This is a genomic window from Algoriphagus sp., from assembly GCF_039969895.1.
GTDB lineage: Bacteria > Bacteroidota > Bacteroidia > Cytophagales > Cyclobacteriaceae > Algoriphagus.
In genome coordinates, this window is the sequence record NZ_JBDVMZ010000006.1 from 57,672 (window position 1) to 173,014 (window position 115,343).

The 115,343-nt window shown below is 40.4% G+C and carries 85 protein-coding genes and 1 pseudogene (2 of these 86 cut by a window edge); 39 read left to right on the plus strand and 47 right to left on the minus strand.

Annotated elements, in window-relative coordinates:
- On the plus strand, positions 1 to 270 hold the 3' end of the coding sequence (locus tag ABJH64_RS02795; protein ID WP_348276263.1) for a YitT family protein. It extends 636 nt beyond the left edge of the window; only the last 270 of its 906 coding nucleotides appear in the window; its start codon lies beyond the left edge, outside the window; it ends in the stop codon at positions 268 to 270.
- Between the two features lie 144 nt (positions 271 to 414).
- Here ABJH64_RS02795 and ABJH64_RS02800 read toward each other — a convergent pair whose 3' ends face one another.
- From ABJH64_RS02800 to ABJH64_RS02815, 4 genes are all read right to left on the minus strand, one after another.
- Complete coding sequence (locus ABJH64_RS02800) at positions 415 to 720, minus strand: nucleotidyltransferase domain-containing protein (protein WP_348276262.1); 306 nt, start codon at positions 718 to 720, stop codon at positions 415 to 417.
- A gap of 9 nt (positions 721 to 729) precedes the next feature.
- A complete protein-coding gene (locus ABJH64_RS02805) occupies positions 730 to 1,128 on the minus strand; it encodes a nucleotidyltransferase substrate binding protein (protein ID WP_348276261.1) in 399 nt (132 codons plus the stop codon).
- 136 nt (positions 1,129 to 1,264) lie between these two features.
- On the minus strand, positions 1,265 to 3,325 hold the full coding sequence (metG, locus tag ABJH64_RS02810) for a methionine--tRNA ligase (protein ID WP_348276260.1): 2,061 nt from the start codon (positions 3,323 to 3,325) through the stop codon (positions 1,265 to 1,267).
- A 93-nt stretch (positions 3,326 to 3,418) separates the two neighbouring features.
- The gene (locus ABJH64_RS02815) at positions 3,419 to 4,051 is read right to left on the minus strand and encodes a TetR/AcrR family transcriptional regulator (RefSeq protein WP_348276259.1); all 633 of its coding nucleotides are present in this window, start codon (positions 4,049 to 4,051) and stop codon (positions 3,419 to 3,421) included.
- Between the two features lie 179 nt (positions 4,052 to 4,230).
- On the opposite strand from ABJH64_RS02815, the pseudogene ABJH64_RS02820 reads away from it, so the two are divergent.
- From ABJH64_RS02820 to ABJH64_RS02855, 8 genes and pseudogenes are all read left to right on the plus strand, one after another.
- Positions 4,231 to 4,566 (plus strand): annotated as a pseudogene (locus ABJH64_RS02820) (type II toxin-antitoxin system RelE/ParE family toxin).
- 4 nt (positions 4,567 to 4,570) lie between these two features.
- Complete coding sequence (locus ABJH64_RS02825; protein ID WP_348276258.1) at positions 4,571 to 4,870, plus strand: helix-turn-helix transcriptional regulator; 300 nt, start codon at positions 4,571 to 4,573, stop codon at positions 4,868 to 4,870.
- 888 nt (positions 4,871 to 5,758) lie between these two features.
- Positions 5,759 to 8,209: an NAD-dependent DNA ligase LigA gene (gene ligA / locus ABJH64_RS02830; RefSeq protein ID WP_348276257.1), complete on the plus strand. Its 2,451-nt coding sequence runs from the start codon at positions 5,759 to 5,761 to the stop codon at positions 8,207 to 8,209.
- A 153-nt stretch (positions 8,210 to 8,362) separates the two neighbouring features.
- A complete protein-coding gene (dapA, locus tag ABJH64_RS02835; protein ID WP_348276256.1) occupies positions 8,363 to 9,226 on the plus strand; it encodes a 4-hydroxy-tetrahydrodipicolinate synthase in 864 nt (287 codons plus the stop codon).
- A 2-nt stretch (positions 9,227 to 9,228) separates the two neighbouring features.
- The gene (gene xseA / locus ABJH64_RS02840; RefSeq protein WP_348276255.1) at positions 9,229 to 10,539 is read left to right on the plus strand and encodes an exodeoxyribonuclease VII large subunit; all 1,311 of its coding nucleotides are present in this window, start codon (positions 9,229 to 9,231) and stop codon (positions 10,537 to 10,539) included.
- The gene (gene xseB / locus ABJH64_RS02845; protein WP_348276254.1) at positions 10,536 to 10,724 is read left to right on the plus strand and encodes an exodeoxyribonuclease VII small subunit; all 189 of its coding nucleotides are present in this window, start codon (positions 10,536 to 10,538) and stop codon (positions 10,722 to 10,724) included. The genes xseA and xseB overlap by 4 nt, the downstream gene beginning before the upstream one ends.
- Positions 10,725 to 10,937: 213 nt before the next feature.
- Positions 10,938 to 11,561, plus strand: coding sequence for a hypothetical protein (locus ABJH64_RS02850; RefSeq protein ID WP_348335622.1), 624 nt, complete (start codon positions 10,938 to 10,940; stop codon positions 11,559 to 11,561).
- A 128-nt stretch (positions 11,562 to 11,689) separates the two neighbouring features.
- Positions 11,690 to 13,390, plus strand: a complete 1,701-nt coding sequence (locus tag ABJH64_RS02855; RefSeq protein WP_348276252.1) for a toll/interleukin-1 receptor domain-containing protein — start codon at positions 11,690 to 11,692, stop codon at positions 13,388 to 13,390.
- Here the strand turns inward: ABJH64_RS02855 and ABJH64_RS02860 are convergent.
- The 5 genes from ABJH64_RS02860 to ABJH64_RS02880 all read right to left on the minus strand — a co-directional run bounded on the left by ABJH64_RS02860 (position 13,387) and on the right by ABJH64_RS02880 (position 20,759).
- Positions 13,387 to 13,887, minus strand: a complete 501-nt coding sequence (locus tag ABJH64_RS02860) for a UpxY family transcription antiterminator (RefSeq protein WP_348276251.1) — start codon at positions 13,885 to 13,887, stop codon at positions 13,387 to 13,389. The two genes, ABJH64_RS02855 and ABJH64_RS02860, sit on opposite strands and share 4 nt — an antisense overlap.
- A 139-nt stretch (positions 13,888 to 14,026) precedes the next feature.
- Complete coding sequence (locus ABJH64_RS02865; protein ID WP_348276250.1) at positions 14,027 to 17,431, minus strand: efflux RND transporter permease subunit; 3,405 nt, start codon at positions 17,429 to 17,431, stop codon at positions 14,027 to 14,029.
- A gap of 4 nt (positions 17,432 to 17,435) precedes the next feature.
- A complete protein-coding gene (locus ABJH64_RS02870) occupies positions 17,436 to 18,569 on the minus strand; it encodes an efflux RND transporter periplasmic adaptor subunit (protein WP_348276249.1) in 1,134 nt (377 codons plus the stop codon).
- Positions 18,570 to 18,707: 138 nt separating this feature from the next.
- Complete coding sequence (locus ABJH64_RS02875; RefSeq protein WP_348276248.1) at positions 18,708 to 20,090, minus strand: TolC family protein; 1,383 nt, start codon at positions 20,088 to 20,090, stop codon at positions 18,708 to 18,710.
- A gap of 69 nt (positions 20,091 to 20,159) precedes the next feature.
- A complete protein-coding gene (locus tag ABJH64_RS02880) occupies positions 20,160 to 20,759 on the minus strand; it encodes a TetR/AcrR family transcriptional regulator (protein WP_348276247.1) in 600 nt (199 codons plus the stop codon).
- A gap of 709 nt (positions 20,760 to 21,468) precedes the next feature.
- Between ABJH64_RS02880 and purL the strand changes: the two genes are divergently transcribed.
- The 12 genes from purL to ABJH64_RS02940 all read left to right on the plus strand — a co-directional run bounded on the left by purL (position 21,469) and on the right by ABJH64_RS02940 (position 41,801).
- On the plus strand, positions 21,469 to 25,155 hold the full coding sequence (gene purL, locus ABJH64_RS02885) for a phosphoribosylformylglycinamidine synthase (RefSeq protein WP_348276246.1): 3,687 nt from the start codon (positions 21,469 to 21,471) through the stop codon (positions 25,153 to 25,155).
- A 343-nt stretch (positions 25,156 to 25,498) separates the two neighbouring features.
- Positions 25,499 to 25,795, plus strand: a complete 297-nt coding sequence (locus ABJH64_RS02890; RefSeq protein WP_348276245.1) for a Bor family protein — start codon at positions 25,499 to 25,501, stop codon at positions 25,793 to 25,795.
- Positions 25,796 to 26,373: 578 nt separating this feature from the next.
- Positions 26,374 to 27,483 (plus strand): site-specific tyrosine recombinase/integron integrase, encoded by a 1,110-nt coding sequence (gene xerA, locus ABJH64_RS02895; RefSeq protein WP_348276244.1) that lies wholly within the window; start codon positions 26,374 to 26,376, stop codon positions 27,481 to 27,483.
- A 237-nt stretch (positions 27,484 to 27,720) separates the two neighbouring features.
- Positions 27,721 to 32,670, plus strand: a complete 4,950-nt coding sequence (locus ABJH64_RS02900) for a Helicase associated domain protein (RefSeq protein WP_348276243.1) — start codon at positions 27,721 to 27,723, stop codon at positions 32,668 to 32,670.
- A gap of 313 nt (positions 32,671 to 32,983) precedes the next feature.
- Entirely contained in the window at positions 32,984 to 34,177 is a 1,194-nt protein-coding gene (locus tag ABJH64_RS02905) for an SIR2 family protein (protein WP_348276242.1), read from the plus strand.
- A complete protein-coding gene (locus tag ABJH64_RS02910) occupies positions 34,174 to 35,943 on the plus strand; it encodes an ATP-binding protein (RefSeq protein WP_348276241.1) in 1,770 nt (589 codons plus the stop codon). Before ABJH64_RS02905 ends, ABJH64_RS02910 begins: the two co-directional genes overlap by 4 nt.
- Positions 35,944 to 35,945: 2 nt before the next feature.
- On the plus strand, positions 35,946 to 36,161 hold the full coding sequence (locus ABJH64_RS02915) for a KTSC domain-containing protein (protein WP_348276240.1): 216 nt from the start codon (positions 35,946 to 35,948) through the stop codon (positions 36,159 to 36,161).
- 184 nt (positions 36,162 to 36,345) lie between these two features.
- Entirely contained in the window at positions 36,346 to 37,455 is a 1,110-nt protein-coding gene (locus tag ABJH64_RS02920) for a radical SAM protein (protein WP_348276239.1), read from the plus strand.
- Positions 37,443 to 38,345 carry a radical SAM protein gene (locus tag ABJH64_RS02925; RefSeq protein ID WP_348276238.1) on the plus strand — a complete coding sequence of 301 codons (903 nt, stop codon included), beginning with the start codon at positions 37,443 to 37,445 and terminating at the stop codon, positions 38,343 to 38,345. Before ABJH64_RS02920 ends, ABJH64_RS02925 begins: the two co-directional genes overlap by 13 nt.
- Complete coding sequence (locus ABJH64_RS02930) at positions 38,276 to 38,941, plus strand: hypothetical protein (RefSeq protein ID WP_348276237.1); 666 nt, start codon at positions 38,276 to 38,278, stop codon at positions 38,939 to 38,941. Before ABJH64_RS02925 ends, ABJH64_RS02930 begins: the two co-directional genes overlap by 70 nt.
- The gene (locus ABJH64_RS02935) at positions 38,938 to 40,749 is read left to right on the plus strand and encodes a polysaccharide deacetylase family protein (RefSeq protein WP_348276236.1); all 1,812 of its coding nucleotides are present in this window, start codon (positions 38,938 to 38,940) and stop codon (positions 40,747 to 40,749) included. Before ABJH64_RS02930 ends, ABJH64_RS02935 begins: the two co-directional genes overlap by 4 nt.
- Positions 40,746 to 41,801, plus strand: coding sequence for a glycosyltransferase (locus ABJH64_RS02940; protein WP_348276235.1), 1,056 nt, complete (start codon positions 40,746 to 40,748; stop codon positions 41,799 to 41,801). The genes ABJH64_RS02935 and ABJH64_RS02940 overlap by 4 nt, the downstream gene beginning before the upstream one ends.
- Here ABJH64_RS02940 and ABJH64_RS02945 read toward each other — a convergent pair.
- Positions 41,779 to 42,618 carry a hypothetical protein gene (locus ABJH64_RS02945; RefSeq protein ID WP_348276234.1) on the minus strand — a complete coding sequence of 280 codons (840 nt, stop codon included), beginning with the start codon at positions 42,616 to 42,618 and terminating at the stop codon, positions 41,779 to 41,781. The two genes, ABJH64_RS02940 and ABJH64_RS02945, sit on opposite strands and share 23 nt — an antisense overlap.
- Positions 42,608 to 43,390: a metallophosphoesterase gene (locus ABJH64_RS02950; RefSeq protein WP_348276233.1), complete on the minus strand. Its 783-nt coding sequence runs from the start codon at positions 43,388 to 43,390 to the stop codon at positions 42,608 to 42,610. The genes ABJH64_RS02945 and ABJH64_RS02950 overlap by 11 nt, the downstream gene beginning before the upstream one ends.
- Before the next feature lie 258 nt (positions 43,391 to 43,648).
- Between ABJH64_RS02950 and ABJH64_RS02955 the strand changes: the two genes are divergently transcribed.
- Positions 43,649 to 44,494, plus strand: coding sequence for a DUF6602 domain-containing protein (locus ABJH64_RS02955; RefSeq protein ID WP_348276232.1), 846 nt, complete (start codon positions 43,649 to 43,651; stop codon positions 44,492 to 44,494).
- 238 nt (positions 44,495 to 44,732) lie between these two features.
- On the opposite strand, the gene ABJH64_RS02960 is transcribed toward ABJH64_RS02955, so the two are convergent.
- Positions 44,733 to 45,737: a WYL domain-containing protein gene (locus ABJH64_RS02960; RefSeq protein ID WP_348276231.1), complete on the minus strand. Its 1,005-nt coding sequence runs from the start codon at positions 45,735 to 45,737 to the stop codon at positions 44,733 to 44,735.
- Between the two features lie 458 nt (positions 45,738 to 46,195).
- Here ABJH64_RS02960 and ABJH64_RS02965 point away from each other — a divergent pair, with 458 nt between their 5' ends.
- The 8 genes from ABJH64_RS02965 (at position 46,196) to ABJH64_RS03000 (ending at position 57,382) form a co-directional block, all read left to right on the plus strand.
- Positions 46,196 to 47,362, plus strand: a complete 1,167-nt coding sequence (locus tag ABJH64_RS02965) for a reverse transcriptase family protein (RefSeq protein WP_348276230.1) — start codon at positions 46,196 to 46,198, stop codon at positions 47,360 to 47,362.
- A gap of 5 nt (positions 47,363 to 47,367) precedes the next feature.
- Positions 47,368 to 48,468, plus strand: a complete 1,101-nt coding sequence (locus ABJH64_RS02970) for a hypothetical protein (protein WP_348276229.1) — start codon at positions 47,368 to 47,370, stop codon at positions 48,466 to 48,468.
- A 1-nt stretch (position 48,469) separates the two neighbouring features.
- Positions 48,470 to 49,093, plus strand: a complete 624-nt coding sequence (locus ABJH64_RS02975; RefSeq protein ID WP_348276228.1) for a hypothetical protein — start codon at positions 48,470 to 48,472, stop codon at positions 49,091 to 49,093.
- Between the two features lie 4 nt (positions 49,094 to 49,097).
- Positions 49,098 to 50,879: a response regulator gene (locus tag ABJH64_RS02980; RefSeq protein WP_348276227.1), complete on the plus strand. Its 1,782-nt coding sequence runs from the start codon at positions 49,098 to 49,100 to the stop codon at positions 50,877 to 50,879.
- A gap of 55 nt (positions 50,880 to 50,934) precedes the next feature.
- Complete coding sequence (locus ABJH64_RS02985) at positions 50,935 to 53,142, plus strand: AAA family ATPase (RefSeq protein ID WP_348276226.1); 2,208 nt, start codon at positions 50,935 to 50,937, stop codon at positions 53,140 to 53,142.
- Complete coding sequence (locus ABJH64_RS02990; RefSeq protein ID WP_348299393.1) at positions 53,132 to 54,643, plus strand: hypothetical protein; 1,512 nt, start codon at positions 53,132 to 53,134, stop codon at positions 54,641 to 54,643. The genes ABJH64_RS02985 and ABJH64_RS02990 overlap by 11 nt, the downstream gene beginning before the upstream one ends.
- A 295-nt stretch (positions 54,644 to 54,938) precedes the next feature.
- Positions 54,939 to 56,003, plus strand: a complete 1,065-nt coding sequence (locus ABJH64_RS02995) for a serine hydrolase domain-containing protein (RefSeq protein ID WP_348276224.1) — start codon at positions 54,939 to 54,941, stop codon at positions 56,001 to 56,003.
- 545 nt (positions 56,004 to 56,548) lie between these two features.
- Complete coding sequence (locus ABJH64_RS03000; RefSeq protein WP_348276223.1) at positions 56,549 to 57,382, plus strand: sugar phosphate isomerase/epimerase; 834 nt, start codon at positions 56,549 to 56,551, stop codon at positions 57,380 to 57,382.
- 488 nt (positions 57,383 to 57,870) lie between these two features.
- Here ABJH64_RS03000 and ABJH64_RS03005 read toward each other — a convergent pair whose 3' ends face one another.
- From ABJH64_RS03005 to ABJH64_RS03020, 4 genes are all read right to left on the minus strand, one after another.
- Positions 57,871 to 59,031: a cellulase family glycosylhydrolase gene (locus ABJH64_RS03005; protein WP_348276222.1), complete on the minus strand. Its 1,161-nt coding sequence runs from the start codon at positions 59,029 to 59,031 to the stop codon at positions 57,871 to 57,873.
- 65 nt (positions 59,032 to 59,096) lie between these two features.
- On the minus strand, positions 59,097 to 59,978 hold the full coding sequence (locus tag ABJH64_RS03010) for a hypothetical protein (RefSeq protein ID WP_348276221.1): 882 nt from the start codon (positions 59,976 to 59,978) through the stop codon (positions 59,097 to 59,099).
- A 244-nt stretch (positions 59,979 to 60,222) separates the two neighbouring features.
- Complete coding sequence (locus ABJH64_RS03015; RefSeq protein WP_348276220.1) at positions 60,223 to 60,486, minus strand: hypothetical protein; 264 nt, start codon at positions 60,484 to 60,486, stop codon at positions 60,223 to 60,225.
- A 207-nt stretch (positions 60,487 to 60,693) separates the two neighbouring features.
- Positions 60,694 to 61,878, minus strand: coding sequence for a hypothetical protein (locus ABJH64_RS03020; protein ID WP_348276219.1), 1,185 nt, complete (start codon positions 61,876 to 61,878; stop codon positions 60,694 to 60,696).
- 113 nt (positions 61,879 to 61,991) lie between these two features.
- On the opposite strand from ABJH64_RS03020, the gene ABJH64_RS03025 reads away from it, so the two are divergent.
- Complete coding sequence (locus ABJH64_RS03025) at positions 61,992 to 63,143, plus strand: ATP-binding protein (RefSeq protein WP_348276218.1); 1,152 nt, start codon at positions 61,992 to 61,994, stop codon at positions 63,141 to 63,143.
- Between the two features lie 451 nt (positions 63,144 to 63,594).
- Here the strand turns inward: ABJH64_RS03025 and tnpA are convergent, their stop codons facing one another.
- The 5 genes from tnpA to ABJH64_RS03050 all read right to left on the minus strand — a co-directional run bounded on the left by tnpA (position 63,595) and on the right by ABJH64_RS03050 (position 72,534).
- Positions 63,595 to 64,059 (minus strand): IS200/IS605 family transposase, encoded by a 465-nt coding sequence (gene tnpA / locus ABJH64_RS03030; protein ID WP_348276217.1) that lies wholly within the window; start codon positions 64,057 to 64,059, stop codon positions 63,595 to 63,597.
- 587 nt (positions 64,060 to 64,646) lie between these two features.
- A complete protein-coding gene (locus tag ABJH64_RS03035) occupies positions 64,647 to 67,838 on the minus strand; it encodes an efflux RND transporter permease subunit (RefSeq protein WP_348276216.1) in 3,192 nt (1,063 codons plus the stop codon).
- Between the two features lies 1 nt (position 67,839).
- Positions 67,840 to 70,884 carry an efflux RND transporter permease subunit gene (locus tag ABJH64_RS03040; RefSeq protein ID WP_348276215.1) on the minus strand — a complete coding sequence of 1,015 codons (3,045 nt, stop codon included), beginning with the start codon at positions 70,882 to 70,884 and terminating at the stop codon, positions 67,840 to 67,842.
- Positions 70,885 to 70,887: 3 nt separating this feature from the next.
- The gene (locus tag ABJH64_RS03045; protein ID WP_348276214.1) at positions 70,888 to 71,958 is read right to left on the minus strand and encodes an efflux RND transporter periplasmic adaptor subunit; all 1,071 of its coding nucleotides are present in this window, start codon (positions 71,956 to 71,958) and stop codon (positions 70,888 to 70,890) included.
- Positions 71,959 to 72,030: 72 nt separating this feature from the next.
- Positions 72,031 to 72,534 (minus strand): septal ring lytic transglycosylase RlpA family protein, encoded by a 504-nt coding sequence (locus ABJH64_RS03050; protein ID WP_348276213.1) that lies wholly within the window; start codon positions 72,532 to 72,534, stop codon positions 72,031 to 72,033.
- Positions 72,535 to 72,806: 272 nt separating this feature from the next.
- Here ABJH64_RS03050 and sbcD point away from each other — a divergent pair, with 272 nt between their 5' ends.
- Both sbcD and ABJH64_RS03060 read left to right on the plus strand, forming a co-directional pair.
- The gene (gene sbcD, locus ABJH64_RS03055) at positions 72,807 to 74,036 is read left to right on the plus strand and encodes an exonuclease subunit SbcD (RefSeq protein WP_348276212.1); all 1,230 of its coding nucleotides are present in this window, start codon (positions 72,807 to 72,809) and stop codon (positions 74,034 to 74,036) included.
- Complete coding sequence (locus ABJH64_RS03060; RefSeq protein WP_348299395.1) at positions 74,033 to 77,062, plus strand: SMC family ATPase; 3,030 nt, start codon at positions 74,033 to 74,035, stop codon at positions 77,060 to 77,062. The genes sbcD and ABJH64_RS03060 overlap by 4 nt, the downstream gene beginning before the upstream one ends.
- Before the next feature lie 260 nt (positions 77,063 to 77,322).
- Here ABJH64_RS03060 and ABJH64_RS03065 read toward each other — a convergent pair whose 3' ends face one another.
- The 15 genes from ABJH64_RS03065 to ABJH64_RS03135 all read right to left on the minus strand — a co-directional run bounded on the left by ABJH64_RS03065 (position 77,323) and on the right by ABJH64_RS03135 (position 93,159).
- Entirely contained in the window at positions 77,323 to 78,519 is a 1,197-nt protein-coding gene (locus ABJH64_RS03065) for an ATP-binding protein (RefSeq protein WP_348273901.1), read from the minus strand.
- Between the two features lie 397 nt (positions 78,520 to 78,916).
- Entirely contained in the window at positions 78,917 to 79,525 is a 609-nt protein-coding gene (locus ABJH64_RS03070) for a dienelactone hydrolase family protein (RefSeq protein ID WP_348273902.1), read from the minus strand.
- Positions 79,518 to 80,468 carry a ring-cleaving dioxygenase gene (locus ABJH64_RS03075; protein ID WP_348273903.1) on the minus strand — a complete coding sequence of 317 codons (951 nt, stop codon included), beginning with the start codon at positions 80,466 to 80,468 and terminating at the stop codon, positions 79,518 to 79,520. The genes ABJH64_RS03070 and ABJH64_RS03075 overlap by 8 nt, the downstream gene beginning before the upstream one ends.
- A 93-nt stretch (positions 80,469 to 80,561) precedes the next feature.
- On the minus strand, positions 80,562 to 81,089 hold the full coding sequence (locus tag ABJH64_RS03080; protein WP_348273904.1) for a YceI family protein: 528 nt from the start codon (positions 81,087 to 81,089) through the stop codon (positions 80,562 to 80,564).
- Positions 81,090 to 81,163: 74 nt separating this feature from the next.
- Positions 81,164 to 81,616, minus strand: coding sequence for a MarR family transcriptional regulator (locus ABJH64_RS03085; protein WP_348273905.1), 453 nt, complete (start codon positions 81,614 to 81,616; stop codon positions 81,164 to 81,166).
- Positions 81,617 to 81,756: 140 nt separating this feature from the next.
- Positions 81,757 to 82,557: an alpha/beta hydrolase gene (locus ABJH64_RS03090; protein ID WP_348273906.1), complete on the minus strand. Its 801-nt coding sequence runs from the start codon at positions 82,555 to 82,557 to the stop codon at positions 81,757 to 81,759.
- A 211-nt stretch (positions 82,558 to 82,768) separates the two neighbouring features.
- Entirely contained in the window at positions 82,769 to 84,358 is a 1,590-nt protein-coding gene (locus tag ABJH64_RS03095) for an amidohydrolase family protein (protein ID WP_348273907.1), read from the minus strand.
- 132 nt (positions 84,359 to 84,490) lie between these two features.
- Complete coding sequence (locus ABJH64_RS03100) at positions 84,491 to 85,306, minus strand: SDR family oxidoreductase (protein ID WP_348273908.1); 816 nt, start codon at positions 85,304 to 85,306, stop codon at positions 84,491 to 84,493.
- An 84-nt stretch (positions 85,307 to 85,390) separates the two neighbouring features.
- Positions 85,391 to 87,043, minus strand: coding sequence for a DNA repair protein RecN (gene recN, locus ABJH64_RS03105; RefSeq protein WP_348273909.1), 1,653 nt, complete (start codon positions 87,041 to 87,043; stop codon positions 85,391 to 85,393).
- Positions 87,044 to 87,082: 39 nt separating this feature from the next.
- The gene (locus tag ABJH64_RS03110; RefSeq protein ID WP_348273910.1) at positions 87,083 to 87,985 is read right to left on the minus strand and encodes a DUF4835 family protein; all 903 of its coding nucleotides are present in this window, start codon (positions 87,983 to 87,985) and stop codon (positions 87,083 to 87,085) included.
- 117 nt (positions 87,986 to 88,102) lie between these two features.
- A complete protein-coding gene (gene coaBC / locus ABJH64_RS03115) occupies positions 88,103 to 89,311 on the minus strand; it encodes a bifunctional phosphopantothenoylcysteine decarboxylase/phosphopantothenate--cysteine ligase CoaBC (protein ID WP_348273911.1) in 1,209 nt (402 codons plus the stop codon).
- Between the two features lie 4 nt (positions 89,312 to 89,315).
- Complete coding sequence (locus ABJH64_RS03120; protein ID WP_348273912.1) at positions 89,316 to 89,630, minus strand: DNA-directed RNA polymerase subunit omega; 315 nt, start codon at positions 89,628 to 89,630, stop codon at positions 89,316 to 89,318.
- Between the two features lie 20 nt (positions 89,631 to 89,650).
- The gene (gene bamD / locus ABJH64_RS03125) at positions 89,651 to 90,559 is read right to left on the minus strand and encodes an outer membrane protein assembly factor BamD (protein WP_348273913.1); all 909 of its coding nucleotides are present in this window, start codon (positions 90,557 to 90,559) and stop codon (positions 89,651 to 89,653) included.
- Between the two features lie 67 nt (positions 90,560 to 90,626).
- Positions 90,627 to 91,343, minus strand: coding sequence for a T9SS type A sorting domain-containing protein (locus ABJH64_RS03130; protein WP_348273914.1), 717 nt, complete (start codon positions 91,341 to 91,343; stop codon positions 90,627 to 90,629).
- Between the two features lie 169 nt (positions 91,344 to 91,512).
- On the minus strand, positions 91,513 to 93,159 hold the full coding sequence (locus ABJH64_RS03135; protein ID WP_348273915.1) for an OstA-like protein: 1,647 nt from the start codon (positions 93,157 to 93,159) through the stop codon (positions 91,513 to 91,515).
- A gap of 48 nt (positions 93,160 to 93,207) precedes the next feature.
- Between ABJH64_RS03135 and tilS the strand changes: the two genes are divergently transcribed.
- From tilS to ABJH64_RS03160, 5 genes are all read left to right on the plus strand, one after another.
- Positions 93,208 to 94,527, plus strand: a complete 1,320-nt coding sequence (gene tilS, locus ABJH64_RS03140; RefSeq protein WP_348273916.1) for a tRNA lysidine(34) synthetase TilS — start codon at positions 93,208 to 93,210, stop codon at positions 94,525 to 94,527.
- Between the two features lie 3 nt (positions 94,528 to 94,530).
- On the plus strand, positions 94,531 to 95,046 hold the full coding sequence (locus tag ABJH64_RS03145) for a cyclic nucleotide-binding domain-containing protein (RefSeq protein WP_348273917.1): 516 nt from the start codon (positions 94,531 to 94,533) through the stop codon (positions 95,044 to 95,046).
- Positions 95,047 to 95,194: 148 nt separating this feature from the next.
- Entirely contained in the window at positions 95,195 to 96,130 is a 936-nt protein-coding gene (gene mdh, locus ABJH64_RS03150) for a malate dehydrogenase (RefSeq protein WP_348273918.1), read from the plus strand.
- 101 nt (positions 96,131 to 96,231) lie between these two features.
- Positions 96,232 to 98,937, plus strand: a complete 2,706-nt coding sequence (locus ABJH64_RS03155) for a hypothetical protein (protein WP_348273919.1) — start codon at positions 96,232 to 96,234, stop codon at positions 98,935 to 98,937.
- 69 nt (positions 98,938 to 99,006) lie between these two features.
- Positions 99,007 to 100,662 (plus strand): mechanosensitive ion channel family protein, encoded by a 1,656-nt coding sequence (locus ABJH64_RS03160; RefSeq protein ID WP_348273920.1) that lies wholly within the window; start codon positions 99,007 to 99,009, stop codon positions 100,660 to 100,662.
- Positions 100,663 to 100,773: 111 nt separating this feature from the next.
- Here the strand turns inward: ABJH64_RS03160 and ABJH64_RS03165 are convergent, their stop codons facing one another.
- Genes ABJH64_RS03165 through ABJH64_RS03180 form a run of 4 tightly spaced genes read right to left on the minus strand, consistent with a single transcriptional unit; the run spans position 100,774 to position 107,000 of the window.
- Entirely contained in the window at positions 100,774 to 102,390 is a 1,617-nt protein-coding gene (locus ABJH64_RS03165) for a hypothetical protein (protein ID WP_348273921.1), read from the minus strand.
- Position 102,391: 1 nt separating this feature from the next.
- On the minus strand, positions 102,392 to 103,546 hold the full coding sequence (locus ABJH64_RS03170; protein ID WP_348273922.1) for a DUF4249 domain-containing protein: 1,155 nt from the start codon (positions 103,544 to 103,546) through the stop codon (positions 102,392 to 102,394).
- The gene (locus ABJH64_RS03175; RefSeq protein ID WP_348273923.1) at positions 103,546 to 106,281 is read right to left on the minus strand and encodes a carboxypeptidase-like regulatory domain-containing protein; all 2,736 of its coding nucleotides are present in this window, start codon (positions 106,279 to 106,281) and stop codon (positions 103,546 to 103,548) included. The genes ABJH64_RS03170 and ABJH64_RS03175 overlap by 1 nt, the downstream gene beginning before the upstream one ends.
- On the minus strand, positions 106,278 to 107,000 hold the full coding sequence (locus tag ABJH64_RS03180) for a hypothetical protein (protein WP_348273924.1): 723 nt from the start codon (positions 106,998 to 107,000) through the stop codon (positions 106,278 to 106,280). The genes ABJH64_RS03175 and ABJH64_RS03180 overlap by 4 nt, the downstream gene beginning before the upstream one ends.
- A gap of 110 nt (positions 107,001 to 107,110) precedes the next feature.
- Between ABJH64_RS03180 and ABJH64_RS03185 the strand changes: the two genes are divergently transcribed.
- A complete protein-coding gene (locus ABJH64_RS03185; RefSeq protein WP_348273925.1) occupies positions 107,111 to 108,016 on the plus strand; it encodes a sugar phosphate isomerase/epimerase family protein in 906 nt (301 codons plus the stop codon).
- A gap of 72 nt (positions 108,017 to 108,088) precedes the next feature.
- Here ABJH64_RS03185 and ABJH64_RS03190 read toward each other — a convergent pair whose 3' ends face one another.
- From ABJH64_RS03190 to ABJH64_RS03220, 7 genes are all read right to left on the minus strand, one after another.
- Positions 108,089 to 109,108, minus strand: a complete 1,020-nt coding sequence (locus ABJH64_RS03190; RefSeq protein ID WP_348273926.1) for a proline iminopeptidase-family hydrolase — start codon at positions 109,106 to 109,108, stop codon at positions 108,089 to 108,091.
- A 167-nt stretch (positions 109,109 to 109,275) separates the two neighbouring features.
- Entirely contained in the window at positions 109,276 to 110,442 is a 1,167-nt protein-coding gene (locus tag ABJH64_RS03195) for a Gfo/Idh/MocA family oxidoreductase (protein WP_348273927.1), read from the minus strand.
- Positions 110,443 to 110,554: 112 nt separating this feature from the next.
- Positions 110,555 to 111,577 (minus strand): TIM barrel protein, encoded by a 1,023-nt coding sequence (locus ABJH64_RS03200; RefSeq protein WP_348274110.1) that lies wholly within the window; start codon positions 111,575 to 111,577, stop codon positions 110,555 to 110,557.
- 159 nt (positions 111,578 to 111,736) lie between these two features.
- Positions 111,737 to 112,948, minus strand: a complete 1,212-nt coding sequence (locus ABJH64_RS03205) for a hypothetical protein (RefSeq protein ID WP_348274109.1) — start codon at positions 112,946 to 112,948, stop codon at positions 111,737 to 111,739.
- A gap of 102 nt (positions 112,949 to 113,050) precedes the next feature.
- Complete coding sequence (locus ABJH64_RS03210) at positions 113,051 to 114,109, minus strand: aldose 1-epimerase family protein (protein ID WP_348274108.1); 1,059 nt, start codon at positions 114,107 to 114,109, stop codon at positions 113,051 to 113,053.
- A 250-nt stretch (positions 114,110 to 114,359) separates the two neighbouring features.
- Complete coding sequence (locus tag ABJH64_RS03215; RefSeq protein WP_348274107.1) at positions 114,360 to 115,172, minus strand: DUF1080 domain-containing protein; 813 nt, start codon at positions 115,170 to 115,172, stop codon at positions 114,360 to 114,362.
- Positions 115,169 to 115,343, minus strand: partial view of a c-type cytochrome gene (locus ABJH64_RS03220; protein ID WP_348299399.1) — the 3' portion only. It continues 2,528 nt past the right edge of the window; only the last 175 of its 2,703 coding nucleotides appear in the window; the start codon falls outside the window, past its right edge; the stop codon is at positions 115,169 to 115,171. The genes ABJH64_RS03215 and ABJH64_RS03220 overlap by 4 nt, the downstream gene beginning before the upstream one ends.

Consider the following 115,343-nt stretch of genomic DNA (forward strand, 5'->3'; position numbering starts at 1 on the left):
GTGATGATCATGTCGCCTTTGGCATCAGATATCAAGCAGATGATTTCTTACGATCTCGGCAGAGGTGTCACTGTCCTGCGATCTGATGGAGGATATGGAAAAAACGCTGAATCCATGCCAGATAGGAAAGTGTTATTCTGCGTCATTACCAGACTAGAAGTGACCAAGATGCTGGTGGAAATTCAAAAAATTGACCCTACGGCTTTTGTGATTCAATACCCTATCAAGGATACCAAAGGTGGGATGATTAAAAAAAGGCCGTTGCATTAGACTTTAGTAGCTAGACAATAGATTTTAGAATCAAGAGAAAAGAGCCAAGAAATTCGAATTAATTTCGACTTCTTGGCTCTTGAATCTAGAATCTTGGTTCTCAACTACTAATTCTACCTGAATGATGCTCTACTTTACAGAAAGTCATTCCTTTTTATAAAAGGTTTTTCCAACGCGACGAATATGATCAATCAGTTTTTCATTCTGAATTCGATCTAGACTTTGTAAATCAATTGTTTGAGGGAAATCACTTTCATTTAATTCTGAGATTAGTTCACCTAAGGTAAATCGATCAATCTCATGACCATCAATAACCAAATCCAAATCGCTTCTGCTAGTATAATTACCTTTGGCACGTGAGCCATAAACAAGTACATGGGCGATTTGTGGATACTTTTTGAAAATATCAATTAGAATATCCTTCGTTGAATTTGACAAGCCAAATTTCATCACTAAATCTTAAGATAATGTATCAAAAAGAGCAGAAAGTGCTGGAGAATACTTTTTCTGAATATCTGGAATCACCTCCTCCATTACAGCGAAATCATAGGTATGGCTGAGCAAATTTCGATCATTGATCATGTTTAGCCAGATTTCAATTTGATCAATGTATTTAGCTTTGAATGCCTCTTTCACAACCATTTTAGGAGAAATCTGTGTAAGAACTAGCCCATCTGACTCCATTCTATCCTTAAGCGTTTTCCAACCTAGCTCAAGCGTAAATTCAAATCGCTGAATAATTCCTTCTTTCTCCAACTGGGAAGTTTTAGCAAGATCAAGAGATTGGATCTCCTCCAAAAGTTTCACTGCTTTTGCAAAATTCTCAAACCTCTGTTTCCAAAGAATATCATTTTCCATACAGAAATCAATTTAAGGAATTATTTGATGTATGTTATAAATTGAGAAAGGGCGAATAATTGTTCGCCCCTTCCAAAATCTTGACTCTTGGTTCTAAATTCTCAAGTCTAGGTACTTGATACTTATGTCTTGCTACTTAAGAAATCGTCGATCCACTCGCTGTGCTTTCGTGCGGCACCAATAGCTTCAGCTTGCCGTCTTTGTCTTCGGCCATTAGGATCATGCCTTCTGAATCAATACCCATCATTTTTCTAGGCGCAAGGTTGATCAGCATCGTCACTTGCTTTCCTATCAAAAACTCCGGCTCGAAATGTTCTGCTACTCCACTCAAGACAGTTCTGTGACCTAAGCCTATATCCACTTTCAATTTGAGTAGTTTCTTGGATTTCGGCATCTTTTCCGCTTCCAAAATAGTCACTACGCGCATGTCCAATTTCGCAAAATCATCGTACGTGATTAGTTCTTTCATCGGGGCAACGGGTGCGTTTTCAGCTTCATTCATTTTCTTAGCATCTACTAGTTTTTGTATTTGTTTCTCCACCGTTTCATCTTCGACTTTTTCGAAAAGCAATCCCATCTCACCAAGGGAAGTTCCTGCTTTCAAAAGCTCGGACTGACCTGCTTCAGACCAGTCTATTTTTTCCATACCAAAGAGATCAACTAATTTGGCAGCAGTGAACGGCAAGAAAGGCTCTGATACAATCGCCAAATTAGCAGCGATGTTGAGCGCGATATTCATGATCGTCTCGGTACGCGCCTGGTCAGTTTTGAAAACCTTCCAAGGCTCCGTATCTGCCAGGTATTTATTCCCCAAACGAGCCAAATCCATCATTATGCCTAATGCCTCACGGAATCTGTAGCGCTCGATGGAGGAAGCGATTTTCTCAGGAAATTCCGCCAAAGCATCCAAAACCTCCTGATCATACCCTGTCAGCTCACCGCGCTGAGGAATGATTCCTTGGTAATATTTATGTGTCAAAACCACCGCTCTATTCACGAAATTCCCGTAAATCGCCACCAGTTCTGAGTTATTTCTAGTCTGAAAATCCTTCCAGGTGAAATCATTGTCCTTCGTCTCAGGCGCATTTGCAGTCAACACATAGCGAAGCACGTCTTGTTGACCCGGGAATTCCTCCAAATACTCATGAAGCCAAACGGCCCAGTTTCTGGAAGTAGAAATCTTATCCCCTTCTAGATTCAAAAACTCATTGGCAGGCACATTATCCGGAAGGATGTAATCTCCGTGCGTCTTCAGGATAGCGGGGAAAATAATACAGTGGAACACGATATTATCTTTTCCAATAAAGTGTACCAGCTTGGTGTCTTTATCTTTCCAGTAAGGCTCCCAATCAATTCCTTTCTCCGCAGCCCATTCTTTGGTAGAGGAAACGTAACCAATAGGGGCGTCAAACCAAACGTAGAGGACTTTGCCTTCAGCATCCTGCAATGGCACTTTGATTCCCCAGTCCAAATCACGCGTCATGGATCTAGCCTGCAATCCTTCGCCAGCCTCTAGCCAGGAACGACATTGCCCAAGCACGTTGTTTTTCCAATCTTCCGCGTGATCTTCCAGAATCCACTTCTTGAGGAAATTCTGATACTTCGCCAGGTCCAAAAACCAGTGTTTTGTTTCCATCAATACTGGTGTTCTTCCGCTTAGTTTTGACTTAGGATTGATGAGCTCTGTTGGGCTCAAAGAACTACCACACTTCTCACATTGGTCACCGTAGGCATTTGGATTGGCACATTTTGGACAAACCCCCTCGATGTACCGATCAGCCAAAAACTGATTGGCCTCCTCGTCATAATATTGCTTCGTAGTCTCTTCAATAAATTCGCCTTTTTCATACAGATCCTTGAAAAAACCCTGTGCCGTCTCATGATGAATAGGTGCAGATGTACGCGAATAGTGATCGAAACTAATCCCGAATTCCTGAAAACTGCCCTTCATGAGCTCATGGTACCTATCCACAATTTCCTGTGGAGTTTTGCCTTCTTTTTTCGCTTTGATGGTGATCGCTACTCCGTGCTCATCACTGCCACAGATGTAGGCAACATCTTTTCCTAAGCTTCGCAAAAAGCGCACATAGATATCGGAGGGAATGTAGCAACCCGCTAAGTGCCCAATGTGAAGTGGCCCGTTGGCATAGGGAAGTGCGGAAGTGACTGTATATCTTTTGAAATTGGTATTGCTCATCTTGGATCTAACATTCGGATTTATCTAGTCTGCCTCTTTGTGATGGTTTAGGCAGAATCAGGGCGCAAAGATAAGAAAATCGAATCAAGGCAATTAGGCATTCTCAAATTCCTTACGCGCCTCTTCGGTCAAAATCCCATTGTAAATGATCGAAATGGCTTGGTCATAAAGTGCCGCCGGCGGAATCTGCACACCCTTTTGAATAGACTCGGGAAATTTACCTATGAACTTGGGATCCATAAGGGATTGTACGGCAGTAGCATAGAGCAGCACTACCAATTGGATATTCACTGACGGGACTACCAACCCTTCCTTTTTTCCCTGTTCAAGTAATTTATTGAAACGGGTGTAAGCTGACTGGTTAATATACTGCGTGAGGTCTTCCCAAATATCGGGGGCGTGCTCGCGCAAGTCTTCGAATAGCTCTGGATTGATCGGCCCCAGCAAAGAAGCCATTACCGTCAAAGTAGATTTGAGTTTTAGGGGAAAAGAAATGTATCGATTATCCACAATTGCCTCCACCTTGGCGGTGAGCTTGGTTTTGGTCACCTCAAAGGACGCTCCCAGCAATTCCATTTTGCCGGGATAATACTTGTAAAGTGTTTTTTTGCTCATAGCTAATGCCTGAGCTATATCGTCCATGGTGGTTTGGCGGTATCCTTTTTGGAGAAAAAGTTTGTAGGCTGCCTCCAGAATTTTGGTTTCAACACTCGCTTTGTTTGGCATGAGGAAATGGGGATAACTATAAAAAAACAAAGATTCTAAATAATGGGAGGATTTGCAATTGAAATAGTTCTCGCAGCGGCGCGGCGACGTAATGTAATGGTATTAAAAATTCTCCCGAGAAGGCGGAATCTTTTTGGAAATAAAATTGAATTTGTTATCCTTTGAGATAACTTTGATTAATGAATAGAAAGATAATCTTTTACGAAAACCACTTCATTGAATTTTACCGAAAGCAAGACTTAAAAGTAAAAAGCAAAATTCAATAAGTTTTCGAATTGATTAAGCAAGTTGACCTTGTTCCCGAGAAATTCCTGAAACATTTAACTGGAACTAATGGACTTTATGAAATCCGAATTGAGGTTCAATCTAATATCTACCGCATATTTTGCTGCTTTGACGAGGGGCAATTGGTAATCTTATTCAATGGATTTCAAAAGAAATCGCAAAAGACCCCTCATAAAGAGATTGAAAAAGCAGAGCGGATTATGAAAGAATATTTTGATGGTAAAAACTAAAACTATGAATGACTATAAAAATATAAAAACATTTGATGATTTAATAGAGCTCGAACATGGAAAGATCGGCACTGAAAGTCGCAATCAGTACGAGGAAGGTGCTCAAATGTTCATCGTGAGTGAAATGCTCAAGTCAGCACGCAAAGAAGCCAACCTTACTCAGGAGCAATTGGCTGAAAAAGCTGGGACAAAAAAGAGCTACATCTCTAAGCTTGAAAATGGAAAAGGAAACATCCAGCTTTCTACATTAATCAGAATTTTTGAGCAAGGATTGAATAAGAAAATTGGATTGACATTTTTATAAACTAGCAAAGTCGTGGAATATACCGGCCTAAAGAATTTAATTTTTGCTCTGATTTTTGCATCAGTAACAGACAGAAGAAAGTGTTGGTAAATAAATAAAGCAAAACTTATATATACGCACATAAGCACCTATTTAATTCTCTATTAAATCCTTACTCTCCAATTTGAGTAAAACCTCTAAAAATAAAAAATAAGCAATAAAGCCCCTTGAGTGAATAGTGGCAAACCACTAGGCGGATGGCTTTGGGTTATCATGGTAATATTAATAGGCAGTGTATTTCAAATTTCAATCAGCGTGAATACAACCTTAAATGAATTGCTAGCTGATGATTGGAATTTGTATTTTCAAACTAAAGACGAGCAACTATATACAAGAATTAACATCTATGTTTACTTGATTCTTTCTTTGATAATAGGTCTTGGTATTCTTGTATGGAGTCTCGCTAATTTCTTTAAACGTAAAAAGGAAATTTCCTCCCTTATTTTTAGGACTGCTTGGCTATTTCATCTTGACTGAAATATTAAGGATCTACTTTATTGGCCACTACGCATCATTAACTGGGCAAGATGCTACTAACCTTGAAAGCGGACTTGCAAAAACTGGAATTATAGCAATGGTTGCTGGGCTGTATTTGAACAAAGGAAAACGTTCGCACCAAACCTTTGTTAATTAAAATCTCTCGCAATCTCATTGACCTTGTAACTACTGCTCAGAAGTACAGGATGGTCTGTGAGGACACAGAGAACGGTTGTTACAATAAAACCTTCGCGCCTTTCTTCGCGTCACTTTGTGGCTAAAAAATTCAACCGAACGTCAAAGCCGAAAATTCAATTGCTCCTTCCCTATCGAAATCCTATTTTTACAAGCCCGAATTTTTCCAAATAGCCCATGAATCCACAGGAAGCAAAACAGCGAATCGCCCAACTTACCCAGCAGATCAACCATCATAACAATCTTTACTATCAGGACAGCGCTCCTGAAATCTCTGACTTTGAGTTTGATAAGCTTTTAGAGGAATTGGTCGAGTTAGAGACAAATTTCCCTGAACTACTTGATCCAGACAGCCCGAGTCAGCGTGTTGGAGGGACGATTACCAAGGATTTTCAGACGGTGGAGCACAGCACCAAAATGCTTTCTTTGGGAAACACTTATTCCGTGGAAGAATTACTCGCTTTTGATGAGCGCATAGCCAAAGGACTGGGACATCCCAATTTTGAGTATTTCTGCGAGATGAAATTCGATGGAGTTGCGATCTCTTTGGTTTATGAGAATGGTCGGTTGGTTCGCGCTGTTACCCGTGGCGACGGATACCGAGGAGATGATGTCACTGCGAATGTTCGCACGATTCGAAATATTCCTTTGGAAATACACGACGGCACTATACCTGCTAGTTTCGAAGTCCGTGGTGAGATCTTTTTACCTCTAAAGGAATTCCAAAAAATCAATGCAGAACGTGATGAAGCAGGCGATGCACTCTTAGCCAATCCACGAAACGCAGCATCTGGCACTCTGAAAATGCAAGATTCATCCGTAGTGGCCAAGCGTAGGTTGAATTGCTATTTCTATCAGTTACTTGGGGATGACCTCAGCGTCAATACCCATTCGGAGGCTATCTCTCTCATAGAAAAGTGGGGCTTCAATGTCTCCCAAACCTATAGAAAGGTGGAGAATATTCAAGAGGTGATTCAATACATAGAAGACTGGAAAGAAAAGCGTTTTACACTTCCAGTAGATACGGACGGGGTAGTTCTGAAAGTTAATAATTACGATCAACGGGAGGAATTGGGTTTTACAGCCAAGAATCCCCGGTGGGCCATTGCATACAAATACAAAGCAGAAAGCGCCGAAACAGAACTACTTTCAGTCACTTATCAGGTGGGACGAACTGGCGCCATCACTCCGGTGGCAAATCTGGCTCCAGTGAGTTTGGCAGGTACCACCGTTAAGCGTGCTTCTCTCCACAATGCCAATGAGATCGAACGCTTAGATTTGCAGGAGGGTGATTTTGTATTTGTGGAAAAAGGCGGTGAGATCATCCCAAAAATCACTGCTGTAAATCCTGAGCGAAGAAATTCTGAGTCAAAGCCGATTGCCTACATCACTCACTGTCCGGAATGTGGAACTGAGCTGGAGCGAAAAGAAAGCGAAGCCAAACATTATTGCCCAAATTCAGAATCCTGTCCGCCGCAAGTACTCGGCAGAATAGAGCACTTCGTGTCTAAGCGTGCGATGGACATTGACTCCATGGGAACAGAACGAATCAGAGCTTTGATTGATCAGGGTTTCATCATAGATCCGGCTGACATTTATGGTTTAGAAGAGAGAAAAGAAGAATTGCTAGGCCTGGAGATGTCTCAGGACCACTATGAAACTGAGGGTGATGGCTTGCTTTATATAAAATTAGAAAAGGCACTTTTTGCGTTGACAGAGCAGATTCCTTTCAAACAAATCCAAGACTTTCTGATTGAACACACAGAGCTACCTTTGGCAGAAACGCTAAAAGCGTTTCAGGATCAAATCAGAAAATGGAAGAAGAAAGTACCTTCCAACACGGGAATGATTGATTATCTGATTTCAAATCTCAAAGATCACAACCTTCCAAAACTGGAAGATTATGTGCCAGTGGCGGTGGTTTTAGATCTTTTCCTGAGTAGAAAAGTAGATTTCCAGCAGGTGCTTGAAGTCAGTAAAAAGGAAGGAACTGTTCACGGAATACTACTCAAACTGAACCTTGACCTAAATCAGGACCTAACCGAACGCATCAAAAAACTCAAAGCCAATACCTTTCAGGACGGGGTCATCAAAAACATGATGGAAGGCATTGCAACGTCTAAAAATCAACCTTTCGAAAAGGTTCTCTTCGCTCTGGGAATTAGAAATGTAGGAGAAAACACCGCCCAGTTGCTTGCGCGTCATTTTGGAACTATAGAAAAACTAGAAGCCGCCACTTCCGAGCAACTGCTAGCTATCAATGGTGTAGGCGAAACTCTCGTCCAAAGTATTCACGACTTTTTTGCCCAGCCAAAAAACAAGGAGATCATAGCTAGACTAAAAGGATTTGGGTTGAATTTCGAGGTAGATCAAAGTGATTCAATCAGGCTTGGAAACTCGCTGGAAGGGAAGCGGATTTTGGCTAGTGGAAAACTGACCCATTTCAAACGAGATGAGATAAAAGATGCCGTCATCGCACATGGAGGTCAGTATATCTCTGCTGTTTCCAAGAATCTAGATTTCATCATCGAAGGCGAAGACATGGGCCCAAGCAAGAAAGAAAAAGCCCTGAAATTAGGCGTACCGCTGATTAGCGAGGATGAATTTTTAACTATGATTGGTGGGTAGGAGCGAATCATATTTGCCCTCGAATCAATATTCGCCGTGTCCATTCCATTCGGCGAAAAATGTTGCACCCCTACGTATTACCCCTTTTTTTCCCGAAAACACCACATCAATTCCTATCATCCCATTATCTTTAGCCTCCCAAACCAATAAACCATGAATCAACTCAAAGGAACCGGTGTAGCCCTTGTCACTCCATTTCACGATGATTACTCTATAAATTTTGATGGTCTTAAAAAGCTTATTAATCATGTTATCGAAGGTGGGGTGGATTACTTGGTGGTTTTGGGTACTACGGGCGAAACAGTAACGCTAACTTCCGCAGAAAAAAAACAAGTGCTGAAAGCTTGTATTGAGTTCAATGCCGGGCGTGTTCCCCTGGTCTATGGCGTGGGTGGAAATAACACCATGTCGATTCTGAGCGACATTGCAAACACTGATTTTACGGGAATTACCGCTATTCTTTCTGTCAGCCCTTACTACAACAAGCCTACACAAGCAGGAATCATCGCTCATTATAAAGCAATCGCTGATGCCTGTCCAGTACCTGTTATACTATATAATATTCCAGGCAGAACCATGTCTAATATCACCGCCGAAACTACGCTAAGCCTGGCTGAGCATTCCAATATTATAGGAATGAAAGAGGCTAGCGGAAATCTCGAGCAGTGCATGCAAATAGCAGCTGGAATGCCTAAGGATTTCCTGCTGATTTCGGGAGATGACCTGATGACCAAAGCACTGTATAGTATCGGAGGATCTGGAATTATTTCTGTATTGGCAAATGCTCTTCCAGCTACCTTCAAAGCTTTATGTCATGGAACTGAGGAAGAAAGTCTGCAAGCAGCATTTTCACTCCTGCCTTTCAATCACCTGATGTATGCAGAGAGCAACCCTGTAGGCATCAAAAATCTACTTTCCCACATGGGAATTTGTGATGATCAGGTGAGACTACCTATGCTTCGTGCCAGTCTAGAACTGAATCAAAAGATCAAGGCAGAATTCCAAAAACTGAAGTAAGCATGCAAAATCCCAGGTCCATATCTGAGCTCAATCGGCTGATTCAACAAGCGCTAGAGACGGAATTAGATCCGGTGATTTGGGTGATTGGTGAAATCGCGGATTTCCGCCAGGCACCTCAGGGTCATGCTTATTTTGAATTGGTGGAAAAGCAAGGCAACACCGTCCAAGCAAAAATCAAAGCCAATCTCTGGTCTTTTGCCTACCGTTCAGTGGCGGCTAGATTTGAATCCATCACCGGTTCTAGCATCAAAAACGGCATGAAAGTGCTCGCACAAGTGGCGGTTAATTTTCATCCTGTTTATGGCCTAAGCATCAATGTGAAGGATATCGACCCCTCTTTTTCCTTGGGAGAAAGAGCCAGAATCCGACAAGAAACCATCGATAGACTCACTACAGAAGGAATTATCAGGCTGAATGCCAGGCACCTCCTCCCTGCTGTGATTCAAAAAATCGGCATTATCAGTAGCCCAACTGCTGCAGGCTATGGGGATTTCGTCAATCAACTGGAAAATAACGCCTACGGATATCAAGTTTACCACAAGCTCTATCCTTCAGTGATGCAGGGGAATGAAGCTGTGACTTCTTTGATTCGGAGTCTCGAGCAAGTAGAAGCTACGAAGGATGAATTAGGAATAGAAGCCGTGGTGATGATTCGAGGTGGTGGAGCGCAGCTGGACCTAGATTGCTTTGATGATTACAGGCTTGCATCCAAAATCGCAAATTTCCCCTTGCCAATCCTAACCGGAATCGGGCATGAACGTGATGAAAGCATCGCTGATTTGGTAGCCCATACCAAACTAAAAACCCCTACCGCAGTGGCGGAATTCTTGTTGTCTGGCTTTCGTGAATTTGAAGAGAACTTGGGTTTGGCTATGCTTCGACTCGATCGGGCCACCCGTCAAAAACTCTCTGAAGAACAAACCAAAATCCATCAACTCTCACATCAGGTCAGAGCCCTTTCTGAAAGTCGTCTTAATCTGGAGGCTGAAAAATTGAATTCCTCCATCAATCGAATTCGGGTTTCCAGCAAAAATATTTTGCAGATTCAGGAACACTCTTTAGTTAGTTTTAAAAAAAGTATAAGTAGAGGAATGGAGGGCTTTTTGCAAAAACAAATGCAAAACCTAGACTCAAAGGAGCTATTGCTGCGTCAGCTAAATCCTGCTGCTATTTTAGCCAGAGGCTACACCCGAACAGAAATCAAGGGTAAACCCATCAATACGGCTCAAATCCAACTTGGTGATGAGTTGCAGACGCATACTTCTACACAAAAAATCAGTAGCACAATTACACAAATTGAGGAAAAATGAGTGATCTAAAATACGATGAAGCGATGAGCCGATTGGAGACAATTTTGGCGGAATTAGAAGAAGGCAAGAAAAGTGTGGACGAACTTGCCGACCTCGTAAAAGAAGCCTCCGCGCTCGTAAAAGCTTGTAGAAACAAATTAAAAACCACTGAAGAGGATATTAAAAAGGCCTTTGATGGAGCTTAAATTTCAGCACTAGTTATACTAATTTTCATCTTCTACTGTTTTTAATACAATCTTGCTTACTTGGTTGGCATATTTGTTGCCAATTTTGCAATCAAATCCTGCCTTATCGGCCTTTTCCCTTTTTAGGTTATGTTTAGATTATACAAGTTCTTCGTATTAGTTTTTTTTCTTTTTGGCAGCATGCATTTGTCTGCTCAAAGTTTCTACAAAGAGATGCAGTCTAGAGATAACATTGTCAGCATAGGTGTAGGCCCATCCTTTGCCTATCTTGACAACGGCGGACAATACAGGTCATTTAACTTTGAGTTTAAGCCTTCTGTTTCAGCTTCCTTGATCAAGCGCTTAAATGACAGGTTTGAAATCCGAGCAACCGGTGGCGTGCAATGGATCTCCAGTGGAGGAAACCCCAGCACCTCGGTTACGGACATATGGACCAGTAATAATTCTGCATTTACAGCCAATGGCTCTGTGATTTATTTTGATGTAATGCCAAGCTTCTATGTAATACCCTTCGGGAATCACATGAATCGCAGCATGTTCAACCTTTATGGTGGATTAGGCCTAGGCGTGATGCATTCGAACACCGAACAAACCAAATCTTTCAATGCTGAAGAAAGACCTGTTCGCAAAAAAGTCACCACAGGATATGTTCCCATTCGTGCCGGGCTTAGCTATTCCATCGGCCCATTTTCTGATATCGCCTTAGAAGGAACTATGCTCCTATCATTTACAGACAACTTAGATGGAAATATAGGCTTCAACCGATTCGATAATGACATTTTAGTCCAAGGTCAGCTCGTTTATAGAAGGTACTTTTTCTCGGACTTCTCCCGATAAATAAAATCCCACTGGGTACCCCATTCTTTTCCCCAAAGCTACTAGACATAGAGACCTGTAAGTCACGCATTTGATGTTGTCCGAAAATAGGACTACCTTCAACTAGCGCGTTTACAATCATTTTTTCTATGCCAAGCGATTCACATGCAGTATTCATCTCCTATGCCTGGGGCGGGGAAAGCGAAATTGTCGCCAATGAAATTGATCAAGCGATCAGTTCTGCCGGTATTACCCTCATAAGAGACAAGAGAGATCTTGGCTTCAAAGGGCTGATCAAGGAGTTCATGGAACAGATCGGGCAGGGTCATGCAGTCATCTTGGTCATCAGCGACAACTACTTAAAATCACCCAACTGCATGTTTGAACTCCTAGAGGTGCAGAAAAGCGGAGATTTCTATCAGCGTGTTTTTCCTTTGGTCCTGCCTGATGCTGCGATCTATAAATCTACGGGGATAATTTCCTACCTGAAGTATTGGGAAGATCAAATTGATGAGTTGAATGAGGCGATCAAGAAACTGGACAGTTTTGCTGACACGCAGGGAATTCGGGATGACATCGATCTCTATACTGACATCCGAGGCGCTATCGCCAAGCTAGCGGCTACTTTTCGTAACATGAATACTCTGACGGTTGCGGAAATGAGATCTCAGGACTTTGCTCCATTATTAAAGGTATTAGGCAAAAGAGTAGCGGAAAATACTAGCACTATACCCAAACCAAAATCAAACTATGGTAAGATATTGTATCACATCCCGGATTTAATGCAGATCCAAGAGTGGACACGCTGTATCGTGCGTTTGGCTTGGGACGAACTTTTACTTACAGAAAACCTAACTATACCTGATACCGAAAAAGAGATAGATGACATCCGCATGGGTGAAGTCATGCAGGTTTGTATAGAAGAAGGGCGGGATGGCAATACGTTTGAAATCCAAAGCTTAAGTTCAAAAGAACAGATAATTCTAGTTGATGACTATACTGAGTGGCTTTTTGATATCAAAGCTTTGCGTGAAGGAACGTTTACTTTGGTGCTACGGGTGACCCTGCTTCAAATTATAGAAGGTTTTGGTGAGCGCAAAAAAGACATCGTGCTAGAACGAAACGTGACAACCAGAGCATTGGCTCCTGAGACCTTACCAGTATTCGAAGCTGCGTCTGTCTCTCTAGCCAAGCCCATCCCCCATACTAGCGTGGGGTCAGCAGCTGACATACATGAATATCTAGAAAGAGAAGATGGCGAATTCAGTCCGCAAAAAACGACAATACCGGATCCACCCATCAAGGCAGCCCCTTCCATGCCAGCCCCACCGAATAAAAAACCCAAGTCAGTCCTAAGGAAATTGATGCCTTACGCCGCTTCAATCACCTTATTGATAGCTGCTATCTTATTTATCCTTCCTGAATTGAATGAGGAATATAGCGCTAGTGAATCCATATCCTATTCTGAGTCGGTGAACAGCCCTATACCTTCTGATGTACTAGAGGAAGCTATAAGCGAGGCTATAAAAGTTGGATCACCTCAACCCTTTGAAGGAGAACAAGTTCTATTACTGGTGATGGATCCATCACAGGAGTCTTTACCAACTTCAGAGCAAACGGTATCCATTTTTATGATAAAGCCTAGTGCGCTTGATTCCATGCGTCTGGACTCCATGCACATAGAGCTATTTCCGGCAGCGGATACGAGTAGGCTACTTATTGAGCAACTGAAAACCTATCATGCCTCGGAGATAGAAGATTCTGTGAAAGTAGTTCGCCAGATTTTGAAAAAGAAAAAGTCTGCTGGTAACTTAAACGCACCTGCAGCAAGGGTTCAATCAAACAATTAATGAGTAACCTCCAAGAATTTCCTTGGAACAGAAATCAGCAAATTCTGATAGATCCCAGGTATTCTCACGAGGAAGTAATCCTTATTTCCCTTCTCAATTACCTCACCCGTCATATTCTGAAGTGGCCCTCCGATCACAACGACTTTTTCACCGGGATCAATCGTCGATCCGTCTGATTCCACTCCCACCCCAGTCTCAATGACACGCTTGATAATATCAAGGTCCTCTTCTCTGACAGTGGCATGATTTCCTGAGAAATGAACAAACTTAACCGCACTGGGAACTTGCAAACATTCCCATAGCTTATTGCGGGTTGTTTTTACAAAAACATATCCATTGAACATGGCACGCTGTACTTTTTTCTTCCGATCAGACCACTGACGAAGTTCCTCTATCATAGGCAGATAAACTTCAAAGCCATTCTCTCTCAATCGATCAGCCACTTTCTTTTCAGATCGTGAAGCTGTGTACATCACATACCACTTTAATTCTTCCATCTATTTATTCTACTAATTGGGGAGGCGAACTTACAAATTCCATCCTTGAAAGGGAAGTATAAGCACCCTGAAAACGCAAAAAACCTCCGAGACATCGCCCCGGAGGTTTTAACAAAAAAAACCACCAACCTTAATCCAATCAAGATTTAAGTTTGCTGATTCTCACGTTGAGTTTATCTGCTAACAAATACATGACTGGTACGATGACTAACGTGAGGAAGGTCGCAAAGGTTAACCCAAATATTACCGTCCAGGCCATAGGACCCCAGAAAGCAGCGTTATCTCCACCTACGTAAAACTGTGCGTCAAATTCGCTTAGCAAGGTTCCAAAGTTAATATTCATACCAATCGCCAGAGGAATCAATCCCAGAACAGTAGTGATAGCAGTCAGCAATACTGGGCGCAATCTAGTCTTACCAGACTCTACAATACTTGCGATCATCAATGGAAATGGCAAATGTTCCTTCGGCCCCATATTTAGTTCGTCTCTCTTTCGTTCACGAACTAGATTGGTGTAATCTATGAGTACGATCGCGTTGTTCACCACCACACCGGCAAGGGAGATAATACCTATCCCAGTCATGATCACGACAAAGTCCATATTGAAAATCACAAGCCCCAGGAATACACCAATCGTGCTCAATACTACTGATGCCATAATGATAAAGGGAGTGGTAACGGAGTTGAACTGAGCCACTATAATTAAAAATATCAAAGAAACTGCGATTCCTAATGCTCCCACCAAAAACTCCATGGACTTCTGCTGCTCTTCTTGCTCTCCAGTGTATTTGACAGAGATCCCATCCGGCACTTCATAGTTTGCCAGCAAACCTTGTATCTGTGCATTGACAGCCGTCGCATTGTAACCATCCAAGACATTGGAATAGATTGTAATGGCTTTCTCCAGGTCCTTTCTTTTCACAGAACCATAAGTAGATCCATACTTCACATCAGCTACTGCCGAAATAGGAACTTCTCGCTTCTCTCCAAATTTATCTCTAAAGCCAATTTTCTTATTTACCAGGGTATTGATATCATATCTGAACCCTTCCTTCAGTCTCAACTGTATAGGATAATCATCTTCACCTTCTTTGTATTTGGATACTTCCAGACCGAAAAGTGCTGTTCTTAGATCCGTGGCAATTTCTGATGTAGAAAGCCCAAATCTTCTTGCTTTTTCACGATCGATATCCAAAATCACCTCAGGGTTACCCAGGGATAAATCAGACTTTAATTCCTCCACACCTGGGACATTTTGATCATTCAGGTATTCTCTGGTTTTGTTTACAAAAGCAATCAACTGATCGTAATCTTCGCCAGCAAATTCCAAGTTGATCGCCTTACCTACTGGTGGGCCATTTCTTTGCTTATCCACTGTCACCAGCACACCAGGATACTTTTCGGCTAAGGTTCTGATTTCCTCCATCGCTCCATTGGTATTGATTCCTTGTCGATCGATGTAGTCCACGAACCCAATCGTGATTTTTGCTTTATGTGGTGTTGGCTGATTGCTGGGACCCTCCATAGGATCACCAGTTCCTTCTCCCACTTGAGAAATCACTGATTCCAATATGTCGGTATAATCACCCAGAGCTACCATGAGCTCGTCCTCCATTCTATCCACAAATTCGTTGGTTGCTTCTATGTCAGTTCCGATCGGAAATTCAATAAATACATTCACCAATTGTGGCTGATTATCAGGGAAGAAAAGTACCTGAGGTGCTCTAACTACCAACAATACCAATGAAAGGACTAAGAGTAAAACCGTACCACCAAGGAATGCATAAGGCCTTTTGCCATCCAACGCATATTTCAAAGTTCCTTCGTAGAAGTTTTCCAACTTGACCAAAAATACCGTTTGGAACCATCGGATTGCTCCTCTCAAAACAAATACATTGAATACAGTAAGAATACAGCCAATTAGAAGTAAAGAACCGAAAGCCGTCCAGCCTATTAGATAAAACAAGGCAGACAAGACCAAAAGGACCCCAGCCACAATGATAGATTTGCGCTTTGGCTTTTCCACCATCACGTCTTCTACTTTCATGTAAAGAGCAGTCAACACTGGATTGATTACCAGCGCCACGAAAAGTGAAGAAGAAAGCACAATGATCAGTGTGATAGGAAGGAATTTCATAAACTCGCCCACCGTGTCCTGCCAGAAAGCCAAGGGCAAAAATGCCGCGAGTGTAGTAGCTGTAGAGGTAATAATTGGCCACGCTACCTCTCCCACGCCTTCTTTTGCAGCTTGAGTTGCACTCTTTCCTTCAGACATTAGTCGGTAGATATTCTCCACTACTACGATGCCGTTGTCCACTAGCATACCCAGCGCGAGGATAAGTGAAAACAGCACCATCAGATTGAGTGTAATCCCGAATGCGTTCAGAATCAAAAATGAAATGAACATAGAAAGCGGAATCGCTATACCAACAAACAAAGCATTTCTGAATCCAAGGAAGAACATCAACACCAACACCACTAGGATTACTCCAAAGATGATGGAGTTTTCCAAGTCGCTTACTTGCAGTCTTGTTGCCTTGGATTGGTCATTAGTAATAGTAATCTCTAGATCAGGAGGAAATCTGTTCGCTTTGGTTTCATCGATAATCTCCTTGATTTTATCTGCAGCATAAAGCAAATTTTCTCCACTTCTCTTCACCACATTGATCGTGACTACCGGAAGATTCTTGCTTCTGGCATAGCTAGTTCTCTCTTTATAAGTGTCTTTTACCTCAGCTACATCACGTAAGTAAACGATTTTCTGATTGTCAGTTTTAACGATGATGTCCAAGATATTCATCGGATCGCCAAATTCTCCATCTACTCGGAGCGTGCGCTGAAAATCTCCTGCACGAATATTTCCACCGGAAATGGTCACATTCTCAGTCTGAATAGCCTGGGCGATGTCGTTGAAACTCACCCCCACCGACTCCATTTTATAAGGATCCGCATTGATCTGAATCTCACGCTCCACCGTACCTGCCAGATCCGCTTTGGATATTTCTGATAGTTTCTCGATTTCATCCTCGAGATATTCTCCAAATTTCTTCAGCTCCGCCTCAGAATAATCCCCGGAGATATTCACGTTCATAATCGGGAAATCTGAAGTATTCACCTCCAAAACATTTGGATCCTGATCTAGATCAGTAGGCAATTCACTTTTGGATTTGTCCACCGCATCTTTCACATCCTGAATAGCTTTCGAGATCTCTACTCCTGGATTAAATTCCACCACGATGGAAGAGAAATCTTGAACAGAAGTAGAGGTGATATCTTTGACATCGTTCAGCGACTTCAGCTCTTTTTCTATCGGTCTGGTGATCAGGTTTTCCATATCGACCGGTGAGTTACCCGGATATGGCGTGCCTACATAGACAGTTGGTATAACTATCTCGGGGAAGCTTTCCTTGGGCATATTGCGATAGGCACTCAAGCCCAAGAAGGTAATGATCAGCGTGAGTATGACCACCGAGGTGGAATTGTCCACAGACAAACTGGACAATCCAAACTCACGCGTTTTTATAGGTTTTTGATTTTCCGCCATCTTCTTACTGCTCTGCTATGTTCACGTTGAAATTGTCTCCTACTTCTCTGAACCCTTTGTCCACTAATACTTCATTTCCTTCTAATCCTTCCAGGATTTCGGATTCGTTGTCGAAGGTTTTTCCACGCTTCACGTATTTCTTTTTGGCTATGCCATCTACTACTACAAACATGTAATCACCGCGGTTGTCGCTCAAGATTAAATAGCTAGGGACAATCACCGCATCATTGTTATCATAGTCCTGAATCTTCAAAACAGAAATCATGTTAGGTTTCACCATCGGTAATTTTGGAAGAAACACCTCTACTTTGAATGTTCTGTTGTTTGGGTTGATGATCGCACCCACTGCCGATACTTTGGTTTGAATACTTTGATCTATGGAAGGGAAATTCACATCTACCGAATCGCCCTTAGCAAGCACGCCTACATAAGTCTCTGAAATATCAGCTTCGATGAATAAATCGCTTTCACCCACAAACTGGAACATCGGAGAGCCCGGTTGTACCAATTCTCCCAATCTTACCTGTACAGTTTCAACTGTTCCTGAGAAAGGCGCACGAATTACCGCCTTGGCAAGCTCCGTTTTGATAGAAGCTAGATTTCTTTCCAGTCCTTCTTTTCTGTTTTTGGCTTCCAAATACTGCACTTCCGTACCTATCTGCTGATTCCAAAGTCTCTCCTGTTTTTCAAACAAGGTGCTGGCAAGCTCCAGGTTATTCTCGAGTTCATCGATACTTCTCTGGATGGACTCGGAATCTATTCTGGCTAATACAGCACCCTTTTCTACCCGCATACCTTCCATAGCCGGCACTTCCAAAATCCTACCGGAAGTCTCAGCACTGATACTCACATTTTTCTTGGAAAGCACAGAACCAGTCACTTCTACATAGTGCTCAAATCTGCCCCTTCTAGCTTGCGCCGTAGTGATCAGAATTGATTTGTGATTTGCTTTTGCAAACTCAGGGTCAAGCTTCATCAGCTCTGCTTCCAACTCCTTGATCTGATTGGAAATCTCAGTTGATGAGGTCTTTAGACTCTCCAATTCAGCTTTCTTTGCCGCCACTTCATCTTCTGTAGCACAGGAAAAAGCGAGAAGGGCAAGTGCCATTAGGGGTAAAAATTTATATGTTGCTTTCATAGGTTTTAATTGAAATTTTAAGGTCATATGGAATCTGGCACTAGTGAAAAGAAGGTGAAGTTTTCGAAATGCTCAATTGCATAAGTTTTTGATGATGGAGTTGTTAAACTACGTTTCGGATGAAAATAAAATGTTGGTTTAGTTATCGATACCTACTTGCAAAATCCCAAGAGCCTTTTCCAAATCCACCTTAGAAATCAAGCCATCGTATAAGGCGGCCAAGAAATTGATCTCCGCTTCTATCAGGGCTGCATCTGCTTCCACGACTTCTAGATTAGAACCTACCCCTTCGTTGTATTTGATTTTGGAAATATCATAAACCTCCTGAGCCAGCACTCTATTGTCCCGCTGAACGGCCAAAACCTCCAGGTCATTTGCCAAATTCTGTTTAGCTTGATAGATCTCCAATTGGATGTTTTGATTCAGGAAGAACTTCTGATTCTCCAACTGCTGGATCTGAATTCTGTTACGTTGAATTCTTGCGCTTTTAGCTAAACCGTCAAAAATTGGAATATTCATTGACAATCCAAACATGGATGAACTAAACCAATTCTTCGAATCATAAGTCTGACTAAAAGAATCTCCAGCTCCTGACCGCATGAAATTGCCATTAAAATTCAATGTAGGCATGTACTGGGAATTGTTGTATTTCAAATCCAACTGAGTCAACTCCAGGTTAGTATTCAACTGGTCCATTTCTATCCTTGGAGTACCTTCCATGGCTAACAAACCCATTAGCTCCTCCTCAGGATTCAATTCTGCTAAGGTCTCAGTGATCACTATGTCAAAATTCTTAGGCAAACCCAATTGGATTTTTAATAATTGCTTGGAGATATCATAGGCAGTCACACTTCTTTTCAACTGCGTATAAGTATTATTACGCTGCACTCTGATCCTTGAAACATCCAGCTTTTCAGTAAATCCTGCTTCGTTCAAAGCTATTGTTTCATCCAAAAGTGAATCAATCCTGGTTAAGTTAGCCTGTGCTAGTTTGATACGCTCCTCATTCACTAGAACTCCAAAGTAAGCCTTCTTGACATTCTCGATGACATCATTTTCGACTTTTACCCGATCAAATTCAGTGAGTAACTTGAATGTTTTTGCAGCGCGAAGACCTACAAAAAATGATCCGTCAAATATCATCTGAGTCATGTTTACCCCTGCATTTGCGGAGTAACTCACGCCAAATCTCAATGGAATTACATCCGCTGGATTGGTAGGATCTCCAAAAGGAGGCTCGTTTGGAACGAATTGAACGGGAATCAAAGGATTGTAATTCAACCCTACTGAACCATTAATTTGCGGCAAACCAGCGGATGTCTCTTCCTTCACAGTAGTCTGCGCTATCATCACCTCAAGCTTCGCATTTTTCGCATCCACGTTGTTTTCCAAGGCATATTCCAGCGTACTCTTCAGGTCAAGCTGCAATACCTCTAGCGGTGGCGGGGCGTCCTGAGCATTAGCCTGTATCCATAGGGAACTCAAGGCAATTACCACTAAATAATTCTTCACTTTAAACATAGTATTATTCTAAAAGGGATCTGTTATAGGTTGAGCACGAGCATGTTGAGTAGCTTGGCTATAGGTTGATTAAGAGTTGTTTTGTTTTTGAAAATAGGCTTGTCTGCCCTTTTCGGTAAATATTCCATGTAGAAAATGATCTAGCATTTCGATATGTAAGGTGAAAAGACTAAATTCTTTTTTGAAAGTGTTTTGTGGATTCATCGCAGAACTAATTTGATCAATCCGCATAGTTGCTAAGATCCTAGTGTTTATTTCGGGACGAAAGTAACCAAGAATTTTGCCCTTCTCAAGCACGGCGACGATGTCTGTCACAATAACTTCTTCTTTGTAGGTATTGAACATTTCCCAGACCTCGGGAAAATATTTCTGAATCTCCAGCAAAGCCATGGGATTCAATTTAGATAAGCGCTCCCGAACCATTTTGGAGGTATATACCAGGTGCTCAATCACACCATCCTCACCTTCCAAAAATTTATTCAATTCCGATTGATCTACATCAAGAACCATTTTAAAAGCATCCTTCACGAGCTCTTTTTTATCCTTGAATTCTTGGTAAATAGTTTTCTTGGAAATCCCCGCTAAGCGCGCAATGTCCTCCATCGTTATGGCTCTAACCCCATACTGGCTGAACTGCTCGCTCGCTATTTCTAAAATCTTCGTTCTCATTTATTTTAAACGACTTGTAATCCGGATGCAAAACTACGGAAACTTTCATCTATTCAAAAGTTTCCCCCGTATCAAAAACGAACAATATTCGGGATTAATAAATAAATAATAGTGAAAAGTGTGCAAAAATGAACAGAGTAGCGATTTTTCTAGAATTTTCAATGGAGAGAAGTAAGTAGCTAGTAGCTAGTAGCAAGAAAAAGTAGTTAGGTTTTAGAACCAAAAACTAAAATTAATCAAAGGCATCATTGCGAGGAGTTAAGAAGAAGCAACCCTACTACTCAGACATTGCGCTTTGTCGTCGTTTATCCGCAGAATAACCTAAATCAAACCAACCCCAACTCCTCGACGATCTCACAAATCCACTATCGAAATTCGTAACTATAAGTATCCGCAATGATGCCAGTATTCATAATTCCCTTGCTCAATCGAAAAGAAGACCGCTAACCGAAGTGTCCTCAATTTCCTGCTGTTTATCGGGATTGACCAAAATCCTACTATACTTTTGGCGTTTTACTGGTATTAAAGCAGATATACATGAGTGTACCTAATAATTTGCTTCGTTGTTCTTATCGCACGCCCCGCACTAACGAATAGGGTCAAGAGACTACTCCCTGCTACTGACCACTATATTTTTCAATCTTTCAATTTTCAAATTTTTCAATACACCCTTCAATTGCTTACCTTTGCATCTTACCAGCCAAAGGACATGATTTTCTTCTTTGAATCCCCTCAAAAAACCGTTTACGCTGTACAATCTCCTCAACCTTTCGCATCCGAAGACCTAGAAAAGCTGACTTGGCTTTTCGGCGGAGCTACAGCGATTAGCAACCCTTCAATTTCTGGAAAATACTCAGGACCCCGCAAGGAAATGATTACGCCATGGTCCACCAACGCAGTGGAAATCACCGCAAACATGGGCATTCCGGGAGTTATCCGTATCGAAGAGTTTTTTCCACTCAATGAAGGAGATCAAATCGACCCAATGCTTCAGCACGCATTTGATGGACTTGATCAGGAGATTTTTGACATTCACTTAGAGCCTGAGGCTATCGTAGAAATTAGTGATATCGCTGCCTATAATAAAGAGCATGGCTTGGCACTGAGTCAGGTAGAAGTGGATTACCTAGACAATGTCTCCAAGCAACTAGAGCGACCGCTGACAGATTCTGAGGTTTTTGGATTTTCCCAAGTGAACTCTGAGCATTGCCGTCACAAGATTTTCAACGGTACCTTTATCATAGATGGAGCAGAAAAGCCACAGACGCTTTTCCAATTGATCAAAGAAACTTCCAAAGCGAATCCAAATCGAATTGCCTCTGCTTACAAAGATAATGTGGCCTTTGTAGCCGGGCCTAAAGCACAGCAATTCGCTCCGAAAACAGCGCATCAGGCGGACTTTTTTGAAACCCGTGAGATCGACACGGTTATTTCTCTAAAAGCTGAAACACACAACTTCCCTACTACCGTGGAGCCATTCAACGGCGCGGCTACAGGAGCAGGTGGAGAAATCAGAGATCGTATGGCTGGTGGTACTGCCTCTATTCCTTTGGCAGGAACCGCAGTGTACATGACTTCTTATCCTCGCTCCGAGAAAGGAAGATCTTGGGAGTGCAACCTAGAGGAACGACCTTGGCTGTACCAAACGCCTATGGATATCCTGATCAAGGCTTCCAATGGAGCTTCTGACTTCGGGAATAAATTCGGTCAACCGCTGATCTCCGGGTCTCTATTGACTTTCGAGCATGAGGAAGACGGCAAGCACCACGGTTTTGATAAGGTAATCATGCTGGCTGGTGGCGTGGGCTTCACCAATGCCAAATACACTAAAAAAGACGCGCCGAAAGCCGGTGATCAGATTGTGATCATGGGCGGCGACAACTATAGAATAGGAATGGGCGGCTCAGCGGTTTCTTCCTTGAACACCGGAGAACTTTCCAACGCAATCGAGCTAAATGCAATTCAACGATCCAATCCTGAGATGCAAAAGCGTGTGTCCAACGTGATCCGCGCCATGGCCGAAAGCGAAGACAACCCAATCATTTCCATCCACGATCATGGAGCTGGCGGACATTTGAACTGCCTTTCTGAGCTGGTGGAAGATGCCGGAGGAACTATCCACATCGATCAACTTCCCGTGGGTGACCCTACCCTTTCCGCTAAGGAAATCATCGGAAACGAATCTCAGGAACGTATGGGATTGGTGATTGGCAAAAAAGACGTAGATACCTTGCATCAGATTTCTGACCGTGAGCGCGCGCCATTCTATGTGGTGGGAGAGGCGACCGGAGACATGCATTTCAAATTTGAAAATGGCAAAACTGGCGAGAAGCCGGTGGACTGGAATCTGAGCTATATGTTCGGTTCTTCTCCTAAGACCATTTTGGAAGATGATACGACCAAGGCAACCTTTGCGGAAGCAAGCTATGAAGCTGACCTGATCCAAGCCTATGTACGCGAAGTACTCCAGCTGGAAGCAGTGGCTTGTAAAGACTGGTTGACCAATAAAGTAGATAGATCCGTGACCGGCCGTGTGGCGACGCAGCAGACCGTCGGTGAGATCCAACTTCCGCTGAATGATGTAGCTGTGATGGCCCTTGACTTCACCGGAAACAAAGGTATCGCAACTTCCATCGGTCATGCGCCAGTGGCAGCCTTGGCAGATCCGGAAGCAGGTAGCCGATTGGCAATTGCTGAGGCGATGACTAACCTGATTTTCGCACACATTCAGGACGGTTTGCAGGGAATCTCCCTTTCTGCCAACTGGATGTGGCCAGCCAAAAACAAAGGCGAAAACGATAGACTATATAGAGCAGTTGAGGCCGTATCCAAGTTTGCCATTGATCTGGGTGTGAATATCCCTACGGGAAAAGACTCCCTTTCCATGACTCAGAAATATCCTGACGGAAAGACGGTGTACTCCCCGGGAACGGTGATTATCTCCTCCGTGGGTGAGTGCTCTGATGTACAGAAAACAGTGAAAACTGCCCTGAAACCTATCAAAGGAAGTAGAATCCTGTACATAGATTTCTCCAAGGACGAGTTCAAACTGGCGGGTTCCAGCTTCTACCAGGCCTTGAACAAGGTAGGAACAGAAACTCCGGACATCAAAAACCCTAGATATTTTGCAAAAGCATTCACGGCAGTTCAGGATCTGATCGATCAAACTTGGATTCTTGCAGGGCATGATATTTCTTCCGGTGGCTTGGTGACGGCATTATTGGAAATGTGCTTCCCGGTGCAGCATATAGGTCTGAAAGTGAAACTAGACCGTCTGCATGAGCCGGATATGGTAAAAGCCTTATTCGCAGAGAACCCAGGCATTCTGATTCAGGTAGCTGACGATCACGCCGTAGAAGCCTTGTTGGTGGAAGCGGATATCGACTATGTGGAACTGGCAAAAGTGACTGATTCCGGAAATATCGAGTTTGCAGGAAAAGACCTGACACTGGATATCGCTGATCTTCGCGATGTATGGTTCAGATCTTCTTATTTATTAGACAGAAAGCAAAGCGGAGAGCAATTAGCGAAAGACCGCTTTGATAATTATAAAAATCAGCCGCTGGCATTTGAGTTTGCAGAAGGCTGGAAAGGTGACTTTGCAGCTTCAGGACTTGATCCTTACAGAACTAACAAAGGCAAAGCGAAAGCAGCGATTATCCGGGAGAAAGGGGTGAATGGAGATCGGGAAATGGCCTATGCGCTTTGGCTGGCTGGTTTTGAAGTGAAAGATGTGCACATGACGGATCTGATCGCAGGCAGAGAAAATCTGGAAGACGTACAGATGATCGTGTTTGTGGGTGGATTCTCCAACTCCGATGTACTGGGTTCGGCCAAAGGCTGGGCAGGTGCATTCCTCTACAACCCTAAGGCAAAGCAAGCGCTGGACAACTTCTACGCAAGACCAGACACCTTGAGTTTGGGCGTATGTAACGGTTGCCAACTGATGGTAGAACTAGGCTTGGTCACTCCTGATCATACCGACAAACCAAAGATGCTACACAATGCATCCCATAAGTTTGAATCTACTTTCGTAAACGTAACCATCCCACAAAACGAATCTGTGATGCTAGGGTCACTTAGCGGACAAAGACTAGGCGTATGGGTCGCACACGGAGAAGGTAAATTCTATTTACCACAAGCAGCAAACGACTATAACTTCGCGATGAAATACAGTTACGAAGCCTACCCAGGCAATCCAAACGGTTCCGATCATGCTACGGCAGGTATCGCCTCCGCAGACGGTCGCCACCTGGCTATCATGCCACATATTGAGCGAAGTTTGAAGCCTTGGAACTGGGCGCATTATCCTGCTGATAGACAGGATGACTTTACACCATGGATGGAGGCATTTGTGAATGCTAGGAAATGGGTGGAAAAGAATTCTGAAGTCTAAAATCAGAAAGCTGAAATCTCAAATTACTTATAAATCCCTTAGAGCAATCTGAGGGATTTTTTTTTGATTAAAGTGACTTTTTTATTGAAAAATACCCTGTACAGGGTATAGTTTTTTAAAATAATTCATCAAAAATTGCACTACAGAAATAAGTAAAAATATATAATCTTAAAAAAATAGTAGATCTTTTACTATCCATTGATTATGAATAAATTACTGTTTTTTATTAATTTATTTATTAGTTTCAATAATAACAATCAAGGTGGAGACCAGAAACCATTTTAAAAACGGGGCGGATTCCGAAAAGCTAAACGAGTAGGAAAATTTAATTTATTACAAACAAATGAAAAAAGGATTTTTAAGAGCTGTAGCAGCAACATTATTAAGTTGTTCCCTACTCACATCTTGCTTTACCTACACAAGTGTAGTAGGCGAGGGGGCACAAGGTAACAAAGAGGTAACAAAATGGAATCACTATGTAGTCTATGGACTAGCTCCAGTTGGGGTTTCGGACAGTAAATTGATGGCTGATGGGGCTACTAATTACGAAGTGACTACCACTCAATCATTTGTAAATGGGCTTATAGCTGCGTTAACGCTGGGCATATATACGCCTACCATGACAACAGTTAAAAAATAAACATTCATAACACCATAGAATGGATTTTCTATGGTGTTTACCTTTGCACTTTATGACAAAGACAGTTTTCGCCATTTCCACTTTAATATTTATTATCTTAATTTATAGAATCATACAGATATTGGTTAATGATCTTAACAGATTAACATCTTATGGATATGGGTATCTAGCTGGTTTGACAATTCTATTTATAGTTGTTTTTTTTATCGCCATATTCTCTGGAATTAAAATCAGAAAAAGGTCCCTTTCGAAAAAAAATACTTTTTAGAAAAGATCAACCCCCGCTAGGCGTAATCTACTCTCATGCACTCTTGAAGTTCAAGAAGATGTTGGCCAGGGTGTAGTTTGACCGCCCTGCAAATCGGTCTAAGGCTAAAATCTTACACAAAGTGATTTTTAACGCCGATCCCACCCTACCATCATACCCGATTTGAAATCAGAAAGCAGAAAATTGATAAAATCCCTTAGAGCATAATCTACCCCCAAAAAGCTAGACACTTATTGGGGGATAGTCCAGCAATCTGAGGGATTTTTTTTAAGCCTTTTTTATCTATATTGAACTACTTTTTTCAAAGCTTATGAAAACAATTTTTATCAGAAACGGCGAAATCAAAAAGAGGGCAGTGGTGCTCTTGTCTTTTTCATTTGATCAAGCGCTGATTGATCTCGTGAAAACCCTTCCTTCCTGGACCTGGTCTAATCAGCACAAAGCATGGATCATCCCCTATTCCGAAGAAGTGATTTCTCAACTCTTGCCGGTTTTTCAAGGCAAAGCCTGGCTTGACTATTCCGAGTTTAAAAAGGTGAACATGCTTGAATCAGCACCTGCTTCACTTCCCGCCATTGATCCTGCTTTGCAATTGGAAATCGAAAAATTCCAGGACTGGATGCGGAACAGGCGCTATTCGGAATCCACCATCAAGAATTATGTATTAGGTCTGGGTCTTTTTCTCCGGTTTACCGGCAATAAAAATCCCGCAGAAATCACGAATGCAGATTTGGAATCCTTTCATAAAGATTATATCATTAGTAGAAAATACTCCGCTTCTTTTCAATCCCTGGTGATCAATGCCGTAAAGCTATACTTTACGAATAGACTCAAGCGAAAACTGGACCCCATAGCAATCGAACGACCTAAAAACCCAAAACTTTTACCTCATGTATTATCTAAAGAACAAGTGAAAGCAATCCTGGAAGCCCATCAGAACATTAAGCACCGAGCGATGCTCAGCCTGATCTATGCCTGTGGACTGAGGAGATCAGAACTTTTGAATTTAAAATTGCAGGATATAGATTCCACCCGGGGAATGCTCCGAGTGAATCAGGGCAAAGGGAAGAAAGATCGTTTGGTGCCAATTAGTGAGAAACTAGTGAAGCTACTTCGGGAATACTATCAGTATGAAAAGCCGAAAGAATATTTGTTTGAAGGCACTGTAGTAGGAAAGACGTATAGTCCTACCAGCCTACAGGAAGTCTTAAAATCAGCAGTAAAAAAGGCAGGTATAAAAAATGCAGTCACTTTGCATTGGCTTCGACATTCCTATGCGACTCATCTTTTGGAAAATGGGACAGATCTTCGATTTATTCAGGAATTACTAGGGCATAATTCAAGTAAGACAACGGAAATATACACACATGTAAGTCAGAAGAGTCTTCAAAAAATCAGGAGTCCCTTTGATGACTTATAAAAATATAAAATAAGGTAAAACCGTATCTATCGACCCGAAAATAGAGAGGTATATACGGAAAAACCGTAACAATAAACAAGTTATCGCTCAGTGTAAAAAGACAACGACAGTGAACAAAATGAACGACAGAAATAGAAAGCCAACCGCACATTCAGGCACATTTGCTTGCCCCAACACACAGGCGACCGCTTCGCAGGCAAAAGAGCCTGAATTTTGCCAACGCACGACAACGGAATAATGCAGAAAGAGAATCAAATACTTTTAGAACTTTTAAACGGAGTTGACAATTGGTCTGACCTGAAACCTAAATTAGAACAGTTTAACACTTCGCAGACTGAGACGACAACCAAGAAAACTCTCGCTGGAAAAGTATTTGAAGTATTTGCAAAGTATTATTTCCAAACAGAACCGAAAAAGACAGAACTTTATGAAAATGTTTGGTTTTATGATGATGTTCCTTTAGAAATTAAACAACAATTACGACTACCATCTGTAGACCACGGAATTGACATACTACTGCAAGACTATGAAAAGAGATTTTATGCTGTACAGTGTAAATTTAAAAATGATGAAACCAAAAGCCTAAGTTGGTCGGGAGATAAAATTGCCAATGTATTTGCATTAGGGACAAACTGCGATAAGGTTATAGTTTTCACAAATGTCTCTGACATTACCCAAGTTGCAAAAAGCTTTGAACAAAAATTTGAACTAATTGCATTTGATGAGTTAATTTCTATTGAAGAAGATATTTTCGAAAATATTTTTCTTTTAGCCAAAGGAAATCAACCAAAAGAGTTAGAGAAGTACTCTCCACAGCCACACCAAGAAATAGCAATTACAAAGGTTCTTGAACACTTTAGAACGAACGAAAGAGGACAGCTTATTTTACCTTGTGGAGCAGGTAAGTCGTTAACATCATTGTGGATTAAGGAAGATATCAATCCCGAAACAACTTTAGTTTTAGTGCCTTCATTGGCATTATTAAAGCAAATAAAAAATAATTGGTCAAGACACAAAAATGACCATTTCAAATACCTCTGTGTCTGCTCCGAAAAAGACATTGATAAAGACCAACAAGATGCTGTAAATGTTCACACCTATGAAATTGGTGGACCTGTTACAACTGACCCACTTGATGTAAAGGCATTTTTAATGAAAAGTGGAAACAAGGTAATTTATTCTACTTACCAATCAATTGGCGTTATTTCTGATGCTTGCAGGCTTGTAGATGAATTTCAAATTGACTTGGTAATTTGTGACGAGGCTCATAGAACAGCTGGGAGTAAAAATAAAAACACATTCACGTTAGTTCACGATAACGCTAATATTCCTGCCCTGAAAAGGCTCTATATGACCGCTACTCCCAAAGTAGTTTCAACAAAACTTAAGACAAGACTGGGAGAAGATTATGAACTTTTGTGCGATATGAGCAATCCTGATGTTTATGGTTTGGAGGCTTTCAGGATGAGTTTCGGTCAAGCAATAGACGAAGGTATTTTAGTTGATTATAAAATCATAGGAATCGGTGTTACCGATAAGCAAATTAAAAAATTCATTGAGGAGCGGAACTTCATAGGAGAAATATCAATAGATGAATTAGCTCACAATTTTGCTCTTGATTTGGTAATGAATAAATACAAAGCGTTCCACGCTATTTCTTTCCATTCCAAAGTGAAATTTGCTCAAGACTTTGCTATAAGACACAAGCAATTTTTTGAAACCATATTTTCGGAAAGTGTAAACGGAAAACAAACTACAACTTACCGAGCAAGAGTTCTTAGAGATTTTAAAAATAGTGAAATTGGTCTAGTGACCAATGCTCGTTGTTTAACAGAAGGCGTTGATGTACCTACAATTGATTTGATTTATTTCTGCGACCCAAAAACTTCAAAAATCGACATTGTTCAAGCTTCGGGTAGAGCATTAAGAACTAATAAAGCCAAAAATAAGGAGCTAGGTTTTATTGTAGTGCCAATCTTTCACCACATTGATGAAGATGTAGAAAAGGAAATTAAAAAGAAGCCAATTTTTGACCATCTTATACAAGTAATACGCTCACTCTGTGACCAAGACGAAAGATTACAGGCAGAGATTAATGATATTGCCTTTAAAAAAGGGAAGAAATCTAATTCCAAAATACAAATTGACTTCTCGGATGACGAAACTGAAAAGATTGTAAAACTTGAAGGACTTGAGAAAAAAGTAAAGGATGTCCTTTTTGATGAAATCATTGAAAAAACAAGAGTTTTTTGGGATGTGATGTTTAAACAACTTTTAGATTACAAAGAAGCCAATGGACACACTAATGTTTCGAGAAGAGAGGATGGTCTTAAACAATTAGGAAATTGGATTCTAGAGCAAAGAAGACAATACCATAATGGAAATATAAAACCTGATAAAAAGAAAAAACTTGAAGAAATTGGGTTTGATTGGAAAGGTGAAAACAGAAGAGAAATAACAGACCTAGATGAAATCTGGAAACAAGGATATGTCAAACTAGAAGAATATTTCAATCAAAACGGAAACTCCAATGTACCTGCCAGATATGAGGAAAATAAATCTCTAGGCACTTGGGTTGTATCGCAAAGAGTGAAATATGACAATGGCAAACTTGCTGATTGGCAAATTGACTTATTGGAAAAACTTAATTTTGAATGGGACCCAAAAAACAAATTCGAAGAATACTTCGCTGACCTAATAAATTTCAATAAAGAAAATGGTCATTTAAGAGTCCCAACACAAGGAGAAGATAAATACAAGGCATTAGGAAGGTGGGTTAACAAACTAAGAGTTGTTTACAATGCAGGAGAATTAGATAATAAAGGTGATTTGGTAGCACCTAAAAAAGGTAGAATTCGCTCGGCACATTTACAAAGATTAAATGATATTGGATTTGTTTGGAAAGTTGGTAGAGGTGACTGGAACACAAGATTTAAGGAACTCCAAACATATTTCCATTTAAATGGAAATTCGAATGTAGGTCAAGCGGAAGATATGTCACTGTACTATTGGTGCTATAGAATTAAAAAGAATCCAAAAAACCTATCAAAAGAAAGATTAGCCAAATTAAAATCGATAAACTTTGATTTTACACTACGAGCAGCAGAAGATAAGGTGTTGCTAACTTGGACTGAAAGGATTGAGCAACTTAATGAATTTTTTGAAGAAAATGGAAATTACAATATTCCCAAAGACAGCAATAAGTATAAAACACTCGTAAATTGGTTAAGACATCAACGCTCAAAGCAATTAAAAAACAAACTTACTAGCGAGCAATTAGATTTTTTTAAAGAGATTAACTTCTCCTTAGAGGAATATTTTTCTAATGAAGAAAGTGTTTCTTGGGATGAAAATCTACTTCGCCTACAGAAACTAAATGATGATACGGGTAGCTTTTACATTGCTTCGAATGACAAGGAGTTTGGTTCGATATTAAATTGGCTTCGTTACCAAAAATCTCTATACAAGCAAGGTCTGTTACCAAAGAATAGAATAGATAAATTAAAGGCAATCGGTTACTCATTTGACATTAGTTACCGTGGCAAAAAAGGTAGAAGAGGAGTATCAACCAATAACGAACCAGATGAAAATTGGCTTAACAGGTATGAAGAATTAAAAAAATATTTTATCGAAAATGATACTTTTCTGATTCCTCAACAAGACAGTGAATTAAAAACCTTGGCGAGTTGGGTTAGGTATCAAAAAAGTCAATTCAGAAAAGCACTTCTTGGAGATACCAAAACCAAATTATTAAGTGAAATTAAATTCCCTTTCAATGAGAATTTTCGTGGTAAGACTTTAAACTCAATAAAACGGGAATCTGAGGCAGAAACGAATTCTGATAAGCTACCAACTTGGGACATCAAATTTGAAGAACTGAAAAATTATTATGAAACAAATGGAACTTTTAGAATACCCAGTGATGATAATTCTTTACAGCCACTTGCAAGTTGGGTAAGGTATCAAAGACTGCTTTACAAAGAGGATAAACTGGATATAGAAAAAATTCAAAAGCTATCTGATATTGGGTATTCATTTGAACTAGATTTCAGAGGTAGAAAGCCTTTAAGTGAAGACTCGAACTATGAAGATTGGGAAACAAGGTTGCTCCAATTAGAAAGCTACTTTTTAGAGAACAAAACTTTCCATATAAAAGGAAATGACACAGAAAACGCAGACCTTCTTCAATGGTTGAGATACCAAAGAATTTTGAAAAATAAGGGTAAGTTATCGTTGGAGCAATTAAGTGCCTTTGAGAGGATTGGTTACTCATTTGAAACCAAATATTATGGACAGGGAAGAGAAAAGAAATTAAAAGAAGAAAAAATCAAAAAACCTGCAAATAATATTCAATCTTGGGAAACGAACTATATGAAGTTGTTAGATTATAAAATGACTATAGGGCACTGCAATGTACCAAGAAGTTACGAAGATAAAACACTTGCAAATTTTGTTAGCCGACAAAGATATATTTATAGGAAAGGTAATCTACCTCCAGAGCAAATAAAGAAACTTGAATTTTTAGGCTTTGAATGGGAAGTTGGACGAAAAGTAAATTTCATTGATGCTTGGATGGAGAGATATACCGAATTAACAAAGGTATTTAATGAATCTGGTAGCTGCTTTGTTTCCAGGAATGACAATAAACCTCTGGCGAATTGGATTATTCAGCAACGAGTAAAGAGAAAAAAAGACTCACTAACAAATGACCAAGTTCAATTGCTAGATGAAATAAATTTTGATTGGGAACCTGAAACTAAAGGCGGTTCACCTGATGACGAACAATGGTTTTTAAATTTTCAACAGCTAGAATTGTATAAAGAGAAATTTGGACACTGTAATGTTTCACAGATAGACAAGGTATATAAGAAACTTGGTAGATGGTTAAATGACCAAAGAGTAAATTATTCTAGAGGCAAATTACTTGACCACAGAAAAGACTTACTTAAAGAACTAGGCGTAATTTGGAATGTCAAAGAACACGAGTGGAACACTAAACTTCAAATGTTAAAAGACTTCTATCAAAAATACGGTCACTTTGATGTTAAGCAAAGCGATAAAGAGTTTAGAGGACTATATAATTGGCTTTTTAGAATAAAGAAAAATGGAACAAGCACAGAAAGAAAGAGAAAACTTGAAGAAATTGGCTTTGACACTACCGATATATTAACAAATGAGAGCAATTAACCCAACGCTTCACAGCCACACACATTACCAAGCCACACTAGGCAACGCTCAAACCAAAGCTTGGCAAAGAGTGTGTCTGTCCAACCGCACCACCAAAACGACCGACAAACCAACTGACGAAAAAGAACACCGAAGCGATAACAGGCGTTTGGCTCAATGGCGGGTGAAGTGGTTAATTGAACATTCTACCTCGCATCAACTTTTGTGGTGTAGTGACAGTTTTGTGCTCCGAAATCCGCCACTGCGCCAAGCGCCAAAACGTTGGGTGCAAGCCTAAAGGACGACCACAGACCAAATAGACAAATCGAATGAAATGGAAAAAATAAACTTAATAAGAGAAGTAAGAGAACTAAAAACACATCTATCCTATTCTAAAAACATAGGATTCTTTTTTGGTGCAGGGACTTCTTGTGCATTAAAAATACCAAATGTTGAACAATTGACAGCAGGTATAGAAGCAGAACTTAAAGAAGCGAACAAAGACAACTTTCTTGCAATAAAGGAAGACTTAAAAACCATTATTACAGACCGAAATGTCAATATTGAAGATATCTTAAATCATATTAGAAGGATTCGAGAGATTACAGGGGAAGTCAATACAAAAAGCTATCAAGACATAACAGGCGAATCAGCCAAAACCCTCGATATTGAAATTTGTAAAATAATTTATCAAATCATTGCTGCAAAAGAAGCGGTAGCCGATATAAGTCAAACAAAAAAGTTCTTTGCTTGGCTAAGTATGCTAAATAGAGATTTTTCAAAAGAAATATTCACAACAAATTATGACCTAATAATTGAGAAATCTTTGGAAGGCAGCCAAATCCCATACTTTGACGGTTTTGTTGGTTCATTTGAACCATTCTTTTGGCAAGAAAGCATTGACCAATTTGTATCAAAAAATGACTTGACACAAAATTGGATTAGACTTTGGAAAATTCACGGCTCATTGAGTTGGTTTTGGAAAATTGACCCAGCCACCAAGTCACAAAAAATCATTCGACAAGGGAAAATTGAAAAAATAGAAGATGAAAAGAATGAATTGGTTATTTACCCTTCAAAGGAAAAATACGATTCATCCAAGAAACAGCCTTTTATAGCTTATTTCGACAGACTGAAAAACTATTTACTTAGCGGTGAACTTCTTTTTATTTTTTCAGGATACTCATTCTCTGACCAACATATCAACGAAATTATATTCAACTGTTTAAGACAAAATAATAGATTAACTGCCTTGGTTTTCTTTTTCCAAGATACTGAAGTAGAGAATTTACATAAACTAACGTCTTCATATATGAATCTCATAGTATTTGGTCCAACAAAGGCTATTGTAAACGGCAATTTGGGAGAATGGCACTATTCAGCAGATGATTTGAAACCAAATGAAAAATCAGAAACTTATTGGGATTCCAAAACAAACACGTTCAAACTTGGTGACTTCAATGAACTTGTAAACTTTCTTGTTTCCAATTCAGGAAAAAGAGAAGCAATAGAAAACTTTACGAAATGAAAACCGAGATAACATATTTAGGCCACATTATAAGGGTTGACTCGGGAACAATTGAAGTTGAAGTTTCTAACGAAATACCTTCGGCAGCACCAATTATAAATGGTCGCCTTTATAAAATAGGACAAATCGGAACATTCGTAAAAATTCCGATAGGCAATATTACTATTTACGGAATTGTTTCATCAGTGAGTAATACGCCAAGCAAATCAGATGAAACGCTTCTAAAACATAGTTTTGGTTCAAGGTTCTTAACTGTTCAGCTTGTTGGTGAAAAAGTCGGAGAAGATGATTTCGAAAAAGGTATTGGGACATATCCAACAATCAATGATGAAGTTCACATAGTTATTGAAAAAGACCTTTTTGATATTTATGGTAAAAAAGATGCAGGTTCTATAGAAATAGGCAAACACTCATCATCTGAAAATTTAAGCGTTTATGCAGATTTACATAGATTAGTTTTAAGACACTGTGCAATTTTGGGTTCAACAGGTAGTGGTAAGTCCAATACAACAGTTAGTATCCTCAAAGCAATTTTGAATGGCTATCAAGGTTCAAGAATTATTCTTGTTGACCCTCACGGAGAATATTCTTCGGCTTTTCCTGAAGCCAAAGTTCTAAAAATTAATGACCCAGCCAATCCATTATTCATTCCATTTTGGTTAATGTCCTTTGACGAACTTGCATACTTTTTAGTAGGAGCAAAACCAACAGATGACCAAAAACCAGACTATCGTTTATTTCGAGAATTAGTTACAAACCTCAAAAAGGAGAATTGCAATCTAAAATCGGGTATAGTTAATCCGGACTTTGTTACAAGCGATTCGCCAATTCCTTTCAGTGCGAGAAAACTATGGTATGAAATGAATTGGTGGTTAAATGCCAGTTTTAATACTACAAAAAAGGATGAACAAAATTTGGCTACTGCAATCAAAGAAGATGACGGAAATGCGGAAAATCTAATTGGTGCAAAATTTACTTCACATCTTTCAACAGACAACACCAAACCACCTTATAAATCACAGCACCAAGAATTTTACTCTTACGAGAAGAAAATTTTATCAAGGCTCAAAGATTCACGATTTGATTTCCTTTTTAATCCAGGAGACTTCAAAGATGCCGATTCAAATAAGGATTTACATCATCTTTTAAATGAATGGATTGGAAGTGACAGTAAACTCTCAATCTTAGATTTAAGCGGAGTTCCTTTTGAAGTCCTTGATATTACAGTTGGATTAATAACAAGATTCGTTTATGATAGTATGTTTTGGGGGCGGAATGAACCCTATACAGGAAAAAACAGACCACTCCTTTTGGCTTATGAAGAAGCACACAACTATCTTAACAAAAATGACAATAACAGTTATTCAAAAGCAGCAGTAGAAAGAGTATTCAAAGAAGGAAGAAAATTTGGTTTAGGGGCTTTAGTAATTTCCCAAAGACCATCAGAAATTTCAGAAACAATCTTAGCCCAAGTGGGAACTTTCATTGCGTTACGATTAACTAATTCGGGTGACCAGTCAATAGTTAAATCCTCAGCCCCCGACAACTTAAACAGCTTGATTGACTTACTACCTTCGTTACGGACAGGTGAAGCGATAATAGTTGGAGAAGCAATTAAAATTCCCTCAAGAGTAAGACTTAAACTTAATGTTCCAAGACCAACAAGTGATGACCCAAAACTTGTTGAAAAATGGCAACAAGAACACCCGACAAATGAAGAAAATTATAAAACCGTTGTTACAAGAATAAGGCAACAAAAATTTTAAATATGGACAGACAATACGTAGAATCATCAATGATTGCGAGTATTGGGTATGACCCGAATACTTCAACACTTGAAATCGAATTCAAAAAAAATGGTGCGGTTTGGCAGTATTACGACTTCCCAGAAAGCACCTATTATGAATTTATTGGAAGTGATTCAGTTGGTAAATTCTTCTTGGCACACATTAAAGGACATTACTCAGAAAACCAAGTAGGATGACGAAAGAAAGAAGGCCAGCACCCAACAGGCATTTGGCTCAATGGCGGGTGACGTGGTTAATTGAACATTCTACCTCGCATCAACTTTTGTGGTATATTGACAGTTTTGTGCTCCGAAATCCGCCACTGCGCCAAGCGCCAAAACGTTGTGTGTGATTTTAGAGAAACAACCCAAACAATACTAAATGACAAACGAAGAATTTAATGCCTTTGCTTACGAAATCATAAATTGGGGAAATATTCCTATCAGTTCCAAGAATTGCGGAGTAGGCTGTATCTTTTGCAAAGTGCATAAAGACCCAATACTAAAAAGGTTTCCGCCTTTGCCACAAATTACAGTTGAAGACCTTTATGAAGGTTTTAAGTTTATAAAAGATAGCCATAACTTTGTACGTTTGGGTGCAGGGGTTATGGTTGCTGCACACACAGACCCATTCTTACACCCTCTTATTTATGATTTCATTAGCAGGGCATCAGACTATTTTCCACATAAAAAAATCACAACTGTTACGACAGGGAGTTATATTTCAGAAGATAAGATTGATTATTTGTGGAGTATCAAAAACTACGGAATAGACCTTTCCCTTGTAACTATGCAGGAACAACGAGAAATTATTGTTCCACGCCCCACAAGAGAAAGACTTGAAACCATATTGAAAGAAGCCCCAATAAGAAAAATCTCATTGATGTTTACAGGAGATTTAGATGCTCTTAAAAGAGATTTAGACAAACTTATTGGTTTGGATTGGCACGTTAAAGCAAAAGAAATTTTGGTAAGACGAGTTGAATACACGAAGTTTTCACCTGAAAAATTAAACACAATTTCTTATCAAAGCATTGAGAAGTATGAGGAATGTCTCAAATTTTTGAAATCAAATTACCCTTTTATCAAATTTACAGTTCCTTATCTTGATGAAGTTTATTTAAACGGAGAGGAAAACGAATATTTTACTGCGGGTAAAGAAAGACTTTCAAACATAAAAAATAGGTTTTCAAAAGAACAGACTACTTTTTTTAATATCGTTTGTTCTGCATCATCTTACAAGTATTTTAGCAATGACTTGATAAATTTTTCAAATGTGAAAGTGCATCTTGTTGAAAATCAACTTTATGGTGGTTCTGTAACTATTGCAGGGTTACTAAATCACGAAGACATTATGCGTGATTTTATGCCTACAAAGGCAGGCGTGGTAGTGTTGCCAAAAGAAATGTACGACCACGAAGATAAAGAAATTACAGGGCGACATATTTCTGAACTACAAACACATTATAAATCAGAAATATGGAAAGCGTAGATTTTTGGAAAATATTGCGAGTATTAACTACCAATGCTTGTAACTATAAATGTGTGTTTTGTCATAACGAAGGGCAAGCAAAATATAACGGTAGTTATTCCGATTTTTTGACATTGAACAACTTTAAATTTATTGTTCAATCATTGCAAGAAACAGGATTAAGGGAAATACAATTTAGTGGTGGTGAGCCTTTTATGAACCCTGAAACTATACAAATGATAGTTTGGGCAAATAATTACACAAATTTAGAAATTGGTTGTGCGACTAACACACAGTTTTTTGATGATGAAGTGATTAAAATACTTTCAAACACCCGAATTAAATTGCATATACAGTTTCCAAGTAGCAATCAAAGGAAGTTTGAAAGTATTACTAAAACCAAACTTTTTGAGCCTTTGATGGAAAATTTAAAGAAACTGAAAGAAGCAAACATTCAGTTTTCTTTAAACTATGTTTTATTAACACCTGATATTAGTGATTTTAAGCAAATTTTACCTTTCCTATACGAGAATGAAATCGGGCTGAAACTTTTGCCCTATGTAAATGACAAAACATTGAAACATAATGAATTTAAGAAAAATATCATTCCGTTTTTAGATGGTGTTAGTTACAAGTATGAAAATCAAAATAATGGTTCTTTGAAATGGTGGCTTAAAACAGACAATGGTAAAACAATCACTATCAAGTATATAAACTCACCTTGTTTTGAATATGAGTTTGATATTTGTAAAAACTATGCGGAGGTTAGACTATTACCTGATTTAACAGTGCAGTCTTGTTTGATTAACCCGATTGATAACCTTAAAATTGATTTTGAACTATGCGAACAGAACCAATCGCAAGTGAGGCAAATATTCCAAAAAGCGTGGAAGAATTTTACACACTGTTGAGAGAGTATAATCTTGGGTTAGATTACTCTGATTTGCCACAATGGACAAAAATATTCACAGAAAAAGAGCCACCTATTTATTGGGTTAGACTTGCAGAAATATTAAGTCAATATCCAAAGTCATATTCAGTTTTTGAAATAGGCTCTGGGCTTGGTGATGTGTTAGCATTACTTAATTTATTAGGTTTTGAAAAAGTTGCTGGTATAGAAAGATTAGAAAAATTAGCAACTATTGGTAATCAAAAATTATTCAATCTATTCAACTCAAAAGACATTATTATTGGAGAATACCCTATAAAACTTGAAAATATAGATACACTAATACAAGTAAACTGTGTGTATTTTGAAGGGTTATTTAGTAAACAAGCCTATATAAATCAAGTTTGGCAGTTCTACAAAAATGCTAATCCTAAGCATTTTTTATTAGAAGTTATTGATAGTTCTTTCACAGAACACTCAAATACATTTCCAGACTTTGTGAGAATTTCAGAAGAAGATATTTACAAAACATTTAGTGGCTTAAAGATAAGTTCATTTTTGACTTACCAATTTCCTAAAAACTCATCAACTAAACGACTTTACATTATATCCAAATGAAACAACTTGCCATAATCGTTACATCTGAATTTGGTAAACAAGGTGGTGGACTTTCAAAAAGTTGCCACAAATTTGCGATTTTATTGCATAGTATCGGATTTGATGTAAAAGTTGTAATATCTACTTTTTCCGTATGTAGCGAATATCAAACAGAAGGGAAATTTGAGATTATAACAAACTCTATCAAAATAGCAAAAGGTGGGTATAAGCCCGAACTTTGTAAGCATTTATTTTTCAGAGGCTATATTGAAAATATTTATCATCAATTAAAAGATGCCAAACCTAATCTAATAATTGCTTTTGGCGGTGGAGAAAATGCTTTACTTGCAAGTGAGTTAAAAAATAAATTTTCTTGTAAGTTAATGATAATGTTGCGTGGTTCAGAAATAAATTTGTCAATTTCTGATAGTAACCTATTTCACGCAAATTGTGAAAGTTTAAAAAACTCAGATGCTGTTATTGCTTTATCAAATGAATTACTAAATCGTGCTAAACAAATTTATTTCAATCCGAATACCGTTTATGCTACTATTCCCAATACGATTGATTTTAAAGAAAAAAGCCAAACGAATTTAAGACAAACCAACATCATTTTTGGAGTAGGAGCAAAAAATATAAATGAAAAAAAAGGTATTGCTAATTTAATTTTGGCTACTCAATATCTAAATAATTTAGGTACTGAAAAGTTTTATTTACGAATTGCGGGACAAGTAGATAATGATTTAAAATCGGAATATGTAGATTACTCAAATCAGTTAGGAATATCCGATAAAGTAGTGTTCTTGGATAATCTTAACGAGTTTGAATTTACACAAGAGATACAAACTTGGGATTTTGTTGTTCAGTCATCATTTTGTGAGGGTTTTTCTAATACTATTGGAGAGGCGATTTCTTTGGGTAAGTTATTCTTTACAACTGATACAGGCTTTATTGCTGAGAACATTAGACATATTGCAAAGGAACTCATTTTTGAGAATTTTTGCCCTGAAACAATAGCAAAGCAAATTTATGAGATTTATTTTTCTTCCAATATTTTGCAAAAAGCAATTTTGATTAAACAAAACTTTCAACAAATCGCATCAAATGAAAAAGTAAACGCAGGTTGGTTAAAAGTATTTAGCAAATTACAACAAGTAAGCACATCTTTTCCAATATCTAATCAGCATATACTTAGCGTTATTTTGCACGATATTTCAGAGGAAAATTATAGCAATATTGATATTCCTAAAAATGAATTTGAAAATTTATGTAGTTTAGTTTATTCAAAAGGATTTCGTTTTGTGTCTGCAAAAGAGTATTTTCAAAGTGATTTTAAAGAAAATTTGATTATTTGTACGTTTGATGATGCTTACCAAAATGTATATGATTTAGGACTACCTATTTTTAGCAAATACGGTTTTACTGCAACTGTTTTTGTTTGCAGTGATTACATAAATGTTTCTAATTCTTGGAACAAAAAGGACAAGAAAAACAGAAAACACCTTGATTTACAAAACTTAAAAGATTTGGAAAATCAAGGGTGGGAAATTGGCTCACACGGCACAAATCACTTTTCATTTTTGAGATTAGATACAGAGCAAATAATGGATACACTCTCAAATTCCAAATATGAATTAGAAAAGCATTTTAAAAATGTGGTTTCGTTTGCTTATCCTTACGGAGATTACAATTATCACATTTCTAAAACTACAAAAAGTATTTACGAAAATGTTTTTGCTGTTGATACAGGAGGAACTCATATACATTTAGATAGACACCAAATTAGAAGATACTCAACTGATGAACTAATAAAAGTATTGCAAATATGAAAGTTGTGGGTATTTTCAGAGGCTTCCCTGGATTAGGTAGAGTAGTTTCAGGTGTAGAAACATTACGAATTTTTCAAAAATATCACAATGCAGAAATAAGCGTTTTTTCTTACTTGCAAGGTTTTGAGTATTGTAAAGATATTTTTGAAACTTATAATATTTTCGCTGAAAAAGATATTTCAAGTATCGGTATAATCCCTGTAAGTCAAAGCGGAGAGCTAATTATTGATGAAATAGAAAAAATCAATCCTGATATTATCTTGATAGATGGTGAGCCATTATTGCTAACAACTATAAAATTACGTTTTCCTAATATAAAAATCATTACTTTACTCAATCCTTTTGATGTTGCAAATCCGCATAATAAATTGAGTAGTCAATTATTTTTCAAAGATTGCTATGCAAAGGCAGATTATGCAATAGTTCACGGAATTTGGAAAGTTGAAAAGCCAAAAGAATTTACCAATAATTTTTATTCAATTCATACCATTTTACGAAGTGAAATTTTAAACATACAATCCAATAAAAACACAAACAAGATAGCCTGTATTTTAGGCGGAGGCAGTGTAAATGGCACTTCTTCTTTCTTTCAAAATACGCTTGAAATTGCAAAAAAAGCCTTTACTGTTGCTGAATTATATCCTAATTTCCAAGTTGATATATTTTGTTCGTGTGAAGATATTTTTCAAGAGGTAACTTTATTGAAGAACAAAAACAAAAACGTAACTATCCATAAAGAGTTAAAGAACTCAACAGAAATGTACTCTAATACAAAATTTGTATTGGCAAGAGCAGGAAGAAATACTATCAGCGAATTATTGCATTTACAAATATCTTCATTGCTGTTTGCAACAAGTTGTAATATTAGAGGTTCTGAGCAAAACCAAAATTTAAAGTCAGTAAAGGAGATTACACAAGGGCAATTATTAGGTTTTGACATTATGACTTCTGAAAATCTAATACCGAATTTCGCAATTAATATGAATAATAATTGGCAATGGGAAAGTGGAAATAAGGATTTAGAAAATCTTATTTTGCATCACTTCGCTTGACATAATTAAAATACTGTTTTTCAAATTCTTTTAGTTCCGTTTTTTGAAAAAATTTATTTAATTCTGTTGCAACAAATAGATTATCCACCTTGCTAAGATTGCTTTTTTCATAATGTCCATTTTTTTCTAAAAAGTCAGTTAGTTCCATTGGAAAAAAGTTTCTATCCACATAAACTATTCCATTAAATTTTTGGGCTTGCTCAAAACCCAACAACGCAACAGAAAAATCAAAATCTGTTTCTTTGTTGTCAAACCAAAATTTTTCAAAGTGCGTAAGATATCGCCAATGTTTTTTAGCGTGTAAAAATCCTTTTCTGTATATGTCCTTGTAAAATTGTTCATAGTCGTGCAATCCATAAACTTCTTTTCCAAAATAATAATGATAACCTATTTCAGCCATTTTATCATAAGTATCACTTTCAGGACGTAAAGATGTGCCTTCTTTTGGGATAAATTTGATTGCTTCTTTGAGATATTTGGTTCGGTATAAATGAGGACCACCGCCACGTGGCACACCATAAAACTTATCTAAAATTCGCCCTTGAATTTCAAAAAAGTAATCTTCTAAATTTTCTGCAACTGAAACCAAAGTATAAATACAATCATTTGTTACAAAAATATCAGCATCAATAGCCAAAGTCCAATCTTTATTGTAATCAATACCAATCTCAAAAGTTTTTTTTACCGCACTACTAAACGGGGTTTCTGAAATTATTTGAATATTGTTTGATGAAACTTGTGAAGATAGTAAATTTAAGCACGCACCTAAGGTTCTTTCGTTAGTATGCCTAATTATTACAGTTACATTATTTCGCATAAATTGGATTGATTTGAAAGTTTATAAAAACATCATTACAAGCAATCAAAGCATTTTTATCAATTTTAATTAAGCCATACCCCGAAAAAGAATTTTCAAATCCCCATTTAATATTTCTATCAAATTGAAATGAAGCAGCAGGAGGAGAAAAATAGATAACATTATTTCTAACTGTTTTATATGCTTGGTGCTGATGCCCATATAAAACTAATTTGACGTTTTTGTACCTATCTACCACATCAAAAAAATCATCATAGTTTTTCAGCATTCGTTCATCTTTCCAAGTTCCTGAAAAAATTGGCGGATGATGTAAAACGATAACACAATGATAATCAAGATGCTTTGATAACTCATTTTCTAAAAATAGTAGTTCGGTTTTTTCTAATTTGCCTCTTGATTTATTTTTACTTTCATCATCAGCAAATACACTATTTAGTAAAATAAAGTGATAATCTCTAACAGTAAATGACTTTTCATTCAGAAGTTGCCATTGAGTAGAAATTTTTTGTAAGACACCAAGATTATCGTGATTACCTGCAACCCAATAACAAGGCAAATTAAGAGTAGATACAACACTATTGAATAAATAATAAGATTTAAAACAACCTTTATCTGCTAAATCACCACTAAACACAACAAAATCTAATAAGTGTTCTTTCTTTTTGATACTTTCTATTATTGCACAAAATAAATCAAAAATCGGTATATTATGCAATAAATCCGACCTTTGAGGCATTAAGTGAATATCTGTAACTTGAACAAAGTTAATCATTGAATTATTAGATTTGTGCAAAAATACGTAACTTGCGACAGAATAAAAAACCACACACAACATTGCATTTATGCAAGGCGGGCAGACGTGCTAAATTGAAACATTTGTGCTTTCTATGGGCTTTTGTGCGTGTGGAAACGGAAGTGCTACTAATCCCGCCCTGCATAAATGCTTTTCCGTTGTGCCCAAGGTTAAAAAGACACTGCTTCAATGAAAGATAAGGTATCAACATATGACTTGATTAAAACTTATTTTAAGATGAAATCAGAACAATTAATCGCTATTTCAAATCAAGCGATAGTTGAGCATTCTTCATTGAAAGGAAGTCATCGTGAAAACCTAATTGATATTTACCTTAAAGAAATCTTACCTAAGAGATTTGGCATTGGAAAAGGAATGGTTTACGGTGTTTTAGGAAAAAGTAAAGAATCAGACTTAGTTATTTGGGATGAACACAATTTTCCAAGCTTAAAACTTTTAGGACACTCAATGTTCTTTGTTGAATCTGTAAAATCAATAATGGAAATAAAAACCAACTGGTCAAATGATGTTTTCAATGACATTAAAATTAAAAAGATTGCAGCTTCTAAAATTTCAAGTTTACCGCAATCCCCAAATATTGACCAAAGAGTTCAATTTTTAGAACACAAAGTCGAAGCAGTTGAAAACAACGAAAAGGTAAATGTAATTTTTTCGACACCTAAAGTATTGCCATTCATTTCATTCATATTCAATGGTGGAGAAAATTTCACCATAGACAATATAGAAAATGAAGAATTAAAAAATGTGCATACAGAATATCCGGACTTGACTATTTTTCTAAAAGCTGGGAAGGTTCTTGAAAAACAATATGTCTATGACGAAAACGATACCACAAAAGGAAATGCTTTTTTGAATTTACACAATGCAGGAGAAAATGCCCTTTTAATTTTCACTTCCTTACTGTTGGAAAAATTAATGATTAACACAAGTTTTTCGGACTATCCTATAAATTTTATAAAATATGGACCACCCTTTTATGAGCATAAAATTGACTTCATCGAATTTCCTGTTGAAGGACAATTTCCAGGAATTTATTACGGAGCAAATTTAAAAAATGAATAAAAACCCAGGGCATAACAAAGCATATAGCTTATGGCGGGTGAGCGACTGTCAGCAAGGTTTTTGCTCCGTAGCCAGCTTTGTTTTCGGTGGACAGATAAGTGCTTCGAAACCGCCACAAGCCATATGCAAACCGTTGTGCCTCATTGTAGAAAGCCGACCGCACATTCAAGCACATTTGGTTTTTGCCGACACACAAAGCCCAAACAAAAAACCAAAAGAGCTTGAATTTTGCCAACGCTCAATAAAGACGACCGGCTGACTTGAGACGCTGAGAAATACGTTCTTTGAAATCCTGTGGAGAAATTACCTTGACTTGTTCTCCGAAAGAAAGAATCAATCGTTCCAACTCGAAATTTGGAATGACTTTGATTTTGACTTCAAGACCAGTTGGGTCATTCTTGTGCTTTTGACTTGGATGAATGGGCTTTGTAATGACATAGGGAGCAACTTCAGGAGAAAATTTCAAGACGATTTCCTGTAAGTTCCCACTTTCGGGGCGGGTAACACCAACTAAATCAAAAAAGTACTCTTCCCAATCGGTTTCTGACTGTTTGCATTTCTGGGCAGTTTCAGACAATGACTCAATTCGATCTAAGGCAAGATTCCAATTCGGAACATGGTTATCAGAATTAAGCCCAAAGACAAACCACCGATTGTTGTACTGCTTTAAATAGTATGGATGAAAAGTGATTTCGTATGGTTCAGAACTTTTAAAGTCCTTGTATTTGACAAGTAAAACTCGCTCATTAACTATGGCATTGAACAGTGGAGTTAAAAAATGAAGCCCCTTAAGGTCAATATTGCTCTCAAAGCTGATGATTTCACTTTTACGCTCAATTAAGCCAAACTTAGATTCAAGCATTGGAATCATTTCATTGACCCACTCAAACTGAGGTGTGCCAGAGAAACGAGAAAATATTTGAAGGGCTGACTTTATTTGTTCGGCTTCCGAATCATTCAAAGGTTGGTTGCTGATTGAAAACGACAAATCTTCATATCGGTAATAAACCTTTCTACCATGACGGATTCTGCCAAGAGGGATAGACCAGCCTGCTTCACTTTCCATGAAACGGATGTCATCAAACAGTTGCCTTCTTTGTATTCCTTCGCTGTTTGGGTCAAAATCAATCAATGCTTTATTGCATTCTTCAAGTAGGTCTTCCCAAAAATACATCCTGCCCGTGTTGCGAAAACAACGGTCTAAGACTTGATAGCGGATAAGTGCATTTTTGTTGACAGACATAACTTAAAGACTTTTAAGTGCAGGTTAAATGCACAGCACAAAGATACTTTTATTCCCTGAATGAGCAATGTAATGAATGGAAATACAAAATACGCTTTTGTAACTTATTTTTATCTGTATCTTTACCGTGCAGATTGAGTGCACAGAAGCACTATACTTTTGCAGAAGTTCTTTGAAACACTTGCCACACGATATTGATTCGTGGGTGCTGGTCTCAGATTTCGGTTTGAGACAATGATCGGCATCTAATTTCTCTGTCTAGGCCGGCCAGCCTTGGAGAAATGAATGTCCTAGAGGCATTATTGATCGTTTTAGCATTCTTTTAAGAATCTGAAGCTTTGTTTTGAATCCTTTTGAAATGTTCTTTATGAATTTATTTATAAAGAATATACACAGATTCATCATCATACAAAAAGAGTATCCGGCAGGTGTTTTCAAAGTCCTTCAAAACTTTAGACATGAAAATTGAACAGATACATATCGACCAAATACGGAAGCAATTTGCAGAACTGCAAAGCAAGGAGGAATTAGTGAAACTATTAAGTGACGCTAAAAACATGCTTTATGGTGAGGAATGTAAGCCGGTTCAATTAAAATCATTGACCTATTATGCTAATCCCACACTTTGCAAAAAGCGTTATCAGACTTTTACCATCAAAAAAAAGTCAGGTGCAGACAGAATAATCCATGCACCCGTGAAAGGGTTAAAATCTATCCTTCGCTCGTTAAACTTTGTGCTGCAATGTGTTTATGAGCCACATGAAGCAGCAACAGGTTTTGTTTTAGAGAAGTCAATCGTTGACAATGCCAAAAAGCATGTGGGGCATCATTATGTGCTGAACATGGACTTGAAAGATTTCTTTCACACTTTCGACCGTAACAGAGTAAAGATGGGCTTCATGTTTGAGCCATTTAACCTGAACGGTGACAAAGAACCTTTGGCTTTCCTTTTAGCAAGTCTTTGCACACATCCATTTGAAATAGATGGAGAAGAAAAAACGGTACTTCCACAAGGCAGCCCGACATCTCCGGCTTTAACGAATATTATTTGCAAAAAGCTTGACCGCAGACTTTCCGGACTTGCCAATCGATTTGGGGCAACTTATACAAGGTACGCTGACGACATTACATTTTCGTCACCGCACAACATTTACACGGATGAAGCATTTACCAAGGAGCTAAATCGAATTATTGAAGAAGACCAAAAACTGGTTATCAACCCAAAGAAAACCCGTTTGCAAAAAGCCGGATACCGCCAGGAAGCAACAGGCTTGATTGTAAACGACAAGGTAAATGTCCGCAGGAGATATGTGAAGCAAATCCGTATGTGGCTGTACTATTGGGAAATGTATGGTTATGAAAAAGCGGAGCAGATTTTTAAACGGGATTACATTGCCGACAAGGGTCATGTAAAAAACATCAATGCTCATTTGGTGAATGTGTTGGACGGGAAATTGGAGTTTTTGAAAATGGTCAAAGGAATAGAGGATGGGACTTACAAAGGGTTAAAAGAGCGATTTGATTTATTAGTTGGTTATACTGACCCAACAAATCAATTATTTGATATTTGGGAAAGTGAAGGAATTGATAAAGCTATGGATGTTTATTACAATGACAATATTTAACAAGAATGCCGAAAGATAAATACGACTTTATATTGAATTTAATAGAAAACAAGAAATTGAGCCCTTCTCAAAAAGAACGGGTTTTAAGGCTTTCTATATTAGAAACAAAGAAAGATGTAATAAAAAAGGATACAGAGTTATTTAAAAGGATTGAGGAGATAGAGAAAAAACTTATTGGAGAAAGAAACGAAGGAGACGGAATCAGTAAACAAAAATCAAAAAAACATAAACCAAAGGACACCTACGAACTTTTGAATTATTTCAGTAGTACTGATGGTGGAATGAAAAACCTAACACATTCTTTTAACTTCGGATTCATTGCTTATGACGACTTAATGAAAAAATGTAAGGAAGAGTTTGAACAAGGAAGAAAGAAGTATCCAAATGTTCCAGAAGCTCTATTAAAAAGAATTGAGGATTTTGCATTTTCTGAAAGTCCAGATTGGTATATAATGCGAGGTGACGAAAAAATTGAAAAAAAAATTGGTTGGTCAGAACCTGCATTCGTAAAGTGGTATAAAGAAAAGCAAACACATCCCGCTAATGATGCTTATTATAATTCCGAAATGATTGTTCCTTTTAAAGAAACTATTCAGGTAAGATCAGACATTGGCAATTTAATAAACCTTATAAATGAATTGTCAGATAAAGTATTTCAAAAAGAGACCAAGCCAATTATAAAAGAAGCAATTCATACTGCACAATTCTATACTGATGTTGACCGCTTAGGCTTAGCTATCTACCATATTTTCACCGCTATAAAACAGGCATCTTCAAAAAACTTCTGTGATGAAGTAGAAATTGACTTTGAAATTCAAGACGGTTTTAAAATTATAAGAATAGTTCACATAGACTCAACTCCTACAAAAAGCGTGAATGATTTTGATTTTTTAGGGGGTGACTTAGGCTCAGTTAAAAACAATTTATGGAGTTTGTGTAACTATGATATTTTGGCAAAATTCCACGAAGGAGAATATCGGAAAGTAATATTATCAGACAAACCAAAAGAAACAGAAAAAAATGAAGCAACTGGAAAATGGATGGGAAAAAATTTCAAAATAGAAGAAAAGGTTAAAGGTTTCACTCACGTTTTAAAATTTTATTAAGATGATAGTAATTTTAGACGATACATTTATTGCAAGGCACAAATACAGCGATGTTAGCTATTTAGCAGATGAGAAATACAGGAATCTCTGTATGATTTTTGATAGGCCAACTAAGAAGGATTTTAGGAATATAGTAGTTGATTTTAAAAACATTCACCTTTTGTGCAATCACAGGTCATTAAAATTATTTAATGAAGACCAAAATATAATTGACGGAAAACAAGCCATTCAGAACCTATTTATACAAGCTCAGTCGGAGAATATACCAAGGCTTGAATTTGGGAGAGATATGCATTCTAATTTTAAAGCAAAAACGCTTGATAAAGATGTTTTCTATTCCAATTTGAAATCATTTTTGGATAATTACATAGACACTAAACAAATGGAATTAAAAATTCTGTTTTATGGTGAAAATTATGCGGAGTTGGAGTATTTGAGTACCATTGACAGAATGATGGACGAAATTAATTTCTCAAATTCAATTGATTTCAAAAACAACGAATTGATATTGACAGGAATCAGATTGGTCTTTCCGGATAGAGAGCCTTTGGATATTGTTGATGAATGGATGAACAAAGGATTAAGTAAGAAGGAAATTATTACGATAATAAATAATCAAATTTAGTCACATGGAAAGCATTTATCTTATTTCTGATTTTTCAAACAAAATCAAAAGACTTGCAGAAAGTTTGCAACTTCCTGCCCAAAATATTATTTCCTATCAATATAAAGAAAATGAAAGTGGATACCACACTTGGCTTAATGACGAGTTCAAAGCTAAAGAAATAGATAAAATAATTATTCCTGTATCTATTTCAAATGATGATACAATCAATACAATAGGTCTATTACTGGGATTACATATTCGATTGAACTACGAATTGTCATTAGAGAAAAGGTTAATCCCAATAATTTTTCTTTCAAACTTCACGGTCGAAAATCTAATTAAAGTGAACTCTTTTGACTCTGACAACAATCCTCAAAATCTAATTTTTACCAAAGGAGTTTACTTTTCTTCTTTTGATATAGAAGACATTCAAAAAACCATTATATCTTCCACACCATGCTTAAAGGCTGATTACTATAAAAATGTATTGTCTAAGTTAAACATTAATAGGAAAGAAGCCTTAGGTGGTCACGATATTGCTAATGCTTGGGGCTGTTTTAAGGTGGCTCAAGTAGTAGGCTTTGATGACAGAATATTTCAACTCTACCCGATAGCAAAACACCTAAAACAGTTGTACGCTAAAAACTTAATCTGTAAAAACCAAACTTTTTCCAATGAAAAAAGAATAGATCTCAATCCCATAAAATGTAATGGAAAAAAAATATTATTTATAGATGACAAAGCTGATGAAGGTTGGGCTGAGTTGATAAAAAACTTGTTTAGGGGAGCAGGTGATAACTTTAAATATGTGGATAGTTCTAAGTACAAAGCGGATGATTTGCATAAATCATTTAAAGACTTTGATGGTTTTTATAAAGAATGTCAGTCTCATATCGGAAAAGATTGGGATTTGATTATCATAGACCTAAGACTAAATCCTGAAAAAGAAGATATAGATAATGAATTGACAAAACCAACCGATTTTTCTGGATATAAATTGATAGACGAATTCCTTACGAAAAATGAGGGATATCAAATTATAGTTCTGACCGCATCTAACAAAATATGGAATATTAATGCTGCACTTAAAAGAGGCGCTTATTCATATTTTATAAAAGAATCTCCCGAGTTTAATTTCCCCATATCTGAGACAAAAAAGCTTTTGGATAAATTTAAAAATGATGTGAAAGTATGTTTTCATAGAGGATATTTAAAACAAATCTTTAAAGAAAAGGACGACTTAATTCATTTTATTAATGAAATGGAATATGGTTCTGATTTTTTGGAAACACTTAAAAATCAACTAAATCTAGCATATTACCTTCTATCAAAAGCAGAGACAAACGAGCAGTTTGCTTATGCCTATGTATCGTTGTATATGATAATTGAAACGATAAACAATCACTTTGTGGTAAAAACTACTAATGATGTATGGGTGTTAAACATTACCAATGAGCCACTTCTTGACTGGAGCTATGACGCAAAAGCCAAATCATATATTAATACAAACACAACAGTCTTTGGAAGTAAACCACCAGAATGGCAGAAGTTGGCAGGATTGCATTTTCAAAACTGGAATGGGCAAGAACAAAGCTTTGTTCAAAAAATCTACCAATTAATCACTAAACGTAATGGCTTTATACATAACGATAAAAGTATATTAGATAAAACCAAGAAAGATAAAAATGGTGAAGATGTCTTAGATAATGAGAAGAAGCCAATTTATCTGAATCACGATATTTACAAACCTGAAGGTTTTATAGAATTATTCAAAGTTATACAGAAAGTTATTGGCTCTCTATAATAATGCAGATACACCGCACAGATAAAAATAACCTTTGCATGAAAGAATAACAGCCATGAAAATTTTTGACCATTTCCAGCATATTAACCTTACTAACGACCAACGCAATGCCTTGGAAAAGCTTCATGCTTTTTTAGAAAGTGATGAGCGGGTGTTTATTCTCCAAGGATATGCTGGTAGTGGTAAAACAACCTTATTAAAGGGGTTTGTTGAATATCTCAAATCTTTAGAAAAAAAATATCAATTGATGGCTCCAACTGGCAGAGCAGCAAAAGTCATCAATCAAAAAACAGGTTTTGAATCTACCACCATACACAAAGGCATTTACAGCTTTGAGGAATTGCAGGAAGTCAAACAAGGTGAAGATGAAAACGATGTTTCGTTTTTATACCAATACAAAATCAGAAACAATCCTGAAGTTCATAATTCGGTTCTGATAGTAGATGAAGCTTCTATGGTAAGCGATATTTTGAGCCAAGGCGAGTTTTTCCGCTTCGGTAGCGGTCATTTACTGCGAGACCTAATTACTTATGGAAGAATTCAAGAAGCTACAACAAGCAGCAAAATCATTTTCATAGGAGACCCTGCACAGTTGCCACCAATTGGCATGACTTTCTCTCCTGCACTTGATCCAAATTATTTAAGTGAGACTTACAAGGTTTCTGCTTCGCAAGCTGAAATGAAGGAAGTGAAACGTCAAGATGCCAACAATGGCATTTTGATTTCAGCCACTAAAATAAGGCAGTGCCTTACTTCTGGCTACTTCAATGATTTTGATTTGAGAGAAAATGGACGGGACATTTTCAATCCAGCTTATCAAGATTACTTAGTAACCTACAAGGCACAACAAGACCAAAAAATAATCATCTGCTACAAAAACAAAACAGCACTTGATTTGAACCGAGCTATCCGCAGAGAAAAATTTGGAGATGATTTACCCATTCAGCAATCTGACACAGTAATTATAGGAGGAAACAATTACCGTTTAGGAATCATGAACGGTGAATTTTCGGTTGTTTCAGAAGCCAGCCCTTCAGTTGAAAGCAGAGAAGTAAGTTTTTACATTGAAAAAGGAAAAACAAAAACAGTAAGATTAACTTGGAGAAGAATTAGCCTAGTTTTACCTGATGAAAATAATCAGCCCAAAACCATAAATGGATTTATTTTAGAAAACTATCTATACGGTGATAATTACTTAAAACCCGAAGAGCAAAGAGCCCTTTATGTGGATTTTAAAAACAGGCATCCCAAACTCAAGAAAGGAACAGAGGAATTTATGGAAGCCATTATCAACGACAAGTATTTCAATTGCATACTTTTAAAATACGGTTATGCAGTAACCTGCCACAAAGCTCAGGGTGGTGAATGGTCAAATGCATTTGTATTTTGGGACAGAGGAACACAAGCCGACTTCAACTTTTATGAATCGGAACATAACCGCTCAGGTAAGACCAATTCAGAATTTTACCGTTGGGCATATACAGCAGTTACCAGAGCATCCAAGAAACTATTTTGCATCAATCCACCTTATTTTTCATCCTTTTCAGGCATGAATTTTATTGACGTGAATGTTCAACAAGCCTTCAATGAGTTGACAGGTCAATCAAATCCGACAACTGAAATCAATATCAATGAAGTTTTGCCGGAATTGGAAAAATTTGGTTTAGTTGATGCACCATTGACTATCCAAGATCATTTCATTCACAGGTGGTACATACTGCAAAAGCATTATATAGATATTGAAGCTTGGCAGAAAGTTGGGTATGAAGTACGATATATCTTCAAAAGAGAAGCCCAAACAGCAGCATTCAAACACTGGGTTAATGGTCAGAATGTTTTTAAAAGCAATTTTCAAAAGCTACCTGCACAAACCAATTCTGATGAGTTATTTGAAACCATCACAAAAATACTAGAGTGTGCTATTCCGATTGTAGTAAACAGGAACAACATTGAAGGTATTCTGACCCAAATTGAATTTGATGCAGCAATTGAAGAAGAGAAGCCATTCTTGAAAAATCTATTCGATTTTATCAGTAAAGGTTTATTAAAAGAAGAAATCATTTCCAACATTCAACATCTCGAATACCGTGAAAGATATACCATAGAAAACAATGGAAGGTCATGCATAATTGACTTTGAATATGATAAAGCAGGTTTCTTTGGTCGAGTGCTTCCTTTAGAAAAGAAATGCGACTGTCCCAAACTTCTTGCCAAAATCAAATCCATTGTAAACAACCTAAAAGAAGCTGATTATGTCATTTAAAGAAATCAAAGAACTTAGACAAGCAGGTAAGCTTGATGAAGCTTTGCAAATGGCAAATCAGGCTTTGGAAACAGAACCCGAAAACATTTGGAATAAGCGGGCTGCCGCATGGGTGTATTATGATTATCTCAAAAAGAACGCTCAACCTGAATCATTTGAAGCATTCAAGGAAAATCTAATTAAGATTAAAGATTTGCAATTGCCTGAAGATGAAAAAATGGTGTTTGACAACTGTTCCTGGCAAATCGGCAGTTTGGTTTTTGCATTACAGAAAACAGAGCATGTTGATTATGGTAAAATCAATGAATTGTTTGAAATCATCAGAGACTTTCATTTCACCAAGCCTTATGAGGCGTATTCTTTCATTTACAAGGCTTTTCACAAAGGCTATCAAAACTGGTCAAGCTATCTAACTTTTGCCGACTGGTGGAATTTTGATAATCTTAGATCCGAAGATTTCTTAAAGGAGGAATTCAATGGTAAAAAGAAAATGTCTATTGCCGAACAGGCTTACATTGCCTATTCCAAGAAGCTTTTGGAAGGAGAACCTTTAGATCCTTTTGGACAACAACGAGTGATTGACAAAGAGAAAATTCAATCATTTTTACCAAAACTGGATGCTTTGATAGATAAACATCCTGACTATCAATATCCGCCCTATTTCAAGGCAAAGCTCCTTTTGGCATCAGGTAGTGATGAAAATGTTCTATCTGCATTTCTACCTTTTGCCAAACAAAAAAGAAATGACTTTTGGGTGTGGGAACTGATGGCAGAAATATTTTCAGAAGATAAAGACATTCAGTTTGCTTGTTATTGCAAAGCCCTGAGCTTAAAAACGCCCGAAGACTTTTTAGTTAAGTTAAGACAGACTTTTTCTGAAATGCTCATTGAAAAAAAAATGTACAATGAAGCCAAAACGGAAATACAAAAAGTTGTAGCAACAAGAGAAAAACACGAATGGAAGTTGCCAAATCAATTAGTGCAATGGACAGAACAAGAGTGGTATAAATCTGCCATAGCTAAAAAGGACAACCAAGATTTGTATTCAAGCCACATCAAGCAAGCAGAGGAAAAATTGTTTCAGGACATACCGGAAGAAATAATTGCAGTTGAGTTTGTGAACGAAAACAAGAGTATGCTGAATTTTGTGAAGGATAGGCGGAAATTTGGATTCTTTAATTACTCAGGCAATTTGACGAAACCACAAATTGGCGACCTTTTAAAAGTACGTTTTAATGGAGACGGACAAGATGGGTTTTATAAAATCCTGTCTGCTAAAAAAGCTGACTCTAATGTGGCATCTGATGCATTGAAAGATTTTGAAGGAACAATAAAGGTAATTTCTCCACAGAACTTTGGTTTTATAGAAGACATCTTTGTTGAGCCTAAAATTATAGAAGAAAGCAAGCTAGCTGATGGACAGCACGTAAAGGGAAGAGCGACACTATCATTCAATAAAAAGAAAAATGAATGGGGCTGGAAAGCAATAGAAATCAAATAGCCAACCCTCACAGCCACACACATTGCCAAGCCGCTCAAGCCTACGCTAAAACCCAAGCTTGGCAAAGAGTGTGTCTGTCCAACCGCACGACCAAAACGACCGACAAACAAAAGGACGAAAAAGAACAACGAAGGCACTACATCACCTATTCGTAAGAAGTGGTTTCTTGCTTCGTCGGGCAGGAAAGTGGTAAATTTAAAGTTCAGTTCTTCGTAGGAAGTTCAGTGGTTAGAATCCCTGCCTGCGTATAGCTGCAAACCGTTGGCAACAATTAAAACGAACAAATCAGATGATTATGAAAATATACATTTTGACTTTATTTCTGTTCATATCGGCATTGAATCTATTCGCACAAGATTTTAACCCTGATGAAAGATTAACCGATTTAACGGGTAAAAAAGAAAACATTGGAATTACGGCGGGATACTCAATTGATGGTGAAATCCAATGGACAAGTTCAAAAGGACTTACCTGCAAGGAGAATGAAATAGCTTTTTCTACAAAAACTATTACAAGGATTGCGTCTATTGCTAAAAATTTTACCGCAGTAGCTATAATGCAATTAGTCGAAAAGGAACAGATTGAACTTGATGCACCTATTGAAAGATACTTGAAGAATTTGCCAGAAGACAAAAAACAGATTACTGTTAAACAGTTATTAGCTCATACCTCAGGAATTCCTCAATATCAAGGAGAAAAAGAGAAAGAGAATACAAATCATTACAACACATTACAAGACGCGATGAGTGTATTCATTGAAAGACCCCTATTGTTTGAACCCGGAACTAAATACTTCTATACCACCTATGGTTATGTCATATTAGGTCGTATAATCGAAGAAGTCTCGGGAAAAAGCTATCAAGAATATATGCAAAAAAATATTTTTGATATTGCGGGAATGAACAACACAGGTATCGAAGAAATTAATGATGATTACACAAATAAGTCTTGCCTCTATCATAATAACGGAAGAAAAGCAAAAGAAGGAAAGCAGAATGATTTAAGTAATAGAATACCAGGTGGTGGCTTCTATAGCACCTTAGAAGACGTAATGAAATTTGGAAATGCTTTGCTTGAAGGTAAGTATATCAAACAAGAGACACTTGATAAAATGACTCAAACAGAACCCGTTGAATATGATGGAAATAAATATGGATTAGGTTGGTTCTTGTATGGCCCACCACCCAATGAAAACTTGGTTATAGGGCATAGTGGTGGACAGACAGGATGTACAAGCCAGCTGATGATAATACCGAAATCAAAAACAGTGATTGTAGTTTTATCAAATACCTCAGGTAATTACCCTGATATTGCAACCTTTGCTGTTAACCTGATTGCATATTCAGAAAAGAAAAGGTAACTGTTGCCAACAATGGCTATACGTAATGCGGGAGAATGTGCTGATATGAAATCACTTACATTAAATAAACTTTTCGGTATGCGGACAGTGAATTGCTCCGAAACCCCGCACCACGCTTATAGTTAACCGTCATAGGCTATTTTAGAACGACACAATAATGTCAACAAAACTAATCCTCTCTAGGCGAAGTTTGGTCGCTCGTGGCACTGGCTGTAGTTTTCCCACCTTTCAAACCGGTCCTAGGCTAAAATCATTCACGGAATGATTTTTTTTAACGCCTCGTCCTACCCAACTATCATAACCGATTTGAAATCGGAAACCAATTCAAGCTAACTTAATCAAATCGAATTACAAATTCATTTTACGTAAAAAAGCTTCAGTGAAACTTTTTAGGGAGAGGCCAGCATTCCGGGTGGGAAACTACACTTAATCTCAGATCACCCTCCCCAACCAAAGCAAACGATTCCGTAGTCTTGGTCAACCTCAAGACCTCTATTTGCTTAGCATTTACTAAATTGACTGATAATAATCCCTTAAAAAACGCTATGAAGTCAACATTACTTACCTTTTTACTCGCCTTCTCTCTGATGCTTTGCAAAGCACAGGACAACAGACCTGGACCACAGTTACCGCCTGAAACAGGCGAAACATTCAAAGTAGGAATTGCTGGATACACCTTTGTGAAGTTTGACCTGGACAAGACACTCGAAACATTGAAAGCCTTGGATGTTCATTATCTCTGCATCAAAGATTTTCATTTGCCAATGACAAGCACTGATGATGAAATTGCTGCTTTTCATGAAAAACTGAAAGCCAATGATGTCACAGGGTACGCTGTGGGTCCTATCTACATGAAATCCGAGGCCGAAGTTGACAGGGCATTTGATTATGCAAAAAGAGTTGGGGTGAAGCTGATCGTGGGCGTTCCTAATGTGGAGCTGCTTCCTTATGTCGATAAAAAGGTGAAGGAGTATGATTTCAAATTCGCCATTCATTTGCACGGACCAGATATTAAAATCTATCCCGATGCCGACGATGTGTGGAACCACACCAAAGATCTGGATCCCAGAATTGGGATGTGTCTGGATATTGGCCATGACACAAGAAACGGAAAAGACCCTGTAGCCGATATGGAAAAATACCACACCCGCGTATTCGATATGCACATCAAAGACGTGACTGCCCCTACCAAAGAGGGATATTCACTCGAAGTAGGCCGTGGGGTCATCGACTTTCCGGCAATGGTAAGAATGATCAGAAAAGTTGGCTACACTGGCGTATGCAGCCTGGAGCATGAGAGAAATCAAAACAACCCATTTATGGGGATTGCCGAATCCATCGGGTATTTTCGGGGAGTAATTGAAACGACCAAAGAATAAACTTTGGCTCAACCTTAATTCCATTAAGGCCGAATTCTAAGGAATTCAACCTTTTTCAATGATTCTATTCTGAATCTAATTGAATTGAGACTTACCTGTTTTTTGTAGATCACCTTGGTAGGAAAGCTTCAGCGCACTTGCTCAAAAAACAGAAAGAGTTTAAATTCCAATCCTCAGAAAATAAGTCGGCTAGCTAAATGTTAGAGTGAATCAAATCACCAAGACGGAAGCACGATGCAATTCTTGACGAGAAGAGTTAAAAAGATAATCACTCTCCTGTCTTTTTTACATACTTACTCTACAAGAGCCATGGCTTCGGTAAACAATTTCGAAAGAGGAGGCATTCGTTGCGGTTGAGATTTAGAGATTGAGGGATATGAAAATTGGGAGATTCCCTGCCGCTGTTAGTGTCTTCACTAACAGCGAGAGCAGATAGTCTCCATTTAATTATGGTGAGTGGATTCATTTATCGAGGCAGCAGCGACCATTCAAATCTGAGCCCTCAGCAAATCCAAAAACTTTCGATCCAGCTGCTCTCCATACCAATCTTCGTATTGCACATCTTTTCTCCCAGAATTCAATACACCAAAGGCTCCTGAGAATTCCCAGATTCCAAAGCCAATACCATTCTCTTTTAAAACGGTCAACACATCACCGAACCAGCTGAGGAATACCTCATGAGGAGTTTCATTATAGCCACCGCATTCTCCGCAATGCACGCCAACTCCCTGATCGATCAAGGCTTTCCAAGGCGCATAGTACTCGCGGATGTTTTCAATATCAAGTATTTTCTCTCCTTGCTGTAAAGGCCAATCAACTGGCGGCACGATTGAAGGGTCCTTATAAACCCAACTTGCTTTATAATGTGATATTGGAAAAGGATGATATCCCCTGCAGCTTTGCGCCAGCTCCAAATCTGCCAACTCAGGCATGGCTGTCCCGCCTCCACCGTTTCCATCGGCGATTACCAATCGGGATTTCTTCACAGATTTGATGGTATTTAGCGCAGCTTCCGCCACCCGATGATAATCGAGCATATCAACGGGTCCTCCGGGGCTATGCTGATCATTGGGGTCGAGACGCTGATAGGGTTCATTGACCAAATCAAAGCTCAAATTCTTCTTGGAAATTCCTTTGTATCGGTTGGCCCACATCTCCCAATGCGCACAAAAGGCATCCAAAGCCTCCTGATCTTTCCAAAGATTATAGGGCTCTACAAAACCCGCATTGATGCAAAAGCCAGGTGCTCGATGCAGATTCAAACTCACATGCAAACCCTGAGAGATACAGCGCTCGACGAGTTCATCCACCTTCTCCAAACGACTTTCGTCAAAATTCAACACCTCATCTGGAAGGATAGGCCTGCTTCGATCTATATCCAGATAGCTTGGATAGGAAATAGGAATACGGGCAAAATCAAATCCCCAATCGGCGATCCATTGGATATATTCGGGCTTGGTCGGCCTGCCTCCATTGGGATCGTGCGAGAAAAAATCGAGTAGGTTAAAGCCTTTCCAGGCTGGAAGTTTGTTTTTAGCCTTGGAAACTTCGGCAAAAGCCTGAAGTGATGAACCAGCAGCCAAGCTTAGTCCTGTGCCTAGCAGAGCGGATTTCTTGAGAAAATCTCTACGGGAATCTGAGGTATTCATGGGTTATGTAGGTTTGAGAACCTTAAGATAAAGATCCAAAGTATCCGCACCAACCCAACATCTCCTTAAATCGGATCAACAGATATCAGATAATACTTAAATATATCTTCATCCGGATCTTTGGAAGATTGAATTAAGATTTTTCCTTCTACGGTAATGTGAAACCATTTCAGATCGGCATGAATGGCTTTCAAGTTAAATTCTCCTACCTTTTCAAATGAATTGTTGAATAATTCTAAAACCAACTTGCGAGACTTCTTTTCACCAGCACCAACCATGCGATACAACAATCGGCTATTTAGCCTATGTATAGCTCCAAAATTCACATCCTTTTGCCATTTCGAGCTGGATTCATAAAATTCCTCAAAACTCTTTATTTCGCTACTTTCTATTGGCTTGTCCTTTTGAGATTTGAACAGTTGAGATTCAGGAAAGAAATCCGCTTGCTTCAGATCATCTAGCCTCACCGTACTTATTTTATTCATAAACGGATAGGAAACTATCATCACAGAATCCGAGAGCTTTAGATAAGGATTATAAGCATTTGACACAGTGGCTCCTTTACCGAATTCAAAAGAAATCCTCTGTCTATTCAGCTGCTCGGAATCAAATCCAAACGGTATTTGTGTAAAGGATTCAAAATCATAAATCATCAAAGTAAACTTTTCCCCTTGTGAATCTTTGATAATTAAGGAAAGATAATCTCCTTTTAATGAAACCGGTTGAAAAATCCCACTTCCTCCAGCCTCCACAATAGACTTGATTGAACCAGTACCATCATCAAGAGCCTTAGTTATTTTCATCTTAACCGTCTCACCATCCTTGTAATAGTAAAACTCATTGGCTGTAAAGAAAAGAATTCCGTGCTCTGTATAATTGAAGGTAGCAAAACCAGGAATACTACCCGGTCCCTCTTTGGGAACCTCCACACCAGGTACCAGCCTCATTTTCTCTGGGCTAAATGATACAGTGTCTAATCGCCTATAGAAGGAATTAAAAACCAAAAATGACTCATCCTTTTTTTATTAAGGGGAGAAATAGAAAAGGGCACATCTGAGGATATGCCCACTTTTCCGAAGTCCAAATTAAGTTCTTCAGTAAAAAAAACCTTTAAATTTTAACTACAATGAAGATTACGTTAAGCGAAAAGGTATTAATATAAGCGGAAAAGAAATTTAGAAAATATTATTTTCATTCTAAAGTTGGCATATTACCACTACATGCACTAAAATCCCCATCCTCTTCCAATATCATGTAATATGAAATAGTAATACCACCTCCACTACAATGATCTTCTATAAGAACTCTAGTACCTGCGCAGTTTAATAATCGCGCATCGTTCATAGCGTTAGCTGCAGCACGAGTTCCACAAACAGAATAAATTACGTCTGGCTTCATCGGATAAGCTGAAAAGCAGACCATACTAAAAGTCAACCCAACTAATAATTTTTTCATAATCAATAAAGAATTAAGTATATCCCATTCGCATCGTGCAGGGAAGGAAAAATCCCTAAAAATTCTCTTTTACCGGTAACCTTGAAATTTCGTTTGAAATCTACCCCTCCCAGACTAAAAAAGCAAGTAAATTGAACAATTTTTTATGGAAAAAATAAAATCATTAGTTTAAAAATTAATTAACTGCTAATCAAGTAACAACAAGTTTCACTCCTCCACCAACCTCACCTTATAAAACAGATTATAATCCCGCTCTACTTCTCCGTCAGCAGCTTTGATGAGTAGCGTACCGTCCGGCAAACCAAAATTTACAACACCTGCCACTGGAAGCTCATTGAGGATTCCGATTTGCTGATCTCCTTTGACAATAATATAGCGGGGTTTTCTGTACTTACTGAGAGCTTCTCTGAATTCCGGATCCCTGAAATATTCTTCGGATTTAGCCCTAAATCCATTGAAAATATCCTCGGGCATGGGAGTGAAAAATGTAAGTATCTGATATGGCCCAAAAGCTTTGATATCGTTAAACCCAGGGTAAACTAATCCATTCAAATCAAGAGCTACCTCATACTCATCCCGATCAGGATGGTTCAATTCTACTGCTGATTGATAAACAGCGGTATTTCCTTCCAACTTATAAATACCAAGTTGATTCCCCATTTGCGGTAAGGAGGCCAGGGTTTTGGTAGTTGGGTTAAAGGATAAACTTGGATGAGTTGCCCCGATCCACTTTTGTTCCTTTTTAAAAGTCCAGTCATCAGGATATACATTTAGGTAGTAAATGGAGTCCTGATCCAAATCAAGTATAAATCCTGAATTTACCTTATTGTAAAAATCAGCTCCAATGGTCTCCAAATCGATATCAGCGATAGAGAAGGAGTTCGGTTCCTCTCCTACTATCTTATATTTCCCAACTTCTTCATACACTGCAAAACTCTGTTTATTGGAATTGATGGAAAGCATCATCATCTCTTTCACCGTGCCCTTTGTTATTTTGGTTTTATTAAAATCAGCGTCGAAGAAGTGATAAGGCATCTCCATAGAAAGCTCCTTAAAGACATAGCCGGTGTCTCCATAAAACCTCCCCTCAAAAAATTGTTGAATCTGATTTGGTCCTTCTCCTCCTAGTTCATGCTTTTCGAGGATTTCTCCTTCTCCATTGACCAGAAACACCCTTCCTTCTCTGGTATTTTTCATCAGATATAGATCCTTTGAGGGATGGTAATCCAAAATGGTAACCGGCTCTAGCAAATCCACCCTAATCGAATCATAGACCTCAAACTGAAGTTCTTGAATTGGGCTAGTTGGAGCTGAAGTGGTTTCTTTTTCGGAGCAGGAGAAAAGTATAATTGCAAAAAGTGTGGAAAGGACAACAAAAGTGGATTTAGTCATAGCTATGAGTTAAGTTTCTAAGTTAGTCGGGAAAGCTGTGGATTATAGGACAATGCGATAAAGAAAATTGACTTATCCCCGTATTTTTAAAATTTATTTTTAAATTTACGGGGATGATAAAGAGATTAATAGAAACCCTCTTCTTAAATTCAACTGCTCGTTTTCCTGTCACAGGAATTGTAGGGCCTAGGCAAGTAGGTAAAACTACTGTCGCAAAACAGTTATTGCTTGATGCAAACACTATTTATCTTGATCTCGAAAAGAATTCAGACATCAACAAGCTCAAAGATCCTGAGTTATTTTTCTCCCAAAATGAAGACAAAACCATCATCCTCGATGAAATCCAGCATCATCCTGCGATTTTCCCACTACTTCGAGCAGTCATTGATGAAAATAGAAAACCGGGGAGATTTGTAATTCTCGGATCTGCTTCACCTTCCTTACTTCGCCAAAGTTCCGAAAGTTTGACCGGCCGAATCAACTACCTCGAAATGACTCCCCTTTCTATTTTGGAAATAGAAGGAAAAATAACAATACAAAATCTCTGGATTTATGGAGGGTTTCCTGAGCCTGCCTTGTCACAGGATTCGGACTTTGTCCAAGATTGGTACCGCAGTTTCACCACGAGTTACATCCAGCGGGATTTACCACAATATGGATTACCAGCAGATCCTATGGTAACACGGCAATTCTTGATGATGATTGCCTCTGCGCATGGTGGAATTCTCAACTATTCTACTTATGCCAAATCCTTAGGCTTATCTGTACCTACCATCAAGACATATTTGGGATTTCTTTTGGATGCATTTCTATTGAGAGAGTTAACTGCCTGGTCAGTCAACACGAAGAAAAGACTGATCAAATCACCCAAGCTTTACTTCCGTGATACAGGAATGCTGCACTATCTGCTTGGGATCAAGAATATGGACAGCATCTTTGGAAATATTGTCTTGGGCAGTTCATGGGAAGCTTTTGTCATCAATCAAACTGCGGCCGTATTGAAATCCGATGACGAAATGTACTACTATAAAACACACGATGGCGCAGAAATTGACCTCTTGATCAGGCGTAATAACCAATGGCTTGCAGCCGCAGAAATCCAATTCAGCCTTAGCCCCAATCTCACCAAAGGCACCTACCTAGCAATGGAAGATTTGGGGATAGAGAAATTACACGTCGTGATTCCCAGAGAAGAAAATTACCCGATGGCCAAAAATATTCAGGTGGTGGGGATTATACATTTCATCCAAATGATTTCTGGATAACGATCTTTTTGCTTGAAAGGCTACCCATAGTATGTCCCTAAAGAGTCGGCTTTGAGATCTGCCAATTTTATAAAGTCATCAAAGAGCAGCAAATATTGCCGTTCACATCTAGAATTAAATAAGTTTTAAGACTTTCACACCTACCCAAACTTATTTTGATAGATACTTACTACAGCACTTAACTCATTAAAAACAAGGTTTGAAATTCAAATTCCATTTCATCCTGAAAAACTACTAAAAGCGGGATTTAGGCTAGAAATGTCACACACATTTTTTTAGGTAGCTGCATTCCTTCAAACACACCTATTGATTGGTGATCCTACAATCTACCTTTTTATCTTTTTTCTCGCCAGTTTTTGTTGAATCTATCTTTTTTCTCACCCCTTTAGGGGCAAACTATGGGTAGAAATACAACAGGCTGATTATTTCAGCTGTGCCGTTAGGTACAGCCCTATTCCTCCACCGGTTTAAAAATATATCGTTTATCATATTCGATTTCGTGGATTTTCAATAGTCTTTCGTATTCATCAAGGAAGCATTGCTTCTTATGATGCTTTTCTTGATTTTGGATATAATTAATTACTCTTGGAACTTGGTCTTTGCTGTAGGAGAATGCGCCAAAACCGCCCTGCCATATAAATTTGCCTTTTGTGAACCCTTTTGTATTGATCCATTTTGAAGAATCCTGCTTTACTTCTTGCATCAGATCAGAGAGTGATTGGGTTGGTCGAAAACCCATGAGCAAATGAACGTGGTCTGGCATTCCATTTATTTGCAACAGCTTGTGATCGTATTTTGAAACTATAGTTGAAATGTATTTGTACAGCTCATCTTTCCAAGTTGGTTGAATTAGCGATTTTCTATTTTGAACTGCAAAAACAGCTTGAATGTGAATTTGTGTGTAGGTATTTGCCATGATTTGAAAAATTAGGGCCGTACCTAAAGGCACGGCTGGTTACAAATTATATAAATTTAAGCTACCGATAGCAAGTCCCTAAAGGGACGCTCTTGAAATCTGCCAATTCTATGAAGGCATCAAAGAGCACCAAATACTGCTGTTAACATCTAGAATTAAATAAGTTTTACAACTTTCACACCTACCCAAACTTATTTTGATAGATACCTACTATAGCGCTTAACTCATTAAAGACAAGGTTTGAAATTCAAATTCCCTTTCATCCTGGAAAACTACTAAAAGCGGGATTTACGCTAGATATGTCACACACATTTTTTTAGGTAGCTGCATTCCTTCAAACACACCTATTGATTGGTGATCCTACCTCCTTCTATCTTTTTTCTCACCAGTTTTTGTTGAATCTATCTTTTTTCTCGCCCCTTTAGGGGCAAACTATGGGTAGAAATACAACAGGATGATTATTTCAGCTGTGCCGTTAGGTACAGCCCTATTCCTCCACCGCCTTGAAAATATATCAATTCAACACCTTCGAAGAGATTCCTCCTCCTTCGTCATTGGAATGACCTGCCTTCCGGTAGGCAGTCACCTCAACCGTTATCTAACGCTACTTCGCCGCGCCGCCGCGAGAAAAACCATTTCCTTTTGCGCTTTGGCGCTTTAGCGGGAGATATTTTTTCCTCAAGAAATTTTTTCCACAGCAACACCGGCAACACCCAGAACACCCCAATCATACTAAACACCAATCCGCCAATAGTCCCGATCGCAAGCGAAAACCAGAACACCTCATTTTGCCCTTCCATGATGAAAGGAATCAACCCGAAGCAGGTAGACATAATTGTCAACAAAATAGGAATTGCCTTGCCAGCTACGGACTTCAGCACATTTCGATTGTAAATCCCTTTTTCCCGATTGTTCAGATCATTTACAATGAAAATTCCAGCATTGACCGCCAAACCTCCTAGCATCACAAAGGCCGCATAACCGCCCTGATCAAAGTAAAAATCAAAAAGTGAAAAGATCAGAAACAATCCAATAAAGCTGATCGGGATGATCACAATGATGTAAATCGGTTGCTTTAAGTTCTCAAACAGCACCGCGCAGATCATAAATATCCCGATGATAAGTAATCCCAAAAGCGAATATTGCCGCTTCTGCTGCTCATAGTTCCAGCTATACGAATCCTTCTTGGCTTCATAGCCAATCGGCATGATTTTCTTCATCTCAGCCAGCACTTCATCGAGGTATTCTTGCCCAAACTTCCCCGAACCCATGTACTCAAAAGCCACAATACGGATGTATTGCCTATTTTCCTTATGAAGAGAATTTGTAGTAGTCTCCTTATTTAGCGTGCCGTAATCAGAGATTTTGAACACCCGATTTTCTCCTCCGATTAAGCCTTTTTGCTCCATGTCAAACTTGCTAAAATCCTTGGATTTGCGTTCCCGAATCATCACTCCATAGTTTTTTTCTTCCAGAGTCAACATAGCTGATGCTCCCTGAGGTTTGGACATATCCTGCAAGGCAGTGATCACTTCGTATTGGTTGGTTTGCCCAAGTGCCATTCTGTTCTGATCCAGGCGCAGCACATATTCCTCCGTTTTTCGCTCGCCATATCCTGCTCGCTCATTTGTCTTTACTTCTTGGATTCGCTTATGTGCCAAAAGCTTTTCTGCCATCACATTAGCCTGCCGCTCCAGTTCATCGAAGTTGTAGCCCATCATTTTCACCCGGTAGCTAGGAATCTGATCACTAGATCCACCGGTGTAAAAGCCTTGGCCAACCCCATACACATTCCATTGCGCACCAGACCAATCAGTTGATTTCACAGACAATTTTCCTTTCAGCTGATAAGGCAAAGCTCCAGTTTCATAAGCTTCTTTGAAAGTAATCTCTATCCTCGCCCGCTGTCCATCACTCACCGTAGTCACAAATTGATCAATCCCTTCCACGTCTTTCAGGTAGGACTCAAACTCACGCATGATGAAATCCATCTGGTCTAGAGTGTTCCCGAATGGGAGTTGGCAAGTCACATAAAGGCGCGTCTTGGCTGCTTCACGGTAGCCACTTTTCTCATACACCCCTCGCACAAACATCCGCATCGCCCCGCCCAGCGCTTTGTCCACATACGGTCTCACTTCCTCTTGGTAGAAGGTATTACCCACCGTTTTGTTATACCATTCATGCTCATCCCATTTGGCGGGGAGAAAAAAAATCGGAGTACCAAAAAGTAAAATCAACACCACGATAAAGCTCTTTCTATACTTCGCTGTCCATGCGATACCTTTCTCATAGCTTCGCAAAGCTTTTGCCCGGCTTCTCAACTTCGGTAAAGTCAATTTCCTTCCCTGACTCACCGACTCTTTGAACATCACTTGATAGAATGCCGGGGTAAATACCAGGGCTATCAAAAGCGAAATCCCCAACATCACAGAAACCACAATCGAGAATTCTGTCAGATTTTTACGATCCTCCTCAGGTAGGAAAAAAACGATCATCAGTGCTGCGATAGTCGTCATCGAAGCAGCTAAAAGTGCTAGGAAAACCCGACGGTTCTTATGCTTATGCAGGTGATCGATCATGATGATCGCATTGTCCACGATCAAACCAAAGCTAATCGTCAAGCCCGCCAGAGAATACAGGTGAATATCTACTTTAAGAAAATAGAGGACGATGGCGCAAAGGCTCAGATTTGCCAAAATCCCTAAAAAGAGAATACTCAGGTACTTGATATTTCTATTGATGAGAAAAATGAATACTATTAAAATCAGGATTGAAAGTCCTGAGCGTTTGTAGATTTTGTTCAGCTCTTTTTCTAGGTATTCGGTGTCGTCATTTTCCAGTCGAACCTCAAAACCAGCCGGCAATTGCTTCCCCGCACTTTCTATCGCTAGTTTTAAGTTTTGCGCCAGCAAGACCTTATTCACTCCGTCCCGATTATAGACCGATAGCGTCACCGAGTTATTGCCATTGATTCTAAAGTAGCTGGTCGGTTCGGCTTCTTCGAGCGTCAGCCTAGCAACATCACGAAGGCGCACTTCATTTCCTTCCATCTTACTCACCACCAAGTTTTCCAGCTGATCCTTATCCTTCAGCGAGCGATCTACTTGCACAAAGAGCGTTTGCCCTTGACTATTCATCACAGCTCCGGGGAATGTCATGCCAAAAGCACTGCGCACACTATTGTCCAACTGACTTTTGGTGACGCCAAAAGCCTGCATTTTTTGAATGTCGTAAGTCACATAGAGCTGTAGGTCATTTGCTCCACGCACGTTCACCTCCTCCACTTCTTCGAAGCGAGTCAAGGCCGGTTTTAAGATATCCTCGGCTATTTTCTTGATTTCAAAAGAAGCAAATGGCCCATTGACACTGTAGGTCAAAATCGGGGTTTTGTCATCCGATCTCGCCTGAGAAGACTGAGTCACCGTGGGATATCGAACCCGCTGATCCATCTGAGGATAAATCTGCCTGACCATGGCAGAAATCTCAAATTTCTTCATCTCCATATCCGCGTTCTTGTCGAAAACCAGCGTGATATACCCACCATTGTAACTTGAGGTAGAATTGATCTCCTTCAGTTCTGTCAATCTGGAAAAAGCCCCTTCCAGGGGAGAAGTCGCGAGTTTCTCCACGATTTCAGGCGAAGCATTGTTGATCCCATAGCTGACAGAAATAATAGGCGAGCGTTCCTTTGGATTCAAGTCCACAGAGAGCATAGGGATCACCGCCAATCCTAGAATCGACACGACTACAAAGACAATCAGAATTCTGAATGGAGTCATATTAAGTCGCTTTCAGAGATTTCTTTGAAACTGTAAACCAATATGCCAACGGCACAAAATACAAGGCAGTAAGTGTTCCAATCGTCAAACCTCCAATCACCGCATAAACCAGAGGTCGCTGCAAATCTGCACCAAGTCCCGAGCTAAACACAATTGGAATCAAGGCCAAAATTGTCGTAATCGAAGTCATCAAAATCGGCTTCAGACGAATCTGCCCAGCTCTATGAAGCGCCATTTCCAATGCTTCACCTGCTGAAATATCATCTGATTCTACATAAGTCAGGCGAAGTCGATTGATCGTATCGATCTTCAGGATCGCATCGTTCACCATGATTCCCAGCATCACGACTAGTCCGATGGCAGACATCACATTCAGCGAAGCTCCGCAAATCCATAGCACCAAAAATGCTCCGCCTATTCCAAGTGGAAGGGTAAACACCACAATCAAGGGCTGAATAAAACTCTCAAATTGCGCAGCTAGAATGAAATAAAGTAGCAACACCGATATCAGTAAAATCCCGATCAGCTGACGGATATTTTCCTTATCTCTGAAATACTGCCCTACCATTGTGACGCCTAGATTCTTCTCCTGTCCCCAGCGAATAAATGAACTCGCATTTTCATCCGGATTCTCAGCCGTTACATTGAGCGATTGATAGATTCCGCCCTTATCGGCTGTCACATACTTGTAATGATCTTCGTATTCGTACTCCACAAATTCACCCAAAATGTATGAAGTCGTATCTGACACGATCACTCGGGTATTCCTCAGTAAATCTTCAAATCTCGCATTTGGCTCCTTCAACCTGATCGGAGTAATCTCTCCAAATCGTCGAATATCCGTGATGGTGTATGTACCAAAAAGCTTCGCAATCTGATTTTGCACCGCATCCACAGGGATTTGATAAGTTGCCATTTTATCTGCTCGCAGCGTAAAAACCACCGAGGCTTCCTTCTGCAAACCCGGTCCTCGCTCCCATTCTTGTATTGGAAATTGGCTCAACCACGGATCCATTTTCTCCTCAGGCACAGGCTCTTTCGCTCCTAGATCTTTCCAGCGCACTTCGTAAAAAGGCATGTTGGAATTGAATAGTTGATCAAAAGCATTTGGCGCATCACCCAGTGTGAAGGATGCTTCCGGATAATTCTGCTTCAGATTAGCCTCCAATTCCTTGATCGCAGCTTCTTTTTCTTCTACCGATGGGAAAAGAAAGTAGAGTAAGGATTGTTGGATGGAGTTTTCCCCATCGAAAAGCAAAAACTGCTTCACTCCCACGTCAGCTTCCACCTGATCGTATTTTCCTTCCATGCTTTTTAAAAGAGTCAGTACACGATCTCTATTTTCCGAAGCCGAAATCGGCTCAGACCAATCCACATCCAGCGTAGCATCCAGCTTTTCGATCTCCGGCAAACCAGTTGTTTTGAGCAACAGACTAACTGCCAAACCGAGTGGAATCAGTAACAAAAAGATGAGCATAGCCACCTTTCTATTACCCGTTATTTTGCGATAGCCAAACTCATACAATCCAAGAACTCTGGTGAAAAACGCTCCCTCTCCATCATCGTAGGCTTTTTTGCTTCGCGAAAAGAGAAGGTAATAAAGCATAGGAAGCAAAATAAAAGCCACCGCAAGCGATACCGAAAGAATCGCCGTCACCGCTACTGCCTGATCAAAGAACAAGGCTCCGGAAATCCCGCTCAAGAAAACCAGCGGAACAAACACCGCCAAGGTCGTCAACACAGAACTGACCAGCGCTCCCATCACCTCGTCCACGCCTTCCACGCAAGCTTCGAAAATCGACAAACCTGCCTCCCGCTTTCGGGTGATATTATCCAAAACGATAATCGCATTATCGATCAGCATCCCAATCCCAAGTGCCAAACCTGAGAGGGAAATGATATTAATAGATAGGTCGAAAAAGTAGAAAATTAAGAATGAGATCAGCAAAGAAGATGGCAAACTCACCCCGATGATCAACGGAAGTCTGTAATCTTTCATAAAGAGAAAGAGCACTGCAAAAGCGAAGACTCCACCGAAAAGCAAGGAAGTTTCCAAGTTTGAAATGGCCGCGTTCAATAGATTGGACTGGTCCTGAGTGAGCTCAAAATCCACCAATTCGTAATCCTCTTTGAATAATTCCAGCGCATCTTTGAGCGCCGGAATCAGCTCATTCATTTTGGCGGAAGCCTGCTTATGAACCGTTATCACCAAGCTTTCCTGCGTTCCGAAAAGATGGTATCCCAGTGTTTCCTGTGTCTCGTAGGTGACTTCAGCCAATTTTCCCAACGGGATTACCACCTTGGAGGAAGCCATTATTGGCAGACTTTTTATATCTTCAGGAGAATCCACTCGGGTAGCCAAACGAAGGTAATAGCGGAACTGTCCGTCTTTCACGGAGATCCCATCAAGATCAGCATTTCCGGATTGGATCGCTGCGATTACATTTTGCTGGGTCATGCCTAAGGCCGACAAAGCTTCTTCATTTGGCTTTACCGTGATAATCCGCTCTTTTTTCCCATTAATATCCACCAGAGAAACTCCTGGAAGCTGCTCTATCCTTTTCTTCAGGACATTCTCTGCAAGCAAACTAACCTCCACTTCATCTGCTCCTTCCTTTGGCACCACCTGTACTCGAGCGACGGGAATATCTGAGGTGTTGATACGGATGACTTCCGGTCGGCCAAGATCCTCAGGAAGGCCATTGGTCATGCGGTCTATTTTCTCATTGACATCGATGTAAGCCAGCTCCATCTTGGTGCTGTAGTCGAAGGTCAGGCGGATGGTTCCTACTTCCGAACCTGCTTTGGAATCCATCTCTTCCAAGCCATTCAGTGTGATCAAACCTTCACGAATTGGGCTGAGTACATTTTGCTCGATAGCCTCAGGAGAGGCGTTGGGATAAGAGACTTTGACCACAATCTGCGGCACATCAATCGGAGGCAAAAGCGAAATAGGCAGCGTACGAAGGACGATGAAGGCAAACACCATCAGCGCCATAAAAGTCATAAAAACTGCAATCGGCCGGGCCAGTAAAAATCTAACCATGGCCTATTCTTTTACGATTTGAACCGGAGCCTGATGCGCAAGTTGCAGGTTGTTGGAAGTGATTACTGTGCTGTTTTCTTCCAATCCATCAAGAATCTCAACTTCCTCCCCGTTGTCCTTGCCCACCTCTACATAGTTCCACTTCGATTCCTTGTTTTCTATGGAGAAAACTACCGCTCTGCCCGATCTATAGACGAGTGCATCCTTAGGAACGACCAGAGAATTATTTTGCGGAGCGCGGATGATCGCCCGTGCATTCATCCCTGGAAGGAGGCTTTTATTGGCTGCCAAGGTGATGGAAACCTGCACCAATCCGTTCTCATCCACTTTGGGATTGATGCCGGTTACGCTACCACTGATGGCGGTTTGGGTATTTGAGATAGGATAAACTTCTGCTTTTTGATTGATGGAAATAAGGCTGATATCAGACTCTAAAACCTTTACTTTTAGAATGAACTGGCTGGTTCCTAAGATTTGGCAAAGCACTTCGTTTGCTCCGACTAAACTCCCAGCTCTATACTTGAGATCTGCTATCTGACCGTCAATCGGAGCCTTTACCACGCTTCGGTCAAAGGCCATCTGCGCCTCTCTGAGCTCTACTTCTGAGAGAAACACCCCGTTCTTAGCTTTGAGCTGCTCGTCCACTACGGCCATTTCATCTGTTCGATTAGATGAAAATAAATCAGGATAACCAAACTTGGCAGATTCATAGTTTGCATTCGCATTGCGGAGTGCAATCTTCGCTTTTTCCAATCTAAACTCCGCTTCCGTGGGATTCAGCTTGGCGATGACGTCTCCTTTGGCGACGAATTGACCTTCGCGGACATTCACTTCAAGGAGATAGCCAGCTTGCTCTATTACAGCGAGAACTTCTGCTCCAGCTTCCAGTTTGCCGGTGGCATTGATGAGGTAATCGAAGCTTTTGCGCTCTGCGGTGGCTACGTTTACTTCAGTGGCGGCAACTTCGTTGCGAAAGGATTCTGTGGGAGCTTCTTCGACTTTTTCCTTTTCTTCGGTACAGGCTGAGGACAGAATAATTAAGAAACCTAAAAGTGTGAGGGTTACGTTTTTCATCGAGGTAGTAGTTTCGGACCTTAAGAAACTAACTAATCTTTCAAAATCAAAACGAAAAAATCGGATGGGATGTTAATGATTGTAAAAAACTGGAATTGAATTATCCATTTCAACAACAGGTGGTGTAATAGCTTCATCCACTGGCCGCAACCTCATAGTCGCTGGCGGATTGTCTCCAAAGTACTCTATCAGCCGCTCAATCTCACTGGGATTCTCGACCTCTATTCTTACTCTTGCTATTCCATCCTCCAGCAAGCCTAACTGAGTCCCCGCTTTACGGGACAAATCTATGATTCGCTTCGAAGTTTTGGGGAGTCTATCATTTATCCGAACCCAGACAAAATCACCCGTATCTTCTCGGGATACTCTTACCCAAGTATCAAAAGGTAAAGTTTTGTGTGCGGCAGTAAGGCTATCCATGTGAAAAATCTCCCCATTGGAGGTTCTTTTTAAATGGAATCTTCGCCCATAAAAACTAGCAGTTCCTTCTTGAATCAGCAAGGCATCAGGAGCCAATGGGGGCTGAGTCGGCTCCGGTATTAGCGAAGCCACCAAAATAAGAAGCCAATTCCACATAGGTAATTTGAATTTCGCCTGCATTTTCAATAAAGATGCCAATTTATGTCAATTGTATCAAATGCCTTGCAGTAAGTCTTCTCGCGGAGTAACTTAGTTTTATCGCTAGTGCATACTTAAGGAAAAAACTCTACTTAGACACTTTCAAACACTAGCTTCAATGCTTCTTTGGTCTTCCGTCTTCGGTCTCCCAGCCATCCAAACAAACGGAAAATCAATTGGTGTAATTTAAGTATCAACATAGAGAAAAACATAATTTTTAGACCAAACAAATGATCAAAATTCTCCACACCGCAGATTGGCATTTAGGCAAAAGACTTCAGGAATACTCCAGGCTCGAGGAGCAAAAGTTGGTTTTGGAAGAAATCCAGCAAATAGCAGATCGAGAAAACGTAGATTTGATCCTGCTAGCTGGAGATATTTTTGACACCTTCAATCCTAGCCATGAGGCGGTGGAATTGCTCTACAAATCGCTTCGCCGGCTTTCAAAAGGCGGGCAACGACCAATTATCGCCATCTCAGGAAATCATGACAGCACCCAGTTCGTCGAAGCTCCAGATCCCCTCGCTCGTGAGATGGGAATCTTTTTCTATGGAAAATATGACACCATCATCCCCACTGGAAAGCTTGACAACGGCATAGAAATCATTCAATCTGGTGAAGGTTTTGTGGAAATGAAATTGCCGCAAATTGACTTTCCTGTTCGAGTTATTTTGGCTCCTTATGCCAATGAAGTTTCTATGAAAACCTATCTCGGCGAAGGAGATCGTGAGGAGGAGTTCCGCAATTTGATGGCAGAAAATTGGAAGGAAATCGCAGATCAGTACTGCGATGAGCAAGGAGTAAATCTTTTCGTAGGGCACTTTTTCTTTATGAAAGAAGGTTCAACACCCGAGCCAGAACCAGAGTCTGAGCGTCCAATTCTTCACGTAGGCGGAACACAGGCACTTTTCACCAGAAATATACCGGCTCAGATTCAGTATGCAGCTTTGGGTCATTTGCATCGCTACCATTCAGTTGGACACGAGCATTGCCCGGTAGTGTATTCCAGTTCGCCCCTCGCCTACTCTTTTAGCGAAGCGGATCAACAGAAGCAAGTGGTCATCATCGAAGCCGAACCTGGAAAGCCAGTAATCTATTCTCCAGTCGGTTTAAAAGAAGGACGTCCACTATATCGCAAAATTTTTGATAATCTTTCCGACACTTTGACTTGGCTAGAGGAAAATCCTTATTGCTTCGTGGAATTGACCTTCCTGACCGAAAGCAGCATAGAAGCGGCCACGCGGAAAGCCATTATGAAAGCGCATGATGGCATCGTTAATTTGATTCCTCAGATTAAAAATCCACTGGGACAGACCAACCAACGTCTGCAAGTGGAAGACCTCGGAAAGGATATGGAAAGTCTGTTCAAGCTTTTCTACCAAAGTGATAAAGGTCAGGAGCCAAATGCAGAACTGCTCGCAATTTTCAAAGAAGTCATCAGCCAAAACGACCAAGCATGATTCCTATTAAACTCGATATACAGGGATTGTATTCCTACAAAGAGAAGCAGACGATAGAATTTGATAAGCTGACGGCAGCGGGGCTTTTTGGGATTTTTGGCGCGGTAGGATCAGGAAAATCCTCCATTTTGGAAGCTATTCTCCTGTCACTTTACGGAAGTACAGAGCGACTTTCTGACCGTGGAGAAAAGAACAGCATGGTCAATTTGCAGTCTGATCATTTGCTGTTGAACTTCGAATTCAGTTCTGGAAAAAATAACGCGAAGACCTATTTAGCTCGGTATTCTGCAAAGCGGAATTCGAAAAATTACGAGGACATCAAACCTGCAGAGCATACTTTTTATGAAAAAGTAGCTGGCAACTGGGAGCCGATCACTGCAAAAGCCGAGGAAATCATCGGCATGAAAAAAGAGCATTTCAAGCAGACGGTGATTATCCCGCAGGGAAAATTCCGAGAATTCATCGATCAAAAGCCGATGGATCAAGCCAAGATGATGAAGGAACTGTTCGGACTGGAACGCTTCGATCTTTCAATTAAAACAGGAACACTACTCAAAGCTGTGAGGGAGCAGAAAATCCGACTCGAAACACAACTTCAGGGCTTGGAGGAATTCTCAGAAGAAATCCTTACGGAAAAGCAAAATCAATATGTAGCGTTAAGCGGACAAGCCACAGAAGCAGCTGCTAAACTGAAAAAAGCTGAAACTGATATTCGCATTCAAGAAAATCTCCGTACCAAAAACCAGCAGTTACTGAAGTTCCAGGCGGATCGAGAAAGTCTGCTTTTACAGCGTCCAGAGATAGAAAAACAACGAAAGTTGCATTCCGAATTTATCACTGCTAAAACCTACCTACGTCCTGTTTGGGAAAATATTCGTGATACTAAAGCAGACTTTGAAAAATACAAAGTAAGCGTGATTGACAGCGAGCGTTTCAAGCTTGAGTTTGCGAAGGAAGTCGCTGAGTTGGAAAAAGAAGAAGAAGAACTTAAAATTAAGAATAGAGAGCGACCTCAGCGGGAAGGGAAAATCAGAGATTTGAAAAAAGTCATAGAGATTCAAAATCTGGAAACACAACGTCAGACAGCAACCGAAAGTGTATCAAACTTGCAACCTCAAATAGACGCCAAAAAGCTATCTCAAAAAGGTTTAGAGACTAAGATTAGCGAATTGGAAGCTGAAGCGGAGAAACTCAGCACAACGGATAGTTCGGTTTTGGCTATGCTGATGAGTTCTGCGAAAGAATGGAAGCAGTTGGAAAATCAATTAGCTAGAAATGAATCGGACGCTACTGAAATTAACATTCAAGCTAGCGGCATTCAATCCAAAATTAATCAGATTACCTCGACGGTTCCTAGCACGGAAGATTCCTTCGAAGGCTGGATTTCTTCTCATAAAACTGAGATTCAAGAACTAGAGAAGCAACGGGATCTACTCATACAAAAACAGGGACTCGTAGCGCATGTGCATCTTCTTCATGATGGTGAGCCTTGTCCACTTTGCGGCGCTATAGAGCATCCCAACCCCCTGGAGAGTGAAGGAGAGACGGAATTAGCACAAAAATCAGCTCAGATTCAGGAGGCTAAACTTAGGCTGGAAAGCATACAAACTTCTAAATCTTCGCTAGCAGAACTGTTGTTCCAACTGGAAAACCTCCAAAAAAATGCAACCTCCAAAACTACTGAAATCAAAGAGTTGGATCAAAATCTAGCCTCACTGAGAAGTAAGCTCACTGAAAAAGCAATCGATTCTCATGAAGCCCTTTTGGCAAAAATACAGGCAATAGAACAGAGCAGTCAGACCCGAGAGCGCATTTTGCAGGAGGTAAAAAGGTTAAGAAAAAACTGGGATGGAGACCGCGTGTTGATTGAGCAATCCGAAAAAGAGATTCAACAGGCGCAGTTAAAATTGCAGTCTGTGCTATCCAATATTTCCTCCAAAAAAGAAGAAATCCGAGACATGGCTTTCTGCAAGCAGTTTTTCGCCAAAGAAACTTCCCAAATCCAATCGGCAATAGACAAGGTGGAGAAAGATATAGAAGATGCACTCCAAGCGCTAGAAGGCAAGCAAAAGCACCTGCGTGAAAAGCGCTCAGCCGCTGATAAGAATGCCGCCGACTTGATCAATTTCACTCAACTCCGAGACCAAAGTTTAGTGAAACTTGAAAAATACAGTTCAGACTTTGAGTCACTGAAAATTCAGCATGGGTTTACGGATGAGCCACATTTAATCCGCTTGTTTCAGCAATCGATAGACGCAGAAAAAGTAGCGCTGGAGATCTCCCAATTTGACCAAAAGTTGGCAATCACAGCGAATAGAATTCAAGAGTTGGAAGCTGAGGAAGGGGTTTTGGTATTTCAAGAAGAAGCTTTTCAGGAGCTTTCGACCCTATTCCATGAATTGAAAATCACCGCTGAATCTTCCCAAAACCAAGTCCTTTTACTTGACAAAGAAATTCAGGAAACCACAGCCAAGCTAGCTGAAAAGAAGGTACTACAGGCTGATTTTGCGAAGCTAGAAATCCGCGAAAGCTACCTGAAGGAGCTGGACAACATGTTCCGAGGCAGTGGCTTTGTGAAGTTTGTCAGCTCGATTTACCTCAAGGAGCTCTGCAATACAGCAAATGTACGTTTTATGAAGTTGTGCAAAAATCAGCTGAGTTTGGATATCGACGAGGACAATACGTTTTGGGTAATTGATTATTTGAACGGGGGCAAAAATCGCTTGCTTAAGACACTTTCCGGAGGTCAGACTTTCCAAGCTTCGCTGTGTCTGGCATTGGCATTAGCAGAAAAAGTAAAAGCACTCAATCAAGCAGATCAAAGCTTTTTCTTTATGGATGAAGGGTTTGGAGCCTTGGATAAAAATGCGCTTCGAGTGGTTTTTGAAACCCTAAAGTCACTTCGTCATGAAAACCGAATCGTAGGAATTATCTCTCATGTGGAAGAGTTGCAGCAAGAGATTGGCGTTTTCGCGAATGTTGAATTGGATCCTGAAAGAGGCTCTCGGGTGAGTTATTCTTATTAATATTTAAATTTTACTCAATATACTGAGTTAATTTACGCAGTGTATTGAGTAAAATATTTAAATATGAATTTATCAACTGAATACCAGCTATTTACGAGATAATTTTTAAGGAAGAATTTTGCATTTTTAGAGCTAAAAATTGAAATAATGCCCTGCCTTTTAAAGCTAAATATTAGATATCCTTTTTTGTTGAAAGCAGTAATCTCTGTGCGAACTCTGCAGTGAAACCCATAAAAAAAAGACAGCCAATCAGCTGTCTTTTAAGTGAATAAGTCAAGCACATCCATCTGCAAAAATTCCACCCATGGGATACCATCGGTACCGATCACAAGTGATTTTTCTGGATGATAGGAAACTGTGAAAGCATTCATACCAGCTAGTCCACCGACCTTGGAAGTCTTCACTTCTAGGGCAATAATTCGCTTTTTATACTCCACCACGAAATCTACTTCATCGTTTCCTTCCCGCCAATAATAGATGTGCAATTTTCGCTCCTTGAAGGATTGATTGACCAGATGCGCACCCACGGCAGACTCTACCCATCGACCCCAGGCCCGATGGTCAGCTTGTAGCGTGTGGATAGTTTCATTAGAAATCCCCGACATGATTGCCGTATTGTGCACCATGAACTTTGGACTGGAGGAACGCTTACGAACGAGATTGGGGCTGTACTTCTCCAATCCACTGAGCAAACCTGCTTCATTCAATAATTCCAGGTAATTGGCCAGCGTGGTGGTGTTACCCGCATCCGCTAGCTGACCCATGATTTTGGTGAAACTCAGCACCTGCCCTGAATAAGATGAGCCTATCTCAAATAAGCGCTTCATCAGTGCCGGCTTGTCCACGCGCGTCAACATCAGTATATCCTTAGAAATACTGGTTTCCAACAGTGCATCTCTAACATAATTCTTCCAGCGGTCTTCGTCTTCTTTTAGGAGAATCGCCCCTGGATAGCCTCCAAACCAGATGAATTCTTCAGGACTGATCCCAAATGCATCTTTCATCTCCCGATAAGACCAGTGCCCTAGATAGGTGGATTCGAATCTCCCCGCGAGTGATTCGGTCAAGCCTTGCTGAAGCATCAACCTCGAAGATCCGAGCAGCACCACGCGGATATCGCGCTCTTCTGCTGTATCCCTATCCCATTCTGCTTTCACCTGCTCGCTCCAATTATCTATCTTCTGCACCTCATCAATCACCAAAATATAGGGTGTCTCCGGAGCCGAGCTTTGCTTGATACGCGCAGCCTCCCACTGCTGAGCTATCCAAACTCTATCCGTTGCGGGCACAGCATCCGCAGCAATGAGTGTGTTGGGCCAATTGATGTCTTTCATGATCTGGCGCACTAGGGTAGTCTTACCAACTTGGCGTGGGCCATAAATCACTTGGATAAACATTCTTGGCTCATCGTGAAGTCGTTTTTGTATCTGATTTTTCTCTGATCGTTGATAACTCATACACTTTACTCTTTATACTGCGTAAATTTACTCATCTTATTGAGTAAATTCCTATTATTAGATCCATTTATTTTATTATCAAGAGGTTACAAGATAATTTTTAAGGAGATTTTGGTGGTAAAATGTATAAAAAATAGGCGATTTAGGGTGAATCATTTAGTCTATAATGTGAATAAGGCAGATAAACTAAATGGGTATTGTTTCGAAAAAATTATTGATAAACTTACGTAAGTAAGGTACTGCTTCTGGAGAAGCAGCACAGCTAAGTTGGGCCTACTAAGGCTCAGTAAATTAACCAGGTGAATACTGTTTCTTGGGAAGCAGCACAACTCAAAAGTCGAGCAAAAAAAATCCCTTGACAAGCTGCCAAGGGATTTTCGTAAGTAAGAAAACCTATTTACAATATATTCTCATTGACCCAGTTAATTTCTTCCTGACGGATCGTGTGATTAGAATCTTTGAAGATTAATAAGTTGACCTCTGCACCCATCCTGCTCAGTAGGGTTTCTGATTCTTTTATTCTAGAAAGTGGAACATGAAAATCTTTTTCGCTACTTCCAATGAAGACCTTCACACCAGATAAATCTCCAGAATACTTATCCTCCCGGACTTGCTCTCCTATCAACCCTCCGGTGAATGCAACAACTGCTCCGGGTTTCTGAGGATTTTGCGCAGCAAACTCAAGACTAAGGCAAGCTCCCTGGGAAAACCCTATGAGAACAATATTTTCGGCTGAGATTCCTGAACTCAAAATAGAACCCCAGGTATCAGAAATTGTTTTCATAGAATCCTCCAAAGCACTTCCATTTGCCTCATCCGGTGCCATGAAACTATAGGGATACCAAGTTCCACCAGTTGCTTCTGGTGCCAATAGCGCATAATCATCGAGGTTAAGATACTTTGACAAGGACAAAATACTATCAGCGTTTGCACCTCTGCCATGTATAAGGATAGCAGCTTTTTGTGCTTGATCCAGCGGAAGGCCGGCAGTTTTCATCTTAGGCATACGACTCCACATTTAAGGTGACAGGTATCAAACTCTCTTCTAGTTTTGCACGATTGGGTTCAGCCCAGTCAGGCAGTTTGATCAATTCTCCCAAGTGCTCCTCGTCTTCATCGATGGCAAAACCTGGTTCATCAGTCGCCACCTCGAAAAGAACTCCTCCCGGCTCGCGAAAATAAATTGATTGAAAATAATTTCTATCCTTCACTTCAGTGACTTGATACCCATTTCTCATCAGGATTTCTTGAACTTGAAGTTGAGAAGCGGCATTTTCTGTTCGAAATGCAATGTGATGGACAGTTCCGGCACTTTGGGAACCTCTAGTTCCAGATTTATCAAGAACGATGTCCACGATATCACCTGGTTTTCCTGCTGTTCCGTAGCGGAACCTACCATTTTCCTCACCAATAAAGCGATAATTCATATGCTCAGTCAAAAGCTTTTCAGTCAACTCCTTTGCTCGAAGATTTAAAGTAGCTCCATAAAATCCTTTGATAGAATGCTCGATTGGTACCTGACCATAAGACCAACCCATTCTATCGTCTTGGTCATTTGCCACCAACTCTATCCCCATACTATCGTGATCTTCAAATCGGATAAACTTGTCACCAAATCGAGTTAGCACATCAGAAATAGGGATTCCGAATTTTTTCAAGCGATCTACCCAAAACTCAAGAGATTCTGAAGGAATAGAAAAAGCCGTGTAGGTCACTTCACCAGCTCCCTTTGTTCCTCTCCTAGCTCCCGCAAAGGGGAAGGTAGTAAAAACAGTTCCTGGCCTACCCAGCTCATCTCCAAAGTAGAAATGATAAACGCCAGGCGCGTCAAAATTGACCGTCTTCTTCACCAGCCTCAAACCAAGAATTCCGGTGTAGAAATCAATATTTGCTTGAGGGTTACCAGCTATGGCAGTGATATGGTGGATTCCAGTGATTAATGGCTTCATAGTTTTGGGGAAAATGGAAAGGAAATAATAAAGGTAAAATAGGTGTTTAAAGAGGCCTTCGGGATTTAGAAAAACCCCAAAGGCCGCTATGTATTAAGCCTGCTTCACTAGCTGAACGCTAAGGATCAACCGAACTTGATCACTCACTACTACAGAACCAGCTTCAGTCACTGCTGACCAGGATAACCCAAAATCTTTTCTGTTTATCTTTCCTTGGATCTCAAATCCGGCTTTCGTTTGACCATAAGGGTCTGCAGCAATACCTCCAAAATCAACGTCAAATTCAACTGCTTTGGTTGTATCTCTCATCGTCAAATCTCCAACTAATTTATAATCTCCACCTTCATTCACGATTTTTCCAGAAAAGGTCAATTTAGGATGATTAGCAGCATCAAAGAAATCACCAGACTTCAAGTGATTGTCTCTATCCTTTTGGTTAGTGTCAATGCTGTCGATATTCGCTGAAAAAGAAACTGTAGCTCCGCTAAAATCCTCAGATGAACTTTCAGCTGATCCTTCAAATTCTCTGAAATAACCAGTTACTGTAGAAATCACCAAGTGTTTTACTTTGAAAGACACTTCTGAATGTGTAGGGTCGATAATCCATTTTGTAGTGCTCATAATTTTTGAATTTTTAGTTTAAATTTTAGTTGTATTACTATTTATTGTATAGACATGTATTAGGTTAAAATTTTTTACCCTCTCAATTTGTCCAGAAGGTTATTAAGTGTTTCGATTTCCTCGAGATTCAAGTTGATGAAGTTTTTATTTGCTTGCTCCAAAAGGGGCCGTAAATCATGAAGTAAATCCAATCCCTTTTGGGTAATCAAAATATCCACTTGTCTGCGGTCATTCGGACATTCAGAGCGCAGCACCAAACCTTTACTTTTTAGCTTTTCCACCAAACGGCTTGCATTAGACATTTTGTTCAGCATGCGTTCCTGAATGGATGAAACGGTGATAGGAACACCGGCCTGCCCTTTCAGAATCCTCAGCACATTGTACTGCTCGGGAGAAATATCGTAAGGTTTAAATAGCGCATTTTGGGCTGTTACCAGGTAACTCTGAGTATAAAGAATATTCACCACTACCTTATTGAAGGGGTCTTTAAATTCTTTTTGCTGGATGGCATCTTCGATTTTTCCCATTTTCTTGTAAGTGTATTTAATGTATATACATATAAATGTAAGAAAAGGTTTTCAAAACATCAGATTTTTTGAAAAATTATGAATCTAAGTTGACTTTATATCAGCTGAAAAATCACCCCGGCATCTTCACTGTCCAAAAGTTAGCTCCACTGAATCAACCAATCTCCTATCAAACGATTGACTTCTCTTGGTTTCTCAATGCAGCTACTATGACCTGCTCCTGGGATAGTATGAAGTTTTGACTTTGGGATACTCATCTGGATAAACTTAGCTTTGAGGGGAGTAGTGGCTACATCTTCGTCTCCCACGATCACCATCGTGGGAGATGAGATTTGGCTAAGTTCATTTTCAATACCTTTCCTATAGATCACTCCTTCTACAGGTCCAGTTATACTCTTTTTATTGGCTTTAATCTCGGATTTCCAATAGTCAATTTTATCAGAATTCATCGGATCAGTGAGCCAACTTTCAGCAAACATAATCTTCATCACCTTGTTGGCAACTGGATTCAGCAAGCCAAACCACTTTACAAATCCGTTAAGGGTCTTGTATCTCGGGAGATTTGAAACCGGCTCTGCGTTGGCGGATGTTTCCATCAAAATCAAACTTTTGATCAATTTAGGATGTCTAGCTGCAAGCCTCATCCCAACAAAACCTCCCATAGAAAGGCCTGCAAAATGAACTGGTTTGTCACAAAGGGCGCTGATCAATTCCGCTGCGTCTTCAGTGATGGTATCCATATCAAAAGGGCCTGAGACTTCGCTTTGCCCCTGCCCCCTATGGTCGTAGGCAATTACCCGAAACCGTGTTTGAAGAAACTCTACTTGATCTTTAAACATCTTGTGACTCCAGAGCAAGCCATGTGAAAAGACAATGGTTTCCTCTCCTATTCCTTGATCTATATAAAAAATATCAACTCCGTTTACATTAATTTGAGGCATTCTATTCTTTGTTTTCGAATTATCTAATCGTGTATATCCGCTTTGATACGAGTAAAGAGCTTAATGCAAAATAAGATTTGGTCAACTTAAGAATTGGGGCCACTCCGGTGACTAGTCTTCGGACTTCTGTCCGGTTGAGCAAGGGAATTTTGAATTTTGGCAAGATTGCGAATAATCATCTATCTAATTCTATTCACTTTTCAATTTCAACTTACCAATCTAAACCAGGCTGAGTGATCACAAAGCCTTCCTTAGCTTTTTGCTTTTCAACCATAACTTTCACATCCTCCAAAAGTTTTTTGGCATCATAGACAATCCCATCTTTGACAGTATATTTCACCCCTCCTACCCGAATCGGCTGATTATTTTCATCAATTCTAATTGCTCCCGTTCCGTAAAGTACCTTGAGATTTTGTAAGGGATTCTCTTCAATAATTACAAAATCAGCCAATTTACCTACTTCTACCGAACCTATTTCCTTTTCCATACCGACTAGCTCCGCACCGTGTAGTGTAGCAGAACGAAGAACTTCCAAGGGATGAAAACCAGCTTCCCGCAGCAATTCCAGCTCTCGGATATAAGCAAAACCATAGAGCTGATAAATAAAACCAGAATCAGATCCAGCTGTTACCCTGCCTCCTTTGTTTTTATATTCATTTACAAAAGTCATCCAAAGACGATAGTTTTCTTTCCACTGAATCTCTTCTTCAGTTGTCCAATCGAACCAATAAGAACCGTGAGATTGGCGACTAGGGGCATAGAATCGCCAAAGCGAAGGAAGCGTATAGACATCATGCCATTCGGCTGTACGAGCTCGCATCAGATCGCGATTAGCTTCGTAGATATTGAAGGTAGGATCCAAGGTAAAATCAAGTGCCAACAACTCATCCATCACCTTATTCCAGTGGTCTGATCCTGGCTGTGCGGCTTGCTTCCATAGCTTCCCTGCCTCCCCAAATCGGTGCTGCTCGTTCTGGTAATTATAATCCAACCTAAAATCCTGGATCGTTCGATTTTCAAATAATGCCTCTGGCAATCCATACCAATGTTCCATAGACGACAATCCTGCCTTGGCTGAGCTGATCACATTCCAGCGCGCTACGTCCAGCTGCTGATGATGCATGGCTGATCGGAGTCCAATTTTTTTGTTTTCGGATATCGCGGCCTCCATAACTTCAGGATTTGCTCCAAAGAACTTAATGCCGTCAGCTCCTTTTTTCGCATTCTCGTTCACCCAAGCTTTTGCCTGCTCTGCTGTGGTTATTGGCTCTTTAGCACCTTGTCCAAAACTGGTATAGGCCAAAATTCTAGGAGCGGTAATCTCATTGGCAGCAGATCTCTTTTTTTGATCCAAAGTCCAATCAAGACCATTCCCGGCTGAAGGATCACGTATCGTAGTGATCCCATGTGCCAACCAAAGTTTGAACACATATTCGGCCGGAGTTCCTTGTCCACGTCCGCCAATATGCCCGTGAGAATCCACAAAACCTGGAAGCAAGTAGTGTCCATCCAAGTCATAAACCTTGTCATCTGGCCCAGCTTTTGGTCGGCGATTCTCGCTTATCGGCAAGCCAGGATAGCCTACCACCTGTATCTGGGCTATTCTGTTTTTCTCCACGACTATATCCACTGGACCCACTGGAGGTGCCCCTGTGCCGTCGATAAGAATCACTCCTCTCAAAATCAATCGACCATATTGGCCGTTACCTTCGCTTCGATCAGGTGCAGGTTCGATTTGGGAAAAAGAAGAAAAGGAAAGGAATAAGCCAAAAATGAGTAGAAGTAAACGTTTTTTATGCATACAAGGTGTGTAATTGAGGTCAATAAGTTAAGGCAAAAAGTGACAACAAAAAATCAAAAAAGGATGAACAGTGAACACAAAAAAGCCCTAAGGGAATTCCAAAGGGCTATTTATGAAGATTAGCAGGGATGATTACAAATCCTTAAACTTTTCCATAATATCCTCAGAAATCCCAGTGAAGGAATATCCACCATCATGAAATAGATTCTGCATCGTAACTAATCTAGTGTAATCTGAGAACATCGTCACGATGTATTCAGCGCAGGCCTCAGCAGAAGCATTTCCAAGTGGGGAAAGCGATTCTGCAAAATTATAGAATGAATCAAAGCCGCCAATACCCGTTCCCGCAGTGGTCTTGGTAGGTGACTGAGAAATAGTATTGACTCTTACTTTCTTTAACTTACCAAATCTATAACCATACCCACGAGCGATACTTTCTAGTAAAGCTTTGGCGTCAGCCATGTCCGTGTAAAAAGGGAAAACTTTCTGCGCGGCAATATAAGACAAGCCCACAATCGATCCCCACTCATTCATGACGTCTTGCTTTTCTGCTACCTGCATCATCTTATGAAACGAGATGGCGGACACATCGTAAGATTTCATCGCCCAATCGTAGTTCAGGTCTCCATAAGAGCGTCCTTTTCTGATGTTTGGAGACATCCCGATGGAATGTAGGATGAAATCAAAGTTTCCTCCAAGGTATTCTTTGGCTTCTGCATAAAGCTTCTCAATATCTTCAGTGCTGGTAGCATCCGCAGGAATAACGATGGTATCACATTCTTTCGCGAGATCATTGATAGCACCCATTCGCATCGCAATCGGCGCATTAGTCAGTACAAACCTTGCACCTTGCTCTTTGGCTTTAAGTGCTGTTTTCCATGCAATTGAGTTCTCGTCGAGAGCACCGGTGATGATTCCCAGTTTTCCTTTTAGCAAATTTTCTGGCATATAGCTAGGGGGTTATTTTCAAAAATATTGCCCAAAAATAGGAAAAAATAATGATTCTGGGCGCACATTGATTCGGCTCAAGACTTACCTCTTGAGTAATTCTCTCGCACTTTCAATGGCTGAAACTGAAGGTGTAGCTCCAGAAATCATTTTCGCTAACTCCACAACTCGCTCTTCTTGATCAAGCAATTTGATCTTACTCACCGTTTTTTCAGAAGAGTTATCCTTGTAAACAAAATAATGAAGATCGCCCTGTCCAGCTACCTGAGGCAAATGCGTAATGCAAATCACCTGGTGCTTTTGGGAGATATCCTGCATCATTCCGACCATTTTCAAAGCCACTTCACCAGAAATCCCCGCATCTATCTCATCAAAAATCAATGTTGGCATCGCCATTTTATCAGCCATCAAGTATTTTATTGCGAAAAGCAATCGGGAGAATTCACCCCCAGAAGCAACTTTCTTCAAGGGCTGTGGTGCAGCACCCTTATTGGCTGAAAAAAGTAATTCAATTTCATCCACTCCATTAAGGTTTGGCTGCACAGGTTTAAGCTCCATCAGCACCTTGGAATTTTCCATTCCCAAACCAGCGAGTAATTTCTCAAGGGAGTTTTGAAAACCTAAAAAACTATCCTGTCTTTTTTTACGCAGCAATTTCCCCGATTCAGCTAGCTGATTTTGACTATCCTCTAAGTCTTTTTTTGCTTTTAACAGCGTTTCATCCAGATTTTGGACTTGAAAAACTTTATCAGCCAACTCCCGCTCAAGCTCCATTAATTCCTCCACGGTAGCCACTCCATGCTTTTTCTGAAGTTGATAAATCTTACTCAGCCTATCTCGCGTCTCGTCGAGTTTTTCAAAGTCAACTTCAACTTTACTCTCCTCATCTCCGAGGGTCTCCTCAATATCTTTCAATTCGATATTGACAGCTAAAAATCGCTCCTTAATCGACGTAAACACATGTGCTAACCGCTCCAACGATTGCATTCCCTGCTGAACCTGAGACATCCCTTGGCTGATTCCAAACTGCTCATCTTTGAAAAGATTAAGCATCTCATTGATTTTGAGTTTGATTTCTTCCGCATTCTCCAGCACTTCCTGCTGGGATTCAAGGTCAGCTTGCTCGCTTTCTCTCAAATTTAAAAGGCTCAATTCCTCTAGTTGAAACTGATTGAAATCAGCCTCCTTTTGCAATTCTATAGCCTTTTTGCTCAATTCGTTGTAGGTCTTATGAGCGCTTTGAAAGGTATGGTAATCAACTTTATACTGACGAAGCTCCTGCTGAGTCTGGGCAAACGCATCGATTAATTTCAATTGGTAACTTCCCTCCCCTAATTGAAGCGTATCGTGCTGCGAATGTACATCCATCAAGAACCCACCAAGTGTTTTCAGAGCATCCAATAACACAGGCGTGTCATTCACAAAAGATCTGGACTTGCCTGCAGGACTGATTTCCCTTCTTATGATACAAGTGGGTTCGTAATCTAACTCGGTCGCATCAAAAAAATCCTTCAAACCATAATTTGCGATATCAAAGACTCCCTCGATAACGCATTTTCTATCCTCATGGAGCAATACTTTAGTATCAGCTCTATTCCCTAATAGTAACCCCACGGCTCCCAGCATGATGGACTTTCCCGCGCCAGTTTCCCCAGTAATCATACTTAACCCGGCGCTGGGCTGCATGTGCAGTTGATCAATGAGGGCATAATTAGAGATGCTTAAAGATTTGAGCATGGGTAAAGTGTTCGTTTGAGCAAAACTAAAAAATCGAGCTTAGCTTTTCAGCAGCTCATTGTACTTTCTCGCATTATTTGGATCTACCTCTAGCAGTAAATCGACAAGTTCTGTCCGGATTTCTAAGGAGGCATTTTTCATTACGGACGAAATCTCGTCACTTTTAGCATCCATAAAGGAAATAGTAAAGATACCATTTGGTTGATTTTTATTTGCTTCAGCCAAAATCCGAACTGCCTCTAGAATATTATTGTAGGCCTCCTCAGGTCGAATCAATAATATATCCAGTCCCTGACGATGGTATAAATAATAAGCATCCCGAATCGGAGAAAATACCGAGGACACATAGATGTCATTGTTCAGAGCATATCGATTTCTTCGATCAGAAGAGCTCTGAGTCCAACCTGGTCTTCCGGACTGCTGGGCATTGTTCACGATGTCGTTAGCAGCAGCAAAGAATTCATCCCCGCCGCGACTTTCGAAAGAATCATAATCTAAGCCCAATGCAATATGTGCGTAGAAAGCCAGTAGAGAGCTGATATTATTTAAGAAAGTAAAGCGATTAAACTCAAGTGGCTGAGATTCGAGGTAGTCAAAACTCCAGTTTCTATCCGCAAAATTAAAGACTAAGCTTTCGAAATTTGTCCCATATACAGGTCTAACAGTCTGAATCTGGACAGTAGCTGAGTAAGATCCCACCTGAGGAACATCATTGATTGTGATGAGCAGGTTGCCCTTGATACGCTCCTCCGGACGAAATTCATCTGTAGTCCACGACCTACCATTGAGAAACTGCTCAAAATTAGTCTTCATTTGAGCAAAAATATCCGTGTTCTGAATTCTGGCGCGTTCGCTATTGATCGTCACCGTGAAGTTCAGCTCTTGCGCAAAACCACTGAATGATAAGCATATAAAGAGTAACAGGAAAATCCCTTTTTTCATCTCGTGCAAATTACATTAGGATGCCATGAACTAGTGCTGAAGGAAAACTCATTCCAATGGATATGGCTCTTCTTTTCGCTCAACTTCATAAACTTAAAAATAAGGAAATATCTAAGGTCAAACCCAAACCGGGATGTTTTTGATTTGATCGATTATCAGCTTGGCGATTTGATTTTTAGGAGCAACATCAGATTCTACAGCTACACCGGATGCATGTAAAATATGCACCTTGTTGGTATCCACCTGGAATCCAGCCCCAGCATTCTTCATAGAATTCAAAACGATCATGTCAAAATTCTTCTTAGAAAGCTTCTGCTCGGCATTTTCGACTTCATTTTCTGTTTCTAATGCAAACCCTATGTGAATTTGGTTTTGCTTCTTTTGAGCGCCAAGTTTAGCCGCGATGTCCACGTTCTTGACTAATTCAATAGAAAGTGAAGCAGAATTTTTCTTTATCTTCTCTGGAGCTATTTCTGCCGGGGCATAATCCGCCACTGCAGCAGCGAAAACACAGATGTCCATCTGAGCATGTAGAGCTCCAGCAGCTTCATACATTTCCCTAGCAGATTTGACATCCTGCCATCTGAAGCTGTCTTTGTCAACAGGTAGAGAAATTGGCCCGGAAATCACATAGACTTCTGCTCCATTTTGAAGAAAAGCATGAGCCAAAGCAAGTCCCATTTTCCCGCTAGAATGATTGCTAATGTACCGTACAGGATCAAGAGCCTCCTGGGTTGGCCCCATTGTGATCAGTACTTTTTTACCTTTGAAATCTGATTTACTGGCAAAGAAATCCTCAACAGCAGCCAAAATATGCTCTGGCTCCATCATTCTTCCTTGGCCAGATAGTCCACTTGCTAATTCACCCGATTCCGCATGAAGGATCTTGTCGCCATAGGATTCCAACTTTTGAATATTTGACCGTACCGATGGATGCTGATACATATCCAGATCCATCGCAGGAGCTAGCATTACTGGACATCTTGCAGAAAGGTAGGTGGCAGCAAGTAGGTTGTCGCACGAGCCATTGGCAAATTTGGCCAGGGTGTTGGCACTGATAGGTGCCACCAAAAATAAATCTGCCCAAAGTCCAAGCTCCACATGATTGTTCCATTCACCCGTCTCATTTTTTTGAAATTGGCTTAGAGCTGGTTTCTTGGAAAGTGTAGCTAGCGTGAGTGGGGTGATAAAATCAGAAGCAGAAGCGCTCATGATGATTTGCACTTCTGCTCCTGACTGAATTAACAAACGAGTAAGAAATGCGGACTTGTATGCTGCTATGCTACCAGTGACGCCTAAAATGATTTTCTTACCGATAAGGCTCATAGAATTATTCGCCTGCTGGTTCTTCTGGAAGTCTGTGGTAAATTTTACCCTCCATGAATTCTTCCATAGCTAGCGTGCTCGGCTTTGGCATTCTTTCATAGAACTTGGAGATTTCGATTTGCTCCTTGTTTTCAAATACTTCTTCCAAATTGTCAACTGTAGAAGCGAATTCTGAAAGCTTGATATTCAATTCCTCCTTCAAGGTATTTGACACTTGCTTTGCACGCTGTCCTATTACATGTAGAGATTCGTAGATATTCCCTGTTTTATCAGCGATTTTATCAAGGTCTCTTGTAACGATGGATGGATTAACTGCCATATTCTTATTTGATTATAGTTCTATTTAATTTCAACTTTTTCCAAAGGCTTATTTTCCAGTGCTTTGGCCTTTTGTTCAGCTAGACGTTCATTATACTCATTTTTCAAAACTGTATGAGCTGCCAATTCTTCCCTGGCTTTTTCTTCTATTTCTTTCACTTTTCCAGTGAAAGCACTATTTGGATACTTTCGGTAAAACTCCCCAGCAAAACCCAATGCATCATTCAAACGCTCTTCTTTTTTGAAAAAAGTACTATTCTCAGCATATCCTGTACCTACTTCAACTAGCTTGTAAGCAAGCTCTTCGTTGTGCTCACTGTCAGGGTAATTCTTGGTGAAATTCTGAAAATTAATAATACACGCTCGATAGAAATCTCCAGGATACAGCCCATCTTTCAATCGGTAATACATGGATGACTCCATGTAGGCTTTCTCTTCGAATCTAGCCTGCAAATCTACCAACATCTCCATCGCACGCTCGTAGCTGGCTGAAGAGGGGAATTTGGTCACGAACTGCTGAATCGCTGCTACTGCTTCTTGTGAACTTTGCTGGTCTAGATTGGCGTCCGGCGAATCAAGATACAAAGCATACGCATTCATAAACAATGCTTCCTCAGCTAACGGGCTTCTGTTGTAGGTTCGATAGAAATTGCTGAAATAACCAGCCGCCTCAATGTATCTCTTAGTCTTGAAGTGACAATTAGCGTAATTGTAATCCGCAATTTCAGCCTTTTCACTTCCTCTGATCACAGGCAAAACCTTGTCATACAGAATGATAGCTTTATTGTATTCTCCTTCCTGATAATACTTATTCGCACCTGCATATAATTCCTCCCAGTTCGTGCTTTTCTCAAGCTTGCTAAATGGGCCACAGGAACCTGCCGCTAGTAAAATAATGAGTAATAGGATGGATTGTACGCGCATTTTCATTTTCAAGACCGCAAATATACGGGATAATTTTTTGGATTCAAATGGATGACTGCTGCTTAGCCAAGTCTTACTTCTTGACAACGAGCTTCTTGGTCACAATATTCTTATTGTTCAAGAAAAGAGTGTAGAAATATATCCCAGGAGTGAAATCTGACACATTAATTACCAGAACATTTCTCTCTGGATCAAGAGCATAATCTGCCACAGGATTACCTATGAAGCTATTAATTGCTATTCTGGCATTCGCAGATTGATTTTTGATCGTGTAGTCAAATTGAGCTATCCTCACACTTGGGTTGGGGTAAACGTCGCTTAGCACAATGTCCTTGTAGTCAAACTCATCAACTTTCACTGCGGGATCATCCACTTCATACCTCGCCTCAACGACAAACTGATCCCGAAGATTGCTTTCGTTTACAAATGTCATATCAAAAGATCCTCTGGTGGAAGCTATTCCCATATTAAAATCCAAATACAAGTCTGTCAATAATTCACCAGGACCTAATGTTAATTTTATTTTGGCTAGCTCTTTCTTAGGATCAAAGCACTGTTCTCCTATACAGATTTTCACACTCTGAGAGGAGCCGATATTTCCACGAAGAGTTTTGAGTAAATAGGTTTTTACCTGATTGGTTTCGTTCTGCAGGATGATAGTTTTACGTTGTGTTGATCCCAAGTCTCCTTGAAATTCTATACCATCACTCAGTACACGCACCTGTTGAGCTTCCGAAAATACGGGAACTAACAGCCAAAGCCATGTAAAAAATAGGAGTAATAATTTCATGTAAAGTTTTAATCGATACGCACTGAGTTGTTTGAACGGTAATCAATATACGCACAAAACTAAGCCGATGGCTATGGAATCGAAGAAAAATCCGGTTAAAACATGTTAACCCTTTTAAAATTTTTTCTACTGAAACACGTTACCCTTTTTTCTACCTATATAAAATAGGCTATGGAGTGATTTTTTTTGGCTTCCAACCGCGTTTTTCCAGTGACTTTAGGATTTCTTCATCGGTTGGCAAAATCAACTCTACTTCAGGTTCATTGAATAAATTTTCTGCATTCGGATCAATCTCCTCTGGTTTTCTCCAGGCAAAAATGTCTTCTAAAGTAGGCTTTTCTTCAAATCTCCAATCGAAGCCTTCAAGTCTGGAGTTTTCCTCAGTGATTAATTGAAAGGGAGTAAACTTCCCGTCGGGTTTGATGCCATAGGTCACGCGCTGAATAGCACCTTCTTTGAACCGAAGTTTGATAGTAGCACTTAGCGTTTTATTGATTCCTTGGGAAATGGTATCTGCCTGTAGAGCAAAATAAAGTGATTCCCCGTTCCCCTCTATATCCACCTTGTCCATCTTGCCCTCCAGGAAGTAACCGACCATCGATCTTCCCTTCATTTGATTGAAATTCCTAATCGTATCCTGAGTGATCACAAATACCTTGTCCTTCATATACACCCGCTCCAGTTGCTCATTGGCAAGATAAAAGATCATGCTATCCGCACTGATCTGACTCTTCTGATTCCACATTACTGGATCCTTGAATAGCTGGATAGATGAATCTGAGTAATTATATACCAGAGAATCAGCTACGCTTGACAAGTCTGTTTTCACCAACTTCACCGATCTAAAGGCCAGTAAATACTTCATTGAATCTACTTCCCCGTCCTGAGAAATCAATGAATCGGCTGCCATGTATAGCGTATCCGATTCAAAATATCGCCTCACCAGCGCATTTCCATGAACCAAGCTATATTTTCGTTCCTCCCAATATTCTCCCACATCACCAAAAACCTCCACCTGCCGCTCCTTACTCAGAACGCTGACATTTTCCTTGCCTTCATAATAAGCGTCCAATTCACTGTAATACAGTTCTTTTGCCTTTATTCTACTTGTCTCCGACTCCACTACTCCATCAAAAAACCTGAATATCTTAGCTTGTGTATCATAGAAACTACCATTCTGAGCATCCAGTGTGTTTCCATCTTTCGAAATAAGATTGGTCAATCCTTTCGTCTCGGCAGTTTTTGGGATAGTGAGGTAGATTAAATCGTTAGTCTTCATGGTATAGTCTGGGTTTACTAATACCACATCCTCTTGGAAAGTAATCCTTTCACTATTAACTTCATAGGTACCTCGCTGGCTAGTCAGCACGTTTACCGAATCCACGACTTTCCCCTTATTATAATAGTAGGCGATATTCCCCATCCGGTCATAATCCAAGTAGTTTGTAGTCAGCGTGGTTTCATTGTTAGTGAAAACAACGTTGTTTCTTAGCTTGGCAAGCTGGGTATTGCCATCGTATTCGGCATACCTACTCGTGGTGGTGACAGGATCTACTTCATCCACTATTCTCACGTTTCCAAAAAGCCTTGCTTTATTTTCAGTTCTATAAAAATGCGCTGAATCACAGTAGATCAAAGAATTCTTGTGCTTCATCTCCACCGAACCCAGCAATCTTTCAAACCCCCTAGTCTCATCTCCTTTCAAATCATCCGCTTTATTGATCTGCAGAATGGATTTCTCTTGGGCTATAGCTGAACTTGAAATGGCCCAACACATCAGGAAGAAAAAGGAAACTCGAAAGTAGAATGAAGTCATAGCTGCACGAATGTGGGCAAATTTAGTAGAAAATGATATTTTTGGTCAATGGTTGAAGCTTTTATCCGGCATATCCGGAACAAATCACTTTTGGACTCCTCCAAAACCTACCTTTTGGCAAGCAGCGGCGGAATGGACAGCATGTGCTTAGGCAATCTTCTTACCAAAGCCGAAATATCCTTTGAGATTGCCCACGTCAATTTTCAATTGCGAGGAGAGGAAAGCGACGGTGACGAGGAATTCCTTAGTGCTTGGGCTGATAAAGTAGGCCTCCCCTTTCATGTGCACCGCGTGGACACCTACAAATTCGCATCCGAAAGAAGCATCTCTACGCAAATGGCAGCCCGAGAGATTCGGTATGAATGGTTCGAAAAACTTAGAGTCGAGCGGAGCCTCGCAGGAATAATTCTAGCTCATCACGAAGATGACCAAATCGAAACCATTTTCCTTAATCTTCTCCGGGGAACTGGCATAGAAGGTGTCTATGGAATGGCCGAGAGAAGAGGCTGGCTTTTCCGTCCACTTCTACCTTTCGGTAGGGAAGAAATCAAATCCTATGTCTTAGAAAATCACATCGAATGGCGTGAGGATAGCTCTAACGAAAAAACTGACTATAAAAGGAATAAACTCCGTCACATCAGCTTACCAGCCCTCTACGAAACTGCCCCTGATGCCAAATCAAATTTATTGAACAGCTTCGCCAGGCTGAAAGATACTGGAAAAGCCTTCACGGCGCTTTTTGAGAGTTGGGCAGCGGAGAAAATCACAGAAACAGAAGGCCTTCAAATCCTCCCAACCTCAGCAATTCTACGCACTACTGGAGCTGCATCCTTGCTTTATTTTTGGTTGCGACCTTATGGATTCAATTCAGAGCAAGCTCAGGACCTACTTGATACCTGCCAATCCGGAGAATCGGGAAGGCTATTTGAAAGCCCTACTCACCTCCTCAATTTGGATAGGGATCAGTTGATTTTGGCGCCGGCACCTACAGAATTTGAGCCCCTATCAGTTTCAGAGAACGACATAGAATTTATCATACCAGAGGGGGATTATGAAATTCTCAAGCTCGATGGCAAGGAGGCTATCGACAAGTCCAGGCAAAATGCCATGTTGGATTTGGAACGCTTGAGTTTTCCCCTGGAAATCCGGACTTGGCAGGAAGGTGATCGATTTATCCCCCTAGGAATGAAAAACGCGAAGAAAATCTCTGACTTTTTAATAGATTTGAAAGTACCGGTGGTGAAAAAACGCAGTGTAAAAGTATTACTTTCAGCAGGTCAAATCGCGTGGGTAGTAGGCTACCGTATCGCTGATTGGGCAAAATCAACAGCAGCAACTCGGAAATTACTTTATCTCAAAAAACGATAAGAAATGCGTAATCCATTTTCTAAAACATACACTGAGCCGGAAGAGCAAATGTTCAATTTTCTTGGGCAAATCAAGTTTTTTGAGAGTTTGAAAGACAAAGAAATGGTACGCTTTATCCCTGCGATGCACCACAGAAAGTATGTGAAAGATGAAGTGGTTTTTTTTAGCAAAGATCCTAGTCAGGCGCTTTACCTTGTCAAAAGCGGTGAAATCAGCCTCACCATTGACATCAAAGACAATTTCGAAACGATCCTAGGCGTCAAAAGAGGAGAAGCATTTGGGGAAAACTCCTTACTAGAAAATGCTAAGCGAACCTACACCGCGCTGATCGTCTCGGATGAAGCTGAGTTGATTGTCATCCCGCACTTTGCCATACAGGAGGTTTTTGACAGCAATCCAAAAATCAAAGCTAAAATGATGACTTCACTAGCGGAATATTATAATCAGAACAATCAGCGCCTCTTCCGCTCCTACCGAGAATCCTTCGGCTTTTTCAGTCTCCGTCAAATGTTTGAATAAACTCCTTCAAACTCCCAAGCTCGCGATTGTCAAAAAATGGTAATTACTTCCAAAGTATTCCGGACTGCATTTCGAATCCTAGGCATAGTTTAATAACTTAGCCCCCGATTTTTAAAGCAAAAAATTCATATTAAAATCTATAAATCTAATGAGCAAAGTAACCGTAGTAGGAGCTGGTAATGTGGGTGCAACTTGCGCCGATGTATTGGCTTATCGCGAAATCGCTGAGGAAATTGTACTAATTGACATCAAGGAAGGCGTCGCTGAAGGCAAAGCACTTGACATTTTCCAGAAAGCACCTATCAACCAATACGATAGCCGCACCATAGGCAGCACAAACGACTATACCAAAACTGCCAATTCTGATGTAGTGGTGATCACTTCCGGACTTCCTCGTAAGCCAGGCATGACTCGTGATGACTTGATCGAAACCAACGCCGGTATCGTGAAATCTGTGACTGAGAATGTGATCAAGCATTCTCCAAATGCGATCATCATCGTAGTTTCTAACCCGCTTGATGTCATGACTTACCAGGCTCATATCACTGCTGGTGTTTCTAGAAATAAAGTGATCGGTATGGCTGGCATCTTGGATACAGCACGTTACAGAGCATTTCTTGCGGAGGAATTGAATATTTCCCCTAAAGAAATCCAGGCCATCCTAATGGGCGGTCATGGTGACACGATGGTTCCGCTTCCTCGCTACACCACTGTGGCTGGTATTCCGGTGACTGAGCTAGTAGCTAAAGATAAGCTAGACGCGATCATCGAAAGAACAAAATTCGGTGGCGGTGAGCTAGTGAAGTTGATGGGTACTTCAGCTTGGTATGCTCCAGGATCAGCAGCTGCGCAAATGGTAGAAGCGATCTTGAAAAATCAAAAAAGAGTATTCCCAGTATGTATCAAACTAGAAGGAGAATACGGAATTGACGATTGCTACCTAGGTGTCCCAGTTATTTTGGGTAAAAATGGTGTAGAAAAAGTATTGGAGCTAGACCTCAATGCTGAAGAAAAAGCACTTCTTGAAACCTCTAGAGGTCATGTGAAAGAAGTAATGGAAGTCTTGAACAACCTTGGTAAATAAGCTAAGTTAAATTAATCCATCAGACCTGAGATTTTCTTACCAAGGTGAGGACTTCTTAGGTCTGATTTTTGTAAACTATCCACTGAATCATTCGTGAGCCCGTGAAGATCTGGAAAAGCCTACTTATACTTTTTATTATCATTCTTCTTGCTGGAGGCGGATTCTGGATCTACAAAACCTACTTTTCTTCTCGCCATGTCAATAGCCTGGAAGTCATAAGTCAAAACGCTGTTTTTGTTTTTGAAACCTACGAAGGCGCAGAACAGTGGAACACCCTAGTCAATGATCCCGTTTGGGAAATCGTAAAAACCCTCCCCGCTTTCCAGCGAATCTCTGACCAACTCGTCACACTCGATAGCCTAAATGGAGGCTCGGGCGAGGTTGCCAAATCTCTCAATGGCCAACAAACTACCGTCAGCCTCCACGCTACAGGCATTGATACTTTCGAATTACTTTTCACCGTAAACCTCAATCCGTCAACTGCCACGGATTTTATCAACGAAATCAAAGAGCGTATCCCTGCTGGTTCGCGCTTTCAGCTTAGACAGTACTCAGACACAGATGTGATGGAGTATTATGACGCTGACAACAATCGCCTTTGGAGTATCTCCTTGCTAGGAGATTTGGCTGTTATTTCTTCCTCCTCTTTTTTGGTAGAGGAAGCCATACGCTTCTATGTCAATGAAGATCAGCTAAGTATGCACACCTTGGTCAGCGATATCCCATACAACTCAGCCGCTCAAGGAAGACTTATTTTGGACGGCAAAGGTCTAGGAAGTCTCCTGAAAGGAATAGGTGGGCAACGAGAAAGCCCTACCATCTCTGCCTTGGAAATTATGTCCGGTGTCGCTGCTCTGGATTTATATTTGGAAGAAAACGAATTGCTTTTCAAAGGTCCAGTGGTCTATGAAGAAGAGGTGGATTTTACCCCTTCCATCCAAGCTAATCTTGCCGCTATCGAGGAGGTAATTTCCAATCGGACGCTTGCGGTCACCCAGCTCAATTTGGAAAGCATCTACGAAACCCAGAAAATCACAAACCGAGCGTTTACTGCCAGAGCGACATTCAGTGGGGACATTCAGCGCATGCTACTTGACAGAGGATTTCTGGATAGCTTCACGGGAGAATTGTATTTGCTTGATTTGGAAAATACCGGAGGTGCAGACCAAAACCTAGCGCTCCTGGCACGATCCAGAGATGTAAACTTAGCTATCCAGCAGCTTAAAGAATTTCAGCAAAGTGAAAGCGAAGAAGGGGCTGATTTTTATTCGGGACATGAGATTCTTTACCTTTCGGAAGAAGATTTTCCAGCGCATTTATTCTCTGGTAAATTTCCCGGCTTCGGTCAGACTTTCATCACCTCAGAAAATGACATCCTGATCTTCACCAATTCCCAGCAGGCTATGAAGTTGATGTTGGACGACATTCGTGCGGGTAGCACTTGGGGCAAATCTTCCAGAGCTCCCCTCGCTAAAAAAGACCTAAGCCCGACCGCTGGTTTCAGTCGATTATACCTGACCGATCAGATTTGGGATTCCTGGACACAAAAAGCTAATCCATCCTGGAGCTCTTTCCTTCAGAAATACGCAGAAACGTTCCAATCTTTCCCCTGGATATCTTTCAAAGTAAACCAGCTACAAGGCAAAACTGAAGCCACGCTCAGTTTCCCGTATGATGGGAAATCCCAACCAAGCATCGAAACTAGGGACGCGATAGCCTTGCAGCCAAGCAATAGAATCTCGCTAGATCAGCGCCTGACCTATGGACCAAAATCCATCGTGAACTATCAGGACAACACCGAAGACCTGCTGGTACAGGATGAAAACAATGTGCTTCATTTGATCAATTCCGCAGGACAGGAAGTGTACACAGAGCAACTGTCCGGCCCTATCGTCTCTGATGCTTTTCAGATAGACTATTACAAAAACGGAAAACTTCAACTGCTAATAGCCACACAGGATAAAATCTATGGGATAGACAGACTCGGAGCTCCACTTCCTGGCTATCCAATCAGTCTTACAGGTGAAAAAATCACGCATCTAAATCTCGTTGACTACAGCAACTCCAAAGAATACCGCTATTTCATCAGCACTGAGAAGGGGAATTTATTCCTGCTAGACAAAACCGGAGAAAAGCTGGAAGGATGGAATCCTAACGCTATAGGAGACCAAACGATAGGCGCACCTGCTCATTACCGGGTTCCTGGCAAAGGCGATTACATGGTAGCCCTGTCCAAAAAAGGTCAACTACAGCTATTTAATAGAAGGGGCGAAAGTCAATCAGGATCTGCCGTCAAACTCGGAGAAAACTTCAATTCAGGCTTGATCGCATGGAGAGATCCACGTTCTAAATCCACCCTGCTCGTAGGAATCACAGCAGATGGTGAAGTTATACATGCTAATTTCAACGGAGAAATCACCTACAGAAACCAGCAGATCAAGGAAGATAGAGATAGTGAGTTTCTGCTTATTCCCGACCAAAAGCTAAATGATTTCGTTTTTATCTCACGTCAGTATAAAGAAGTAACGGTACTCAACCGAAACGAAAAACCACTTTTCTCGACGCGTGTTTCCGAGGAAAATCTAATCTATCAATACTTTGATTTTGGATCGGACAGGCAGCTTTTCGCCATTACAGATCTCAATCAGGAGTTTTGCTACCTATTTGATCTCAAAGGAAACCAGCAGACCACCATGCCGCTAGAAAGCACAGGCCCGATTCAGATCAGCTATCAGTCTTCGCTTGGTCAGTATTTGATCAGAACAGTGAGTGGCTCCACTCTGACGGAATTCCAGCTCGCAGAATAGGCAATCCTACGTTCTCTTTGGGCATCGCCGTCTGAATGGCTAACTTGCGAAAAATCACCACAGAAACTAATGCTTAAAAAGTACATTCTCCAGCTATTCTTATTCATTGGGATAGGTCATTCCTCTTTTGCGCAGCTAGTCACAGACAATCAGGATACTTTTCAAGTAGGTAATTCCGTCAATTTAAGCTCCCCTTACCATACGACGCTTTCCTTTTTTTACAACCTAGAAGAAAGTCATTACCATCCCGACAAAGCAGCCCAAACGCTTGATCTTACTGGAATAGAAAACCCAAATGGTGAGCGTCTGGCAATAAAACTAAAGCAGATTTTTGAGGGAAAAGGGATTTTGATACGGACGAGCACCATCCCAAACGAGCAAAATTATTCCGATAGTACTGCGGGGGATGGTGAGAATATATATTACTTCGACAAGAGTAAACTACCCGGTATTTTCCTCCAAAAAACAGGAGAAAGCTGGAAGTATTCGGCATTCAGTGTGAGTCAAATAAATGAGCTTCACTCCGAAACTTATCCATACGGCACGGCAAAACTCCTCAATGTCCTGCCTAAAATCGGTAATGAAGAATATCTGGGTCTTCACCTTTGGCAGCTGACGGGCCTATTTATCCTTCTTCTATTAGTGTTTCTTTCCCATTGGGTTTTCACACTGGTGGTGGACAAGCTCATTCTTTACCTATTCCAAAGGTATGGCTATGGGAAGGTAGGTGAAAACTACATTTTGCCTGTGGCTCGAGTGATCAGTATCTACCTGATCGTCGTGTTACTCTCTCTTTTTATCCGCGTTCTTCAGCTTCCTATTGAGATTTGGTCGTGGATTTTGATCGTCCTTCGTACGCTGAAGCCATTCTTGATCACGATCATATTCTACAAGTTGGCAGATGTGGTAGCTGCCTATTTTACCAAGCTCGCCACCAAGACTGAATCTACGCTCGATGATCAATTGGTGCCATTGATGCGCAAAACGCTCAAGGCATTCGTGATCGTAGTCGGGACCTTATTTATTCTCAGGGATGGGTTGAATCTAGATATTATTCCCTTCTTGACTGGTCTTTCCATCGGGGGTGTAGCTATTGCTTTGGCAGCTCAGGACACGATTAAAAATTTCTTTGGGTCGGTTATGATCTTCATTGACAAACCATTCCAAGTAGGTGACTGGATCACATCCGGAGACATCGACGGAACTGTCGAAGAAGTGGGGTTTAGATCTACTCGCATCCGAACGTTCCGCAATTCCCTGATGTATGTGCCCAATGGGAAAATCGCTGACGCAGTCCTGGACAACCATGGCCTCCGGCAGTACAGAAGGTTTTACACCACGCTGACTGTCACCTATGATACGCCACCTGCCCTGATCGAGGAGTTTGTAAAAGGCCTGAGAGAAATCGTCCTCGCACATCCTCACACTCGAAAGGATTTGTTTCATATATACTTCAACAACCTTTCATCCTTCAGCCAGGACATCATGTTCTATATTTTCTTTGAAGTGCCCAATTGGGGTGAGGAGCTTCATTGCCGACATGAAATATTGGTACAAATAGTTAAGCTTGCTAACACGATAGGCGTCCGTTTTGCATTCCCTACGCAGACTTTGCACATGGAATCTTTTCCAGAGAAAAAAACGCTTGTGCCGGACTACCCTGGAGGTTATGAAGCGAAATTGAATAGCTTTTTACAACAAGAGCTAAAGCGAAAAAACGAGTAATTCACAGACTGGGAATACGAGTGAGAAACTAAGCTAAGCAGAAGGAAACATCCAGGGGGAATGGAGTTGTGAGTTTCTTTGAGCTGTTTCAAACCAAAGAAACTCACTATACTACTTCACCTCAAAGGTTCTCAAATATTCTTTAGCCATTCCTTGTTCACTAGAAGCTTTGACACTGATCAGGAAGGTTCCTTTGAGCTGCGGAACGGTGATTTGGATCGTATCGCTCAATTCATCCGTCCCAGAGGTGGCAGACCAAAATAGCACCGTTCTCCAGTCCATGATGTTTTCATCCTGGCTAGGAGCATCGAAGAGGGACTGGAATGAAACTACTCGTGGCTGAATCCCCGCGTAATCCAAATAAATTCCATTGGAAGGAATAGGAAACCCTCCAAAGTCATTTTTATAAGAACTGAAGCTCATCACTCCCGGAAATTTCTCCTCATTTAGGTAAAATGAACGACTCAAAACATCAAGCGATTTGAATTCCTTAGGATCAAATGCGGCCAGCTTATCTGAATCAAACACAGGAAGTGCATCAATAAGCATGAGAGGGTTGGAATCAAAATTACCGTCTAGTGCCTCGTCTATTGATCTGAACTCTTTTTTCTTCTTGATATTCTTAACTGAAATCTCCTGAATATACTCTTTGACCACCGTCTCTACCGTCTCAAAGCGAGTATAGTCATCCAGCAAATAGGTTCTATCCTCCACAAATCCCGTCACCACAGGGAAGGAAGATTCATCGTATTCATTTACAAAATACCCCTCTACCTGTCCACCTTTAAGCAATTCCTCGAGGTAGGCTTGGTCTGCGGGACTTATTTCCAGCTCTGGAAAAGTAAAATTCTCCTGGAATTGGGTAACGGGTGCAGGGGAAACAATCCCAAAGTCAAGTAAACTTTTATTGCCGTCTGCTTGAGCGACTAAGTAATTCCAATGCTTCATTCCCCCTGCATCGAAGTATAAGCTTCCGGCTGCATTTGGTCGATCTGTGAAAAGAGCCGATTTCTCCCCATGCACGGAAACATAGTATAATTGCGTGGTATCCACCTCCACTTCGTCGATTTTAGCTTCGATCACGTGACCAAAAAGCTCGGGAATTAAGCTATGTTCTTGAATGGATGAATAGGCAGTTCGAGAGGAGATTTTACCGGCATCACTCAAAAACGGGTTTACTGCCGCTATACTCACTTCGTTGATTTCAGTCCCCTTAGGAAGCTGGATAGTCAGCGTTGATCCAGCTTTACCATCTTCTTGAGACAACGTGATTTCACTCGAGTTTTGAGTTTGTGCTAAGTTTTTTCGCTGAGCCACTACTGCAGGAGGGACATTACTGTTGAAGACTGTAATGAATCGCTGTACCAAACCCTGCTCTAGGTTTTGATGCGGACTCACTCGAGTAAATACGCGAAGGAGGTAATGGTCTGAAGGAATATTAGTAGGGATCTGAAGAAAATTGAAGCTACTTCCTTCTACCAAAGGCATTTTAGAAATGGCAACTGACTCATTGAAACGATTGACCAGCTCTGCGTAGATAATCTGAGATGAAGCTGGTAGCTCTTCCTTAGAGGCCGAACTCGCTATCCATACTCTCTCTCCTGTGAAATAAATGGTCTTTGGAATAGAGAAATCTACTTTTTCGAAGCTTGTCTGCTGCGCAAAAATCGCACAGGCGCTTGCAAAGAAGAAAACGAAAAAGACCTGAATTTTAATGTTGTATCTCATATTAATCTTCCCAAAAATCAGGTTTTACATTAGTTCCTCTTAGTGTGCAGTCAGTACATCTTCTAGTGGAAGGTTGAAATCCTATTGGATTAAAGTCGCCATCTGGATAGATCGGCGTCACAGGCACAAAACCTCCTCCAAAAAACACATTTGGATAATCTGCCTTCAGTACTGTATCAGATGCTACAAAACAACCAGCATAAGCCGGCTCCTCTGCTCTCCAAGGCATCACCTCCTGCACATCCACAAACAGGCGTCTTTGCTGCACCTTTCCCAAGCTAACATATCCCACTACTGGAGCTTTTGGATTTTGATCATTGGTTAAATTCCCTCCAATATTGGATGGCAAAGGGCTAAAAATCGACCCCAAATCATCTGTGTTTTTCCGAAGGATCTCCCAAAACTCTGATGCTTTCTTATCCAGGGCTTTTTGAGAAATCAAAATACTATACCGGAGTGCAAGTCGCTCGTCATTTTGCAAGATCTGAGTGATAGACTGCCTAAATACAAATTGATCCTCAAATCGGGAAGATGTCTCCAATATCAAATCTGAACTCACTTCCCCTCTATAGCAAAGGTCAGTTCTCTCATCCGGACGCCTGAGCACTACATCCTGAGCATCCTCGTCATACTTGTACACGGTGGATACTTTTGGCCTGAAAGCGTATGTCTCCTCATAGGTCCATAAGAAATCATCTGCATTCTCATCTCCCTTCGTGGTGAGGTATATCTCAGCTCCAAGTTCATTCTTCACTACACCTACATCTATTATCTCAGGGGTAAGAATAGGCTTTAACAAATCAGAGGTGTAGGTTTTCCCATCATCGGTAGCTATATACAGCCTGTATTCCTCATCTTCGGGGATATCATAGGCAAATTCAAACCGCCCTTCTCCCAGAGCTGTAAGCGGGTAATCAGCTCCTGATTCGGACCTTAATGTTACAAATGCCCCCGGATAAATAGGTGTAAATGAATCATCAGGTTGGATATTTCGGGTGTAGCTGAGCTTCAAAATGCTTGACAATCCTTCCGAATCCAAGTATCCTTCCACCACTAACACTGACAAATCAGATGGATCAATCTCCGGATCGAATGGCTCTCTACAGGCAGTGAAGAAGAGCAAACTGATTATCGAAATTATAATTACTCTATTCATCAGAAGCGGAAATTGTAAGTAATAAATGGAATAGGCTGCGCAAATATGGACAGTTGATATCCTCTAAGCTGGCCTTGGACAGGAGTATAATAAACCGAATAAGGATTGCTTCTTCCGAGGACGTTATAGACGCCAAGTGACCAGGAGGAATGAGCCAGTTTTTTGATCTTGTGACTTCCCTCTATGTTGATAGAAAAATCCACTCTGAAATAATCGGGAATTCTATAGGAATTTCTCTCTGAGAAATAAACTCGCTCAGAGCCTGCATAATCAAACTTGGAAATAGGCAAAGTAATTGGCCTTCCAGTACTGTAGTTTACGCCTAGAGAAGTATTTACCCGCTTGTTCAACTCATAGTTGGCCGTCAATACCAAGTGGTGTGGCTGATCAAAATTGCTAGAATAATACTCTCCATCGTTGATTTTCTCTATGCTTGGCTCGTCGGATGTTTTCATCAGTGAGCGGGAATACGTGTAGGCCAAAGAGCCCTTCAGCGATCCAGTATTTTTCTTCAATAATAACTCAATACCATAAGCCTTTCCATCTGAGTTCAGCACATCCTGCTCTATACTTTCATTGAGAACAATGTTTGCTCCAGAGCGGTAATCCAGCAGATTGGCCATGTATCTGTAGTACACTTCGGTAGAAAACTCCAGCTGATTTTTAGCAAGATTTCGGTAATACCCCACGGAAGCCTGTCCTCCAGTCTGTGGCCTGATGTACGTATCACTCAGTTTCCAGGAATCTGTAGGTGCTATGGAAGAGGTGTTTGACAGCAAGTGAATATTCTGTCTCATGGTATTGAATCCAGCTTTCACAGAAGATTTATTGTCCAGCGTATATCTGGCAGCTACACGGAACTCAGGGCCATGATAGGTCTGGATAGTTTTGCCATCTCCATAAGACTCCTCTCCTATCAAATTACTGTCAGTAATGGGAGCGTCGGGCACATAGAGATTCACCGTAGCTGGCCCGAGAAGCTGATACAGCATATATCTGCCTCCATAGCTGACTGAAAGCTTCTCAGAGATCGTGAATTCATCTCCAAAATAAAGAGATATTTCACGTGCATTTTCCTCGTCCAATTCCTGATCCAACACGATTGATTCAGGACCATAAGGTTGATTTCTGCCTGGGTTTAGCCGGTATTGGATACCATGAACACCAAAGTTCAGGATATGCCGATCGCTTTTCCTGTATTCAAAATCCGCCTTGGCAAAAAGCTGATTTACATCAAATCCAAAAGCAAAGGAATTCAAGGGATTCTCCTGCCCAATGATTCCAAACTCATAATTGTCACTTCCCACAGTGAATCTTCCTTCCAACTCATCATTGAAAAAGTGCTTCCAGCCCAAGGCTATATTGATATTCTGGTATGAATAAGTCGTATCCGGATCAAACTGAAAATCATCCTGACTCAAATAAGCTGTCAATTCCAGGGTATTTTGCTCGTTGATCGTATGTTGAATATTTGCATTGATATCGTAAAAAGTGATTCTGCTATCATTCAAATCAGCTTCCTCTTCCAAAAGATCTAGCGCCCAATCGGAGTAAGTAGTCCTGCCGCCGATCATGAAAGTAGTTTTGTCGCCAATAGGCCCATCTAAGCTCAGCCTGCTGGTAAGAATACCAATCCCACCAGAACCTCCTATTTTATCAGACCTTCCAAACTTAGGATCAACCTGCAACACAGAGGAAAGCCTTCCTCCATAATTGACTGGTACTGATCCTTTATAAAGCTCAACTGCATCTACGATGTCGGCATTGAAGGCCGAGAAAAATCCGAAAGCGTGGGTAGGATTGAAAACTGTAGAATTACCATACAAAATCAGATTCTGATCAGCTGCACCGCCGCGCACATTAAATCCTGAGGTAGCTTCACCCACTGTATTGACGCCGGGCATAGTCAAAATACCTTTAAGCACATCTACTTCACCCATCACGGCAGGAAGTCTTTTCACTTCGGCTATAGTAATTGATTGGACTCCCATGTCCAGTTTATTGACATTCGAAAGGGCTCCCGAGCTGATCACCACCTCATCCAGAGAAAGAATAGACTCTTCTATACTCATATTCAAAACCCCATCTCCCTTCAAGTCAATCTGTCGCTGCTCTTGAAAACCTCCAATATTCTGCACCCAGATCGTATGCCTTCCTTTTGGAAGAATCAATTGATATGACCCGTTCCTATCGGTAGCTACTTGCTGATAATCGACCTTTTCCAACACTATCGCGCCAGTCATCGGCTTGCCAGACTCAATGCTCGTCACTATCCCGCTGAGAGTTGCTGTTTTGGATTGAGGATTTGTAGCTGAACTCCCTATGACAAAGCGTTTATTCTTGTCAAATGCGCCCAGGGAATCCCCGGCTTTGGCTAGCTTATCCTGTCTTTCTTGAACTTGGAAATAATCCTTGGGAAATTCAACTTGGATTTTTTTGCCTTTGGTCACCCAAATCCTATGAGAAGAATCTATGCTATAAGTTAGTCCAGTCTGAGCAAACACTTGGTTCAAAATCATTCGGATATCTGAGTCAGTCGCTTGTAGGCTTACTTGAATAGTGTCCACTTCGCTTTTTTTGAAGTAAAATCTATAGTAAGACTCCGATTCGATCTTCTCTGCAAATCTTTCGAAGGACATTCCCAAGTAGGTTCCTGTGAACTTTGGGGTAGAGGTCTGCGCTTTTACTCCAGAGAATAAGCATGCAGCCAAGATCAGTAGTAGGTATTTTTTCATTCTACAAAACCATTGAAGGGTTCTGCTTGACTTTCTCTAAGAGCAGCTAACTCATAGATGTATTTTTCTTTATCTACAGAAAAATAAATAGATCTACCATTTAAATGTTTTTTCACTTCTTTTTTGCTTAAGCCCAAACTTTTAATAGCCTGCTTTTTCTTTCGAATAAGCACAAATTCATCATCGAACCAGTAGAAATAATCGTCCCTTTCTAGAAAAGCATGCGTGAACTTGCCGATAGACTTGGTTGGGTCTATATACTTCGTACGCTTTATCAAAACCTTAATTTCTCCATCATTCAGCACTTGATAAAAGCCATTTTTATCGAGTCCATAGGAGTCATTTCCTGGCAATTTCCTGAACACACTCCCATCCTTCAATTGAAATTCTTCAATCTTCTCTGGCTTTATTAAGATCTTCTGATTGTAAATAGGATGAAAAGTGACCAACACATCAACATTTACATCATACAATAGCGGAACTTCAGTGTAGGTAATCCTATTGATTGAGAGCGATCCTTCCCCAAATTTTCTATCTAAGAAATACGGAGATCCTTCGTAATTCAACGGAGGCTCCCGATATTGTCCTCCTGTGATGAGTTCCTGGAAATAAGGTAACTGCTCTTTGTACAAGGATAAATAGGTCTGGGACTGAGCAAATGAGCTCGCTGACCCAATAATTAGCAAAAGAAAAGCTAAGTAAAATTTTATTTGTGGCATATTTAAGCACTATACTAGATCAGATAACACTCACTTAATTTGGAAATGATTTGAACGGTGAATTTGGTAGATAAATGGATCAAACGCTATAAACTTACAACAAACCTATAATGAAAAGAAGAAACCTACTTAAATCAATAGCTCTGGGAGCTACTGCCCTGCCGCTAGCTCCTGCCCTTGCCTCCACGACGCAAAAGAAGGATGCAACGATACAATTTTCACTAAACACCAGCACCCTGCGTGGTCAAAAACTTACTTTACCCCAACTCATAGAGGTTTCTGCCAAAGCTGGATACGACGGTATCGAACTCTGGATCTCCGAGCTCGAAGCATATTTGCAAACTGGCAAATCGCTCACTTCGCTTAAAAAGCATTTCCGTGATGCTGGGATTTCTCCTTTCAACGCCATTGGATTTGCGCCATGGATGGCTCAGGACGTTGAAAAAAGCAAGGCAGGATTTGAGCAGATGGAAAAGGAGATGGGGATGCTAGCCGAAATCGGTTGTACCAGAATAGCAGCTCCGGCGATTGGTGCTACAGACCCAGTCGATTTGCTAGCCGCGGGGGAGCAATATGCTAGGTTATTAGCACTTGGAAGAAAGACCGGTGTCATGCCTCAGCTTGAATTCTGGGGCGCTTTTCCTCCCTTTCATCAGCTAGGCCAATGTCTGGCGACCGCGGCAGCGGCCAATGACCCAGACGCTCGCTTACTTCCGGACGTTTATCACCTCTTCAGAGGAGCATCGGGTTTTGAAGGGCTAAAACTAGTCAATGGAAATGCCATCGAAGTTTTTCACATGAATGACTTCACATCCAAACCAAGATTGGAGCAAAAAGACAGCGATAGAGTATATCCGGGAGATGGGATAGGGCCAATGAAGGAAATAGCGGCAATTCTCAAAGCCATGGGGGGAAATAAAATCCTTTCGCTTGAGCTATTCAATGAAACCTATTGGGCGCAAGATGCGCAGGAAGTAGCGAATACAGGCTTGAAGAAAATGAAGCAGTTTTTTTAATTCGTATGAGTGCAAAGTAAAAAACCCGTTCAAGCTTAGCTTGAACGGGTTTTTTATATTCACCTCAAGGAGTTACTTCTGATTAGTTTCTTTCAAGAAAGATATCAACCCTGGAAAAAAGTGCTCCGGATCATCGTACTGGCTGAGGTGACTGCCATCGGGACAAAGTAGAAATTGACCATTAGGCAACTCCTTGGACATCCATTCCATATGAGTTGGATCCATCGTGTCATGCGTGGCACCTATGACTAAGGTAGGTACGGTGATTTTCTTCAGATCAGCTTTTCGGTCCCATCCCTCCAGGGTCGCTCCGGGAGTGATGCCAAATTCGCTGTATCCCTGCATATAGACGTAAACTTCAGGATTCATTTCCCCCATCATTTTCACCACCTCAGCAGGCCATTGATCTTGGGGTTTGCGAAGGACATGAAAAGGATAATGATGTTCCCCCAATAACTCCATATACCTGGGGTTTTCGAAGTCACCATTTTTCTCTATTTCCATCACCTCCTCAAACACTTCCTTCGGCATTTGAGGACCAAGGACTTGTTTGGCGTAGGTTTCGTATTCGTCAATATCTGCCATCATGTTCGAAATAATCAAGCCTTTCAACTGCTCTTGATGTTGCAGCGCATATTCGATTCCGAGAATTCCTCCCCATGACTGCCCAAAAAGGTAGAAGTTATCCTTGTTGAGACCTAAAGCCACCCGAACCTGCTCCACCTCATCGACGAAGCGTTCGATGGTCCAAAGCGTAGAGTCACTCGGCTGATCTGAATGTGCCGAGCCTAATTGATCGTACCATATAAACTCAATTCCCGCTTGGGGTAGGTATTCTTTGAAATTAGCAAACTGCTGATGCGTCATCCCAGGACCTCCATGAAGCAGCAGCACCTTGATGTCAGGATTGTCCCCTACGCGCTGAGTGAATACCTTGAACTCTCCCTTGGGTGTTTGGATAGGTATCATTTTCACTTCTTCTTTAATCACAACTTCTGTTGATTCTGAGTCGATGGTTTCAGTTGGAGTGGAGGATTGGCAGGCGAAAAAGAAAACTGCTGCCAATGGGGCTAAAAACCAATGATTTTTCATGGGGGAAACATTTTGTGACCTGTTAAGCTAACAGAAAGATATCATAGATTCAACCTCAAGGACGGGTGAATTATTCTTAGATACATTAGCTTCTAAAAATTAAGAGCACAAAAAATCCAAGCCTTTCGACTTGGATTTACAGACTTCTGATTCTTTACTTAAGCTTTTCAAACCTTCTCCACCCACTCTACTCCAGTGTCCTTCCAAGCCCGCTCATGGGCAGAGTTGATCACTGCTTCGCAGACTTTCTGCGTCTCAAAAGCATCGCGGAAAGTAGGATGACACGCTGTGCCATCTTCTAAACTCTTAAAGAAATCTGCTACTTGGTGAATAAATGAGTGCTCATACCCAATGGAAGTTCCTGGAATCCACCAACGCCCCATGTAGGGATGATCTCCGTCAGTGACGTGAATAGATCTCCATCCTCTGACTATGCCATCATCGCTGTGATCGAAATATTCCAGACGAGTCAAATCGTGCAAATCCCAACGTATGGATGCATGCTCTCCGTTGATCTCAAATGTATAAAGTGCCTTATGTCCTCTAGCGTATCGAGTCGCTTCAAACAAGCCTAGAGATCCATTGTCAAAGTGGCAATGAAAAACACAAGCGTCATCGATTGTGACTTTTTGCTTTTCACCTGTGCCTTGATGCACTCGCTCTTTGATGAAAGTTTCTGTCATGGCAGAGACATCTTTGATCCCTCCATTCAGCCACATCGCAGTATCTATGCAATGCGCCAGCAAATCTCCCGTGACACCCGAGCCCGCAGCCTCAGCATCCAATCTCCACAGCCCATCGCCACCCTGAGGTAATTCCGGATTGATCGTCCAATCCTGCAGGAAGTTTGCGCGATAGTGAAAAATCTTTCCGAGCTTACCCGATGCGACTATATTTTTTGCCAGAGTAACCGCAGGAACACGTCGGTAATTATACCAGACCGTGTTCTTCACACCCGCTTTTTCTACTGCTTTGACCATGCCTTCGGCTTCTGCTACTGTCCTGGCAAGTGGCTTTTCGCAGAGAATCATTTTACCCGCTTCGGCTGCAGCTATTGCGATCTCGGCATGCATGTCATTTGGTGTACAAATATCCACGGCATCAATGTCGTCTCTCGCAATTAACTTCCTCCAGTCGGTCTCAAAGGAGGCATAATCCCACTGCTTCATAAAGGCTTCCGCTCGCTCTGCTTTTCTTGAGCAGCAGGCTTGGAGAACTGGTTGATACTCATATTCTGGAAAAAAATCCGGCACTCTTTTGTACCCATTTGTATGTATTCGACCCATCAGTCCAGTACCGATCAAGCCTATTCTTATTTTCTTTTTATCTTTCATATGAACTTGAAATTTGAAGGATTTAAAATTTGAAATTGCCTCATGGCAAAGTATTCAGCTATAATAGTGTGGTTCGAGTTTTGAATTTCGAATATCAAATCTCAAATCATTTTCACCATCCATGTGCATTTCTCACCTTGACCAATGCCGCCAGGATATCATTCCAGGTTTGCTGATTGTTCATCACCTCATTTGGGAACATACAGCCATCCCAGCAAATATGCTTAAATGCCTTGGTCAGCTCACCTTTTTCATCACGTAGCCAATACCCAGCATCATGAGTGATATCTAATACTCCATTTGGATCTGTGGCTTGGCAATGTCTTCCTGTCTTGTCATGAGAACCCTGACCGAAAACAGAACCGTCATTTTGCGCTACATGGAAATCAATCGTCCATGGTCTCAGTGCATCCGTCACTAGTTTCAGTGCTGATTTCACCGCCTCACGATCGTTGAGATCGGCGTCTTTTGGCAAGATTCTATGCTCAGGAGCATTGTAGCCCATGGTGTAAAGGAATGTATGAGACATGTCCGCCTGGAAACCGATATTTGGCTTATCCACCATCTCCAGTAGCTCCACCATATGCTTCCAACTGTGCATGGCGCCCCAGCAAATCTCACCTTCAGTCGCTAGTTTCTCGTCATAACCAGCCGCTACTTCGCAAGCTTCTCTGAATGTTTCGGCAATGATTTTAGTATTTCCAGTTGGATCTTTTGCCCAGTCTTCTACCCCTGCAGCCGAATCAATTCTGATCACTCCATAAGGTCGAACACCTAGATCTCTTAGCTTTTTGCCGAATTCACAAGCCTTGCGAACCATTTCTATAAAAGTGTGGCGTTGATCCGCTGTTCCCATCGCAGAGCCCGCCCAAATTGGCGCGACTAATGAACCCGCTACCAAATTATGTTTCTGAAGTTTCTCCGCTAAGACTTTGGTCTCATCAGAATTATCCAGTTTGAAATGTGGCTCCAGCAATCCCAAATCGACTCCGTCAAATTTCACCCCGTCAACTTCAGCTGCTGCTGTCATCTCCAGAAGTGAGTCGAAAGGAATTACAGGTTCAGAATCTGCTCCTTTGCCTACGATTCCAGGCCAGGTAGCATTGTGCAGTTTGGGGAAAGTGTTTTGACTCATTGTTATGTGGGTTATTGGTTGATTGTTGTGGGGTGTTAGTTGTTAGTTGTTGGTTGTTGGTTGTTAGTTGTTGGTTGTTGGTTGTTGGTTGATTTAAGAGTTGATGCTTACTGCTAGAAAGGTTGTTGCAAATCAGAAATCCTACTTCTTAAATCAGCCTTATTCCACCACTTTCAAATCCGGGTTATCCGGACCAAAGTGCTTCAACATTACGATAGGATCTGTTTTGGAATGATTGGTGATTTTCACGCCAGCCTGAGCCGCCTTTTCACTGACGAAATACTCATCATGTGTCAGCTGTCCAAAGCGAATCAAAGCAGGGGTTTCTATGTCCCAATTATTCATTTTCCCATAGCCTTGCATCATGATCATGCCATAAGCTGCAGCATCTTTGATCGTAACCGTTTGCCCAGGAAAAACTGTCAATTCCTTTGCACTGTAGTCATGAGAACGATAGCAAATCCATTTGTCATCGTATCCTTTTGCATTCATTTCTCCTCTATCTTCTACAGGAATTGGCTCCATGTAATGGTTATCCATGATGTTTGGATTGACATTTAGATCCCAATCAATCATCTCTACCAGCAAATCAAAATCCCCCACTCTATCCTTAGGTGTGGCATTCCAAAGCAATTCATCCGGAATAATCGCCTCGTTTACTAGTGACTGATACATTGCAAAAATATCAGAAGCTTTTTGTGGCTCGTAGGTACACAAGCTGCCTGGGGCATGAAGCATCCCTGGAGGCACGTTCCAACCCGTACCAGGCTGAAGTCTAAAGGCCTGAGAATAATTGGTGATTTTATTATCTCCTTTGTTGAAATTCTTAAGACATTCCAATATTGTCTCTTTGGATGTACCAGGAGCTATTCCGAAGAAAGTATAAGGAAAATCTCCGCCGTGGTTATTGACTTGAGGAGGGAAATAGTAAGCCTCAGGCTTTCCATTTTGTCCAGTCAGTTTACCAAACTCATCACTAGGATGAATATGATGCGGAAGCGGCCCCATGTTGTCAAAAAACTTAGAATACATAGGCCAGGACTTGTACTTATCCCAAAGACGACTACCGATGATCTCAGCGCCTAATTCTTCTATGGCATCTTTCAAAAGAAAGGTCTCTGTCTTTCCGTTCTCTTCGTACGCAATGTGGCTCAAGCCCTCATTTTTGCTGGTCAGCGGACCATTTTCAGCTGGCGTCGTAGAAGAAAACCAACGCTCGTCGATCCCTCCACGCTCACCACCTAGACTGTAATAATCGTCAGGATGAAGTTTGATTCTTCTTCCTGGAACGCAGAAAGAGCGTGGCACCCAAGTAGGGGTTAATCTGAGTATTCCTTCTCCCTGTTCGAGGGCTTTCTTTGCTAAACTCATGGGTTTATTGATTATAGATTTGAGATTTGATATTGATTGAAAAATTGGAATATTGAAACATTTGAAAATTCTTCAAGCCACTTCAATTCATATTTAGTTATTCTAAATTTTAAATGCTTTCACTTTTGCCCCCTTTAGCACTTCGATCTTGATTTCGTAGGATTTGCTTTCTCCTGGTTCCAATAAAATCAAGGTGCCGTTTTCTCTGGCTGCTGCTTGACCAATCGGTGGGTTTGTGGCAGGTTCCAAAGCCGTCACGTATTCATTTTTACCCCAATGCTGCCAGTTGATCAGCCAAGGCATTTGCTTCTTAGAGAAAGAAATGCTCAAGCCCAACTCCAAGGCATCATTCATATAACCGCAGGAGACTTGATCATTTTCATCAGGCTTAGGGTTAATGAAAGCTACATCTTCTCCAAAACCTGCATGCGAATCCAGCGGAGCTGAGCACTTAGTAAACTTATGTTCTTTGTTGTAATCTGACATAGAACTGTCTTGGTCTCGTGGCTGAATATCACCCTTCCATACGATCCTAGTCCCATCATCTATCAGTGGCCATCCGCAATTGATATGATACAATACCATGTGAGGGGCCGGCGAATTACCGCGATTGATTACCTCGTCCTTGATGTTTATTTCAGCCGAACCTATAGTTCCTGAGATGGATCTTTTCAGTTCTAGACTTGGACCAAAAGTCGTCGTCTCGCGAATCAGTCCTACGATCTCAAAGTCTAGATTTTCAGAATAGATATTCGGCTGTTTGATAGAAATCAATTCCGCCGGAGTATTGCTAAAATTGCCATGCAAGCCACGAGAGCCAGTTTCATCCGCATTGGGCGGTCCCATGGAAGAAATTCCGCAGGTAGTCAACAGACCTCCCCCAAAAGTTCTCAGCCAATCTATTCCTTGATTGGAAAATGGCTGAGGAGCAATATGCCCTGCATGGCTGATCCAAGATAGACTATGTTCGTTATGAAATGCATCCAGAATATCCATCCCTCGATCTAATGCGACTTTAAATCGAAGTCCAGTACCGGTATTAATCCAAGCGATTCGAGTCCCACGACCTGCACCATTATCAAGGATAGAAGTTTCTATTCCACCTAGTTGGCGGAAATTGGATAGTTTGTCTTTCCAATTAATCGGATTTGAGAGGTTCATTCTTAGGGTTTGTACTGATGTGTAAGCTATCAAAAAGGTCTTTTGACACTATCCTGCCCTATATGGGTTGGAAGTGAAAGCGAAGGAATAAGGTATAAAAAAGGTACGGGAGTAATAAGCCGTTGATAAAAAATTTGGCACAACTTGGTTCCAGTCAAGAGACTTGAACTAAAAAACCTGAATCAAAAGAAAAAAATGACCCAAGTTTCTCAACCTGGGTCATGTGGCATATAGTATAACAAGATTCTAACTATTGCTTCAGCATTACATTTTTATACTGAACGGTCATCGGCGGGCCGACGTGAACTTGAACGCCGAGATAGCCTGAAGCCATCCTATTCTTAGGATCTTCATCGTGAACTTCGGACATCAGCTGGCCATTTACATAGTGTTTTAGCACATTTCCTTTTGCCACAATATGAATACTGTTCCATTCGCCAGATTTGATCTTTGCTCCAAGTTCTGCTCGATCCCCGATTTCTTTTTCTAGATTAAGACCTTTCCAAGCATTTTTCTCAACAAACTCCCTCACTCCAACCCCATCAGGCTGCGAAGTGATTTTAGTTTCCTGACCTCGGTAGGCCAATGTCGCGCGCTTGCGCTCTTCGTAGTTTTGGCCGGTATAGTTATTCTTCCCATCGATATCCGCTTGGTAGCCTTTCAATGCATGCGGTACATCTTCTACTAGTTCACTTCTATAGTTGATCCCGGAGTTTCCACTTTCAGATATTTTAAAGTCAGCCTTCAGCTCAAAATCTCCGGGCTGTCCACCCTGCCAAATCAGGAAGGTATTTGCTTTCAGAAGTGTCTCAGGAGTAATTTCTCCTGTAATTGCTCCGTCTTTCACAGACCAATACACCGGATTTCCATCCCATCCGTCTAGGGTTTTGCCATCGAATATCGGCACAAAACCTTTCTGAATAGGAGAAAACGACGAAACCTCTGTTGGGAGTGTGGCAGTATCAATTGATGGATTTACTGACTGAACTCCATAATAACCAAACACCAACAAGGCCGCCGTAGCTTCAAGCATTAGATATTTTGTCAAAACTGGAAATCTCATTTTAGTGCAGTTGCTTTGTTTTGATATACTTCATGAGATGCATTTCCGCCCGATATCAGGTAAGCCATCAAATCTTTCAATTCCTCCTCATTCAATCTATTGATCATGCCAGGCATCATGATGGAAACCTTAGAATCCTTTACCGTAGCCACATTACTTTTTGCAACTTTG

What these genes read in the sequence shown, in the direction of transcription:
- bamD (WP_348273913.1), bottom strand. Translation starts at nt 90,559, where the DNA reads ATGAAAATGCGCGTACAATCCATCCTATTACTCATTATTTTACTAGCG.
- ABJH64_RS02800 (WP_348276262.1), bottom strand. Translation starts at nt 720, where the DNA reads ATGAAATTTGGCTTGTCAAATTCAACGAAGGATATTCTAATTGATATT.
- ABJH64_RS03015 (WP_348276220.1), bottom strand. Translation starts at nt 60,486, where the DNA reads ATGAAAAAATTATTAGTTGGGTTGACTTTTAGTATGGTCTGCTTTTCA.
- ABJH64_RS02910 (WP_348276241.1), top strand. Translation starts at nt 34,174, where the DNA reads ATGAAAACCGAGATAACATATTTAGGCCACATTATAAGGGTTGACTCG.
- ABJH64_RS02860 (WP_348276251.1), bottom strand. Translation starts at nt 13,887, where the DNA reads ATGGAAGAATTAAAGTGGTATGTGATGTACACAGCTTCACGATCTGAA.
- ABJH64_RS02940 (WP_348276235.1), top strand. Translation starts at nt 40,746, where the DNA reads ATGAAAGTTGTGGGTATTTTCAGAGGCTTCCCTGGATTAGGTAGAGTA.
- ABJH64_RS02935 (WP_348276236.1), top strand. Translation starts at nt 38,938, where the DNA reads ATGAAACAACTTGCCATAATCGTTACATCTGAATTTGGTAAACAAGGT.
- sbcD (WP_348276212.1), top strand. Translation starts at nt 72,807, where the DNA reads ATGATCAAAATTCTCCACACCGCAGATTGGCATTTAGGCAAAAGACTT.
- ABJH64_RS03060 (WP_348299395.1), top strand. Translation starts at nt 74,033, where the DNA reads ATGATTCCTATTAAACTCGATATACAGGGATTGTATTCCTACAAAGAG.
- ABJH64_RS02990 (WP_348299393.1), top strand. Translation starts at nt 53,132, where the DNA reads ATGTCATTTAAAGAAATCAAAGAACTTAGACAAGCAGGTAAGCTTGAT.
- ABJH64_RS02855 (WP_348276252.1), top strand. Translation starts at nt 11,690, where the DNA reads ATGCCAAGCGATTCACATGCAGTATTCATCTCCTATGCCTGGGGCGGG.
- ABJH64_RS03110 (WP_348273910.1), bottom strand. Translation starts at nt 87,985, where the DNA reads ATGAAAAAAGGGATTTTCCTGTTACTCTTTATATGCTTATCATTCAGT.
- ABJH64_RS02925 (WP_348276238.1), top strand. Translation starts at nt 37,443, where the DNA reads ATGGAAAGCGTAGATTTTTGGAAAATATTGCGAGTATTAACTACCAAT.
- ligA (WP_348276257.1), top strand. Translation starts at nt 5,759, where the DNA reads ATGAATCCACAGGAAGCAAAACAGCGAATCGCCCAACTTACCCAGCAG.
- ABJH64_RS03050 (WP_348276213.1), bottom strand. Translation starts at nt 72,534, where the DNA reads ATGTGGAATTGGCTTCTTATTTTGGTGGCTTCGCTAATACCGGAGCCG.
- ABJH64_RS02825 (WP_348276258.1), top strand. Translation starts at nt 4,571, where the DNA reads ATGAATGACTATAAAAATATAAAAACATTTGATGATTTAATAGAGCTC.
- ABJH64_RS03195 (WP_348273927.1), bottom strand. Translation starts at nt 110,442, where the DNA reads ATGAAAGATAAAAAGAAAATAAGAATAGGCTTGATCGGTACTGGACTG.
- ABJH64_RS02980 (WP_348276227.1), top strand. Translation starts at nt 49,098, where the DNA reads ATGGAAAGCATTTATCTTATTTCTGATTTTTCAAACAAAATCAAAAGA.
- ABJH64_RS03210 (WP_348274108.1), bottom strand. Translation starts at nt 114,109, where the DNA reads ATGAACCTCTCAAATCCGATTAATTGGAAAGACAAACTATCCAATTTC.
- ABJH64_RS03045 (WP_348276214.1), bottom strand. Translation starts at nt 71,958, where the DNA reads ATGAAAAACGTAACCCTCACACTTTTAGGTTTCTTAATTATTCTGTCC.
- ABJH64_RS02880 (WP_348276247.1), bottom strand. Translation starts at nt 20,759, where the DNA reads ATGAGAACGAAGATTTTAGAAATAGCGAGCGAGCAGTTCAGCCAGTAT.
- ABJH64_RS03200 (WP_348274110.1), bottom strand. Translation starts at nt 111,577, where the DNA reads ATGAGTCAAAACACTTTCCCCAAACTGCACAATGCTACCTGGCCTGGA.
- ABJH64_RS03010 (WP_348276221.1), bottom strand. Translation starts at nt 59,978, where the DNA reads ATGAGGCTGGTACCTGGTGTGGAGGTTCCCAAAGAGGGACCGGGTAGT.
- ABJH64_RS03120 (WP_348273912.1), bottom strand. Translation starts at nt 89,630, where the DNA reads ATGGCAGTTAATCCATCCATCGTTACAAGAGACCTTGATAAAATCGCT.
- ABJH64_RS03025 (WP_348276218.1), top strand. Translation starts at nt 61,992, where the DNA reads ATGATAAAGAGATTAATAGAAACCCTCTTCTTAAATTCAACTGCTCGT.
- xseB (WP_348276254.1), top strand. Translation starts at nt 10,536, where the DNA reads ATGAGTGATCTAAAATACGATGAAGCGATGAGCCGATTGGAGACAATT.
- ABJH64_RS02965 (WP_348276230.1), top strand. Translation starts at nt 46,196, where the DNA reads ATGAAAATTGAACAGATACATATCGACCAAATACGGAAGCAATTTGCA.
- xseA (WP_348276255.1), top strand. Translation starts at nt 9,229, where the DNA reads ATGCAAAATCCCAGGTCCATATCTGAGCTCAATCGGCTGATTCAACAA.
- ABJH64_RS03160 (WP_348273920.1), top strand. Translation starts at nt 99,007, where the DNA reads ATGCTTAAAAAGTACATTCTCCAGCTATTCTTATTCATTGGGATAGGT.
- ABJH64_RS03130 (WP_348273914.1), bottom strand. Translation starts at nt 91,343, where the DNA reads ATGAAATTATTACTCCTATTTTTTACATGGCTTTGGCTGTTAGTTCCC.
- ABJH64_RS02945 (WP_348276234.1), bottom strand. Translation starts at nt 42,618, where the DNA reads ATGCGAAATAATGTAACTGTAATAATTAGGCATACTAACGAAAGAACC.
- ABJH64_RS03205 (WP_348274109.1), bottom strand. Translation starts at nt 112,948, where the DNA reads ATGAGTTTAGCAAAGAAAGCCCTCGAACAGGGAGAAGGAATACTCAGA.
- coaBC (WP_348273911.1), bottom strand. Translation starts at nt 89,311, where the DNA reads ATGAGCCTTATCGGTAAGAAAATCATTTTAGGCGTCACTGGTAGCATA.
- ABJH64_RS02900 (WP_348276243.1), top strand. Translation starts at nt 27,721, where the DNA reads ATGCAGAAAGAGAATCAAATACTTTTAGAACTTTTAAACGGAGTTGAC.
- ABJH64_RS02955 (WP_348276232.1), top strand. Translation starts at nt 43,649, where the DNA reads ATGAAATCAGAACAATTAATCGCTATTTCAAATCAAGCGATAGTTGAG.
- ABJH64_RS02970 (WP_348276229.1), top strand. Translation starts at nt 47,368, where the DNA reads ATGCCGAAAGATAAATACGACTTTATATTGAATTTAATAGAAAACAAG.
- ABJH64_RS02920 (WP_348276239.1), top strand. Translation starts at nt 36,346, where the DNA reads ATGACAAACGAAGAATTTAATGCCTTTGCTTACGAAATCATAAATTGG.
- ABJH64_RS02850 (WP_348335622.1), top strand. Translation starts at nt 10,938, where the DNA reads ATGCAGTCTAGAGATAACATTGTCAGCATAGGTGTAGGCCCATCCTTT.
- ABJH64_RS03145 (WP_348273917.1), top strand. Translation starts at nt 94,531, where the DNA reads ATGCGTAATCCATTTTCTAAAACATACACTGAGCCGGAAGAGCAAATG.
- ABJH64_RS03100 (WP_348273908.1), bottom strand. Translation starts at nt 85,306, where the DNA reads ATGCCAGAAAATTTGCTAAAAGGAAAACTGGGAATCATCACCGGTGCT.
- ABJH64_RS03170 (WP_348273922.1), bottom strand. Translation starts at nt 103,546, where the DNA reads ATGAATAGAGTAATTATAATTTCGATAATCAGTTTGCTCTTCTTCACT.
- ABJH64_RS02985 (WP_348276226.1), top strand. Translation starts at nt 50,935, where the DNA reads ATGAAAATTTTTGACCATTTCCAGCATATTAACCTTACTAACGACCAA.
- ABJH64_RS03180 (WP_348273924.1), bottom strand. Translation starts at nt 107,000, where the DNA reads ATGCCACAAATAAAATTTTACTTAGCTTTTCTTTTGCTAATTATTGGG.
- recN (WP_348273909.1), bottom strand. Translation starts at nt 87,043, where the DNA reads ATGCTCAAATCTTTAAGCATCTCTAATTATGCCCTCATTGATCAACTG.
- ABJH64_RS03190 (WP_348273926.1), bottom strand. Translation starts at nt 109,108, where the DNA reads ATGAAAAATCATTGGTTTTTAGCCCCATTGGCAGCAGTTTTCTTTTTC.
- purL (WP_348276246.1), top strand. Translation starts at nt 21,469, where the DNA reads ATGATTTTCTTCTTTGAATCCCCTCAAAAAACCGTTTACGCTGTACAA.
- tnpA (WP_348276217.1), bottom strand. Translation starts at nt 64,059, where the DNA reads ATGGCAAATACCTACACACAAATTCACATTCAAGCTGTTTTTGCAGTT.
- ABJH64_RS02930 (WP_348276237.1), top strand. Translation starts at nt 38,276, where the DNA reads ATGCGAACAGAACCAATCGCAAGTGAGGCAAATATTCCAAAAAGCGTG.
- ABJH64_RS03080 (WP_348273904.1), bottom strand. Translation starts at nt 81,089, where the DNA reads ATGAGCACTACAAAATGGATTATCGACCCTACACATTCAGAAGTGTCT.
- ABJH64_RS03070 (WP_348273902.1), bottom strand. Translation starts at nt 79,525, where the DNA reads ATGCCTAAGATGAAAACTGCCGGCCTTCCGCTGGATCAAGCACAAAAA.
- ABJH64_RS02950 (WP_348276233.1), bottom strand. Translation starts at nt 43,390, where the DNA reads ATGATTAACTTTGTTCAAGTTACAGATATTCACTTAATGCCTCAAAGG.
- ABJH64_RS03135 (WP_348273915.1), bottom strand. Translation starts at nt 93,159, where the DNA reads ATGACTTCATTCTACTTTCGAGTTTCCTTTTTCTTCCTGATGTGTTGG.
- ABJH64_RS03165 (WP_348273921.1), bottom strand. Translation starts at nt 102,390, where the DNA reads ATGAGATACAACATTAAAATTCAGGTCTTTTTCGTTTTCTTCTTTGCA.
- ABJH64_RS03090 (WP_348273906.1), bottom strand. Translation starts at nt 82,557, where the DNA reads ATGCCTCAAATTAATGTAAACGGAGTTGATATTTTTTATATAGATCAA.
- ABJH64_RS03065 (WP_348273901.1), bottom strand. Translation starts at nt 78,519, where the DNA reads ATGAGTTATCAACGATCAGAGAAAAATCAGATACAAAAACGACTTCAC.
- tilS (WP_348273916.1), top strand. Translation starts at nt 93,208, where the DNA reads ATGGTTGAAGCTTTTATCCGGCATATCCGGAACAAATCACTTTTGGAC.
- ABJH64_RS03215 (WP_348274107.1), bottom strand. Translation starts at nt 115,172, where the DNA reads ATGAGATTTCCAGTTTTGACAAAATATCTAATGCTTGAAGCTACGGCG.
- ABJH64_RS03075 (WP_348273903.1), bottom strand. Translation starts at nt 80,468, where the DNA reads ATGAAGCCATTAATCACTGGAATCCACCATATCACTGCCATAGCTGGT.
- ABJH64_RS02915 (WP_348276240.1), top strand. Translation starts at nt 35,946, where the DNA reads ATGGACAGACAATACGTAGAATCATCAATGATTGCGAGTATTGGGTAT.
- ABJH64_RS02975 (WP_348276228.1), top strand. Translation starts at nt 48,470, where the DNA reads ATGATAGTAATTTTAGACGATACATTTATTGCAAGGCACAAATACAGC.
- ABJH64_RS02815 (WP_348276259.1), bottom strand. Translation starts at nt 4,051, where the DNA reads ATGCCAAACAAAGCGAGTGTTGAAACCAAAATTCTGGAGGCAGCCTAC.
- ABJH64_RS03185 (WP_348273925.1), top strand. Translation starts at nt 107,111, where the DNA reads ATGAAAAGAAGAAACCTACTTAAATCAATAGCTCTGGGAGCTACTGCC.
- metG (WP_348276260.1), bottom strand. Translation starts at nt 3,325, where the DNA reads ATGAGCAATACCAATTTCAAAAGATATACAGTCACTTCCGCACTTCCC.
- ABJH64_RS02960 (WP_348276231.1), bottom strand. Translation starts at nt 45,737, where the DNA reads ATGTCTGTCAACAAAAATGCACTTATCCGCTATCAAGTCTTAGACCGT.
- ABJH64_RS03175 (WP_348273923.1), bottom strand. Translation starts at nt 106,281, where the DNA reads ATGAAAAAATACCTACTACTGATCTTGGCTGCATGCTTATTCTCTGGA.
- ABJH64_RS03035 (WP_348276216.1), bottom strand. Translation starts at nt 67,838, where the DNA reads ATGACTCCATTCAGAATTCTGATTGTCTTTGTAGTCGTGTCGATTCTA.
- ABJH64_RS02805 (WP_348276261.1), bottom strand. Translation starts at nt 1,128, where the DNA reads ATGGAAAATGATATTCTTTGGAAACAGAGGTTTGAGAATTTTGCAAAA.
- ABJH64_RS03095 (WP_348273907.1), bottom strand. Translation starts at nt 84,358, where the DNA reads ATGCATAAAAAACGTTTACTTCTACTCATTTTTGGCTTATTCCTTTCC.
- ABJH64_RS02890 (WP_348276245.1), top strand. Translation starts at nt 25,499, where the DNA reads ATGAAAAAAGGATTTTTAAGAGCTGTAGCAGCAACATTATTAAGTTGT.
- xerA (WP_348276244.1), top strand. Translation starts at nt 26,374, where the DNA reads ATGAAAACAATTTTTATCAGAAACGGCGAAATCAAAAAGAGGGCAGTG.
- ABJH64_RS03005 (WP_348276222.1), bottom strand. Translation starts at nt 59,031, where the DNA reads ATGAATACCTCAGATTCCCGTAGAGATTTTCTCAAGAAATCCGCTCTG.
- ABJH64_RS03085 (WP_348273905.1), bottom strand. Translation starts at nt 81,616, where the DNA reads ATGGGAAAAATCGAAGATGCCATCCAGCAAAAAGAATTTAAAGACCCC.
- ABJH64_RS03000 (WP_348276223.1), top strand. Translation starts at nt 56,549, where the DNA reads ATGAAGTCAACATTACTTACCTTTTTACTCGCCTTCTCTCTGATGCTT.
- ABJH64_RS02865 (WP_348276250.1), bottom strand. Translation starts at nt 17,431, where the DNA reads ATGGCGGAAAATCAAAAACCTATAAAAACGCGTGAGTTTGGATTGTCC.
- ABJH64_RS03020 (WP_348276219.1), bottom strand. Translation starts at nt 61,878, where the DNA reads ATGACTAAATCCACTTTTGTTGTCCTTTCCACACTTTTTGCAATTATA.
- ABJH64_RS03040 (WP_348276215.1), bottom strand. Translation starts at nt 70,884, where the DNA reads ATGGTTAGATTTTTACTGGCCCGGCCGATTGCAGTTTTTATGACTTTT.
- ABJH64_RS02995 (WP_348276224.1), top strand. Translation starts at nt 54,939, where the DNA reads ATGAAAATATACATTTTGACTTTATTTCTGTTCATATCGGCATTGAAT.
- ABJH64_RS02870 (WP_348276249.1), bottom strand. Translation starts at nt 18,569, where the DNA reads ATGAAAGCAACATATAAATTTTTACCCCTAATGGCACTTGCCCTTCTC.
- ABJH64_RS02875 (WP_348276248.1), bottom strand. Translation starts at nt 20,090, where the DNA reads ATGTTTAAAGTGAAGAATTATTTAGTGGTAATTGCCTTGAGTTCCCTA.
- mdh (WP_348273918.1), top strand. Translation starts at nt 95,195, where the DNA reads ATGAGCAAAGTAACCGTAGTAGGAGCTGGTAATGTGGGTGCAACTTGC.
- dapA (WP_348276256.1), top strand. Translation starts at nt 8,363, where the DNA reads ATGAATCAACTCAAAGGAACCGGTGTAGCCCTTGTCACTCCATTTCAC.
- ABJH64_RS02905 (WP_348276242.1), top strand. Translation starts at nt 32,984, where the DNA reads ATGGAAAAAATAAACTTAATAAGAGAAGTAAGAGAACTAAAAACACAT.